At 45.0% G+C, this 115,343-nt stretch carries 112 protein-coding genes, 5 pseudogenes and 3 other annotated features (2 of these 120 only partly in view); of the genes and pseudogenes, 35 read left to right on the forward strand and 82 right to left on the reverse strand.

Features of this window, described 5'->3' with window-relative positions; translation table 11 throughout:
* Both HC660_RS18935 and HC660_RS18940 read right to left on the reverse strand, forming a co-directional pair.
* Window positions 1–3,560, reverse strand: the 5' portion of a protein-coding gene (locus HC660_RS18935) for a nitrate reductase subunit alpha (RefSeq protein WP_168748996.1). It extends 127 nt beyond the left edge of the window; 3,560 of the gene's 3,687 nt are visible here — the first part of the coding sequence; it begins with the start codon at window positions 3,558–3,560; its stop codon lies beyond the left edge, outside the window.
* Between the two features lie 155 nt (window positions 3,561–3,715).
* Window positions 3,716–4,192, reverse strand: a complete 477-nt coding sequence (locus tag HC660_RS18940; protein ID WP_168748997.1) for a cyclic nucleotide-binding domain-containing protein — start codon at window positions 4,190–4,192, stop codon at window positions 3,716–3,718.
* 143 nt (window positions 4,193–4,335) lie between these two features.
* Here HC660_RS18940 and HC660_RS18945 point away from each other — a divergent pair, with 143 nt between their 5' ends.
* Entirely contained in the window at window positions 4,336–5,055 is a 720-nt protein-coding gene (locus tag HC660_RS18945; RefSeq protein WP_168748998.1) for a YwiC-like family protein, read from the forward strand.
* 32 nt (window positions 5,056–5,087) lie between these two features.
* Here HC660_RS18945 and HC660_RS18950 read toward each other — a convergent pair whose 3' ends face one another.
* The 4 genes from HC660_RS18950 to HC660_RS18965 form a co-directional block, all read right to left on the reverse strand.
* On the reverse strand, window positions 5,088–5,804 hold the full coding sequence (locus HC660_RS18950) for a fumarate/nitrate reduction transcriptional regulator Fnr (RefSeq protein ID WP_010332274.1): 717 nt from the start codon (window positions 5,802–5,804) through the stop codon (window positions 5,088–5,090).
* A gap of 109 nt (window positions 5,805–5,913) precedes the next feature.
* The gene (locus HC660_RS18955) at window positions 5,914–7,101 is read right to left on the reverse strand and encodes a nitrate/nitrite transporter (RefSeq protein ID WP_010332275.1); all 1,188 of its coding nucleotides are present in this window, start codon (window positions 7,099–7,101) and stop codon (window positions 5,914–5,916) included.
* Between the two features lie 134 nt (window positions 7,102–7,235).
* Window positions 7,236–8,906, reverse strand: a complete 1,671-nt coding sequence (argS, locus tag HC660_RS18960; protein WP_168748999.1) for an arginine--tRNA ligase — start codon at window positions 8,904–8,906, stop codon at window positions 7,236–7,238.
* On the reverse strand, window positions 8,903–9,331 hold the full coding sequence (locus tag HC660_RS18965) for a YwiB family protein (RefSeq protein WP_010332277.1): 429 nt from the start codon (window positions 9,329–9,331) through the stop codon (window positions 8,903–8,905). Before HC660_RS18965 ends, argS begins: the two co-directional genes overlap by 4 nt.
* 311 nt (window positions 9,332–9,642) lie before the next feature.
* Here HC660_RS18965 and sboA point away from each other — a divergent pair, with 311 nt between their 5' ends.
* The 9 genes and pseudogenes from sboA to HC660_RS19005 all read left to right on the forward strand — a co-directional run bounded on the left by sboA (window position 9,643) and on the right by HC660_RS19005 (window position 16,585).
* The gene (sboA, locus tag HC660_RS18970; protein ID WP_003222002.1) at window positions 9,643–9,774 is read left to right on the forward strand and encodes a subtilosin A; all 132 of its coding nucleotides are present in this window, start codon (window positions 9,643–9,645) and stop codon (window positions 9,772–9,774) included.
* Window positions 9,731–9,871 (forward strand): annotated as a pseudogene (locus HC660_RS21400) (bacteriocin-like protein SboX). The gene sboA and the pseudogene HC660_RS21400 overlap by 44 nt, the downstream one beginning before the upstream one ends.
* Window positions 9,872–9,908: 37 nt before the next feature.
* Window positions 9,909–11,255, forward strand: coding sequence for a subtilosin maturase AlbA (gene albA / locus HC660_RS18975; protein WP_168749000.1), 1,347 nt, complete (start codon window positions 9,909–9,911; stop codon window positions 11,253–11,255).
* A gap of 12 nt (window positions 11,256–11,267) precedes the next feature.
* Complete coding sequence (albB, locus tag HC660_RS18980; protein WP_010332279.1) at window positions 11,268–11,429, forward strand: antilisterial bacteriocin subtilosin biosynthesis protein AlbB; 162 nt, start codon at window positions 11,268–11,270, stop codon at window positions 11,427–11,429.
* Window positions 11,426–12,145 (forward strand): ATP-binding cassette domain-containing protein, encoded by a 720-nt coding sequence (locus HC660_RS18985; protein ID WP_168749001.1) that lies wholly within the window; start codon window positions 11,426–11,428, stop codon window positions 12,143–12,145. Before albB ends, HC660_RS18985 begins: the two co-directional genes overlap by 4 nt.
* Complete coding sequence (locus HC660_RS18990; protein WP_168749002.1) at window positions 12,138–13,451, forward strand: bacteriocin biosynthesis protein AlbD; 1,314 nt, start codon at window positions 12,138–12,140, stop codon at window positions 13,449–13,451. The genes HC660_RS18985 and HC660_RS18990 overlap by 8 nt, the downstream gene beginning before the upstream one ends.
* Window positions 13,441–14,604, forward strand: coding sequence for an insulinase family protein (locus tag HC660_RS18995; RefSeq protein WP_168749521.1), 1,164 nt, complete (start codon window positions 13,441–13,443; stop codon window positions 14,602–14,604). The genes HC660_RS18990 and HC660_RS18995 overlap by 11 nt, the downstream gene beginning before the upstream one ends.
* Window positions 14,605–14,609: 5 nt before the next feature.
* A complete protein-coding gene (locus HC660_RS19000) occupies window positions 14,610–15,887 on the forward strand; it encodes a M16 family metallopeptidase (RefSeq protein WP_168749003.1) in 1,278 nt (425 codons plus the stop codon).
* Window positions 15,884–16,585, forward strand: a complete 702-nt coding sequence (locus tag HC660_RS19005; protein ID WP_168749004.1) for a bacteriocin biosynthesis protein AlbG — start codon at window positions 15,884–15,886, stop codon at window positions 16,583–16,585. The genes HC660_RS19000 and HC660_RS19005 overlap by 4 nt, the downstream gene beginning before the upstream one ends.
* Window positions 16,586–16,591: 6 nt before the next feature.
* On the opposite strand, the gene HC660_RS19010 is transcribed toward HC660_RS19005, so the two are convergent.
* Both HC660_RS19010 and HC660_RS19015 read right to left on the reverse strand, forming a co-directional pair.
* Window positions 16,592–17,947: a YncE family protein gene (locus HC660_RS19010; RefSeq protein ID WP_168749005.1), complete on the reverse strand. Its 1,356-nt coding sequence runs from the start codon at window positions 17,945–17,947 to the stop codon at window positions 16,592–16,594.
* A 40-nt stretch (window positions 17,948–17,987) separates the two neighbouring features.
* Complete coding sequence (locus tag HC660_RS19015; RefSeq protein WP_168749006.1) at window positions 17,988–19,340, reverse strand: YncE family protein; 1,353 nt, start codon at window positions 19,338–19,340, stop codon at window positions 17,988–17,990.
* A 226-nt stretch (window positions 19,341–19,566) separates the two neighbouring features.
* Between HC660_RS19015 and HC660_RS19020 the strand changes: the two genes are divergently transcribed.
* Both HC660_RS19020 and HC660_RS19025 read left to right on the forward strand, forming a co-directional pair.
* Window positions 19,567–20,712 carry a response regulator aspartate phosphatase gene (locus HC660_RS19020; protein WP_168749007.1) on the forward strand — a complete coding sequence of 382 codons (1,146 nt, stop codon included), beginning with the start codon at window positions 19,567–19,569 and terminating at the stop codon, window positions 20,710–20,712.
* The gene (locus HC660_RS19025; protein ID WP_024123223.1) at window positions 20,696–20,815 is read left to right on the forward strand and encodes a PhrC/PhrF family phosphatase-inhibitory pheromone; all 120 of its coding nucleotides are present in this window, start codon (window positions 20,696–20,698) and stop codon (window positions 20,813–20,815) included. Before HC660_RS19020 ends, HC660_RS19025 begins: the two co-directional genes overlap by 17 nt.
* Window positions 20,816–20,945: 130 nt before the next feature.
* Here the strand turns inward: HC660_RS19025 and speB are convergent, their stop codons facing one another.
* Together speB and speE are read right to left on the reverse strand one after the other, a co-directional pair.
* Complete coding sequence (gene speB / locus HC660_RS19030; RefSeq protein ID WP_010332291.1) at window positions 20,946–21,818, reverse strand: agmatinase; 873 nt, start codon at window positions 21,816–21,818, stop codon at window positions 20,946–20,948.
* 61 nt (window positions 21,819–21,879) lie between these two features.
* Complete coding sequence (gene speE, locus HC660_RS19035; RefSeq protein ID WP_168749008.1) at window positions 21,880–22,710, reverse strand: spermidine synthase; 831 nt, start codon at window positions 22,708–22,710, stop codon at window positions 21,880–21,882.
* 201 nt (window positions 22,711–22,911) lie between these two features.
* Here speE and HC660_RS19040 point away from each other — a divergent pair, with 201 nt between their 5' ends.
* Window positions 22,912–24,987, forward strand: a complete 2,076-nt coding sequence (locus HC660_RS19040; RefSeq protein WP_168749009.1) for a transglycosylase domain-containing protein — start codon at window positions 22,912–22,914, stop codon at window positions 24,985–24,987.
* A gap of 32 nt (window positions 24,988–25,019) precedes the next feature.
* Here the strand turns inward: HC660_RS19040 and HC660_RS19045 are convergent, their stop codons facing one another.
* From HC660_RS19045 to HC660_RS19055, 3 genes are all read right to left on the reverse strand, one after another.
* Window positions 25,020–25,442 carry a hypothetical protein gene (locus tag HC660_RS19045; RefSeq protein ID WP_168749010.1) on the reverse strand — a complete coding sequence of 141 codons (423 nt, stop codon included), beginning with the start codon at window positions 25,440–25,442 and terminating at the stop codon, window positions 25,020–25,022.
* A gap of 152 nt (window positions 25,443–25,594) precedes the next feature.
* Window positions 25,595–26,113: a YwhD family protein gene (locus HC660_RS19050; protein WP_010332295.1), complete on the reverse strand. Its 519-nt coding sequence runs from the start codon at window positions 26,111–26,113 to the stop codon at window positions 25,595–25,597.
* A gap of 12 nt (window positions 26,114–26,125) precedes the next feature.
* Window positions 26,126–26,785: a site-2 protease family protein gene (locus HC660_RS19055; RefSeq protein ID WP_010332296.1), complete on the reverse strand. Its 660-nt coding sequence runs from the start codon at window positions 26,783–26,785 to the stop codon at window positions 26,126–26,128.
* Between the two features lie 109 nt (window positions 26,786–26,894).
* Here HC660_RS19055 and HC660_RS19060 point away from each other — a divergent pair, with 109 nt between their 5' ends.
* Window positions 26,895–27,083 carry a 2-hydroxymuconate tautomerase gene (locus HC660_RS19060; RefSeq protein ID WP_003222038.1) on the forward strand — a complete coding sequence of 63 codons (189 nt, stop codon included), beginning with the start codon at window positions 26,895–26,897 and terminating at the stop codon, window positions 27,081–27,083.
* 42 nt (window positions 27,084–27,125) lie between these two features.
* On the opposite strand, the gene HC660_RS19065 is transcribed toward HC660_RS19060, so the two are convergent.
* The 7 genes from HC660_RS19065 to HC660_RS19100 all read right to left on the reverse strand — a co-directional run bounded on the left by HC660_RS19065 (window position 27,126) and on the right by HC660_RS19100 (window position 34,627).
* On the reverse strand, window positions 27,126–27,545 hold the full coding sequence (locus HC660_RS19065) for a MarR family transcriptional regulator (RefSeq protein WP_010332297.1): 420 nt from the start codon (window positions 27,543–27,545) through the stop codon (window positions 27,126–27,128).
* 119 nt (window positions 27,546–27,664) lie between these two features.
* A complete protein-coding gene (thrS, locus tag HC660_RS19070; RefSeq protein ID WP_168749011.1) occupies window positions 27,665–29,581 on the reverse strand; it encodes a threonine--tRNA ligase in 1,917 nt (638 codons plus the stop codon).
* 52 nt (window positions 29,582–29,633) lie between these two features.
* Window positions 29,634–29,858, reverse strand: a binding site (T-box leader).
* 32 nt (window positions 29,859–29,890) lie between these two features.
* Window positions 29,891–30,116, reverse strand: a binding site (T-box leader).
* Window positions 30,117–30,147: 31 nt separating this feature from the next.
* Window positions 30,148–30,372 (reverse strand) — a binding site (T-box leader).
* Window positions 30,373–30,424: 52 nt separating this feature from the next.
* Window positions 30,425–31,822 (reverse strand): MFS transporter, encoded by a 1,398-nt coding sequence (locus HC660_RS19080; protein ID WP_168749012.1) that lies wholly within the window; start codon window positions 31,820–31,822, stop codon window positions 30,425–30,427.
* Window positions 31,819–32,292, reverse strand: coding sequence for an Rrf2 family transcriptional regulator (locus tag HC660_RS19085; protein ID WP_168749013.1), 474 nt, complete (start codon window positions 32,290–32,292; stop codon window positions 31,819–31,821). The genes HC660_RS19080 and HC660_RS19085 overlap by 4 nt, the downstream gene beginning before the upstream one ends.
* A 111-nt stretch (window positions 32,293–32,403) precedes the next feature.
* Entirely contained in the window at window positions 32,404–32,904 is a 501-nt protein-coding gene (locus HC660_RS19090; protein WP_168749014.1) for a YwgA family protein, read from the reverse strand.
* A 36-nt stretch (window positions 32,905–32,940) separates the two neighbouring features.
* Complete coding sequence (locus tag HC660_RS19095) at window positions 32,941–34,242, reverse strand: HD domain-containing protein (protein WP_168749015.1); 1,302 nt, start codon at window positions 34,240–34,242, stop codon at window positions 32,941–32,943.
* A 160-nt stretch (window positions 34,243–34,402) separates the two neighbouring features.
* A complete protein-coding gene (locus HC660_RS19100; RefSeq protein WP_010332302.1) occupies window positions 34,403–34,627 on the reverse strand; it encodes a YuzB family protein in 225 nt (74 codons plus the stop codon).
* A gap of 214 nt (window positions 34,628–34,841) precedes the next feature.
* On the opposite strand from HC660_RS19100, the gene zapB reads away from it, so the two are divergent.
* Entirely contained in the window at window positions 34,842–35,618 is a 777-nt protein-coding gene (zapB, locus tag HC660_RS19105; protein ID WP_168749016.1) for an RsfA family transcriptional regulator, read from the forward strand.
* Between the two features lie 140 nt (window positions 35,619–35,758).
* Here zapB and HC660_RS19110 read toward each other — a convergent pair whose 3' ends face one another.
* The 4 genes from HC660_RS19110 to pta form a co-directional block, all read right to left on the reverse strand.
* A complete protein-coding gene (locus HC660_RS19110) occupies window positions 35,759–36,649 on the reverse strand; it encodes a carboxylate/amino acid/amine transporter (RefSeq protein ID WP_168749017.1) in 891 nt (296 codons plus the stop codon).
* Window positions 36,650–36,799: 150 nt separating this feature from the next.
* Complete coding sequence (gene lipL / locus HC660_RS19115; RefSeq protein WP_010332305.1) at window positions 36,800–37,645, reverse strand: octanoyl-[GcvH]:protein N-octanoyltransferase; 846 nt, start codon at window positions 37,643–37,645, stop codon at window positions 36,800–36,802.
* 47 nt (window positions 37,646–37,692) lie between these two features.
* Window positions 37,693–38,592, reverse strand: a complete 900-nt coding sequence (cysL, locus tag HC660_RS19120; RefSeq protein WP_168749018.1) for a cysJI operon transcriptional regulator CysL — start codon at window positions 38,590–38,592, stop codon at window positions 37,693–37,695.
* A 129-nt stretch (window positions 38,593–38,721) separates the two neighbouring features.
* Window positions 38,722–39,693 carry a phosphate acetyltransferase gene (pta, locus tag HC660_RS19125; RefSeq protein ID WP_024123241.1) on the reverse strand — a complete coding sequence of 324 codons (972 nt, stop codon included), beginning with the start codon at window positions 39,691–39,693 and terminating at the stop codon, window positions 38,722–38,724.
* A gap of 269 nt (window positions 39,694–39,962) precedes the next feature.
* Between pta and hemQ the strand changes: the two genes are divergently transcribed.
* A complete protein-coding gene (hemQ, locus tag HC660_RS19130) occupies window positions 39,963–40,727 on the forward strand; it encodes a hydrogen peroxide-dependent heme synthase (RefSeq protein WP_003235942.1) in 765 nt (254 codons plus the stop codon).
* 132 nt (window positions 40,728–40,859) lie between these two features.
* On the forward strand, window positions 40,860–41,639 hold the full coding sequence (bacG, locus tag HC660_RS19135; protein ID WP_168749019.1) for an NADPH-dependent reductase BacG: 780 nt from the start codon (window positions 40,860–40,862) through the stop codon (window positions 41,637–41,639).
* A 14-nt stretch (window positions 41,640–41,653) separates the two neighbouring features.
* On the opposite strand, the gene HC660_RS19140 is transcribed toward bacG, so the two are convergent.
* The 7 genes from HC660_RS19140 to HC660_RS19170 form a co-directional block, all read right to left on the reverse strand.
* Complete coding sequence (locus HC660_RS19140) at window positions 41,654–42,853, reverse strand: transaminase BacF (protein WP_168749020.1); 1,200 nt, start codon at window positions 42,851–42,853, stop codon at window positions 41,654–41,656.
* Window positions 42,854–42,865: 12 nt separating this feature from the next.
* Window positions 42,866–44,047, reverse strand: a complete 1,182-nt coding sequence (gene bacE, locus HC660_RS19145; protein ID WP_168749021.1) for a bacilysin exporter BacE — start codon at window positions 44,045–44,047, stop codon at window positions 42,866–42,868.
* Complete coding sequence (bacD, locus tag HC660_RS19150; RefSeq protein ID WP_168749022.1) at window positions 44,044–45,462, reverse strand: alanine--anticapsin ligase; 1,419 nt, start codon at window positions 45,460–45,462, stop codon at window positions 44,044–44,046. Before bacD ends, bacE begins: the two co-directional genes overlap by 4 nt.
* Window positions 45,463–45,484: 22 nt before the next feature.
* Window positions 45,485–46,246, reverse strand: coding sequence for a dihydroanticapsin 7-dehydrogenase (bacC, locus tag HC660_RS19155; protein WP_168749023.1), 762 nt, complete (start codon window positions 46,244–46,246; stop codon window positions 45,485–45,487).
* Window positions 46,246–46,956, reverse strand: a complete 711-nt coding sequence (gene bacB, locus HC660_RS19160) for a 3-((4R)-4-hydroxycyclohexa-1,5-dien-1-yl)-2-oxopropanoate isomerase (protein WP_168749024.1) — start codon at window positions 46,954–46,956, stop codon at window positions 46,246–46,248. The genes bacC and bacB overlap by 1 nt, the downstream gene beginning before the upstream one ends.
* Window positions 46,946–47,560, reverse strand: coding sequence for a prephenate decarboxylase (bacA, locus tag HC660_RS19165; protein WP_168749025.1), 615 nt, complete (start codon window positions 47,558–47,560; stop codon window positions 46,946–46,948). Before bacA ends, bacB begins: the two co-directional genes overlap by 11 nt.
* A 160-nt stretch (window positions 47,561–47,720) precedes the next feature.
* Window positions 47,721–48,959 (reverse strand): MFS transporter, encoded by a 1,239-nt coding sequence (locus HC660_RS19170; protein ID WP_168749026.1) that lies wholly within the window; start codon window positions 48,957–48,959, stop codon window positions 47,721–47,723.
* Between the two features lie 219 nt (window positions 48,960–49,178).
* On the opposite strand from HC660_RS19170, the gene HC660_RS19175 reads away from it, so the two are divergent.
* Complete coding sequence (locus HC660_RS19175) at window positions 49,179–50,378, forward strand: multidrug effflux MFS transporter (protein WP_168749027.1); 1,200 nt, start codon at window positions 49,179–49,181, stop codon at window positions 50,376–50,378.
* A 30-nt stretch (window positions 50,379–50,408) separates the two neighbouring features.
* Here the strand turns inward: HC660_RS19175 and HC660_RS19180 are convergent, their stop codons facing one another.
* From HC660_RS19180 to spsA, 14 genes and pseudogenes are all read right to left on the reverse strand, one after another.
* Window positions 50,409–51,821, reverse strand: a complete 1,413-nt coding sequence (locus HC660_RS19180; RefSeq protein WP_168749028.1) for an amino acid permease — start codon at window positions 51,819–51,821, stop codon at window positions 50,409–50,411.
* Window positions 51,821–53,521 carry a M20 family metallopeptidase gene (locus tag HC660_RS19185; protein ID WP_168749029.1) on the reverse strand — a complete coding sequence of 567 codons (1,701 nt, stop codon included), beginning with the start codon at window positions 53,519–53,521 and terminating at the stop codon, window positions 51,821–51,823. Before HC660_RS19185 ends, HC660_RS19180 begins: the two co-directional genes overlap by 1 nt.
* 71 nt (window positions 53,522–53,592) lie before the next feature.
* Complete coding sequence (gene pruA, locus HC660_RS19190) at window positions 53,593–55,140, reverse strand: L-glutamate gamma-semialdehyde dehydrogenase (protein WP_168749030.1); 1,548 nt, start codon at window positions 55,138–55,140, stop codon at window positions 53,593–53,595.
* Window positions 55,141–55,371: 231 nt separating this feature from the next.
* Window positions 55,372–56,646 (reverse strand): glutamate dehydrogenase, encoded by a 1,275-nt coding sequence (gene rocG, locus HC660_RS19195; protein WP_168749031.1) that lies wholly within the window; start codon window positions 56,644–56,646, stop codon window positions 55,372–55,374.
* Window positions 56,647–56,825: 179 nt separating this feature from the next.
* Window positions 56,826–57,290 (reverse strand): biofilm surface layer hydrophobin BslB, encoded by a 465-nt coding sequence (bslB, locus tag HC660_RS19200; RefSeq protein WP_010332321.1) that lies wholly within the window; start codon window positions 57,288–57,290, stop codon window positions 56,826–56,828.
* A gap of 328 nt (window positions 57,291–57,618) precedes the next feature.
* Window positions 57,619–58,074 carry a dTDP-4-dehydrorhamnose 3,5-epimerase family protein gene (locus HC660_RS19205; RefSeq protein WP_010332322.1) on the reverse strand — a complete coding sequence of 152 codons (456 nt, stop codon included), beginning with the start codon at window positions 58,072–58,074 and terminating at the stop codon, window positions 57,619–57,621.
* Window positions 58,067–58,918 (reverse strand): dTDP-4-dehydrorhamnose reductase, encoded by an 852-nt coding sequence (rfbD, locus tag HC660_RS19210; protein WP_168749032.1) that lies wholly within the window; start codon window positions 58,916–58,918, stop codon window positions 58,067–58,069. The genes HC660_RS19205 and rfbD overlap by 8 nt, the downstream gene beginning before the upstream one ends.
* Before the next feature lie 13 nt (window positions 58,919–58,931).
* Entirely contained in the window at window positions 58,932–59,879 is a 948-nt protein-coding gene (rfbB, locus tag HC660_RS19215; RefSeq protein ID WP_095712759.1) for a dTDP-glucose 4,6-dehydratase, read from the reverse strand.
* Window positions 59,880–59,881: 2 nt separating this feature from the next.
* Entirely contained in the window at window positions 59,882–60,619 is a 738-nt protein-coding gene (locus tag HC660_RS19220) for a sugar phosphate nucleotidyltransferase (RefSeq protein WP_168749033.1), read from the reverse strand.
* A gap of 104 nt (window positions 60,620–60,723) precedes the next feature.
* Complete coding sequence (locus HC660_RS19225) at window positions 60,724–60,987, reverse strand: hypothetical protein (RefSeq protein ID WP_168749034.1); 264 nt, start codon at window positions 60,985–60,987, stop codon at window positions 60,724–60,726.
* Complete coding sequence (locus HC660_RS19230) at window positions 60,987–61,856, reverse strand: GNAT family N-acetyltransferase (RefSeq protein ID WP_168749035.1); 870 nt, start codon at window positions 61,854–61,856, stop codon at window positions 60,987–60,989. Before HC660_RS19230 ends, HC660_RS19225 begins: the two co-directional genes overlap by 1 nt.
* Window positions 61,857–62,184, reverse strand: a pseudogene (locus HC660_RS19235) (DegT/DnrJ/EryC1/StrS family aminotransferase); the annotation flags it as partial.
* A gap of 20 nt (window positions 62,185–62,204) precedes the next feature.
* Window positions 62,205–63,629: a CDP-glycerol glycerophosphotransferase family protein gene (locus HC660_RS19240; protein WP_168749036.1), complete on the reverse strand. Its 1,425-nt coding sequence runs from the start codon at window positions 63,627–63,629 to the stop codon at window positions 62,205–62,207.
* A gap of 4 nt (window positions 63,630–63,633) precedes the next feature.
* Window positions 63,634–64,404: a spore coat dTDP-glycosyltransferase SpsA gene (gene spsA / locus HC660_RS19245; RefSeq protein WP_168749037.1), complete on the reverse strand. Its 771-nt coding sequence runs from the start codon at window positions 64,402–64,404 to the stop codon at window positions 63,634–63,636.
* Window positions 64,405–64,724: 320 nt separating this feature from the next.
* Between spsA and gerQ the strand changes: the two genes are divergently transcribed.
* Window positions 64,725–65,282 (forward strand): spore coat protein GerQ, encoded by a 558-nt coding sequence (gene gerQ / locus HC660_RS19250; RefSeq protein WP_010332331.1) that lies wholly within the window; start codon window positions 64,725–64,727, stop codon window positions 65,280–65,282.
* Window positions 65,283–65,328: 46 nt separating this feature from the next.
* Here gerQ and HC660_RS19255 read toward each other — a convergent pair whose 3' ends face one another.
* From HC660_RS19255 to HC660_RS19265, 3 genes are all read right to left on the reverse strand, one after another.
* Window positions 65,329–65,700 carry a DUF423 domain-containing protein gene (locus tag HC660_RS19255; RefSeq protein WP_168749038.1) on the reverse strand — a complete coding sequence of 124 codons (372 nt, stop codon included), beginning with the start codon at window positions 65,698–65,700 and terminating at the stop codon, window positions 65,329–65,331.
* Between the two features lie 62 nt (window positions 65,701–65,762).
* A complete protein-coding gene (locus HC660_RS19260) occupies window positions 65,763–67,085 on the reverse strand; it encodes a purine/pyrimidine permease (RefSeq protein WP_168749039.1) in 1,323 nt (440 codons plus the stop codon).
* Window positions 67,086–67,104: 19 nt separating this feature from the next.
* Window positions 67,105–67,422, reverse strand: a complete 318-nt coding sequence (locus HC660_RS19265) for a YwdI family protein (protein WP_168749040.1) — start codon at window positions 67,420–67,422, stop codon at window positions 67,105–67,107.
* 166 nt (window positions 67,423–67,588) lie between these two features.
* On the opposite strand from HC660_RS19265, the gene HC660_RS19270 reads away from it, so the two are divergent.
* On the forward strand, window positions 67,589–68,959 hold the full coding sequence (locus HC660_RS19270; RefSeq protein ID WP_168749041.1) for an aldehyde dehydrogenase: 1,371 nt from the start codon (window positions 67,589–67,591) through the stop codon (window positions 68,957–68,959).
* Window positions 68,960–68,983: 24 nt separating this feature from the next.
* Here HC660_RS19270 and HC660_RS19275 read toward each other — a convergent pair whose 3' ends face one another.
* The 5 genes from HC660_RS19275 to HC660_RS19295 all read right to left on the reverse strand — a co-directional run bounded on the left by HC660_RS19275 (window position 68,984) and on the right by HC660_RS19295 (window position 72,119).
* Complete coding sequence (locus tag HC660_RS19275; protein ID WP_168749042.1) at window positions 68,984–69,661, reverse strand: uracil-DNA glycosylase; 678 nt, start codon at window positions 69,659–69,661, stop codon at window positions 68,984–68,986.
* Between the two features lie 13 nt (window positions 69,662–69,674).
* Window positions 69,675–70,481: a glycosyltransferase family 2 protein gene (locus HC660_RS19280; protein WP_168749043.1), complete on the reverse strand. Its 807-nt coding sequence runs from the start codon at window positions 70,479–70,481 to the stop codon at window positions 69,675–69,677.
* A gap of 95 nt (window positions 70,482–70,576) precedes the next feature.
* Entirely contained in the window at window positions 70,577–71,104 is a 528-nt protein-coding gene (locus HC660_RS19285) for a hypothetical protein (protein ID WP_168749044.1), read from the reverse strand.
* 48 nt (window positions 71,105–71,152) lie between these two features.
* Window positions 71,153–71,788 carry a permease prefix domain 1-containing protein gene (locus tag HC660_RS19290; protein WP_168749045.1) on the reverse strand — a complete coding sequence of 212 codons (636 nt, stop codon included), beginning with the start codon at window positions 71,786–71,788 and terminating at the stop codon, window positions 71,153–71,155.
* Entirely contained in the window at window positions 71,781–72,119 is a 339-nt protein-coding gene (locus tag HC660_RS19295) for a PadR family transcriptional regulator (RefSeq protein WP_010332341.1), read from the reverse strand. Before HC660_RS19295 ends, HC660_RS19290 begins: the two co-directional genes overlap by 8 nt.
* A 144-nt stretch (window positions 72,120–72,263) precedes the next feature.
* On the opposite strand from HC660_RS19295, the gene HC660_RS19300 reads away from it, so the two are divergent.
* Window positions 72,264–73,079, forward strand: a complete 816-nt coding sequence (locus tag HC660_RS19300; RefSeq protein ID WP_010332342.1) for a bifunctional hydroxymethylpyrimidine kinase/phosphomethylpyrimidine kinase — start codon at window positions 72,264–72,266, stop codon at window positions 73,077–73,079.
* Between the two features lie 89 nt (window positions 73,080–73,168).
* On the opposite strand, the gene HC660_RS19305 is transcribed toward HC660_RS19300, so the two are convergent.
* From HC660_RS19305 to scrA, 3 genes are all read right to left on the reverse strand, one after another.
* Complete coding sequence (locus tag HC660_RS19305; protein WP_168749046.1) at window positions 73,169–73,417, reverse strand: hypothetical protein; 249 nt, start codon at window positions 73,415–73,417, stop codon at window positions 73,169–73,171.
* Window positions 73,418–73,509: 92 nt separating this feature from the next.
* On the reverse strand, window positions 73,510–74,949 hold the full coding sequence (sacA, locus tag HC660_RS19310; protein WP_168749047.1) for a sucrose-6-phosphate hydrolase: 1,440 nt from the start codon (window positions 74,947–74,949) through the stop codon (window positions 73,510–73,512).
* Window positions 74,946–76,331, reverse strand: coding sequence for a PTS system sucrose transporter subunit IIBC (gene scrA / locus HC660_RS19315; RefSeq protein WP_029441288.1), 1,386 nt, complete (start codon window positions 76,329–76,331; stop codon window positions 74,946–74,948). Before scrA ends, sacA begins: the two co-directional genes overlap by 4 nt.
* A 298-nt stretch (window positions 76,332–76,629) precedes the next feature.
* Here scrA and HC660_RS19320 point away from each other — a divergent pair, with 298 nt between their 5' ends.
* On the forward strand, window positions 76,630–77,397 hold the full coding sequence (locus tag HC660_RS19320) for a formate/nitrite transporter family protein (protein WP_168749048.1): 768 nt from the start codon (window positions 76,630–76,632) through the stop codon (window positions 77,395–77,397).
* Between the two features lie 38 nt (window positions 77,398–77,435).
* On the opposite strand, the gene sacT is transcribed toward HC660_RS19320, so the two are convergent.
* Together sacT and HC660_RS19330 are read right to left on the reverse strand one after the other, a co-directional pair.
* The gene (gene sacT, locus HC660_RS19325; protein WP_010332347.1) at window positions 77,436–78,266 is read right to left on the reverse strand and encodes a sac operon transcriptional antiterminator SacT; all 831 of its coding nucleotides are present in this window, start codon (window positions 78,264–78,266) and stop codon (window positions 77,436–77,438) included.
* Window positions 78,267–78,307: 41 nt separating this feature from the next.
* Complete coding sequence (locus HC660_RS19330) at window positions 78,308–78,610, reverse strand: hypothetical protein (protein WP_010332348.1); 303 nt, start codon at window positions 78,608–78,610, stop codon at window positions 78,308–78,310.
* Window positions 78,611–79,138: 528 nt separating this feature from the next.
* Here HC660_RS19330 and HC660_RS19335 point away from each other — a divergent pair.
* Complete coding sequence (locus tag HC660_RS19335; RefSeq protein WP_168749049.1) at window positions 79,139–81,559, forward strand: S8 family peptidase; 2,421 nt, start codon at window positions 79,139–79,141, stop codon at window positions 81,557–81,559.
* 57 nt (window positions 81,560–81,616) lie between these two features.
* Here HC660_RS19335 and HC660_RS19340 read toward each other — a convergent pair whose 3' ends face one another.
* The 3 genes from HC660_RS19340 to HC660_RS19350 form a co-directional block, all read right to left on the reverse strand.
* On the reverse strand, window positions 81,617–82,621 hold the full coding sequence (locus tag HC660_RS19340) for an LLM class flavin-dependent oxidoreductase (protein ID WP_168749050.1): 1,005 nt from the start codon (window positions 82,619–82,621) through the stop codon (window positions 81,617–81,619).
* A 178-nt stretch (window positions 82,622–82,799) separates the two neighbouring features.
* Window positions 82,800–83,549, reverse strand: a complete 750-nt coding sequence (gene nfsA, locus HC660_RS19345; RefSeq protein ID WP_168749051.1) for an oxygen-insensitive NADPH nitroreductase — start codon at window positions 83,547–83,549, stop codon at window positions 82,800–82,802.
* A gap of 103 nt (window positions 83,550–83,652) precedes the next feature.
* The gene (locus HC660_RS19350) at window positions 83,653–84,837 is read right to left on the reverse strand and encodes a cell shape-determining peptidoglycan glycosyltransferase RodA (protein WP_010332351.1); all 1,185 of its coding nucleotides are present in this window, start codon (window positions 84,835–84,837) and stop codon (window positions 83,653–83,655) included.
* A gap of 519 nt (window positions 84,838–85,356) precedes the next feature.
* Between HC660_RS19350 and ywcE the strand changes: the two genes are divergently transcribed.
* Window positions 85,357–85,623, forward strand: a complete 267-nt coding sequence (gene ywcE / locus HC660_RS19355) for a spore morphogenesis/germination protein YwcE (protein ID WP_081638379.1) — start codon at window positions 85,357–85,359, stop codon at window positions 85,621–85,623.
* Between the two features lie 41 nt (window positions 85,624–85,664).
* On the opposite strand, the gene qoxD is transcribed toward ywcE, so the two are convergent.
* Genes qoxD through qoxA form a run of 4 tightly spaced genes read right to left on the reverse strand, consistent with a single transcriptional unit; the run spans window position 85,665 to window position 89,611 of the window.
* Complete coding sequence (gene qoxD / locus HC660_RS19360) at window positions 85,665–86,039, reverse strand: cytochrome aa3 quinol oxidase subunit IV (RefSeq protein WP_003222169.1); 375 nt, start codon at window positions 86,037–86,039, stop codon at window positions 85,665–85,667.
* A 1-nt stretch (window position 86,040) separates the two neighbouring features.
* Entirely contained in the window at window positions 86,041–86,655 is a 615-nt protein-coding gene (gene qoxC, locus HC660_RS19365) for a cytochrome aa3 quinol oxidase subunit III (protein WP_010332353.1), read from the reverse strand.
* A gap of 13 nt (window positions 86,656–86,668) precedes the next feature.
* Window positions 86,669–88,618: a cytochrome aa3 quinol oxidase subunit I gene (gene qoxB / locus HC660_RS19370; protein WP_010332354.1), complete on the reverse strand. Its 1,950-nt coding sequence runs from the start codon at window positions 88,616–88,618 to the stop codon at window positions 86,669–86,671.
* A 27-nt stretch (window positions 88,619–88,645) separates the two neighbouring features.
* Window positions 88,646–89,611 (reverse strand): cytochrome aa3 quinol oxidase subunit II, encoded by a 966-nt coding sequence (qoxA, locus tag HC660_RS19375; protein WP_081720819.1) that lies wholly within the window; start codon window positions 89,609–89,611, stop codon window positions 88,646–88,648.
* A 514-nt stretch (window positions 89,612–90,125) separates the two neighbouring features.
* On the opposite strand from qoxA, the gene HC660_RS19380 reads away from it, so the two are divergent.
* Entirely contained in the window at window positions 90,126–90,371 is a 246-nt protein-coding gene (locus tag HC660_RS19380) for a GlsB/YeaQ/YmgE family stress response membrane protein (RefSeq protein WP_010332356.1), read from the forward strand.
* Between the two features lie 62 nt (window positions 90,372–90,433).
* On the opposite strand, the gene galT is transcribed toward HC660_RS19380, so the two are convergent.
* The 4 genes from galT to HC660_RS19400 form a co-directional block, all read right to left on the reverse strand.
* Window positions 90,434–91,975 carry a UDP-glucose--hexose-1-phosphate uridylyltransferase gene (gene galT, locus HC660_RS19385; RefSeq protein ID WP_168749052.1) on the reverse strand — a complete coding sequence of 514 codons (1,542 nt, stop codon included), beginning with the start codon at window positions 91,973–91,975 and terminating at the stop codon, window positions 90,434–90,436.
* Between the two features lie 3 nt (window positions 91,976–91,978).
* On the reverse strand, window positions 91,979–93,151 hold the full coding sequence (locus HC660_RS19390; RefSeq protein ID WP_168749053.1) for a galactokinase: 1,173 nt from the start codon (window positions 93,149–93,151) through the stop codon (window positions 91,979–91,981).
* 82 nt (window positions 93,152–93,233) lie between these two features.
* Window positions 93,234–93,617 carry a GtrA family protein gene (locus HC660_RS19395; RefSeq protein ID WP_010332359.1) on the reverse strand — a complete coding sequence of 128 codons (384 nt, stop codon included), beginning with the start codon at window positions 93,615–93,617 and terminating at the stop codon, window positions 93,234–93,236.
* Between the two features lie 17 nt (window positions 93,618–93,634).
* Window positions 93,635–94,306 (reverse strand): TetR/AcrR family transcriptional regulator, encoded by a 672-nt coding sequence (locus tag HC660_RS19400; protein ID WP_010332360.1) that lies wholly within the window; start codon window positions 94,304–94,306, stop codon window positions 93,635–93,637.
* Window positions 94,307–94,658: 352 nt separating this feature from the next.
* On the opposite strand from HC660_RS19400, the gene slrA reads away from it, so the two are divergent.
* The 3 genes from slrA to HC660_RS19415 all read left to right on the forward strand — a co-directional run bounded on the left by slrA (window position 94,659) and on the right by HC660_RS19415 (window position 97,091).
* Window positions 94,659–94,817 (forward strand): transcriptional regulator SlrA, encoded by a 159-nt coding sequence (gene slrA, locus HC660_RS19405; protein WP_010332361.1) that lies wholly within the window; start codon window positions 94,659–94,661, stop codon window positions 94,815–94,817.
* Between the two features lie 421 nt (window positions 94,818–95,238).
* Window positions 95,239–95,553, forward strand: coding sequence for a DUF485 domain-containing protein (locus HC660_RS19410; protein ID WP_168749054.1), 315 nt, complete (start codon window positions 95,239–95,241; stop codon window positions 95,551–95,553).
* Window positions 95,550–97,091: a solute symporter family protein gene (locus HC660_RS19415; protein WP_168749055.1), complete on the forward strand. Its 1,542-nt coding sequence runs from the start codon at window positions 95,550–95,552 to the stop codon at window positions 97,089–97,091. Before HC660_RS19410 ends, HC660_RS19415 begins: the two co-directional genes overlap by 4 nt.
* 44 nt (window positions 97,092–97,135) lie before the next feature.
* Here the strand turns inward: HC660_RS19415 and HC660_RS19420 are convergent, their stop codons facing one another.
* The 7 genes from HC660_RS19420 to cidR all read right to left on the reverse strand — a co-directional run bounded on the left by HC660_RS19420 (window position 97,136) and on the right by cidR (window position 104,250).
* Complete coding sequence (locus HC660_RS19420) at window positions 97,136–97,738, reverse strand: DsbA family oxidoreductase (protein WP_168749056.1); 603 nt, start codon at window positions 97,736–97,738, stop codon at window positions 97,136–97,138.
* 88 nt (window positions 97,739–97,826) lie between these two features.
* Window positions 97,827–99,077, reverse strand: a complete 1,251-nt coding sequence (gene efeB / locus HC660_RS19425; protein WP_168749057.1) for an iron uptake transporter deferrochelatase/peroxidase subunit — start codon at window positions 99,075–99,077, stop codon at window positions 97,827–97,829.
* A gap of 18 nt (window positions 99,078–99,095) precedes the next feature.
* Window positions 99,096–100,253 carry an iron uptake system protein EfeO gene (gene efeO, locus HC660_RS19430; protein ID WP_168749058.1) on the reverse strand — a complete coding sequence of 386 codons (1,158 nt, stop codon included), beginning with the start codon at window positions 100,251–100,253 and terminating at the stop codon, window positions 99,096–99,098.
* The gene (locus tag HC660_RS19435) at window positions 100,250–101,695 is read right to left on the reverse strand and encodes a ferrous ion permease EfeU (protein ID WP_168749059.1); all 1,446 of its coding nucleotides are present in this window, start codon (window positions 101,693–101,695) and stop codon (window positions 100,250–100,252) included. The genes efeO and HC660_RS19435 overlap by 4 nt, the downstream gene beginning before the upstream one ends.
* Window positions 101,696–101,850: 155 nt before the next feature.
* Window positions 101,851–102,519: a thiamine phosphate synthase gene (gene thiE / locus HC660_RS19440; RefSeq protein WP_168749060.1), complete on the reverse strand. Its 669-nt coding sequence runs from the start codon at window positions 102,517–102,519 to the stop codon at window positions 101,851–101,853.
* Window positions 102,516–103,334, reverse strand: a complete 819-nt coding sequence (thiM, locus tag HC660_RS19445) for a hydroxyethylthiazole kinase (protein WP_168749061.1) — start codon at window positions 103,332–103,334, stop codon at window positions 102,516–102,518. Before thiM ends, thiE begins: the two co-directional genes overlap by 4 nt.
* Window positions 103,335–103,341: 7 nt before the next feature.
* The gene (gene cidR, locus HC660_RS19450) at window positions 103,342–104,250 is read right to left on the reverse strand and encodes a cidABC operon transcriptional activator CidR (RefSeq protein ID WP_010332370.1); all 909 of its coding nucleotides are present in this window, start codon (window positions 104,248–104,250) and stop codon (window positions 103,342–103,344) included.
* Window positions 104,251–104,355: 105 nt separating this feature from the next.
* Here cidR and HC660_RS19455 point away from each other — a divergent pair, with 105 nt between their 5' ends.
* Window positions 104,356–104,742, forward strand: coding sequence for a CidA/LrgA family holin-like protein (locus HC660_RS19455; RefSeq protein WP_003227375.1), 387 nt, complete (start codon window positions 104,356–104,358; stop codon window positions 104,740–104,742).
* Entirely contained in the window at window positions 104,724–105,401 is a 678-nt protein-coding gene (locus HC660_RS19460) for a CidB/LrgB family autolysis modulator (protein ID WP_168749062.1), read from the forward strand. The genes HC660_RS19455 and HC660_RS19460 overlap by 19 nt, the downstream gene beginning before the upstream one ends.
* 54 nt (window positions 105,402–105,455) lie before the next feature.
* Here the strand turns inward: HC660_RS19460 and HC660_RS19465 are convergent, their stop codons facing one another.
* From HC660_RS19465 to HC660_RS19475, 3 genes are all read right to left on the reverse strand, one after another.
* Window positions 105,456–106,106, reverse strand: a complete 651-nt coding sequence (locus tag HC660_RS19465; RefSeq protein ID WP_168749063.1) for an ABC transporter ATP-binding protein — start codon at window positions 106,104–106,106, stop codon at window positions 105,456–105,458.
* 1,410 nt (window positions 106,107–107,516) lie between these two features.
* The gene (locus HC660_RS19470) at window positions 107,517–108,314 is read right to left on the reverse strand and encodes an ABC transporter permease (RefSeq protein WP_168749065.1); all 798 of its coding nucleotides are present in this window, start codon (window positions 108,312–108,314) and stop codon (window positions 107,517–107,519) included.
* A gap of 66 nt (window positions 108,315–108,380) precedes the next feature.
* The gene (locus tag HC660_RS19475) at window positions 108,381–108,803 is read right to left on the reverse strand and encodes a DUF2712 domain-containing protein (protein WP_244956510.1); all 423 of its coding nucleotides are present in this window, start codon (window positions 108,801–108,803) and stop codon (window positions 108,381–108,383) included.
* A 152-nt stretch (window positions 108,804–108,955) separates the two neighbouring features.
* Here HC660_RS19475 and HC660_RS19480 point away from each other — a divergent pair.
* From HC660_RS19480 to HC660_RS19490, 3 genes and pseudogenes are all read left to right on the forward strand, one after another.
* Window positions 108,956–109,114, forward strand: a pseudogene (locus HC660_RS19480) (LrgB family protein); the annotation flags it as partial.
* Window positions 109,115–109,258: 144 nt separating this feature from the next.
* Window positions 109,259–109,438, forward strand: a pseudogene (locus HC660_RS19485) (MFS transporter); the annotation flags it as partial.
* 34 nt (window positions 109,439–109,472) lie between these two features.
* The gene (locus tag HC660_RS19490; protein WP_010332373.1) at window positions 109,473–109,670 is read left to right on the forward strand and encodes a YwbE family protein; all 198 of its coding nucleotides are present in this window, start codon (window positions 109,473–109,475) and stop codon (window positions 109,668–109,670) included.
* A 34-nt stretch (window positions 109,671–109,704) separates the two neighbouring features.
* Here HC660_RS19490 and HC660_RS19495 read toward each other — a convergent pair whose 3' ends face one another.
* Window positions 109,705–110,892, reverse strand: coding sequence for a class I SAM-dependent rRNA methyltransferase (locus tag HC660_RS19495; RefSeq protein ID WP_168749069.1), 1,188 nt, complete (start codon window positions 110,890–110,892; stop codon window positions 109,705–109,707).
* 121 nt (window positions 110,893–111,013) lie between these two features.
* Between HC660_RS19495 and glxA the strand changes: the two genes are divergently transcribed.
* Complete coding sequence (glxA, locus tag HC660_RS19500) at window positions 111,014–111,394, forward strand: glyoxalase GlxA (RefSeq protein ID WP_010332375.1); 381 nt, start codon at window positions 111,014–111,016, stop codon at window positions 111,392–111,394.
* A 38-nt stretch (window positions 111,395–111,432) separates the two neighbouring features.
* Here the strand turns inward: glxA and HC660_RS19505 are convergent, their stop codons facing one another.
* Together HC660_RS19505 and celB are read right to left on the reverse strand one after the other, a co-directional pair.
* Window positions 111,433–112,110 (reverse strand): DUF2711 family protein, encoded by a 678-nt coding sequence (locus tag HC660_RS19505; protein WP_168749071.1) that lies wholly within the window; start codon window positions 112,108–112,110, stop codon window positions 111,433–111,435.
* Window positions 112,111–112,189: 79 nt separating this feature from the next.
* Window positions 112,190–113,524, reverse strand: a complete 1,335-nt coding sequence (gene celB / locus HC660_RS19510; protein ID WP_168749073.1) for a PTS cellobiose transporter subunit IIC — start codon at window positions 113,522–113,524, stop codon at window positions 112,190–112,192.
* Window positions 113,525–113,751: 227 nt separating this feature from the next.
* On the opposite strand from celB, the pseudogene HC660_RS19515 reads away from it, so the two are divergent.
* Window positions 113,752–115,343: pseudogene (locus HC660_RS19515) on the forward strand (S8 family peptidase) (it continues 346 nt past the right edge of the window).

A 115,343-nucleotide genomic window follows, 5' to 3' on the forward strand; every position in this document is an offset into this window, starting at 1 on the left:
GGCTTGACGTGAATTCTTGTCGGACTGTTATGGGTGCCTCCGCGGTTATTGGTCAGTTTTGTGCCGGGCACGTTGATATGGCGGTCTTGGGCATGATGCATAAACGCCATTCCTTTTGGTATCCGGTGAGACAGCACCGCTCTCGCTACGACAACCCCATTTCGGTTAAAGCATTCAATCCAATCGTTGTCTTTGATATCCGCATCCCCCGCATCATCTTTATTCATCCATACTGTAGGCCCGCCACGAAATAGCGTAAGCATCGGCAAGGAATCAAAATACATGCTATGGACAGACCATTTATTATGCGGCGTCAAATAATTGAGGACAATTTCTTTGCCCTCTTGATCAGGCCGCTTGCTTAGAAACGGACGATGCTGGAGGATCGGTTTAAAGGTCGCCATCGTTTCCCCGAATTCCATCATCAGTTCATGATCGACATAGTAGGATTGTCTGCCTGTCAGCGTACGCCAAGGAATCAATTTTTCCACATTTGTCGTAAACGGCGAATACCTGCGCCCTCCTTTTTCAGAACCTGTAAATGCCGGAGATGTGATCACCGTTTTCGGCTGGGCTGTAATTTGTTCAAACGTAAAGCATTCTTCCTCCCGTTCTTCCGCCAGGTCTTTCAGCTCCAGGTTTGTGATGTTTTCAAGCGATTCCCATGCTTTTACGGCAACTTTCCCATTAGAAGTGGACGATAGGGTTAAAATCGCTTCTGCCGCCTGCTTTGCTTCACTTATATTCGGACACCCCTTTGCAACGCTGTCCGAGGTGATTTCTCCCAATCTCTTTTTGAGTGATTCATATTCATCGGCAATCGACCAGCTCATGCCTTTTGTTCCGCTCGGTTTTAAGGCGGCGTTTGGGCCGAGCGCAGTCATTTTATGAAAAATTTGCTTGTAGTCCCTTTCAACGACTTGAATGTTCGGCATCGTTTTCCCCGGGACGGCTTCACATTCGCCTTTGCTCCAGTCATTGATTTTGCCGAACGGCTGGGCCAATTCCTGCATGGTGTCGTGAAGGAGCGGCGTCGCGACTACTTCTTTCACCGGGTCCATATCGACTTCTTCTGCCAGATCAGAAACGGCTTTAGACAGCGCCTTGAAAATATCCCAGTCTGACTTTGATTCCCACGGAGCTGAGATCGCCGGAGCAAAAGGATGAATGAACGGGTGCATATCGGTGCTGCTGAGATCGTGTTTTTCATACCATGTCGCCGCTGGTAGCACGATATCGGAATACAAGGCGGTACCGGCCATTCGGAAATCAAGATTGATTAACAAATCGAGCTTTCCTTCCGGAGCCTGCTCGTGCCATTTGATTTCTTCAGGACGGATGCTGTCGCTGTCGTCATTCATCAAGCCGTTCGTCGTTCCCAAGAGATGCTTGAGAAAATATTCATGCCCTTTTCCCGAACTGGAAATCAGATTCGCTCTCCACACGAACAGGTTTCTCGGAAAATTCGCTTCATTGTCAGGATCTTCAATGGCGAATTTCAGCTTTTTCTCTTGAAGCTGTGAGGCCACGTACGCACCAACGTCTTCAGGTGTTGTTGCCCCCGCTTTTTCAGCTTCTTTGTACAGGTCAATTCCGTTTTTATCAAATGTCGGATAAGACGGAAGCCATCCGAGTCTTGCTGCCAGCACATTGTAATCGGCGTGATGCTTGTAGCGGGATGACCCAGCGATCGGTGATGCCAAGTCACTGACCGGCTGATCCTCGTAGCGCCATTGGTCAGTCGCAAAGTAGAAAAATGAGGTGCCGTTTTGCAGCTTGGGCACGCCCTCCCAGTCCTTTGCATTTGCAATTGTCTGCCAGCCTTCAGCAGGGCGGAGTTTTTCCTGACCCACATAATGAGCCCAGCCTCCGCCGTTAACACCTTGGGCGCCTACTAATAACACAAGATTTAACACAGCGCGGTAGATCGTATCGGAATTGAACCAGTGATTAATACCAGCTCCTACAATAATCATGGAACGGCCCTCTGTATCGATCGCATTTTGGGCAAATTCTCTGGCTATCTTAATGACGGCTTCTTTTTTGATTCCTGTCACATGCTCCTGCCAGGCTGGCGTAAACGGTTCAGGATCGTCATACGAGCAGGCTGATTTCTCCCCGATCCCCCGATTCACACCGTAGTTAGCCAAAATCAAGTCAAACACGGTTGTGACATACACATCTTCATTGTCCATGGCCAGTTTTTTAATCGGCAGGTCTCGCTCAAGCACTCTGTTTCCCTCATTTGAGAAATAAGGGATTCGAACCGTGCCGATTTCGTCCTCTATGCCGAGCACTGAGAGCCGGGGTTCAATCGATTCGCCTGTTTCTTCATCTATCATGTGCAGGTTCCATTTCTTTTGGCCGTCCCAGCGGGAGCCCATTGTTCCTTGCGGGATCGCGAATGCGCTTGTACGTTCATTCCACACCGCAGGCTTCCACTGATCATGCCCCGTCTGCCGCCCGATATCCTTTGCATGAAGAAAACGCCCGGCCGTATAAACGCCATCTTCTTTAGTTAGAGTGACAAAGAACGGGAAATCCGTGTATTGCTTTGCGTACTCTATGAAACGCTCTGTCTTCTGATTAACGTAAAACTCCTGCAGGATCACATGCCCCATCGCCATCGCAAGCGCGCCGTCTGTTCCCTGGCGAATGCTCAGCCAGTCATCCGCAAATGTTGAGGATTCCGCGAAATCCGGGCTGATTGAGATGACTTTTGCCCCTTTATAGCGGGCTTCTGCCAAAAAGTGCGCATCAGGCGTCCTTGTGAGAGGGACATTGGAGCCCCATGTGATGATATAGCCTGAGTTGTACCAATCACTGCTTTCCGGGACGTCTGTCTGGTCGCCCCAGATTTGCGGGGATGCCGGCGGAAGATCCGCATACCAATCATAGAAACTGAGCATAGGGCCGCCAATCAAAGACATAAACCGCGAGCCTGACGCGTGGCTGATCATGGACATGGCCGGAATCGGGGAAAAGCCCACATTCCGGTCAGGCCCGTATTTCATGACTGTATAGAGCAGAGAGGCCGAAATCAGCTTCAGCACCTCCGGCCATTCAGCGCGCACAAAACCGCCTTTTCCCCGCGCCTGTTTAAAGGACTTCGCTTTATCCGGATTTTCAACAATCGATTTCCATGCTTCCAAAGGGTTTTGATGAGCCTGCAATGCTTCACGCCACAAATTGATCAGCACACCGCGCACGTATGGATATTTCACACGGAGCGGGCTGTAGATATACCATGAAAAACTGGCCCCTCGCGGACAGCCTCTCGGTTCGAAATCAGGCATATCCGGGCCGGTTGACGGATAATTCAGGTTTTGCCCTTCCCATGTGACGATGCCGTTTTTCACGTATATATTCCAGCTGCAGGACCCTGTGCAGTTGACGCCGTGGGTGGAGCGGACGACCTTATCGTACTGCCATCTGTTTCTGTATACATTCTCCCAATCACGATCTTCATAGGTTGTTTGACTATGTTTATTTGATTGATGCTCAATAGGAGAGAAATAGTTTAATCTCCTAAACAACGGACTCATTTTCTTTTTTTTCATGAGTATTTCACTCCTTCCGAGTCAGGTATTCTAAATTCACTATATACAGAGGCAGGATATTTCCTTGTGAACTATGTCACACACTCCCCTTTTTTCACAGAAAGTTCACATGAAGAAGAAGGAATGGATAGACTGATCAAAAAACCCGACTCCTTTTAGGAATCGGGTTCAGCATTTTCATCCTGAGATCTATGCAGATAACGCAAAAACAGCTCATAAGAGAAAAAGACATTTTGCTGGAGCATCACCAGAAAATTCATCTGCAGCTTCGGGTAATAGGACATGATTTTTTTTAATATGTAAAAAGGGATATTGAGCATAAGAATGTCTTCGGATGTGCGGACTGAAATGAATGGAGATAAGAACAGCCCGCCTTTTTGATCGACGGGAAACACATCGCCTTTTTCCCACAGCGCAACGGTTTGCGACCCTTCAGGCAGCCTGCTGTCAATAAAACGAATACTGCCTTTTAATACAATATAAATGGATTGAGAATGGAGAAAAGATGGATCCTGATCACATGACCCGCGGATAAACGTCCCGTTATTCAGCAATGTTTCAACGATGGATAGGGGCACTTCATTAAACATAGGAAGTTGTCTCAAAAAAAATAAATAGTCACACTGATTCATAGGGAAGCCTCCTGTGCTAAGGATAGCTTTAGTGTAGCCCGGCCGATCCATAACAGCAGTGATGTATTTCACAGATGATATGATGAATGTCACTTATTGTCGGTATTGTCGCTTTTATAATGAAGCAAGAAAGGAGTGTTTCGATGAAGGCGCTTATTCCGAAGCAGCACGGCGCTTGGGCCATGCTGCTCATTCCATTTTGCCTCGGTATAGTGAAGGGAGGAGCGGTTCTTTGGCATATTCCCCTATTTTTAGGCTGGCTGTTTCTTTATTTGGCTGTTTATCCTGTTACGCTGGCATTAAAAAAGAAACAAATCAACGCCTATCAAAAGTGGATATTTTATTACAGTGTTCCAGCCTGCAGCTTTTTGCTTGCCGCTGTCATCCATAAGCCGTCTTTTATCTGGCTTGCCTTTTCTTTGCTGCCGCTGTTTCTCATTCATGTGTATTATGCCCGGCGAAAAAATGAACGAGCGCTGCTGAATGATTTTGCGGGCGTCTTTTTCTTTTGTGCAGGAGGATTCGCCAGCTGCTGGCTGGGGACGGAAACTCTTGACGGCTGGGCATGGTTTATTTTCGCACAATCTTCTTTGTTTTTTATCGGAAGTTCATTTTATGTAAAGTCGGTGATCCGGGAGAAGAATAATCGAGGATTTGCCTACTGGTCGTGGGGCTATCACCTGCTCCTCCCCTTGCTCTCCGCAGCTTTCGGCGCGGGCTGGGCCGTTCTCGCCTTTATCCCCAGCAGTTTGCGTGCTTGGTTTTTTCACGGAAAGAAGTGGCCAGTTCAAACGATCGGCATTCTTGAAATCGTCAATGCGTGCGTCTTTTTCGCCATCATGTGCATTTGGCTAACAAGATAAAAACAAGGACATATTGCTGTCCTTGTTTCCACTTAATCAATATTGCAAATCTCTAACGGGCAATGTTCGCATTCAATCTCACACCGTAAATAGTCCCGCTGATGCAGTACAATCTTTCCGGATTCCTCTATTGAAATAACCCCTTGTTTGCGGAGATCACCCAGCATGCGGTTGACGCTCTCTCTTGCCGCCGCGCAAAATTTCGCCAAATCCTGGTTTGTCAGGGCAATGTTAATGAGAATGCCGTCACTCCGGTTCACTCCATAGCTGTTTGACAAGCGGATAAGGGTAGAATAGAGTGCCCCTTTTTTGCCATGAAGAAGAAGGTCTCTGATTTTGGATTGAATTTTGCGCAAATGGGTGCTCATCCATTTCATAAATTCAAATGTCAAAGCACCATTGTGGATTAGTTCCTTTTCAAGTCTGCCTTTATTGATGACAAGCACTTCGCCATCCTCCAGCACTTTTGCACTGAGCATATATCTCGGTTCTTCTGTGAAAAGTGTTAATTCACCGACAATATCATTTTTTTGGCAGATTCTAAGTGTCAGGTCTTTGCCGTCAGACGTTAGCTTCCCGATTTCAATGAGTCCTGATTGAATCAGATAAAGCTCTTCTGCATCCATTCCTTCTCGAAACAGGTATGTGTGTTTTTCGATTTTTCTTTTTGTGCTGATGGATTCCAGCAATTGATGAAGATCACTGGAAATAAGATCCTTATCAGATGTTCGAACAGAGAGAAAGTTCATGAGCTCACCTCGAAGAAAAGTCACGTTGTGTATTTATTGTAACGTGAAATCATTTGTGCTTTTCAGAAAAAACTTACAATCTCGTGAATTCCCAGTCGCTGGCGGCCCTTCAGTTTACGCTGTGCCCGCTTCTCTCTGTATGTGTTTTCATTCTTTCCTGCCAATACATCCATATGACAATGACAAAGCTTGCTAACGCGACTTCCGAAAGCGCCATAAATCCGATGGCGTATTGTCCCGTCGCCTGAAATACACTCGCTAGGATCAGCGGAGGGAAAAAACCGCCTAATCCGCCCATGGCAGACACAACTCCGTTGGCAATTCCCGCCTGTTTAGAAAAATAGAAAGGAACCAGTTTAAAAACCGTCCCGTTTCCAATCCCTGAGCACACCGCAACCGTTAACGCCCCAAAGGCATAAATGCCGATCGTCGGCGAAAACGACAGGATCACGCCTGATAATGTCAGGCCGGCAAAGACAAACATCAGGATGCGGAGCGGACTCACTTTATCAGCCAGCCACCCGCCCGCCGGCCTGAGCAGCGTAGATACAGCAATAAAACCTGCCGTCCGCAGCCCGGCATCCGCAGGACTCAGATCAAACTGTTCAACAAGAAAGTTTGGCAGATAGATTGTAAACGCAACAAAAGCGCCAAACGTAATAAAATAAAAGAGACTCAGAAACCACAGCACATGATTTCGGTAAACAGCTTTGATTTGAGTCTTTACGGACACCTTCACTTTCTTCTCATGCCGGTCACCGAAGAAAAAGTGCAGCAAAGCAAATAAAGCCAACAGGACCATATACATTTGCACCGTACTTTTCCACCCCGCCGCTTGTGCAATCACGGGAGCTGCAAATGTAGTGATCGCGGTTCCGATATTCCCGGCGCCGTATATACCGTTTACAACGCCATGTTTTTCTTTAGGATAGTACTTCGGAAGAGATGTAACCCCAATGGAAAAAACGGCTCCCCCAATCCCTAAGAAAAAACCGCCCGCGATTAAATCAAACAGAGAATCTGCAATACTGATCCAAAATACAGGGAATAAAAGCAATATAAAGCTGATCATAAAAATGATCCGCGCGCCAAACCTGTTGGTCAAATATCCCAACGGAATGCGGAGAAGCGATCCTAATATAACGGGTATGGCCGTTACCAAGGAAATTTCGCCTTTGCTCAAATGAATATCTAATGTGATCTGGGAGATAAGTGACGAAATCAGCACCCAAACCATAAACCCTGCCACCAAGCTCAATGACTGCAGCGATAATTGAAAGTGTTGACGGTTAATCATTCGGCTTGCCCCTTTCACTGATTCAATAATCAGCCTTATTATACAAAAACTCGGCGAATAAGTTTGTGAACTATATCACACGATTCTGTAACAAAAAAAGGACAAAGCCCTCTGGCTTTGTCCTTTCAGCATGATTACATTTTTTCAGGAGCCGATACGCCGATTAATTGAAGCGCGTTGTTCAGCGTGATTTGCGTTGCTTTCATTAAAGCTAAGCGCGCACGGCTTTTCTCTTCGTTTTCAGGGTCGATGACTTTCTCCGCATTATAGAAGCTGTGCAGAGCTGAAGCCAAGTCATAAATATAATTCGTCACACGGTGCGGAATTCGTTTTTCCGCCGCTTCCGCCACTGCCTCTGGGAAGCCGCCGATTGTTTTCAGCAGATCATATTCTTTTTCTGATTGAATAGGGCTGAAATCTAGATCAGCCGCCGGTGTGAGTCCTTGTTCTTCCCCTTGGCGAAGCATGCTGCAAATGCGGGCATGTGCGTATTGCGCATAATACACAGGGTTTTCGTTAGATGTTGATACAGCAAGATCCAAGTCAAAATCCATATGCGTGTCAGCGCTGCGCATCGCGAAGAAATAACGCACGGCATCCAAGCCGACTTCGTCAATCAGGTCGCGCATCGTTACCGCTTTCCCCGTCCGTTTGCTCATTTTCATTTTCTCGCCGTTTTTGTAAAGGTGCACGAGCTGAATGATTTCTACTTCCAACGTTCCTTTTTCATAGCCAAGCGCTTCGATTGCCGCTTTCATACGCGGGATGTAGCCGTGGTGATCGGCGCCCCATACGTTGACCAGCTTATCAAAGCCGCGGTCAAGCTTGTCCTTATGGTACGCGATATCAGGAAGCAGGTATGTGTATGTGCCGTCCTTTTTGATCAGTACGCGGTCTTTGTCATCACCGAAGGTTGTGGAACGGAACCAAGTCGCACCGTCTTCCTCATAGACATGGCCTTTCTCACGCAGCGCGTCCAGCGCTTTATCGATTTTTCCGTTTTGGTACAGTGATGTTTCAGAATACCACACGTCAAACGGCACGCGGAAGTTTTCCAAGTCTACGCGAAGCTTTTCCAGCTCGTATTTCAAACCATATTCTCGGAAAAATGCGAGGCGTTCGCTTTCTTCTTCGTTGACGAAACGGTCGCCGTATTCCTCAGCGAGACGCTTTCCGATTGAAATGATATCCTCGCCGCGATAGCCGTCCTCCGGCATCGGTTTTTCCAATCCGAGCGCTTCAAAGTAACGGACTTCCACAGAAAGCGCCAGGTTGTTAATCTGGTTTCCGGCATCGTTAATGTAATATTCGCGGCTCACATCATAACCCGCTTTTGCAAGCACATTGCACAAGGAATCGCCGACAGCCGCACCGCGCGCGTGGCCTAAGTGAAGGTCGCCCGTCGGATTTGCAGATACGAATTCCACTTGAACGCGTTCACCGTTTCCGATGTTTGTTTCTCCATACGCGTCTCCCGCTTCCAGTACAGATGGGATCAGCTTCGTTAAATATTGATTGTCCATATAGAAATTGATAAAACCAGGACCAGCGATATCAAGCTTTTCAATAGAAGCCTTTCCTTTATCAAAAGAAGTGACAATCTCCTCAGCGATTTGGCGCGGCGCTTTTTTTGCGATTCTCGCCAGCTGCATCGCCATATTTGTTGAATAATCGCCGTGTGTTTTATCCTTCGGTGTTTCTAAAACGACGTTAGGAATCTGGCTTTCTTCAGCCAGTCCCGCTTTCAGAACGGCTGCTTTAATTTCCTCTTTCAGCACGTCCTTCATTTGTTCCGCAATGTTCATGCGTGAGTTCCTCCCTCATACGTAATCGTCATATTATGTAAATGCTGCTGCTCGTCTCCGACATGCATATCATATGCGATACTGATACGGCCTTTTTCTTCGCCGAGATCAGATTGAATTGATTTTGTGCTCGTTTTCAGCTCAAGCTCACCAAATGACATTTTATATTTGGCGATTGTGGAAGCTCCAGTTACAAAACGCTGGTTCATTTTGACAGCGCCTGATCTCATGACAAGCACTTCGCCTTCGCTTACTTTCACAATCGTTTTCACTTTGCCTAAGTCGTGTTCTTCATAATAAGATAGATACACTTTATTCTGTTTCACATAGTAAAATCCGGTGGTGCGGAATTCGATCACTTCTTCGTTTCCGTCATCCTCGACTACAGATTTCACATGGATTGTTATCGGTGTCTCTTGCTTCATTCTGACACGTCCTTTTCATCTTTCCACTTTGACTTGAATAGTATAATCATTCGGTTTGTAAACTTCAACTGCTTCTATCTTACCATCATTGCTCATCAGATTTGAAGATAAACCTCAGAAAAAGCAATTCCTTTATAGAAGAGAAAATCATACCACTAATTACCTTGAGGAAATATTACATTTTTCCGAATTCTACCGTTTACAATTCACATTTTCTTCAAAATATATGTATTGAATTGGTAATTTGATAGTTTTAATATAAAAGTACATCAAAGATCTGCTAGAAAAACAAAAAAAGGGAGGATTCAATTATGAAAAAAGCTGTCATTGTAGAAAACAAAGGTTGTGCAACATGCTCAATCGGAGCCGCTTGTTTAGTGGACGGCCCTATCCCTGATTTTGAAATTGCCGGTGCAACAGGTCTATTCGGTCTCTGGGGATAAGGTTCTCCGGAAAAGGGCATAGTAATTTACTATGCCCTTTTTAACTAAAATACAAAATTTAACTAAAATCTACATCTTGGTTATACATACACAATGATTTTTACATTTGAATCATATGTATAGGGGATGGTATTTTGTTTATAGAGCAGATGTTTCCATTTATTAATGAAAGTGTAAGAGTCCACCAGTTGCCTGAGGGCGGTGTGCTGGAAATTGACTACTTGCGTGATAACGTCTCGATCTCTGATTTTGAATACTTAGATCTCAACAAAACGGCTTACGAGCTTTGTATGCTGATGGACGGTAAAAAAACGGCTGAACAGATTTTAGAAGAGCAATGCGCAAAGTATGATGAGTCGCCGGAAGACCATAAGGACTGGTACTATGACATGCTCAGCATGCTTTTGAACAAGCAGGTCATTCAGCTTGAAAACCGGGCACGCTTTCACAAAATCGCCACCAGCGGAAGCAATGAATTTCCAATGCCGCTGCATGCCACCTTTGAGCTGACACACCGCTGCAATTTAAAGTGCGCTCACTGCTATTTAGAAAGCTCGCCGGAAGCGCTCGGCACCGTATCCATTGATCAATTTAAGAAAACAGCTGATATGCTGTATGACAACGGCGTTTTAACGTGTGAAATCACAGGCGGCGAAATTTTCGTTCATCCGAACGCCAATGAGATTCTTGAATATGTGTTAAAGAAATTCAAAAAGGTCGCCGTCTTAACCAACGGAACGCTGATGCGAAAAGAAAGCCTGGAGATGTTAAAAGCCTATAAGCAAAAAATCATCGTCGGCATATCACTGGATAGCGTACAGTCCGACGTGCATGATTCATTTAGAGGGAGAAAAGGCTCTTTTGCCCAAACCTGTAAAACGATAAAATTGTTGAGTGATCATGGTATTTTTGTCAGAGTCGCCATGTCGGTTTTCGAAAAAAACATGTGGGAAATCCACGACATGGCCCAAAAGGTGCGCGATCTCGGTGCGAAAGCGTTCTCTTACAATTGGGTTGATGATTTCGGAAGAGGCAGAGATATTGTCCATCCGACGAAAGATGCCGAACAGCACCGCAAATTTATGGAGTATGAGCAAAATGTCATTGATGAATTTAAAGATTTGATCCCGATCATTCCGTATGAAAGAAAACGCGCGGCGAACTGCGGCGCCGGCTGGAAATCGATTGTGATCAGCCCGTTCGGAGAAGTACGCCCGTGCGCGCTCTTCCCGAAGGAATTTTCATTGGGAAATATATTTCATGATTCATATGAAAGCATCTTTGACTCCCCTCTTGTCCATAAACTGTGGAAAGCGCAGGCGCCGCGGTTCAGCGAGCATTGCATGAAAGACAAATGCCCGTTCAGCGGCTATTGCGGAGGCTGTTACTTAAAAGGGCTGAACTCCAACAAATACCACAGAAAAAACATCTGCTCCTGGGCCAAAAATGAACAATTAGAAGATGTGGTCCAGCTTATTTAGGAGGGAAACAATTTGTCACCAGCACAAAGAAAAATTCTACTGTATATCCTTTCAATTATTTTTGTCATCGGCGCGGTCGTCTACTTCGTAAAAAGCGATTATGTGTTTACGCTGATTTCTATCGCCATCGCCATTATTTTCGGTATGCGCGCGCGGAAGGCTGACTCGCGATGAGCATTTTGGATATACACGATGTATCCGTATGGTACGAGCAAGACAACGTTATCTTAGAAAACGTAGATTTACATTTAGAAAAAGGCGCCGTTTACGGACTGCTCGGGGTAAACGGCGCCGGAAAAACAACGCTGATCAATACGCTGACTGGGGTTAACCGCAATTTCAGCGGACACTTTACGCTGTGCGGCATTGAAGCGAATGCCGGCATGCCGCAGAAAACATCAGATGAGCTGAAGATCCGCCGCTACTTCGCTGCAGATTATCCACTTCTTTTTACAGAAATTACGGCGAAGGACTATGTTTCTTTCGTTCATTCCCTGTATCAGAAAGATTTCTCAGAGCAGCAGTTTAACAGTTTGGCAGAGGAATTTCACTTTTCCCAATACACAAACCGGAGAATTTCCGAGCTGTCCCTCGGCAACAGGCAAAAGGTTGTGTTGATGACTGGGCTATTGCTCGGGGCTCCCCTGTTTATTTTGGATGAGCCGCTTGTCGGCTTGGATGTGGAGTCAATAGAGGTCTTCTATCAGAAAATGAAAGAGTATTGCAAGGCAGGCGGAACGATTTTGTTTTCTTCCCATCTGCTCGATGTGGTGCAGAGATTTTGTGATTATGCGGCCATCCTTCATCACAAACAGATCCGGAAGGTCATTCCGATTGGAGAGGAGACTGATCTTCGGCGTGAATTTTTTGGGGTGATCGGCCATGAATAACCTGTTTTCAATTCTGTCATTGCTGTTCAAGCAGCTTTACGGCCGCCAAGGAAAAAAAGACGCCATTCGTATCACCGCAGGGCTTGCCGTTCTGGCCTTGTTTGAAATCGGGCTGATTCGCCAGGCAGGCATTGATGAATCAACTTTAGGAAAAACATACATCACACTCGCGCTTCTGTTTATGAATGCGTACATGGTATTTCTCTCTGTTACATCCCAATGGAAGGAATCCTACATGAAGCTGAGCTGTCTGTTGCCGATCTCTTCCCGGAGCTTCTGGCTCGCTCAGAGTGTGGTTTTGTTTGTTGATACTTGCTTGAGAAGGACGCTCTTCTTTTTCATCTTACCGCTGTTCTTATTCGGAAACGGAACGCTGTCAAGAGCACAAACCCTGTATTGGCTCGGCAGATTTTCGTTTTTTACTGTCTATTCAATTATTTTCGGCGTTCTGTTAAGCAATCTTTTTGTGAAAAAAAGGAGAACGACACTCCTGCTGCATGCGGCGGTATTCACCTGCGTGTGCTTCAGTGCGGCTTTGATGCCTGCCGTGACGATCCCGCTATGTACGATTCACATGCTCTGGGCTATTGCGATTGACTTCCCTTCATTTTTGCAGGCGCCTCAGCAGCAGAGCAAGATGCATTCTTTTATGCGGACATCAGAATTTTCGTTTTATAAAAGAGAATGGAACCGGTTTATTTCCTCTAAAGCGATGCTGTTAAATTATATTGTGATGGGGGCATTCAGCGGCTTCTTTTCGTTTCAGATGATGAACACCGGCATTGCCGATCAGCATGTCGTCTATATCGTGATTAGCGCTCTCCTGCTGATCTGCTCACCGATTGCTTTATTGTATTCTCTTGAAAAAAATGACCGGATGCTGCTGATCACGCTTCCGATTAAACGCAGAACGATGCTTTGGGCGAAATATCGCTTTTATTCCGGTTTATTGGCCGGCGGGTTTATTTTGATTGCCATGATAATGGGCTTGATCAGCGGCCGGCCGATTTCACTTTTGACTTTTTTGCAGTGTATGGAATTGCTGCTGGCGGGGGCTTATATTCGGTTAATTTCAGATGAAAAAAAGCCGTCCTTCAGCTGGCAAACGGAGCAGCAGCTCTGGAGCGGTTTCTCTAAATACCGTTCCTATGTATTTTGTATTCCTCTTTTTTTAGCAACTTTAACAGGCACTGTTATTTCCTTGGCAGTCATTCCGATTGCCGGGCTGATCATTGTCTATTTACTGCAAAAACAGGATGGTGGTTTCTTTGATACAAGCGGAAAAAGAGAACGGCTTGGAAGTTAACCTGCTGACGACTGATCAATTTTCAACCATCTCGATCGCCGCGAGCTTTCTGAAGCCGATCGAAAGCGCGGCGGAACCTGAGGAGGAAGCAATCTATTTTTACGGCGCGGCTGCACACCAGAAGCAAAATATCATCGACACCTTCGGCTATGCCGCCGGCCGCCGCTTCATGTATTCAGCAAATCTCTTTTTTGACCAGCAGCTGAAAACGTACGGGACACGCATGATTCACCCGTTATATGGTGAGGGGTTTCAAACAGATACCGTTCTGAACACTTTTGTTGACATGTCCTCTTTTCCGGTTTCTCTTTCTGCCAGCGCAGCGGAAAAGGCAAAAGCCGAACTGCTGCTGAAAATGGAAAAGAAATTCGCTGACCCGTTCTCCTATTCAGCAGCCCGTCTGGCGGAAGAAGCCTTTGGAAACCCGATGTATGGCACTGCTATGTTTGGCCGAAAAGAAAAGCTAATAGCTGTGCATCCTAAACGTTTTCTGGATGCGTCGGAATTTATCGCTGATTTATTTTCTCAGCAGAAACAGCTGAACATATTAGGAAATATACAGTCATGTGATGTTCAGGGACATGCCTCAAAGGCGTCCGCCGTGTCTGCTGTAAGAAAACCTGTGAATCAGCATATTTTTGAAACAGAGACACGCAGTACAGCGGGACCGTCCGTTATGACACTTGGCTTTGACTGCGGAGACATGAAAGATGTCCGCGATTATTTAGCCATCCAGCTGATAGACGGATTGCTCGGCAAGTACGGCCATTCCGCTTTATTTCGGCATTTTCGCGAAAAAGATTTGGCTGTTTACCATGTAATCACCCGCTATGACATCATGAGCAATATGCTGCTTGTTTCCGTATGCACCGACCAGATTTATGAAAACGAGATTCCTCCAAGAATATTGGAAGCTGTATCAGGTTTTCACGCGGATGGACCTGAATTAAACAAGGCAAAACAATTTTTAATCAATGAAATCCTGCTGCAATTTGATTCTCCTGAAGGGCTCTTAGCCTATATGGGAATCCTGCGCCGTTTCTCTTGCAAAAAAGAAGACTTGCTGGACAGCATCTCAGCGGTCACTTGCCTTGATTTGCTGCAATTCATTAAGAAACTTACATATATCGGAGCTCATGTAGTAAGGGGATGAGAGATATGGAAAAGGAAGCCTTTTTTCAACAGCTGGATGAACGAACCGATATCAGATACGCAGAAAACGGAATGAAAATATTTAGGTTACAATTTCCCCGCGCTCATTTAAGACTGTGCAATGTCAAAACTGGCTTTGGAAGCCGGGATGTCCGCTTACAATCAGAAACCGGCGACAGGCTGCTGCCATATGGCACAGCGCACTTTTTAGAACACCTCCTCTTTTGGCATAACGGCCGGAATCTGTATAGTGATTTTTTTGAACACGGAGCACTGTTGAATGCATTCACTACTTACACTGATACAAATTTCATGTTTACCTCATTGCCGGATCGGCTTAGACAAACCATTCCAATCCTGCTTGACGCTTTATGGAACCACTCGTTTGATGAGCAGATCATTGCTCAGGAAAAAGCCGTGATTACAAGTGAAATAGAAACGGCGCTTCTTAACCACCAGCTTCATTACCATTATCAGCTAATCCAGATGCTGTCTCCTGCCTCACCAGCCGCAGTCTTCCCCGCGGGCAGAAAAAAAGACATTGAGGCTCTAACGGTCTGTGATCTGCAGGAAGCCTATGCGGCCGCCTACCAGCCCCATCAGATGACGCTATTTCTGATCGGCGGCACAGAAGATGCGGAAACTCTTTTGCCTTCTCAGCTCAGGCTGGAAAATCGCTCTGGCAGCCGCTCTGACAGAAAAATCATTCCTGCATGCCCTCCCCTCTCACAAAAAGTCGTAAAGGGTGATGAGGAGCAGCCGGAAGACACTTGGACCGGAATACAAATCGGGGCGCTCCCAGGGGAAAACGGACTTTTAACATTGAAGCTGTACTGGGACATTGCCTCTCGCATCCTGTTCCACATGGATTCGCCGTTTTTTCAAGAGATCCGGCAATCGTACCGCTTGAATATCCAAAGCCTATCAGCGGATGTTCACTTATCAGAGGATGGCGGCTTTTTGATCCTTCACAGTAAAGGGGCACATTCTTCCGCATACATTGATGTAGCATCTTACTATATCACGCAGCAGAAAAACCGTACCGAAGCCTGGCTTGAATACGGCAAGGATTCTTTAGTCAACGCGATCATCTATGACAGTGATTACGTGCGTAAATGCTTTGAATGGGCGGCAGAGTGTGAACAGTATGATTGCTCGTTTCTCGGCCTTTACCGCACCATTCAGCAGATGAATTCTCATGATTTCTTGGCTCTCATTGAAGCAATGGTTTCTTCTAACAAAGCAGTCATTCATGTGCCTCAGAAAGAAGTGATGACACAATGAAAAAAAGCACTGTCTTTACTTTATTATTGCTGCTTGCGGCCATGGCGGCTTATTCCTTCGGCTGGTTTCACTCAGGCGCCGAAGCCGCAGGCCGATATGTACAGCTGATTAAAAATGACGCTGCCCGCCTTGGACTGTTGGCTTGTGCCGCTTCCGTACTAATGCTGCCCGCCTTTCTCTATCTTCACTACGTGACGCAATCTGTCAAAAACATGACAGCAGCTTTTCAGAAACTCACACAGTCTCATCAAAGCTGCTGTGACTTTCAGCATCGCAAGCTGTGCAGCCGTTATGCCGGCGATGTAAAATTGCTGCGCGACAGCTATAGGGGCATCCGACAATCATATGTGATGGCTGCTGTATTATATCAGGTCATCGTTTTCGGCTGCATGTTCGAAATCGTTAAAGTCGTTCCCTTCAGCTTTCACACGCCCGCTGCCGTTACAATGGGGCTAGCGGTGTTACTAATTTTGTACTTATTGTTTTATATGCGAACGTACTTGCTGCAGCTTTTTCAGCATGGCAGCCTGTTCAGAAAAGTGCTTGTGGGTGTGCTGACAGGAGCCGGGATATGGTGGATGTTCAGTTTTACTATAAGTGAACTGCTGTTTCTGATCATCTTAGCTGCCATCCAGCAGATCGGGTCTTTTATTTATAAACGATTCTCTTATCGCAGTTTCGCTTCTCTCGACCTGTGAAGTAAGCTACATCGCAATCGCAGACGGACCGGCGCCAACCGGAATGACCGTTACGGCTGTATAATCACTTGTGCGATACACGGTCACTGTGTTGTCGCCGGGCTGTGCCGCGTAAATGTATTGATTGTGGGGTGTGACTGTTAAATCAAAGGCATTAGGAAATGATACGTTTGCAATGATACTTTGTGTAGCGGTATCAACGACATGTAAATTGTCAATGAGAAACGGTTCACTATAAGTCTCTAAAAAGTAAGCTCTAGTGCTATCCGCAGAAAATACAATCGTCCTCAGGGTGTCAAATAGGCGGTCAAAGTCGCCTCCCCTGCTTAATGGTGACAAACTGATTTCTGTTACATTTTTCGGCCACAGTTCATTATTCATCACGTAAGCAAAATTACCAGCGTAAGGGGTTTGAATTAAGCTTGGATATTCAAATGTATTAATGATACTTGCTACCAACTGGCCTGTATTCACATCATATTGATCAACCGACCATCCACTCGTATTGGCGATATAGACAAACTGTCCATTTGGATCTAGGGCAAAATCTGAGGCACCAGGTACTGGGAAGACATTAATCACCGTTTGGAAAGCCATGTTAATTATATAAATAGAGCCAGCGGCCATCACATACGCGAACTCGTCTGTTGGATCAAATTCTATCTTTCTAGGCCCTCCTCCAACAGTAATGGTATTTATAATCGTTAGTGTGTTGTTATCAATTACTGAGACAAGGTTGGTATTTCCATGAAGGACGTACGTGTATGCTTTATCAAAAGTAACGCCTAAATTAGTCGGGACAGCAGAAAATGGAATCGTTTTTACAACAGTGTTTAATTCTGCATCAATAACTGAAACCGTGCTGTCTCCAGTATTGGCAGTAAACACGTAAGAACGTTTCTCCTGCTCCGGCACTAGAATGATTGTTCCCGTTACGGTCAGTGGATTTCCGTAAAAAGGTGGAACAATCACTATATTTTCTACTGTGACTTGGCTCAGATCCGGACAGTCCTCTGCCTGTCCGGAATAATAAACAATTTGATCAATTTCCGCTGTATGAACCTCTGAGATTGCTGCCTCTCCCTGTCCATATTCATTTCGTACGGGTTCAACACTAACCAATAATTCAATCGTACCTTGAAGGCGAATGCCATAAACAACCCCTGCCTCGGTTATACAAGGTTCACTGATACATGCAAGATTATCAGTATTCCACGTCACGTTCCCAACTGCCTCAGCCGGATCAACAGTAAAACCTAGCGGCACTTCAATAGGAACTTGAAATGGTGCTTCACGGCTATCTTCTTCATCACAAAAACAGAAACAATTTTCCTGTAAAGCAGAAAGGTCATTCTTTTTCATGATTTCACATCCCTTTTAGAAAGGCACAATATACAATTGGTTAAATCGCAATGTCACTCGGTGAAACGCCAAGCGATATGACAGTTTCCACAGAATAGTCATCCGTGTTGTAAACAATGATGCTTTGCTCTATAAAACGAGTTGCATACAGAAATTCGCCATTCGGGGTAAACGCAAAATCTCTTGCCGATTGCGGAAGATTTCCTATTACGCCTGCACCACTTGGACTGACGGAATATAGATTGTGAGTGAAACCATCAAACAAATACAATCCTGAACCGCTCTTAAACATTTGATACTCACCCTCATACTCCAGCTCTTGGGTGCTACTGATCGTAAACGTATCTAAATCAATAATCGTCAAATAATTTAAGAAGTGATCTTGTTCTAATACATAGGCATACCGCTCCGGCGGCTTTGTTTCTATAGAATTGACAATAAGCTCTCGTTCAATCGTTCCTGTAACGTCACCGGTAGATAAATCCACTTTTTGCACTAAACCAAAATCAAGAACATAGGCGAACAACCCATTAGGATCAATTGCAATATCATACCCTTCAACAGGAATAGACCTTTCTACAGTTGAAGTTTCTATTCTGATCACATAAATGGCATTACCGGCGAGAACATAAGCGAAATCGTGCTCAGGCCCAAATTTAATTGTTTCAGGCGGCTGATTTAGCAGTATGGATGCAGTAACAGTCAATGTGTCATAATCGATGACAGAAATCATATTATTGTTAAAATGCAAGACAAACACAGAGCTTTTATCCGGGGTCATCTCAATACCTGTCGGCTCGTACGGAAGAGCAATCGTTGTCACCACGGTATGAGTATTGGTATCAATCACAGAAACCGACTGATCATCTGGGTTCGCTGTGAACGCATAAACAGGCTCCGGTCCCGGTACAAGCACAATCGTTCCTGTCACCGATAAAGGACTGCCGTAAAATGGCGGGACGACAACAAGGTTCTCGATCGTAATGTCACTGACATCCGGACAATCATCCGGTTCATCAGAATAATAGACAACTTGATCGATCTCTACATTGTGAATGACAGAAATAGCCCCCTCCCCTTGTCCATATTGATTTCGCACAGGTGAGACACTGACAAGAAGCGTGACGGTTCCCTGCAGGCGGACTGCAAATTGAACACCGACCTCATCAGGCTCAGGCCCCGTTTGAATTAAACAGCGTTCACTGACACAAGAAAGGCTGTCTGCATTCCACGTGACATTCGCTACCGCTTCAGCCGGATCAACAACAAACCCCTCGGGCACTTCTATCGGCGCTTGAAACATGGCTTCACGGCTGACTTCTTCCTCACAAAAACACAAACAATCTTGTGTAGCTTCTGCTTTTTCTTTAAAGGAAAGCTGGTTCTTCCTCATTTCATCACTTCCTTTTCAGCATACACTGCTCACGCAGATACAACAGAATATGGAAAGTGAATGTGTTTGCTTGTACAAACAGCCGAGGGTAAAAGCTGTTTTTGAAGAAATTCCGGCCACCATGCGGTGTAACGAAAAAAAAATTGCGGTTTTTTTGCGCTTTTGATCTGAATGAAAATGATAAAATATGACATATATAGAATGGTGAAGGGAGGGATTTTCAAAGGTGACAAGTGTCATATCTTCTTCTTCCGTGGGAGAAAAGATTAATGAATGGTACATGTACATACGCCGATTCAGCATACCGGATGCGGAATACTTACGAAGAGAAATCAAACAAGAGCTGGCTCAAATAGAAGAAGACCAGGATCTTCATTTGTATTATTCACTGATGGAATTCCGGCACAATCTGATGCTTGAGTATCTTGAACCGTTAGAAAAAATGCGGATAGAGGAACAGCCGCGACTGTCCGATTTGCTGCTTGAAATTGATAAAAAACAGGCTCGTTTAACCGGACTGCTTGAATACTACTTTAATTTCTTCAGAGGTATGTACGAACTGGACCGACGGGAATATATATTAGCCATTCAATTTTTTAAAAAAGCAGAGAGCAAACTGAATTTTGTTAAAGATAAAATTGATAAAGCTGAATTCTTTTTCAAAATGTCAGAAGTGTATTACTATATGAAGCAAACTTATGTGTCCATGGACTATGCACGTCAAGCCTTTGAAATATACAATGAACAAACTACATATGATATCAGAATGATTCAATGCCAGTCCCTGTTTGGAGCTAACTTTTTGGACCTGAAACAGTATGATAAAGCAATTGCTCATTTCCAAAAAGCTTATACACTTGCTGAAGCAGAACAGCAGCCGCAGCTAATGGGAAGAACGCTTTATAATATTGCACTTTGCAAGCAAAACCAACACAGCCTTGAATCAGCGATAGAGTATGTAAAAAAATCTATTCATGTTTTTGAAGAATCGAAAATGCTACCTTCACTGCCACAAGCCTTTTTCCTAATTACACAAATTTATTTTAAATTAGGTAAGATTGATAACGCTTGTGAATATCATAAAAAAGGAAGAGAATATTCAATAGCTGCAGAAGACACTGTGTACTTAATGGAGTTTGAATTTTTGGAATCTTTATACTTGTCTGGACCTGATGAAGAAGCAATAGAAAAATGTTTTGTTTTCCTTGAAAGTAAAATGATGTATGCTGATATTGAAGACTTTGCACTCGATGTTGCTAAGTATTATCATCAGAAGGAAAATTACAAAAAAGCATCTACTTATTTTTTAAAGGTTGAAGAAGCAAGACAGCACATTCAAGGGGGGGTGAATTTATATGAAATGGAAGTATAAATTATTACTCGCTTGTTTAGCTGTGAGTGCTGTATTTGTCACAGTAGAAGTATCAAATTCATCTACAGAACATTTTGATGTTGCACAACGTGCTATGATCTAAGACCGCCTTTATCGGCGGTTTTTTTGTCCCCTCTTTCCAGTCTCCCCATGCATGCTGTCTTGACCCTTGAATAAGATGTTTGCAAAGCACGGGAACAAAAAACATCCAGACAAGAGTCTGGATGTTTCTCTTATTTCACAAACCCAAGCAGCATTTCACGGATGATTTTGCTGGCTGTGTTTGCCGTTTGTTCTGAGTGGTCGTACACCGGTGCGACTTCCACTAAGTCAGCGCCCTTCACATGTACCTCTGAGCGCGCGATTTCATGCACGGATGCAAGCAGTTCTTTAGACGTGATGCCGCCGGCGTCAACAGTTCCTGTTCCCGGTGCGTGCGCAGGGTCTAATACATCAATGTCGATTGTGACATATACCGGACGGCCTGCCAGCTTCGGAAGTACCTCTTTCAGCGGTTCAAGCACTTCAAACTTAGAGATGTGCATGCCGTTTTCCTTTGCCCATTCGAACTCTTCTTTCATGCCGGAACGAATTCCGAATGAATACACATTTTGCGGTCCGATCAATTCTGCCGCTTTGCGGATCGGCGTGGAGTGAGAAAGCGGTTCTCCCTCATAATCAACGCGAAGATCTGTATGTGCGTCAAAATGGATAATCGCCAGGTCTGGGTATTTCTTGTACATCGCTTTAATGACAGGCCATGACACGAGGTGCTCCCCGCCCATGCCCATTGGGAATTTCCCTTTTTCTAAAATGCTGTCCACATATTCTTCAATCATATCAAGACTTTTTTGCGGGTTGCCGAATGGCAGCGGAATGTCGCCGGCGTCAAAGAAGTTCAGGTCCGCCAGATCACGGTCCAGATACGGGCTGTATTCTTCAAGGCCGATTGACACTTCGCGGATTCTTCCCGGGCCGAAGCGTGATCCCGGACGATAGCTCACTGTCCAATCCATCGGCATGCCATAAAGGATGGCGTCCGCCTCTTCCCACTCTGGACGGCTCGCGATAAATACTTTTCCTGAATAAGCTTCATCAAATCTCATCTATAAAAACCCTCGCTTTCCTGTAAAAAAGCGCAAGATTCGCTCCTGCGCCATACATTCATTATTTAATCAGGTCACTCACAAATTTTGGCAGAACAAACGCCGCTTTATGAAGATCTTTTGTGTAATATTTCGTGTCAATGTCAAAGAAACGGCTGTCTTCCACTGCAAGCGGATCATATTTTTTCGAACCGATTGTAAATGTCCACAAACCGCTTGGGTATGTCGGAATGTTCGCCGTATACAGCTTCGTAATCGGGAAGATTTCCTTCACGTCACGCTGTACATTTGTGATTAATTCCGGTGTGAACCATGGGTTGTCCGTCTGAGCGACGAAAATGCCGTCTTCTTTCAGCGCCTTCGCGATTCCGGCATAGAACCCTTTTGTAAACAGGTTAACAGCAGGTCCGACTGGTTCAGTTGAATCTACCATAATGACGTCATATTGATTTTCAGATTTCGCAATGTGCATAAATCCGTCATCCACTTGCACGTCAACACGCGGATCGTCAAGTTTTCCTGCAATAGAAGGAAGAAACTTTTTAGAGTATTCGATGACCTTGCCGTCAATATCAACAAGTGTCGCTTTTTTCACGCTCGGATGCTTCAGAATCTCTCTGATGACGCCGCCGTCACCGCCGCCGACAACCAGCACATGCTCAGGATTCGGGTGCGTAAACAATGGCACATGCGCCACCATTTCGTGATAAACGAATTCGTCTTTTTCTGACGTCATGACCATACCGTCCAAAAACAGCATGTTGCCGAACTCTTCTGTTTCCACCATTTCTAAATGCTGAAACTCAGTTTGTTCTGTATGTAATGTTTGATTAACCTTCAATGTAATGCCAAAGTTTTTCGTCTGCTTCTCTGTGTACCAAAGTTCGCTCAATTGTCATCTCCCTTTCAAGGCTGTATTTCATTTATTGTAAGCGTCTTTTCAGCTTTTATTCCCGGTTGAAATCGCATTTTCACCTAAGGAAAAAGTATAGAGGATGGCGGGGAAAAAGTAAAGATGCGTCCTGTATGCGATGTTTAAAAACAATCTTTTTTTCTCATAATAGTAGAAACATAAAAAAAAGGGGGAACCATTGTGGATGCAATGACAAATAAACGGCTGAGACTGACGCTCAAAACCGTTCGCGCCTTTATCTTTCTTGGGGCTTTCGCGTGCTTAGCGGCAGCTGCTGTGTTTATGACTGTCATTTTGATAGCTAAATACCAGGGCGCTCCCTCGGTTCAAGTGCCGCAATCCACGATTTTATTTGCAAGTGACGGCTCTAAACTCGGGGAGACGAACTATGGCGAAAAACGCTATTGGGTCCCCTTAAAGGACATGAATCCGACGATTGTAAAAGCGACGGTGGCAATTGAAGACCAGAACTTCTATGATCACCATGGCTTTGATTATAAACGCATGGCCGGTGCGGCGCTGGCCGACTTAAAAGCGCTGGCCAAGGTTCAGGGCGCCAGCACCATCACTCAGCAATACGCGAGAAACCTGTATCTTGAACACGACAAAACGTGGAAACGCAAATGGAATGAAGCGTTCTATACAATCCGTCTGGAACAAAACTATTCTAAGGACGAGATATTAGAAGGCTATTTAAATACGATTTACTACGGACACGGCGCCTATGGCATTGAAGCCGCATCCCGCCTCTATTTCGGCAAGCATGCCAAAAACCTGACAGATGCGGAGGCGGCGCTTTTGGCCGGTATTCCGAAAGGACCTTCCGGCTATTCGCCTTATGTCAATGAAACAAAGGCTAAGGATCGCCAAAAAACAATTGTGCGGATGATGGAAAAGCAGCGGATGATCAGCCGCAAAAAAGCGGACGAGCTGATCAAAGAGCCTCTTTCCTATCAGCCGTTGAATAAACACGCCATCAGCAGAAAAGCGCCTTATTTCTATGATAATGCGATGAGAGATTTGGAAAAAAAACTCGGCATGACGCGGGAGCAAATTGAAACGAGCGGGTTAAATGTGTATACAACCGTAAATAAACGGCTTCAGCGCATTGCCGAGGAAACCATTACCGAAACGGTTAACGCCGGGTCTGACATTCAAGTCGGATTTTCAGCCATTGATCCACGCACAGGACATGTTCTCGCTCAAGTCGGCGGCAGAGATTATCAAAAAAGCCCATTTGACAGGACGACACAGGCGAAACGCCAGCCCGCTTCGACAATCAAACCGTTACTGTATTATAAAGCGATCCAGAGCGGGTTTACGCCAGTGACACTGATGAAAAGCGAAGAAACCGAGTTTCAAATAGACGCAAAGGGAGAAACCTATTCTCCAAGCAACTATAACGGTTATTACGCAAATAAACCGATTACGCTTCTTCAGGCGCTGGCGCTGTCTGACAACATTTACGCTGTGAAGACCCATCTCTTTCTCGGGATGAACAAGCTCGTTCAGGCGGCAAAGGAATTTGGCATCACCGCGCAGCTCCAAGCGCTGCCATCCTTGGCCCTCGGCACGGAACCGGTGCGCCCGATTGAGATGGTCAATGCTTACGCTATGCTTGCAAATGGCGGGAAGCAAATTGAACCAACCTTTATCACGAGGGTAACTGATGCGGCCGGCCATGTACTGTACGAAAGCCCGAATCAGCATAAACAAGTGCTTGATGAAAAAGCTGCCTTTGTGACCGCTAACATGATGACAGGCATGTTTGATACCGATTTAAACGGCTATACATCCGTGACAGGACGGACAATCACGGACCGCCTGACTAGAACCTATGCGGGAAAATCAGGCACAACAAGCGCGGACAGCTGGATGATCGGCTTCAATCCGAAGCTGGCTGCGGGTGTGTGGACGGGCTATGACAAAAACAGCACCATCGACTCAGTCGAAGAAAAAAACTATGCCAAAACCATTTGGGCGGAGTTTATGGAGGATGCGCTCAAAGGAGAACCCGAAACAGCCTTTAAACCGCCAAAAGGCGTGACCGGCGTCTACATCGATCCGGCAACAGGCTACTCCTCCGGCCCCGGCTGCGCAGCCAAGCATTACACGTATTTTGTGAAAGGCACAGAGCCAGCGAATGTGTGCTACGGTTCAGAGCCTGTCAAACAAACAAAAGACCAGCATCCAGTCAAGGAAAAGCCCGCCTCCCCGAAAAAGTGGTGGGACAAATGGCTGGGACGGAATCAATAAAAAATAACCCGGCTGCTTAAATGCCGGGTTATTTAATATGGTTCTTCGATTATCCATGGGAGCAGCGTCACGCAGTCAAGCTGGAGAACCGGTTTCGGGAATCCTTCGGGGATAAAGTGGTCATCTCTCGGCACTTCAAATGATATATACCAGTTACGGTCCGGATCCCATTCTTTTTTCCCTTCTATAATACGTCCGACAACAAAATAGCTGGCCACATAAAGATGACGGTCACCCTCCTGTCCAAATTCATTAATATCGGTACAAACAGACGGCTGAAGACCAAAATCCTCAAACATTTGCGCCTTCTCACGCGGCAGTGTTTTCATTACTTCCCGGTCATTTTCACAAAGAAGACATTCGCACATATCCTCAATATCTTTTGCATACTGCCTTCTCGTTTCCTCCACGTCCGCTTCAATGTCCCAATCACCAATCCTCATGGTTTGAAACATGATATCTCTCTCCTATCTGCCAAAAAAAAATGAAAAACCCCGAGTCTTGGTTCGGCTCGGGATTTTCCATGTCCTATTTCTGTATCACCAGTTTACTCAATGTTCACAGAAAATAATTCAAATTTTCTAAAAGTTCACAGAAAGTTCACAAATTAATTTTCTTCTGGAAGCAGTCCTTTTTTCAATTCATCAGAAGAGCGTTCCCACAGGCCTTGGTCATGGTTTTTCAGAAATTCGCCAAGCACTCGCTTCGAGCTGTCATCCATTTGATCAATGATAATGTTCCGTTTCATCGATTTATCCATCAGATTCACATGCTCCGGCAGCGATTTGTAGCCTCTTCTGATGCTTCTGTCGACCGTCATTTCACAGGCTGTTACCCCTGCGTAATAAGGGCCCTCTTCTCTTCTGTCAATCGTCACCCATACCAGCCAGTATGGTTTGCCGTTTGGAACTTCTTCTTTATTAGGCAGAAATTTAATTCCTTTTTCAACGACGCTGCGGGCGTGCATCGCGCCGATGTCAACGAACGCTTCTTTTTCCTCTACATCGACGAATACAGGGGAAATGTTATCAAGGCTGAGTGCCCCTACGCCAAATCCGCCGTGTCCGTCTGTCGGATCACTTTTGATAATATTAAACCCGATTGATTTTTTCTTTTTTTCTTCCATGAGTTCTACCTCCTACAAAAGCGGTTGAAATATCGCTGAAAACAGCTGTAAAATCCGATCTCTTCCGGCATTTAGCAGCGGCCAAAGCACGTAGGATCCGAGCGGTGTCACAAACAGTACCAAAAAGACGATAAAGCCGTAGCTTTCCGCTTGCGTCATCTTGGCACGCGCCCCCGGCGGGACGAGATCTTCAATAATACGATAGCCATCGAGCGGCGGCAGCGGCAGCAGATTAAATAAAAACAGAACGAGGTTCAGCTGTATCCAGATTGAAAAGAACTGATCCAGTCCTGTACTGAATGCCGCAAGCAATTCCATTCCGTAAGCATGCATCAACACTAACAAAGAGAAACCGATAAACGCAAGAATCAGGTTACTGATCGGCCCGGCAATGGATACGAGTACGCCGGCCAAACGAGGTTTCTTAAAGAAACGGCGATTGACGGGAACAGGGCGAGCCCATCCAAAGCCGGCCACCAGGATCAAAATGGTTCCGAACGGATCAAGGTGTTTGATAGGATTCAGCGTCAGTCTTCCTTCTCTTTTCGCCGTATTGTCACCAAATTTATATGCGACATAGGCGTGAGCGAGCTCATGCATTGTAAACGAAACAATTAAAGTAATGACCAAATATGGCATTAGAGACAACGGATAATATAAAAAACGGTCCAAGTGAAATGATCCCTCTTTCTGAAAATGCAAGAATTTACTTTATTCAGTATACTATAAGAAGCCTCTTTTCCTAAAGAGAGGAAAACGATATAAAGGAGGATTCACACCTATGCCATACGTAACCGTCAAAATGCTTGAAGGCCGTACAGACGAGCAGAAACGCAATCTAGTTGAGAAAGTAACAGAAGCCGTGAAAGAAACGACCGGTGCCTCTGAAGAAAAAATTGTTGTCTTTATAGAAGAAATGAGAAAAGACCATTACGCGGTCGCAGGCAAACGCCTCAGCGATATGGAATAATCTTTTATAAAGCCGGCGCTTCGCAAGCCGGCTTTTTCATCTCTATTTCGTCATTTTTTCAATAATGGCTAAAAACGATGCCTTCTCTTCGGCAGTTAAACGTTCAAACATGCCGTCAATCAGCTGCTGGCGGTTTTGGATCATTTGAAGAGCCGCTGCCTGCCCCGATTCAGAAAGCGTAATCCATACGGTGCGGCGGTCATTGTTATTTCTGGATCTCTCAATAAACCCTTCCTGCTCTAAGTGGTTCAGAGCGGTTGTGGTGGCAGAGGGAGACAGTGTGACCTCCTTCAGAATATCCTTTATGGTGCAGCTCCCATGTCTGTATATGATCCGCAGAATAAATCCTCTTACATTATTCACGTGTTTTGGAACGGTGGCTTCATCTAATTGCTTCGTGCTTTTCAAATATTTTGTAAGTGCGTGATCCAGCAAATTTGCTTCCAGTTTGTCATGGTCCATGTAGATTTCCCCATTTCGAGATGCATTCATAACATACGAACGATATGATTTACTTATTATTTTACTGATACCAGACAGGGAAAGTCAAAAAAGCAAACAGCGAATTCGCAACTTTTCTCCTACATGCTTCGATTTTTCACCTGTTTGACAATATTCTCTTTAAATACCTGAAAAGGAACTTGTTCACTCTTCTGATGTCCGAACTGACGGACGTTTACCGCCTTTTCATTCACTTCCTGATCCCCAAGCACCAGCATGTACGGGATTTTCTGCATCTGTGATTCTCTGATTTTGTAGCCAAGCTTTTCATTGCGTTCATCAATATTGGCCCTTATCCCGAGCCGCTTTAGCTCACTCTGCACTTTTTTGCAGTAGTCCATATGAACGTGAGAAACCGGTATAATTTGGACCTGCGTCGGCGCAAGCCAGACTGGGAAAGCTCCGCCAAAATGCTCGATCAAAATGCCGAAGAAACGGTCAATTGAGCCGAATACCGCCCTGTGAATGACGACGGGACGAACCTTTTCATTGTGCTCATTTATATATGTTAAATCGAATTTTTCAGGCATTTGAAAATCAAGCTGGATTGTGGCGCATTGGTGGCTCCGTTTCAGAGCGTCTTTAATATGAAAATCGATTTTCGCTCCGTAAAACGCTCCATCCCCTGCGTTTACTTCATAAGGAAGACCCAGGTCCTCCAGGACGTGTTTCAAGGCGTTTTCAGACATTTCCCACACGCTGTCTTCACCTGATGAATCCTCAGGGCGAGTGGAAAGTTCAACCGTATACTCGAAACCGAATGTGCGGTATACCTCGTCAATCAGCCGAATGGCTTCTTTGATTTCACTCTCGATTTGATCTTCCCGAACAAAGATATGTGCGTCATCCTGGCAGAACGTCCGGACGCGGAGCATTCCGTTTAGAGCACCGCTGTATTCATGGCGGTGCACCTGGCCGAACTCCGCCATACGAATCGGCAGATCCCGATAAGAGTACAGGCTGTTTTTAAAGATGAGCATATGGCCAGGGCAATTCATTGGCTTCATTGCAAATGCAGTATCATCTACTTCTGAAAAATACATATTGTCGCGATAGTGGTCCCAGTGCCCCGACTGCTCCCATAACCGCTGATTCATCATAAACGGCGTACGCACCTCGGCGTAGCCGGCATTTGTTTGCAGCTCACGCGAAAAGCGTTCCAGCTCATTGCGGACAATCTGCCCTTTTGGCAAATAAAACGGCATTCCCGGCGCTTCTTCCGAGAACATAAACAGCTCTAATTGTTTTCCCAGCTTGCGGTGATCCCGTTTCGCTGCTTCTTCCAGCATATGCAGATGCGCCTCAAGATCTTTTTTCTTTTGAAACGCAACACCGTACACCCGCTGAAGGACTTCATTTTGGCTGTCTCCTCGCCAATAAGCACCTGACACCCGTGTTAATTTGAACGCCTTGATCATTCCTGTTGAAGGAAGATGCGGCCCGCGGCACAGGTCAACAAATTCTCCCTGCTGATACAGCGTAATGTTCTCGCCGCGCGGAATGTCTTTCAAAATTTCCAGCTTAAACGGCTCGCCTTTTTCTGCAAAAAGCGCTTCAGCCTCCTCGTAAGAAACCTCTACTCGCTTGATATTCATATTTTCGTTTATAATATGCTTCATCTCTTTTTCGATGGCCTCTACATCTCCGGAAGTCAGACTCCGATCAAGCTTCATATCATAATAAAATCCGTCTTCAATGACAGGCCCTATTCCCAAGGACACTTCGCCGTACAGCCGTTTCACTGCCTGAGCCAGCACATGCGCTGATGTATGGCGAAGCACCTGTAAGCCTTCTGGAGAATCCAGTGTGATAATTGAAAGCTCAGCATCTTCCTCCAGCTTAAAGCTGACATCAACGAGCCGGTCATTAACCTGTCCCGCTGCTGCTTTCTTTTCCAGACTGGAGCTGATGGACGCAGCCGCCTCTTTGACTGTAGTGCCTTTCGGATATTCCTTTACCTGTCCGTCCGGAAGCTGAATACTCACATGTTTACTCATTTCAAACACTCCTTATTAATTATTGTATATAAAAAAACACACCCGTCCCTCTGTAAGGGACGAGTGTGTAATTAACCCGTGGTTCCACCCAAGTTCCCAACGAACATTTATGTTCATCGGCTCGGTGCTATAACGCAGCATCAACGGCATTGGATACTGATTGTTCCCCAATGCTGCTCCAAGGCGGTAAATGATATCCCTAAGCTGGGAAGCTCGCACCTTTCCTTCCCTCTCTGAAAACCGTAAATATCATTCATGTCCTTTTCATCGCATTTCTATATTTATATAAAAAAACACACCCGTCCCTCTGTAAGGGACGAGTGTGTGATTAAACCCGTGGTTCCACCCAAGTTCCCAACGAACGTTCATGTTCATCGGCTCGGTGCTGTAACGCAGCATAAACGGCATTGGATACTGACTGTTCCCCAACGCTGCTCCAAGGCGGTAAATGATATTCCTAAGCTGGGAAGCTCGCACCTTTTCTTCCCTCTCTGAAAACCGTAAATATCATTCATGTCCTTTTCATCGCATTTATTGACTCATATAAAAAAACACATCCATCCCTCGCAAGGGACGAATGTGTTAATATTCGTGGTTCCACCCAAATTCCCAACAAACATACATGTTCGTCGGCTCGGTGCTGTAACGCAGCATGACGGTATCAGATACTTGATTTCCCCGATACGGCTCAAAGGCGGTAAGCTGCTTTCTCTGCGTTAGGAAGATTTCAGCTGGTCCTTCCCTCTCTAGAAACCGTAAAAAGCATCTCATGTCCTTATCAGTGCCTGTTTCAATAATTTCATATATCTTACTATAAATTCCTTGAAAAGACAATGGATGATTTTAAGATGATGCAGAAGCTGACGTTTCTTTATGAAAAGTCAGAAACCGCCACACAAGGAATGCGGCAAGACTGTATGCGGCGCCCATCATCAAAAACGTAAATCCAGCTCCGGCGTACCAAGTGGCGGACAGATGAATGACCATTCCGGAAACCGCCACGCCAACCAATGCCCCGATTTGCCGGTTGGCATTTAAAGCTGCTCCTGCGATATTTGCATGCTCCTGTCCCGCAGTCTTCATAATCACAGCCGTCATGGCAGGAACCGTAATGCCAACACCAAGATTCATGGCAGATGTCAGAACCGCAAGCTGCCAGTAAGGCAAATCCGGAGAAACCATGACAAATAACAGCAAAGCCATGATGCAGCTGACAGCCATTGAAACAAACATAAGAAGCCCCGCTTCAAAACGGTTCGCCAGCCGGGCAAACAGCAGATTTCCGACCACAAAGACAGCCATCATCGGCAATAGTTCGACTCCCGCTAAAAAGGAACTTGCGCCTCTCGCTTCCTGCAAAAATAGACTGAGCATAAACATGCCGCCGAAAAGAGCAAAATTCAGCAAAAACCCAACGAACTGCGTTGCCGAGAATCGTCCGTTTTTATATAATGACGCAGGCAGAATAGATGTTGCCGAAAAAATCTCTCTCAGAATAAAAAGCACAAACGCCAAAACGGCCGCTGCGAAAGCACCGAGAATGGAAGGCGAACTCCAGCCTATTGAAGCGCCCTGTATCAGCGCAAATGAAAGAAATCCGAGAGCCGCCATTCCAAGCAGATGCCCTGTGATATTCACCCGGCTGCCTTTTCCCGGGAAACTGCTGAGCGTTCGATAGGCACAAATAAGCGCCGCAACCCCTAACGGCACATTGATCAGAAAAATACTCTGCCACCCTGCCGCATTCACCAGAACACCGCCGATAAAAGGCCCCAGTCCGGAGGCGGCGGAGACGAGAGCGGCCCACAAGCCAAACATTTTGGCCCGCACCCGTTCATCAGGGTAAGAGGCAGCCAAAAGGCTGAGTGAACTCGGCATAAACAAAGCCGCGCCAAGTCCCTGCAATAGACGGCCTGCGATCAGCATTTGGCCATTTGCTGCTACAGCGCATAGACAAGAGGCAAGAACAAAAACGGCCAAACCCAGTATATAAATCGTCTTTGAGCCGTAACGATCAGCCATCGCGCCGCCGGCAAGCAGAAGCGAAGCAAATGTAAGCATGTACCCGTCTACAACCCACGTCACACCTGAAAGTGAAAGGGAAAGAGCGTTTTTCATATCAGCAATAGCAACATTCACCACAGTCACATCAAGCGTAGCCATGAGAAAACCGAGAGCGAGCACGATTAACACTGAGATGCCTGTTGATCCTGATTGATGTAAAGGCCCGCTGTTTTTCATTGCCATTGCCCTTTCAGCTGATGATGTACCCAATCATCGATTTTTTTGAGGTCATAAAGCTCCCCGATTCTGTTCATGACACCCTGCAAGGTTTCTTCCTTCATGAGCGAAGCCCATTTATGCTCAATCTCCCCCATTACCGTTTCCAGCACACAGGGATCTCCGCTCTCAAATACCGATGGCAAAAGACCTTTCCCTTGATACATGGAACCTCTTCCTTCAACAGCTTGATAGACATCATAGAGGGTAATCTCCGTCAAAGGCTTCGTTATCGTAAAGCCACCCTTCGTTCCTGGTATAGATTCTGCCAAACCAGCCTGCACCAAAGTTCTCATCAGCTTTTTCAGATAAGACGGAGACATGTGCAAGCGCTGGCTGATCGCCTCTGATGTTAAAGAGGCCTGCACGGGCAGCCGTGACAGTAACAGCAGTACAGAAACTCCCTGCTCCATTCCCGATTTCATTTTCATTATGCTCACTCCTGGTTCATTATGGATAACTATTATCCACAATAGATCCATTAGCAGGATTTGTCAATAAAAAAAGCAAAAGAAACGTTTCGTTTCTTTTGCTTGGTATGGTTAACACATCTGCTTCAGCTCTTCTATGTATTGAAGCGCTTCGTCATATTCTTCATTGGTATACTTTTGCTTGCTTTTGATTGTAAATACTTTTTCTTTCTTTTCCTCAGCCTCAAGCCCGTCAAAGTATAGAATCGTGGAGACCAGCTCTAAAAACCGTGATGAACGGCTGTTTACACTGTCAATATAGCGCTTGATATCAGGCATATCAAGATCGGCGTGGTCTAAAAACGCGGAGCCCGTCTCTGTCAGCGAATAACGGTATTGAAAGTAGCCGCCCTTTTTTTCCTTTACCTCATGCAGGAATCCAAGGTTGCACAGCTCTTCAATTTGGAGCGTCAGTTCCTCCGAATACGGCCCGTAAAAATGAAAATCATATTTCTCATAGAAAGGAAACTGCATTTTCTTCGCAATATAAATCATTTTTTGCAGCTTCTTTCGCCCGATGATTTCTCCAGAATCCGAGAACACCTTCATCAGTTTTGCATGTTCTTTCAACAAATTCCCGACATCTCCTTTTTCCTTCTTTACCAATTTCTATGTCAGTCCCAGCAGCTGCCGGATTTTCATTTTCGCTTCCGGGTGTTCAGAGCCGTCATAAATCAAGTCCTTCGGATAGTACAGCTTATGATCCGTCCGCCGCTTTCCGGAGATAGATTCCACAATAGCCGACTGTCTGGACAGCTCTTTAATTTGACCGTTTTGCGTCAAGAGATGGATCGGCAAACGCTCCTCTTCCTCTCCTGGACGGTAAAAGTCGTATGGCAGATCTGAAGAAGAATCCACGACCAAATAATAGCTCGGATCGATTCCAGCCTCTTTGAATAATGAGGTCAGCTCAAAATAGGCCGACATCTCTTCATTCGGATTAAATTCAACGTATTGGAACAGCTGGCGGTTAATGAATCTGCGGCACAAATCGGATAAAATCGGGTCTTCTTCATCCTCCCAGGCCTGGAAGTAATACAAAATAATAGATTCATCCAGCTTCAAATAATCCTCCAGCGTCAGTTTCCCTTCAAAAATAGAATAAAAATGAACCGGAGCATGAGTGAACACATAACCTTCATCATGGAGCTGCTTCGCTCTGTGGAGAATCTTCGTTAAAATAACCTCCGCGCTTCTCGTCACTGGGTGGAAATAGACCTGCCAGTACATTTGGTAGCGGCTCATGATATAGTCTTCTACAGCGTGCATTCCGCTTTGTTTAATGACGATCTGATCCTCACGCGGGCGCATTACCCGGAGAATCCGCTCCATGTCAAAATGGCCGTAGCTGACGCCTGTATAGTAAGCGTCGCGCTGCAGATAATCCATGCGGTCCGCGTCAATCTGACTCGAAATCAGGCTGACCACTTGTTTGTTTTTATATGTTTTGGCAATGACTTCAGCAACATCCTGCGGGAAACGCGGGCTCACCTTTCTGAGCACCTGGTTAACCTCTGTGTCTCCCAAAATGATATCTCTTGTAAAATCTTCGTGGTCAAGATGAAAGACTTTCTCAAATGAATGCGAGAACGGCCCGTGCCCGAGATCATGAAGCAGCGCCGCGGACAAACAGAGTTCGCGCTCACTGTCATCCCATTCAGGACGGCCTTTAAAGACATCATCAACCATTCTCCTGACAATTTCGTAGACACCGAGAGAATGGTTGAACCGGCTGTGCTCAGCGCCATGGAAGGTCAAATACGTCGTGCCGAGCTGCTTAATTCTGCGGAGACGCTGAAATTCGCGGGTTCCGATCAGATCCCATATCAGCTTGTCCCGTACATGAACATAGCGGTGCACCGGATCTTTAAACACTTTTTCTTCTGATAATTTTCCATTTGGATACGCCATCGTCATTCCCTCTTTTTTTTAGCCGTGTTTCTATTATATCGACTCTATTCTTTGAAAACATCCTTGAATTTGTCCGGCGATTTGTTCCATCTTTCCGAAAAACACATCATGTGAAGCAAAAAAGCCTGACCAGAGGGCCGAGGCTATGAAAAAATATGTTTTACTTTTTTAATTTCTTTTTTACTTTGTCAATCAGCTCATCCTCTGTCGGAGCTGACAGCGGGCGATTGTTCACAAAAGCAAACGATTTTTTCCGTCCGGGCCCGCAATAAGATTGACACCCTATCTCAACCTTTGCATCCGGGTCTACTTCTTTTAACCGCGGCAGCAATGTTTTGATATTAGTGGCTTGGCAATCATCACACACTCGAAATTCATTAGCCATGACGTACGCTTCCCTTCATTTCTATGTTCATCTATGTTTTAAACCTAAAATCGCTTTATCAAAAAAATCACATCGCTCTTCATTGTACAAGGATTCGACTGTTCCTGCAAGCCGCTCCAGCCTCCGTATCTCCTATTCTTTCAGCCAACTTGTATAAATATTTTCCATTCTGGACATTCTAATATCATGAAAAGAAAAATGGGAGTTGAGATAAATGACAAAACAGCGACAGGACGCTTGGTCAGAAGAAAATGATTTGCTTTTAGCCGAAACTGTGCTTCGGCATGTAAGAGAAGGCAGCACTCAGCTGAATGCCTTTGAAGAGGTCGGCGATAAATTAAATCGGACATCCGCAGCCTGCGGATTCAGATGGAACGCGGTAGTGCGCCATCAATATGAAAAAGCGCTTCAGCTTGCAAAAAAGCAGCGAAAACAGCGCATGAGAGCTCTCGGAAACGGGCAGCCTGCGAAGAAAAGACTGTTATATCAGCCTCCTGCTGTTGATCCTGAAACAATTCAAGAAACTGCAGTGCAGGAGGAGCAGGTAAAGCCTGAAACCCCGACTGCCGAAAATGAGAAGCAGGTTTTGATGTCAGGCGAGCACATGCCTTTTGTGGATGAAAGCTTTAAGGAAGAGTTAGCTAGTCTATCACACTTATTGTCTCCTCAAACGTCTGCGCCTGATATGACGATGGGTGATGTCATCAGATTCCTGCAGAATTACGAAGGCAATCATGAGCAATCCTCAGCTTTAAAAATGGAAAATGAGCGTTTAAAGAAAGAAAATCAAGAATTACAAAGCAAAATAGAACAGCTGGAAGCAGACGTTCAAAAACTTGAAAAAGATCAAAAAACGATCCAGGAAGATTATGAAACCTTGGTAAAAATCATGAATAGAGCAAGAAAACTAGTTTTATTTGAAGAAGACGAACATGCCTCTCCGTCCTTCAAAATGGACCGGAACGGAAATTTAGAAAAAATGGCGGAATAGCTTAAAAAAATCCCAAGACGATGTCATGTTTTGGGATTTTGCCATAAAAAAATCCCCTTTTCCTTTTGGAAAAGAGGATTTTCTGTTTTTGCGGCGGCTCCGTTAGTCTTGTAAAATGAGCACAAGCTTATGCTAATCTATTAAGACACATGAGCCGCATCAGCTGTCTTTTGCTTGCGAGGCGCTCCTGAAATGACCAGAAGCCCTAACATCATCAGCACGATGCCGAGCCATGAGGAAAGAGAAAGCATTTCACCTATGAAAAACACGCCCAGCAATGAGGCGGTCAGCGGCTCAGCCAAGGACAGTGTAACTGCTGCCGAAGCCGGAACCCCGGTGAGCCCTTTTGCAAACAAAAAGTAGGCCGCGCATGTCGCAATTAACCCGATGTAAAGGCTCGTTCCCCATCCTTTTGGGGTCAGCATCCAAGAGAGATCCGACTGCCACAGTAGCGGCGTCAGCAATATGGCGCTGAGCATGAAGACAACAGCTGAGGTCGCTCTCGGCGGCTGTGTTTTCATCATTGATTTACTGATCAAGGTATAACCCGCAAAAGAAGCACCCGCTCCAATCGCCATGAGAACCCCTGACACATCAACCCGAACATTGGAGCCGTCTGAAAACAGGAGCCAGCATCCCGCCAAAGCAAATACAGTTGCAATCCACCAGGAATTTCGCGGCCGTTTTTTTAAAACGGCCCACTCTAAGCTCCCGGCAATAATAGGCGCACTGCCGATGGCAATCACTGTCCCGACCGCAATCCCTGTTTCTTTTACAGCGGTGAAAAAAAGCGGCTGATAACAGGCCATACAAATCGCTGCTAAAAACACGGGCGGCCATGACCAATTTTTTACGTGAAGCTCACGGCTGATCCAGACCACAAGAAGCATGGCGCTGCCTCCTATCAATAATCTGACCGCTCCAAATGCCAGCGGAGTGGCGCTTTCTGGAGCCAGCGCCTGAACGGTGCCGGTTGTTCCCCAGAAAAAAGCCGCGACCAGCACAAACAAGCTGTAAACATTACCTTTCATTTGCCTCTCCCCTTTGTATGCAGATGCTGCTGTTATTTTATCTCTTTTTTTGCTGTAATTGTTTTCTGTTTATAAGAAAGATTTATCTAAAGACAAGATGATAACGAAAAAAAAGCATGCCAGCCGTATCGGCTGACATGCAAGTGACGTTTATCCAAACACCTTTTCATTCCGTTCTGTCATCCGGACAAGGTTTTTCTCAAATTCCAATTCCTCGTCAATGGACAGTCCGGCTGAGTAGAGGTGAGTGCTTAACGCTTTTAATTCCGTAAGCAAAGCGAGCATTAAATCCTGTACGGAGATATCGGTATGCAGAAGTTCACTTAACGATGCCATGGTTTCCGGATGTATATCCGGGTAGATGCCTTTTTTGTCGTTCTGTTTATCCTTCAGGGCGGCTTGATAGAATCGTCTGATCAGATCCGCCCTCTCGCTGCCGCTTTTATCTGCACAGAGATAAATTTGAACGGCTGCCCCGCCGCGAAGACGTCGTTGAGAAATGCCGGCGAACTTTTTGCCGTCAATGCTGAGATCATAGCTGCCTGGACAATAGGAGCCCTCAATTTCATAGGCTTCAATCTCTGCACCATACGGCTTGAGCATCCGTTTCATCAGTTCAACCATTGCTTCGTATCCTCTGTCTATATCGATGCCCTTCTTTTGGTCCTCGAATATGAGAGAAATATTTAAAACGCCTTCATCCAAAACAACAGCCAGACCGCCTGAATTGCGTACGATGACGCGGTATCCCTCATTTTCCAGCAGGGCAATGCCGTCCTGCAAAAACGGGAGGCGCGTATCCTGAATACCGAGGACAATCGTGTCGTGGTGCACCCAAGAGCGTGCTGTCGCCGGCGACACGCCCTTTCCTACAGACGCGCACAGCGTATCATCCATAGCGAAGGATTGCTTCGCATCAAATAAAGGGCCGAGACTGGATTGGTCAATGACTCTCCATGTCGGCTGCATCAGTAAATCAATCGGTTGGTTTGCCATCTATGTAAAACCCTTTCATGTTAGGCTTATGAACGAAAACTATTATATCATTTCAGCCGTGATGATTGAAAATTGCTTTTCAGCATCGTAATGAAAATTTCTTTATTTTTTGTATTCTCCATGAGAGGAGAATGAATATAAGACAGCTTGCGCTTTAATGAGAAATCTTTAATGTGGAGAATTGAAATGTCGCGGTGAATCAAATCCTTATGCAGCACGCTTCTTGATAAGACCGATAAACCCATGCCGCTGATTACCGCTTCTTTTACACCTTGATTGCTGCTGATGGTGAACATCGACTTTGGCCGCAGTCCGTTCGAGCTCAGCACATGATCGAGATATTCCCTTGTGCCGGAGCCTTTCTCCCTTGTCACCCACGCTTCATTTTGCAAATCGCTGATTGAAATATCTCTTTTTCCGGCAAGCGGATGCTGGTTCGGTGCTGCGATGCACATTTCATCCTCCATGAACGGTTCAATGTCCAGTTCGTTCTCGTCGGTATGCCCTTCAATCAGCCCGATATCAGCCTGAAGCATTCGGACACGTTCGCTTACTTCTTTTGTATTGCCAATCATGACGTCCAGATTCAGCTCAGGATACAGCTTTTGCAGCTGGGCAAGGAGCGGCGGAAGAATATACTCTCCGATTGTAAAGCTGGCGGCTATTTTCAATTCACCTTTTACATAATGATGATGCGCGTAAATTTCAGCCTTGGCCTGCTCGTAGAGAAATACCATTTGCTTTGCCCTTTGATACAGAATGTCCCCTGTCGGTGTTGTCGTAAAATGCTTCGGCGACCGATTCAGCAGTGCTGTTTGAAATTCTTTTTCAAGATTTTTGATATGCAGACTGACGCTGGGCTGGGAAATCATCAGCTTTTCTGCTGCTTTTGTGAAGTTTTTTTCTTCCACCACCGCGATAAAGGTTTTCAGCACGTCGTAATACAAAGGCCCCACCCCTGTCATGAATAAGATTTATGATGATGATCAGTTTTCTTTATTTTACTCATATCATCTGCCCTGGTAAAGAAGGCGCAAAAAAAGCAGCCCTCTGCGAGAGAGCTGCTATCGCTTTTCTTACAGTGCTTGTGCCGCTGTAATTAATGCGAGATTGTAAACATCTTCAGCGTTACAACCTCTTGAAAGATCGTTAACAGGCATATTTAAGCCTTGCAGGATTGGTCCTACAGCTTCAAAGTTGCCTAAACGCTGAGCAATTTTGTAGCCGATGTTTCCTGCTTCCAAGCTTGGGAATACGAATACGTTCGCGTCTCCTTTGATCTCGGAGTCCGGCGCTTTTTTCTCAGCTACAGATGGAACGAATGCAGCATCAAATTGGAATTCGCCGTCAAGCGTTAATTCAGGCGCTTTTTCTTTCGCGATTTTCACAGCATCCGCTACTTTTTCTGTTTCATCAGATTTTGCTGAGCCTTTTGTAGAGAAGCTGAGCATTGCTACGCGAGGATCGATGTCGAACATTTTTGCCGTATTGGCGCTTTCGATCGCGATTTCCGCAAGATCTTGGCTGTCAGGCGCAATGTTGATCGCGCAATCCGCGAATACGTACTGCTCATCGCCGCGTGCCATGATGAAGACGCCGGAAGTCTTTTTCACGCCTTCTTTTGTTTTGATGATTTGAAGAGCCGGACGGACAGTGTCGGCAGTTGAATGAGCCGCTCCGCTCACAAGACCGGCAGCCAGGCCTTTGTACACAAGCATTGTGCCGAAGTAGTTCTCGTCTAAGAGCGCTTTTCGAGCCTGTTCTTCTGTTGCTTTGCCTTTACGGCGTTCCACGAATGCCTGTACAAGATCTTCCATGCCTTCATATGTATGAGGATCATAAATATCAACGCCGTCAAGCGTCACATTCAGTTCTTTTGCTTTTGCTTGGATCTCATTTTCATTGCCGATCACAATCGGATTCAGCACTTTATTGTCTGCAAGCTTGCTGACCGCAACTAAAATACGTTCGTCCAAGCCTTCAGGAAATACAATTTTAACGCCTTTTCCAGCTACTTTTTCTTGCACTGTTGAAAATAAATCTGCCACAATAAAACCTCCTCAAAAAGTTACAAAAACGCTTTCTTTTACTAGCATACTCTTCTTCCAGTGAAATTCAAACAGCCAACTTTTATTATAGCGCTTTCATCAAAAAATCTTATTTTTCTAACTAATTTAAGCAACTGATTCTTTCCTTATATGTTCTCTTATTTTTGAGGAGATATACGAATCGGATGTTCAAGGTTTCTCCACAGTAGAATCGGATAAACTATGATATAGTGAAGGCAATAACGAAAAGATAATAGGAGTGAAGATAAATGAGTGAACAGCAAATGACAAATGAAGCGGCAAAAACGCTGGACGGCTGGTATGCGCTTCATGATTTCCGCACAATGGACTGGACTTCCTGGAAGCTCCTGTCCAGTGATGAGCGCCAGTCTATCATTCATGAATTTACAGGATTGCTTGAAAAATGGGGAGTCGCCCAAAAAGAAGGGAAAGGCTCGCAAACCCTTTACAGCATCGTCGGCCAAAAAGCTGATTTTATGCTGATGATTCTTCGCCCTACAATGGAAGAATTAAATGAAATAGAGCTCGAATTCAACAAATCAAGACTTGCTGAGTTCACCATTCCGGCTTACTCCTACGTGTCAGTTGTTGAACTGAGCAACTATTTGGCGAGCGGCGACGGCGACCCGTATGAAAATCCGCATGTACGTGCGCGCCTTTACCCTGAACTGCCGGAATCAAAATATGTATGCTTCTATCCAATGGATAAAAGAAGATCCGGCAATGACAACTGGTACATGCTTTCTATGGAAGAACGAAGAAACTTAATGAGAAGCCACGGCTTAATCGGACGCAGCTATGCTGGCAAGGTGAAACAGATCATCACAGGTTCAGTCGGCTTTGATGATTACGAATGGGGCGTTACGCTGTTCAGTGATGATGTGCTACAATTCAAAAAGCTTGTATACGAAATGCGTTTTGACGAAGTCAGCGCGCGCTACGGCGAATTTGGCTCGTTCTTTGTAGGCAACCGCCTTTCGCTTGATACACTTCCTCAATTCCTATATGTATAATATCTCCTCCCGCCGTAGACGGCGGGAGTTTTTCGATTCCTCTTTATCAGAATTTAAATAAAATTTGCTATTCTCTCTGTTTTTTCTTACGATGGAGATAATAATCCAATTTTTTCAAAGGGGTGCAGTTATTTGTCAAAACGAACCGCATTTATTATGGGAGCCAGTCAAGGGATCGGAAAAGCAATCGCTCTGAAGCTAGCAGACCAGCATTTTTCCATCGTCATTAATTCGCGAAACTTGGACAATATTGAACCTGTCAAAGAAGATATTTTGGCCAAGCATCCTGAAGCGAGCATCATTGTCCTTGCGGGTGATATGTCTGACCAACAAACGAGAGCCGACGTTTTTCAAAAAATCGAATCTCAATGCGGACGGCTGGATGTTTTGATTAATAATATTCCGGGCGGCGCGCCTGACACATTTGATAGCTGCAATATAGAGGATATGACGGCCACGTTCACACAAAAGACCGTTGCCTACATTGACGCTATCAAGCGTGCTGCCTCACTGATGAAACAAAACGAGTTTGGCAGAATCATCAACATTGTCGGAAATCTGTGGAAAGAACCCGGCGCCAATATGTTTACAAACAGTATGATGAATGCCGCTTTAATTAACGCCAGTAAAAATATTTCCATTCAGCTTGCTCCTCACAACATTACAGTCAACTGCCTGAATCCTGGTTTTATCGCGACAGACCGTTATCATCAATTTGTGGAGAATGTGATGAAAAAGAACAGCATATCCAAACAAGAAGCAGAAGAACAGATTGCTTCCGGGATTCCGATGAAACGGGTCGGATCAGCCGAAGAAACCGCAGCGCTCGCCGCGTTTCTCGCCTCTGAGGAGGCCTCCTATATCACAGGACAGCAAATTTCCGCTGACGGCGGCAGCATGAAAAGCATATAAAAAAATCCCGCTTTTTAGCGGGATACTTCTTGTAATGAGGAAAACGGCAGGTTCAGCTTTTGAATCCGCATGACAAATTCACGCAGATCCTCCTGCTTCGATACCATTGATATTCTGACATGCCGTTTTCCGTTGCTGCCGAAAATCTCTCCCGGTGTTACGACAACATGGGCCTGCTCCAGCAAGTAGTCAGCGAATTGGTGAGAAGACTCAAACATTTTTGGAATTTCAGCCCATACATAAAATGTTCCTCTTGGTTTTTCAATCTTCCAGCCCAGTTCTTTTTCACATAGCTCCGTAAAAAAGTCAATCCGTTCCGCATAGATGCGTTTCAAGCGATCTGTCTGGTCCTGATCTCCTGATAGCGCCGCACTGGCCGCCTGCTGCAGACCGCCAAACATGCCGACAAAGACGTGATCCTGAAATTCATTGACCGCTTGTATAATCTTTTCATTCCCCACGGCAAACGCCATTCTCCAGCCGGCCATGTTAAATGTTTTTGAAAATGAATAAAGCTCTGCGCCCACCGTTCTTGCATCCTCCGCCTGCAGGAAGCTGGCCGGTTTTTTATCAAACTCAAATGCGCCGTACGCAAAGTCATGAATCAGATGAATCTGGTGCTCTTTTGCAAATGCGGCCGCTTTTGCATAAAAAGCTGCATCCGCCACAGCTCCCGTCGGGTTATTCGGATAGTTCAAAAACATCAGTTTCGCTTTTTGTAACACAGCGGGATCTATTTTCTCAAACTCAGGCAGATAGCCGTTTTCTGCGTGCAGCGGCATTTCGTGCAGCTCTGCTCTTGCCATTGTAATACCCGAAAGATATTCAGGATAGCCTGGGTTCGGGACCAGAGCGATATCTCCCGGATTGAGCAGGCACTGTGTTAAAACATACAAGCCTGCTTTTCCTCCGCCGAAGAGCGCCACTTCTGTTTCAGGATTGATTGTCACTCCGTATTCTCTTTTATAGAAAGCGGCAATCGCTTCCTTTAGGAAGGGATAACCTCTGAATGGCCCGTACCCGTGAAAAGAAGGGTTCACAGCCGCCTCCTGCAATGCCTGCACGATATGCGGCGGAGTAGGAAGGTCAGGGTTCCCCTGTCCGAGATTAATGACTTGCGCCCCCGTTTTTTCCATTTCTTTTACCTTTTGAAAAACGAGAGAAAATTCTTGCCTTGGAAGTGTCTTGATGACGTCGGACGGTGTTATTTCCATCTGAAAGACTCCTTATAAGTGAATTTGCTCAGTTTTTTTATCCCGTTCCAAAAAAGATTTGTTCACCAGTTTCGTATGCAAAAACAAACCGCTTACCATGATGACAATCAGCCCCATGATGACAGGAGCCTCTAACACGTTGATAAGCATGGAACCAACCGAAATGCACAAGCCAATGGACGCTTCAGCCACCGAAAAAATACGCCCTTGAATCTGGTTCGCCGCGTTTTCCTGAACTTTAACCTTTGCAAGCACTTCCCCATATTCCATGGCGATGAAAAAGAGGATGGCGCTAATGACAGATACAGCGAAAATGGGCGTGAATAAAAACAGTGCCAGTGAGACGATTGATAAAATGGTAAAGTACATCAAGCCTTTATTGTTGTTAAAGCCCCATTTGCTGACAAGCGCCGCTCCGATGAAACCGCCGAAGCCGATGCAGAAGGTAAGGATAAAGTTGCCGATCTCCCCGTCACCCAAAAAGCGGCTGACAATCGGAAAATAGCTGTACACGATTCCCCAGAGCATCGCCATCGTAATCATCGTAAACATGGCGTTTAACACGAATGAATTGGTTTTGATTTCCTTCAGCCCTTCTTTAAAAGACTGAAAGGCCTCTTTTACATTTTCAGACTGAATCGGGACAAATTGCAGCTTAATTCGCCTGATAAAAAATGCCGAAACCAGGTATGTCACACCGTTAAAGGCAACAGCCATCTCTACAGACCCGGCTAACAGGAATAACCCTCCGGCGGCCGCGCCGACAATGATCGAAATGGTCGTGGCTTTAGCGAATAAGGTATTGATCGTTTTAATGTCTGATTCCAATGAAGACATGACCGCGAGACGCGCCGGATTAAAAAACACGCCGCTCCCGTAAGAGACAAACAGCAGAGCAAGAAAAATCAGCGGATACTCGCCTTTTGGGAGAAAGGTGAGCCCCAAAAAGATGATGCCCCTGATGACATCTGTCCACAGCATAATTTTAATTCTGTCCAATCGGTCAACGAGCACCCCCAAAAATGGCTGAAACACCATCGGAATGCTTCTGACCGCGATGACTCCCGACGTCACCCAATAATCGTGATAATATGTAGACAAAATGAGCAGGGCCGGGAGAACACAATAGTCTCCCATAAACGAAAGCGCCTGCCCGTAAAGCAAGTATTTAGAATTTGGCTTTAACTGTTTCATACTGGCAGCACATACTTTGCAGTCAGCTTCGCATGCTGCTGGATTTGTTTAATGGAATCGGCTACATCCTGTGAATTGCTGCCTTTCAGTTCAAATGAGGCAATGGAATTGAAGGCTTCAAACAGGCTCAAATCAACAGACGTACCTGGTGCCGCAGCCGAGAAAGAAACAAGTTCCGTATCTCCCTTCAGCAGCCCGTCCGGAATGCTGATGGATTCAATGATCATATCCTCCGCCGCTTCAGGAAGCTGCCCGTTTTGTTTGAAATGCTCCGGGTACAAATGACAGTCGGCAATATAGCAAGGCTCTTGTTCCAGCAATCCATCCGGAAGATCGGCGTCTTTTCCGAAACAGAGAACATCTAACAATAATTGCGCCATGTCGACGCCGAAGACCTTTTTAATATTCGGAATCATATTCCATCCGGCGAACCTGGCCGCAGACTCTATTAAACCGGCTTCTCTATTTTTCATTAACTTGATTTCTGTATGTGTCGCACAGTTTTCCAGGCCAAGCCCTTCATTTGCCTTTCTGGCCGCTTCAATAATGATCTTTTTCGCTTCATCATCCAAGATGGACGGCGTAATATGCGACGTTTCTGTAAATCCGATTTGCGGTGTTTTGTCATGAATCGCGACTGGAACATATTCTCCGTCTGCCATGATCCCTTCTATGCTGATATAGTCGGAGTATCCCTCGGTTTGATACCAGTCCGAGTATTCTCCCTGTAAAAACTCCTCCGCAATAAATGGGGCTTCAAACGTAACCGCCTTTGGCACATTAATGGATTTCAGATAGTCATTGACTCGGTTAAACTCAGCTTCTGCTGTTTTGGTGTCCGTAATCAGCGTCACGCCGATTGAACTCGCCAAATAAGTCGGTTTTAAGATGAGCGGTGTACCGATCTCTTTCAGCGCGGCGCGGAAATCTTCAAGGGTTGTGACCCGTTTGTTTTTGATTGTTTTGACCCCGGCTTTATTAAACGCTGCCCTCATTTTATTTTTATCTCTGGCATTTTCGGCAGCTTGTACACCGGCTCCTCTTAAGCCGAGTCGTTCACAGGCTTTCGCCATCGGAGCGATGAATAATTCGTTGTTTGTTGTGATGGCTTCCGCTCCAAACATTTCAGCAATCTTGACGATCTGCTCGACTACCTCTTCTTCGGGTTTGTCATGGTCCTCATGCGCCCAGTAAATGGAATCGGGATGCTCAAAATCTGCGATGCTCTGAAAATAATCTTTATCCTTTATGACCGCGACCGAGTATTTTTCAATAAGCGCCGCATGGGAAGCTGTGATGGCAAATGGTCTTGGAATAAAGCTGACCAGGTTATATTTTTCAGCAGCGCTTTGATAAAACATGTGCGGCGGGCAGCCTCCTAGATCAGCGATAACCAAAACTGTTTTTCTCTCCATATGTAAAACACTCCTTCTCTCTCTATTGTGCTGTATATCCTCCGTCTGCGGTGATGGCGCTTCCGGTCATGTAGCTTGATAAATCAGAGGCTAAAAACAGCATCACGTTTGCTATTTCTTCAGGTTTTCCGAGTTTTAGCATCGGATTCACCTTCGCCTTTTCTTTCTTGATTTCTTCAAGTGTGCCTTCATTATTTTCAATAAAGGATTTCTCATTTAACGGCGTATCGATAATTCCCGGACATACACAGTTAACGCGGATTTGATATTTGGCGTAATCAACAGCCATTGACCTTGTCAGCTGCAACACGCCGCCTTTGCTAGCGTTATATGCCGGGATATCAGGCCATGCCACGACTCCGCCGACAGAGCAAGTATTAATGATATTGCCCTTGCCGGCAGCCAGCATATGCTTGAGTGCGTGCTTGCTCATTAAAAACATGCCCGTCAGATTGACTTGGAGCACCTTATTCCAATCGCTCAGCTCCATCTCATGAATAGGCGCGACAATTTCGATCCCCGCATTATTAATTAAAATGTCTAATCCTCCGAATGTATCGATTGCCGATTGAACAGCATGCTGGCAGGCCGCTTCGTCCGTGATGTCTGTTTGCACAAAGTGCAGCCGGTCATGATTTTCTTGCCGGACCATCGCTTCTCCCTGTGCTGCATCAATATCCGCCACAACCACATTTGCCTGCTGGTTCAAAAAAGCTTGAACCGCGGCATAGCCTATGCCTGATGCACCTCCTGTTATGAGGACGGTTTTATTGATGAGGTTCATTATGATTCATCCGCCTTTACCTTTTTCGTCTTTGATCTGTTATAGCGCGGCGGAAAGAAGATGTTAATGGATTGAGATTCTTTTTCAGAACGGTTGATGGCCCCATGGTCTTCACGAGGTTCGCAGAAATAGGCGGTGCCGAATGTCATATCCACTGTGCAGCCTTCAACGGTCATATCATATCCGCCGCCGATGCAGATGCCGATTTGTTCATTGCGATGTTTATGGAAAGGCATTTCGCCGCCGTTTCCAGGAATCTTGGCCAGCATAATTTCTACCCAATCCTCAACAAAGAACGTGACTTCCATTCCGGGCATTAAATCCCTTGTTTTAAAAATATTCAAAAAATAATCTTCAGGACTTGTATATGTTTCATCAGCTTTATACCGTTTAATATCAATGGCAATGACTTCTTGGTCTGTGTCATTTCTTGCTCCATGAGGCACATGCGGCGGCGCGATATATGCCGATTCCAAGGCTGTCATTTTTTTTGTGACATCTCCGACAGTCATGGATAGCTCGCCTGAAACGACCATGCCGATCTGGACTTCCTGATGCTGATGCGGTTCAACATTAGTATGCGGCGGAACGTAAGACATTAGCACTTCAGTATCGCCGCGGACGGTGGAATACTGTCTCACTCCGTTCTCCCACTCTATTAATTTTGGTGTCGGGAAATAAATCTCCTTCAAATCTTGTTCAGTTTTCATACTCAACGTCTCCTTTTCCGAATAATGACCAGCTCATAGGAATGCTTTTAAAGGTCTTAACAAATTTGAGCCCGTATTTTTGCCTTGCCAGTTCATTGGTTAAAGCAATGTCTGAAAGACCTTCTTTTACTTTTTTTGCTGCGGCGCTGGTTGAATTGACCAGCTCAAACCTAACGTCTTTGCGGGTAAAATATTTTATTAAATTGATAGGTGATGGATGTGAAACAATAACAGATGTGTCAAGCATGTCGTCGCTGAATGTGAAATCAGGACGGACTGCCAGGCCGTACATCGGTGTATCGCACCTGAAGATTTGCAAAAGCTGCAAATCCGGCCTCATGTAGAAATGCTTAATGCCGTCGTAAGCATGTGGAACGATGGTGTATTCCAGCGGGCTTTGAAGAGTCCTTTCGATGCATGATTCAAATGTATCATGCAAAGATAATTTACTGTTTAGCCCCTGGAGAAGAGTAAAATTGGAGATGAAATGTTTTGCTGCGTACTCACTGCTTGTCCCTTCTGGGCCGAGCGTGTTGACTGTAATCAGTTTTGATATTGAATAAGCTTTGTTTTTAGTCTGAATGCTATTATCCAATATAATCATGAGCACCAACCAATCTTTTAAATTTTAAGTAAATTTTATCCAGCGGAGATAAGACTGTCAACATTATTTGGAAATATTGATAAATATCCCTATACAAACGAAAAAACCCTAAAAATAGGGTTTTATACATCGCTTATTTATAGGAATTTAGAAGCTTTGTTTATTGATATAATGAATGATCCGCTTTCTGATCATGAATGCCGTACTTTCTGTAGGCAAAAATACTGAGTCCCAATCCCAGTACTGTAATGCCTGCACATATGAACCCGACAGCTGTATAACCATATTCCACGTATACCGGTCCCATCAAAGCAGAACCCAACGTCACGGCAAGATTCGAGGCGAGGCTGTAAAACGCCATAATTTTCCCGCGATGACGCTCTGAGCAATCACTCAAAATGGTGCTGAGCAGCGTCACCGTCAAGCTCTGCATTAATCCCCAGATGAATAGACTGATGATGAGCAGAGGCATTGATGCAGGCGCATACGCGATACAAGCCAGCAGAACGCTGATGACCGCCAGCGCAATGACCAGAGAGCGCATTTTTCCAATACGGTCGGCAATCTTACCAGTAATGACGCTCATGGAAAATCCGATGCCATAAATCATGATAAATAAGCCGGCAGCCGTATTGCCTCCAGCAAAAACGTCCTGAAGGTAAGAGCCTAAAAACGAATACATACCGTAAAAGCCAATCATATTGCAAAAGGTGATTATGATATAAACGGGAACACGCGGCACTTTAAGCGCGTCTCGAAATGTCCCCGCCGGCTCCTCTTTTTCCTCCAGGCTATTGTTTTTATTATCGTTATGGCGGCGCATTTCAAATAGGATGAGCAAAACAACAAGCGCACCCATCAAGGCGAAAATCCAGAACGTCCATCTCCAATGTAAGACGCCGCCTATAAATGATCCGATCGGCACACCGAAAATCAGTGCAAGCGACCAGCTTGATACGATCAGTCCCATCACTTTGCCTCGATATGTATACGGGACACGATCCCCGACAACTGCGTAAGCGGTTGGGACAAATGCACCTGCTGCCAATCCTGAAAGCGCCCGGCCTAAAAAGAAGAAAAAGATATTTTGCGCCAAAGCGCATATCACGGTTCCTATAATAAAGATCACAAGTCCCAACATTAAACTCAGTTCTCTCGAGTATTTATCCCCTAAAGGAACCAGCAACGGGGCACCGATAAAAATCATAATCCCATATATACTGATAGATAGCGCAAGCACACTGACATTTGAGTTGAAGGCATCTGCTAAATCAGGCAGCAGCGGTGAAATGACAAGCTCTTCAGATCCAGCCGCAAATACGCCCATTGTTAAAGCCAACGCAAGAAATAGCGGAAAATGATGTTTTGATTTGCTGTGATTGTTTTGTTTACTCTTCATTCTCCCTTAACACCTCTTCCGGAATCTTTTAAATATAAAGTTGAATTATAGTTTAGCATCCTTTATTTACAATTTACAATTCGAACGAAAATGAATTTCTTTTTATTATTTACATTCGAATATGAATAAGGGATTTATTATTTCAATTTTAAAATAAAATAAAAACATATCCTGGGATATGCTATAGTAATAGGATCATTTGTTAAGGTGGGTCATGTGATGAATCAAGGTTATTCAACAGCCGCGCGTTTCAGGCTCGGCATGGTATTCATTCTCGGCACGCTGGCGTCATTCGGGCCGCTGTCGCTTGATATGTATCTGCCTGCTCTTCCCCAAGTCGCTGCCGACCTGCATACGACCGCGTCACTCGCACAGCTGAGCTTAACGTTCTGCCTGCTCGGGCTTGCGCTCGGACAGATTATCGTCGGACCGCTCAGTGATATGAAAGGGCGCCGGAAACCGCTGATCATATCAATGGTGCTTTATACACTCTCATCCTTATTATGCGCGTTCAGCCCTTCTGTCGCGTTTTTAATTATCATGAGGTTTATCCAGGGCTTTACCGGAGCGGCGGGGATTGTCATCGCCCGCGCCACTGCCCGCGATATGTACTCAGGCAAAGACCTGACCGCTTTTTTCTCATTGCTCATGCTCGTAAACGGAGCGGCACCAATTTTAGCCCCAATTACGGGAGGATTCATCCTTCAATTTACTGACTGGTCAACCGTGTTTATCGTGCTGGCCGGGATCGGGTGTCTTATTTTTGTCGCGGTTCTTACCGCATTGCCTGAATCACTGCCTCCTGAAAAACGGACAAAGGGCGGACTCCGGGAGACGCTGACCACATTTCGGCACTTGCTTGCCGACCGGGCGTTTATGGGTTTTGCTTTCAGCCAGGCCTTTATCATGACCGGCATGTTTGCTTATATTTCCGGTTCGCCATTTGTCCTGCAAAACATATACGGTGTGTCGGCCCAGATGTTCAGCATGCTGTTTGCCATCAACGGGGCGGGCATTATTGCGGCTACACAGATGACGGGGCGGCTGGCCAAAAATGTTGATGAGCGCAAGCTGTTCATCTCTGGTCTATTAACCTCCATCATCGGAAGCGCCGCACTTCTTTTGTCGCTCACTTTTGACCTCGGGCTGTTCGCTGTCTGCGCATCTTTATTTATTATCGTCTCCAGTGTCGGTATCGTCACAACGACAGGTTTTACGCTGGCGATGCAAAAGCAGGAAAAAGGGGCGGGCAGCGCCGCGGCGCTCCTTGGGCTTCTGCCCTTTATCGGAGGGGCCATTGCCGCTCCGCTCGTCGGTGTTGCCGGGGAAGAAAGCGCGTGGCCGATGGCGCTGAGTATATCTGGCTTTGATGTGCTCGCGATATTGTCCTATGTGTTTCTTGTCAGACGTAACGCATAAAAAGCTCTCCGGCCTCCCGGAGAGCTTTTTCTATTGCGCTTCTGTTTGCTCTTTTTTCAGCGGTTTTTTTTGTAAGCGTTTCTTGATGCTCAGATGATAGTACGCATAGCAGAAAATAATGAGTGGTACACCGCAGTACAAGCCGATTCTTTGATCTGGGATGAAAATAAGGCTTATCAATATGCATCCGTATAATACAAATCCAAGAATCGGCACCAACGGATAAAGAGGTGTTCTGAATTCCAGGTCGTTCACGTTCCCGCCTTCAGCGAGGAACCGCCTGCGAAAGAAAAATTGTGAGGCGCAAATGGACATCCACGCGACAACTGTCACCATGCCTGAGATTGATATACACCATAAATACACGGTTTCTGCAGCCATGACACTAGTCAGCAGCGAACAGCCGGAAATCCCAATCGTAATCAGCAGGGCATTGATCGGCACCCCTTTTTTGGTCAGTCTGGTTAAAAGGGCCGGACCCATTTTGTTTGTTGAAAGCGACCACATCATGCGCGAGGCTGCATATAAACCAGAATTGGCAACAGATAAAATCGCCGTTAATATGACAAAGTTCATCATATCAGCCGCAAACGGGATGCCGATTTGATCAAGCACCGCTACAAACGGACTTTCAATCACCCCCGCTGTTTCGTACGGAAGAATGGCGACCAAGACGAACATGGCCAGCACAAAGAAAAACAGCGTTCGCCAGATGACATTTCGAATGGACTTCGGCAGTGTCTTTTCCGGACTTTCACTCTCCCCTGCCGCAATTCCGACCAGCTCCGTCCCCTGAAATGAGAAATTGACCATAACCAGCGTAAACATAACAGCCAGCACACCATTTGGAAACAGTCCTTTATCGGTCATGAAATGAGATAAAAAAGGCGTTTCCTGGCCGCCTTTAAAATCAATCAAGCCAAACACAGCGCACCCGCCGATCACGATAAATAATATGATCGCTGTCACTTTGATGCTCGAAAACCAAAATTCCATTTCCGCAAAGCTTCTGACTGACAGCACATTAATTAAAAAGATGATGATACCGAAAACGAGGCACCATATCCAGATTGGCACGGAGGGCAGCCATCTTTGCATCAAAATGCCCGCTGACGTTAGCTCCAAGCCGACTGTATTCGCCCAGCTGAACCAATACAGCCAGCCGATCATAAAACCTGTCGACGGCCCCAAAAACTTTGCAGCATAAGCTTGAAACGACCCGGCGACCGGCATGGCAACAGCCAGCTCCCCTAAACAAAGCATGACTAGATACATTAAAAACCCGCCAATCATATAGGCAACAATCGCTCCGAGCGGCCCCGCCTGGCTGATCGTAAAGCCGGAACCTAAAAACAGCCCGGTGCCGATGACGCCGCCCAAGGCAATCATAAACAAATGCCGGCTTTTCATACTGCGCTGCAATTCATTTTTATGATCCTCCATCATCCTTCTCCCTTCGGCTCTTTTGTGCTGATATTCATCCGATAGCTTTGCAAAAGGTGAACAGTGGTCTGCTGTATCAGATCAGGCAATATATGAAATGTGTACGGCTTGTATACTCTTTCAGTCCATTTATGTCCGGCTTTGCCGTATACCCCCATGTTAATGGAAGGAATGTTCAGTTTCCGTATGTCTTTGAACGGAATGGTTCCAATCATCTCCCACCCCGGGAAGTTTCTGATAAAGGAATCAATTTCGTCATCGGTTTCGTGCAGCGACAAAAAGCTGCCGTCTGCCAAGTAAGGGAAAAACTTTTTGAAAACAAAGGTTTCACCTGTCGTTTTGGCGGTTTTGTCCACCGCTTCTTTGATTACATGCTGCAATAGCTGGTCTCTTGTGCTTTCTTCTTTTAAATAGTTATGCGGTAAATAAGGTGGAGCATAAAACAGAATGACTTTTGCGCCCTGATCGGGATCAAGTTTTTGGAGTTCTTCAATTGCATGAAAACATCTCATGCGCAGTTCAAGATGCTCATTGGCTTTGAATGCTTGCTCTATACACTGCTCAGGATCGATACCGCGGCTTCTTAGCTTTTCCATGTACTGATCCAGACTGAAGACTTGAATATCCCAAGACAAATGTCTCTTTGGAAGATTTGTTCGCTTTAGATATTCTTCATAATAATCAGATAATTTTCGTTTTGTGATCCGGCACGCCTCCTCAGCGACTTGGGTAAGCTGGTCCATGACTTCCTTTGCTGTTTTTTCATATATAAAATAATTGAAATACAAATAGCTGCTGACGGCGGTTTGGACGTTATAGGATTCCTTGTTACCACGCTGGTACAAGCAGGATGGGGGCAAAACCAATTCGCCTTCAATCTTTTCTGCTAAATGAATATTGTTGTGGATGCGGCTTGTGATTTCAGAAGAAATGAGATTTGGATCGATGCCAGCAAGCGTATCTCCGACATGCACTTCCCGGCCTGATATATAAAAGCAAGGCAGCAGCTTTCCCGCGGCTCCGGTGTAAATATATCTTGTTGAATCACCATCGTATAGCGGCGTAATGAAATCGGTATTAATAGCAGCCAGATACTGAATCTGTTTCTCCTTTTTTAATCGGTTCAGCTCAGAAATACTGGCGAGAATACCGGCATGCTGACTTTCTTCATCCGGATTTGCCATAAATAATAAATTTCCCGGCAATGCTTCGCGGTTCTCTGAAAAGTGCAGGAGATTGGACAAATGCACCGCGATGCCGCTTTGCATGTCGACAGAGCCTCTGCCGAACATCCACTCACCCGACTTGGCGTCCCGCTGAACGTCATCATCAAAAGCATAGCTGGAGAAATACTCAGCCAATTTTTCAGAATCAAAAGCGATATCCTTTAGCGGTCCAAAATCTTCAATTCCCACTGTATCCAAGTGGGCGTGATAAATGACGGTATTCCGGCTTTCCCCACTGCCTTTCACAAACGCAAACATATTTTTCCGGTTGTACGGGTCGTTAGGTATAGCCTGCTCCCATACATGGCAAGGATGTTCCTGAAAATAAGGATAGCTCATGATGACATCTTTGATAAAATCAGCTTTCGTCCCTTCCCCGATGGTGCCATTCACACTGCTGAGGCTGACCAGAGACTTTGTCAGTGCCTCGATCCGTTCAGCCGGCATCATGTGACTGATTTTTGTATAGAGCATACATCATCCCCCTCATCCCAAAATGTAAATAGTGCGATCTAAACACAATCGCACTATTTCCGTTTTCTCAATTAATACGCTTCGGATGTTGTTTTCGCCTGCATATGAAGAATTAAATAATCCGGACCTCCTGCTTTTGAGTCTGTTCCAGACATATTAAATCCGCCGAATGGCTGATAGCCGACAATAGCTCCGGTACAGCCTCTGTTAAAGTATAAGTTTCCGACATGAAAATCCTCGCGAGCCCGCTCAATGTGCGTACGGTTTTTTGTCAGCAGAGCGCCTGTCAGTCCGTAGTCTGTGTTATTTGCAATCTCAAGCATATGGTCGAAATCACGCGCTTTGCAGATGGCAGCAACCGGCCCGAAGATTTCTTCCTGCATGAGGCGTGCATGTTCATCAACATCTGCAAAGATCGTCGGCTGAATAAAGTAGCCTTTAGAATCATCACCTTCTCCGCCGGTCAAAAGCTTGCCTTCAGACTTGCCGATTTCAATATAGCGCATGACCTTATTATAGGATGCTTCATGAATGACAGGTCCCATATACGTATCAGGATCTTCCGGACTTCCGACTGTCAGCGTTTTGGTCAGCGCAACTGCTTTTTCTACGACTTCATCATAGACATCCTGATGAATCACTGCACGGGAGCCCGCTGAACATTTTTGCCCTGAGTACCCGAATGCGGAGTAAACGATAGAAGAGGCAGCAAGATCCAAATCAGCATCTTTGTCGACAAGCACTGTATCTTTCCCGCCCATTTCAGCAATCACGCGTTTCAGCCATTTTTGGCCCGGCTGCACTTTTGCGGCACGCTCATAAATTCGGCAGCCGACTGCACGGGAGCCTGTAAATGATACAAATCTTGTTTTAGGGTGTTCAACTAAGAAATCGCCAATTTCGGCTCCGTCTCCCGGAATGTAATTGAGAACGCCGTTTGGCAAACCCGCTTCCTCCATCACCTCGACAAATTTAGCAGCCACTACTGGCGCAGCATCTGCCGGCTTCAATAGGATCGTATTCCCCGTGACAATCGCAGCTGCAGCAGTCCCTGCCATAATGGCGAGCGGGAAATTAAATGGCGAAATGACAATGCCGACGCCAAGCGCTTCATAATGATATTGATTGTACTCGCCTGCCCGGCTCTTTACCGGAGCCCCGTCCTTCAGCTTTACGATTTGGCGCGCGTAGTATTCTAAAAAGTCTATTGCTTCCGCTGTGTCAGCATCTGCTTCCTTCCACGGTTTTCCCGCTTCCTTTACAAGATAGCTTGAAAATTCATGCTTTCTTCTGCGTAAAATAGCCGCAGCTTTAAAAAGGATATTCGCGCGATGCTCCGGTCTTTGTTTTTTCCACGATTCAAATGCCTGTAACGCCGATTGCATCGCTTTTTCAGCAAGCTCTTGATTAGCCGTTGAGGCGTAGCCGATCACTTCTTCCTTATTGGCCGGATTAATCGAAACAATTTTGCGATCCGTTTCGATCTTTTCTCCATTAATGACAAGCGGATAATGCTTGCCGAGCTGAGTATTTACAAAGGCCAATGATTCTTGAAAGGCTGTTTTATGCTTCGCTTCCTTAAAATCAGTGAATGGTTCGTGCGCATATGAAACGGTCATATGTAGTCCCCCTCGTTATGTAATATGTCTTCTCATAAAGATAAAAGCAAGATTCGTACCAGTGCTTCGCCTTTTCACAAAAAAACTTGCAGAATCGCAGAGAAATTTGTCAGAAATCTAAACATATTGCCTTCTGTGAATAGAAAGTGCAAAATCACTTTGCGATTTTCATCCATACGCAAACAAAAAAAGCAAAATGTTTTTGCGGAAGAAGGGAGGTATTATCCCCACCTAAACCCACCCGCGGAATTGAGACGCCTCTGCAGACTTTCTGATGCCCGTCATGTAAGCCGCCAAGCGCATATCGACTTTGTGTTTAGCCGCAGTCTGATAAATCGTTTCAAATGAATTGACCATCACGTTTCTCAGCTTTTCCGCAACCTCTTCTTCTGCCCAATAATACCCTTGGTTGTTTTGAACCCATTCAAAATAAGAAACCGTTACACCGCCTGCACTCGCCAGTATATCGGGCACCAGGAGTACCCCTTTTTCATTCAAAATCTTTGTCGCGTCGATTGTCGTCGGCCCGTTAGCCGCTTCGACCACAATTGAGGCCTTAATGTTATGGGCATTTTTGGCTGTGATTTGATTTGAAATAGCCGCAGGCACTAAAATATCGCATTCTTGTTCGAGCAGCTCTTCATTTGTAATGACATCTGTAAATAAATTGGTGACCATTCCGAAACTGTCCCGCTTATCGAGCAAATAAGGAATATCGAGGCCATCCGGGTTGTACAGACCGCCGTGGGCATCCGAAATACCGATAACCTTTGCGCCGGCATCATGCATAAATTTAGCCAGAAAACTGCCGGCGTTCCCAAAACCCTGTATGACGATGCGCGCGTTTTGCAGCTTGATTCCTTTTTTCTTAACGGCTTCTTCTATACAAATGGTTACGCCTTGTGCTGTTGCTGTTTCCCGGCCCTGTGATCCGCCTAAAACGAGCGGTTTTCCTGTGATAAAACCCGGAGAATCGAATTCCCGAAGCCGGCTGTATTCATCCATCATCCACGCCATAATTTGCGAATTGGTGTACACATCGGGAGCGGGAATATCCTTTGTGGGGCCGACTAACTGGCTGATGGCGCGGACATACCCCCGGCTCAGCCGTTCCAATTCTCCAAATGACATCGTCCGCGGATCACAAATAATGCCGCCCTTTCCGCCGCCGTATGGCAAATTCGTGATGCCGCATTTGAGCGTCATCCAAATCGATAATGCCTTTACTTCCTCTTCATTCACTTCGGGATGAAAACGCACGCCCCCTTTTGTCGGGCCGACCGCGTCATTGTGCTGTGAACGATAGCCCGTAAACACTTTCACGCTGCCGTTATCCATTTTCACCGGAATTCGTACAGTGAGCATTCTCATCGGCTCTTTCATTAATTCATACATTCCGCTCGGATAGCCCAGTTTCCGCAGGGCTTCCTTTATGATCGCTTGCGTAGACAGAAATAAATTGAGAGCTTCTTTTTCTTCATCCTTTGTAATTTGTTTTTCTGACATGTTTTTCACCTCATCATTATTTTATCTTCAGGAAAATGTAAGCGCTTTTAAAAACTGAAATAGATCAATTCCTTTCTTCACTGGGTTCACCCTTATCTACATGCAAGAATCGTACCAGTTTTTAAAACATACAAAAAAGAGGCTGATACCACATCAGCCCCTGATCATTTCTATTCCTATTAACGAGGGTCAATCACCAGCTGCGTTTCAGCATTTAAACTGCCGATTCCCAAACCGTTTACTACATCGCCTTTAATCGTGTAAGTGCCTGCGCGCGGAAGCGTTTTGCGCACCATCACGAGGTCAAATTCGGTTGCGCCTAACAAATCAAGCGTAAGCGGGAGTCTGACCGTTTTTCCATCGTTTAAAATCTGTGTTTCTTTCAGTGTTCTTCCATTTACAGAATCTCTTGTTGTCGCGTGGAATCCGTCAGGAAATTGAAACTCAACTGCTCCCAGAGAAAGCACTGCGTTTGGTTTATAAGTCACTTCAATATCTGAAGTTGTCCATTCTTTTGTACTGTTTATCGTTTTTGCCTCAATTGTTGCAGACTGCGCATGAGCTTGGCCTGAAGGAAGCAAGATTGATAGCAAGACAGCTGAACTGATGAAAAATGAAGATACGAATGAAGTTCTTTTTAACATGACAATTTCCCCCTCAAATCACTGTTGAATTTGGCCAGAGCGTCCTCTGCAGAAAAAGCATTTAACCCGTAATTCGCGAATTACCAATTCTTTTTCTTAAAAATTAATCTATCACCAATTTCCATGGAAGTAAATGCTTTTTTAGGAATATTAACACTTAAATGAAAATAATAAATTCATCCCATTTTCACAAGATTCTAATAGACTGTTTTCGACCTGTATCTAGTAAAATATGCGCCTATTATTTCTATCTTTTGTCCCGATAACAAAACAGGACAAAAAAAGTCGAAGATGCCTAATGATCTTCGATGGATAGCTGCTCTATGATCTATTTAAATTCGGTATTCCAGTTAAAACCGATTGTCTCATCATTCCATGGGATTCTTTTTTCATCGGGCTGATCAGGGTTATACGAGGTTGTTGTAAAATAGATAATTGTCAGCGGCGTTTCGCCCAGCACTCTGTATCCGTGAGCGACGCCTTTTGGAATCAACAACAGCATCGGGTTGTCTTCTCCCATATAATAGACATCGGTTTCTCCTTTTGTTTCTGAATCCTCCCGCAGGTCGTAAAGGACAACCTGAGCGTGGCCGGTCGGGAAGAACCAGAGATCGTCCTGCTTCTCGTGATAATGAAACGCTTTAATCACACCCGGATAGCTTTTGGACCAAGACGCCTGCCCAAAATGCTCAAGGAGGTTCTCATCATCGCGAACCAGTTCAGCAAAAAAACCTCTGTCATCACAATGCTTTGTCAGTTTCTTCACCTTGACTCCTTCAATCACAAGCACTGCTCCTTTCCTGCAAATATTCCCGTAAAGCATCCCGCCAATGACGCGGTCGTATGCCGGCTTCTTCAATAGCCCTGTGGCTCAGCACAGAGTAAGCCGGCCGGGGTGTCGAATTCCCATATTCTTCTGTCGTTACAGGTGTAATCGTTGTGTTCAGCCCGCTTTCTTCCATAATAGCCTTTGCAAACTCATACCAGCTGCATATGCCTGAATTGCTGACATGGTAGATGCCCGGCGGATGGCTGAACAGCTTGATGACCGCTTCCGCCAAATCCTTCGTATAGGTCGGCGAGCCGATTTGATCGTTCACAACCCGCAGCTCTTGTTTTGTTTCAGCGAGCTTCAGCATCGTATGAACAAAATTGCTGCCGCTTTGTCCGTACACCCACGATGTTCTGATGATCGTGCTGTCTGTTCTTGCTAACTGGATCAGCTCTTCTCCGAGTTTTTTACTTTTGCCGTAGATGGTGTTCGGGTCGAGGTGGTCGTCTTCCCTGTATGGCTGGGTCCCCTTTCCGTCAAACACATAATCCGTGCTGATATGAACATATTGCGCTCCGATGCGGGATGACTCCAGCGCTGTGTAGTAAGCGCCAATACCGTTGATCAAGTATGCTTTATCCAGCTCCGTCTCGCATTTGTCAACGGACGTAAACGCGGCGGTATTGACCACGATATCCGGCTGATAATGCCCGAACGAATGCCGTACAGAACGCTGATCGGCGATGTTCATCATCTGCTTTGTTAACGCAATGACCTCATATCCGGCTTGCTTCAGCTGCCGGCACAGCTCCAAGCCAAGCTGTCCGCTCGCACCGGTCACCAATACCTTTGTCAATCGGATCACCTTCTCATCGGTCATTGTCTGTATACCAGCGAATCGTACGCGCAATACCTTCTTCAAACGGCACTTCCTGCCGCCAGCCAAGCTCATTTTTCAGCTTTGACGCATTGATCGCGTAGCGCCGGTCATGCCCTTTTCGGTCTTCCACGTGAGCAAACAATTCCTCACAGCCCAAATGTTTCATGATGATACTCGCCAGCTCTTTATTCGTGCGTTCATTTCCGCCGCCGATATTATACACCTCACCGTCGGTTCCTTTTTCTAAAATCAGCTTGATGGCGCGGCAATGGTCCTCTGCAAAAAGCCAGTCTCTGATCTGAAGCCCGTCACCGTAGAGCGGAACCGGCAAGCCTTGTTTTGCATGGCGGATAATCGTTGGGATCATTTTTTCACTATGCTGATATGGGCCGTAATTATTGCTGCAGCGTGTAATAATAGCCGGCAGTTTGTGTGTTTTCACATACGATAGAACAAGAAGGTCAGAGCTCGCTTTGCTCGCGGAATAAGGGTTGTTAGGAGAAAGCGGCGTTGCTTCCGTAAATGCGGGATCATTCGCTTCTAAATCCCCGTACACCTCGTCTGTTGAAATATGAATCAGCTTTTTGGCTTTTCCTTGTAAGACTGCCTCAGCCAGACGGTATGTGCCCATGACATTCGTTGTGATAAACGGCTCCGCTTGGGAGATGCTTCTGTCTACATGCGATTCCGCGGCGAAATGAATCACGGCGTCATAGGTCTCGTCAAACGCCCGGTCAATATCCTCTTGAATGCTGATATCCCCTTTTACAAATCGAAACCGGCTGTTTCCCTTTAGTTTTTCGATTTCCTGCGGGTGGCTGGCATACGTTAATTTATCTAGAACGGTAATGCGCGCATCCGTTTCCTTCAGCATGAGCTTTGTAAACGTGAGCCCTATGAATCCGGCCCCGCCTGTAATGAAATATGATTTTGCCATAGCTATTCGTCCTGTCCTTTCTGTAAAGCCTGATGTACCAGCCGGGAGGCGAGATAAAGCGATTCGTGTGTTCCTGCATCGACCCACCAGCCCGATAACACATCATACGTCAGCTTGCTGTTTTCAATGTATAAATTATTTACATCAGTGATTTCCAGCTCGCCGCGCTTTGATGGTGATATTTGTTCAATATAAGAAAACACTTCTGCATCATACATGTAAATGCCGGTTACACAAAGGTTGGTCGGGGGATTTGCAGGCTTTTCAATAATGGATCGAATTTGTTTGTTTTTTTCATCAATTTCAGCAATTCCAAAACGTTCTGGATCATCCACTTCTTTCAGAAGCACCTTCGCCCCTTTTCCCTGCTGTTGAAATCGCTCCGTATAAGGCTTTAATGAATCTTCAAATATATTATCACCTAATAATAAAATGAAAGGGTTCTTTCCAGTAAAGCGTTTTGCATACGATAACCCATCTGAAATTCCAGAGGCGGCGGGCTGCACTTGATAAGTGACGGAGACGCCAAGCTCCTCTCCGCTTCCCAGCAGCTTATAAAACTGAGGCATGTGCTCTTTTTGGCTGATAAGTAAAATCTCTTTAATTCCGGCTTCCTCGAGCTTCATTATCGACCAGTAAATCATCGGATAAGGGCCTACAGGAAGCAAATGCTTGTTGACGGCTTTGGTTAAGGGCATAAGGCGTGAGCCGTTTCCTCCGGCTAAAATGACACCTTTCACATTAACACTTCCTTACATGCATTTTTATATCTTATCATCAAGCAAATCATAATGGATGGGTGATACCCGGTTCAGTCCTTTTCCATTTACGACGGCAGGCCGATTCACTCTGCAGCCGAGACAACAGGGCGCTCGCCTGCTTTTTGATAGAGGACTGAGACCAAGTGATAGTCTTCCGGCCGCCGTTTTGTTGACTTAAAACATTTGTAATTTAACGAATTTAATGACACCCAACCCGCTTCGGACACGGCATTAATCCGTGCAAAGGCCTGATCCCATTTTCCGTCATGATTAATTCCTGTCTCGAAACTATTAAAAACGGGAGCGTGCTTGCCGACAGTTTTGTTCGCGATCTGAAAACCCGCCATTATTTCGCCTTCTTGCCCGGCCAAATGTGGTAATTATAATACGATTGAACAGCGGTAAATCCCATTCTTTCATATAGGCGGATCGCTCTTACATTATGAAGCTGCGTCCCCGCTGTTACCGTTTTATGCTTCAATGTCTCCGGTTGTTCTATGAGATGCGCCAATAAATGAAACGCGACACGCTTGCCTTCATACCCCGGCTTCACAGCCATCAAATCAAGCACATACTCATCACCTTTTGATAAACCTTGCAGGTAGCCGATCATCTCTCCATTATATTTAGCAGCAATATTGATATCTGCTCTCCCCGACAGATTGTTTCGTGTCCACTCTTGAAAGATTTTGTTCGCCGCCTCACGGCTAAGAAAAGGATCGTGAAAATATCTGCTTTTCGCAAATGCGTCGCTGGCTAACTGGCAAATCTCTTCGGTGTCTCCAGGTTCAGGCTGAACCAGTTCAAAAAATGGCGGCGTTTTTTCATATGGAGACGGAGTGTTCACCAGTTTAAGCAAACTGCCGACAAAATAAGAGGACGGCTGCTGCTGAATGACATGTACTGCTCCAATATCCTCTGCCGGTACACGCACAAACACAAAATCTGTTTCATCCATTTGCCGAACAGAATACAGGGCCTGAAACAGCTGTTTTAGCTGCCCTGTGCTGTTGGCCGCGAGAAGCTTTACGTTCATGACTTTTTTCTGAAGCATTTTGCTTTCCCAAAGGGCGTCTTCATACAGCATCACGCCTTGAAGCTGACTGTTTTCAAACAGGCCGAGCGAAAATTGATACGATCCGTCAAGCGTCATCTGTTTGCTTTGGAGAAATTCCATGATTGCCTCTTGGGAAACATTCTCTTTTATCGTATACACCTAACCAGCCCCTTTTGCGGTGTCCCGCACGGCCTCAATCACGCCGTTGACATCTTCGTCAGACATTGATGGATACAGCTGGAGTGACAGGGTACGTTTGTAATTATTCATGGCGCGCGGGTAGTCTGTTTCCTTAAACCCAAATTGCTTTTGATCATACGGAGGAATATGCACTGGGATAACATGAACACTGTGTGCCGATATTGTATTCATCCTTTAAAGCCGTAAACACTTCATTCCGAGTGACACCGGCCTGCTTTCCATTGGCTTGCAGGACATATACATGCCAGGCATGCCGGCCTTCATTATGAACAGACGGCGTGATCAGCTCTGACAAACGCGGCAATGTTATTCAGAATGATTCCGCCTGTAATCAACCCCTGTTTTCGTTTCCAGTGCCGAAAACAAGGCGAGTGTCGACTCAGTAACAGGGTAATTGGAAGCCGTAAATGACTGACGCGCCGCTTCTGCCCTTTGATACATGGCAGGATTTCGAAGAACCTCAATCAGGGTATGCGCTAATTCCTCCGGCTTTTCAAATATAAAATCGCCAAGAGACTCGTAATACGGGTACGTGCGGTTTCCGGTCGATTTTCCGATTAGTGCGGGTTTTTGAAACAGCATGGCCTCAAGACCCACCGTTGAGGTTTGCGTTACAGCGGCGTCAGCATACGCCAGGATATCGTACAGATCCATCTCTTTTTTGATGATTCTGCATGCTTTATGTTTTTTTGCCGCCGCATGATATATATCCAGCTTGTTTTTTCCGATTTCCCAAGGGTGAGGTTTAATGATAATTTGCAGCTGTTTTTGCGTGGAAAGCTCATCTAACACACTTGAATAAAATTCTTCCGAGAAGGGCTGTGTCGCGATCAAAACGATTTTTTTAGACGGGTGAAAGGCCAGCTTTCGATAAAATACTGACATGTCCATAGGTGTCCTGTTAAAAATGTCGTCAAAGCGGGGATGTCCCGTTATGAGAATCTGTTCTGGTTTGCAGCCTCTTTGTTGATACCAGCCAGCTTCATACGCGCCAAAAACAGCCTGATAGGTTGTAAAAACGGGCAAGAAGGCTTCATCTCCCATCAGCGCTCCATGCTGAAGGCAGAAACTCACGGCCCCTCTCCTTTCACATGTCAGAGCGAGCACCCTGCTGTAAATGTCTTCTGTCGTTCCAACAACAACGGCAGAAATGTTCTCTTTTGTGAATAAAGCATCTACTGTGTCAATGGCCTCCATGAACAAAGGAATATCCTTGAAAAGCCGTTCTCGAAATGCTTGATCACCGAATGCCGGGTGGTCATCATAAGCCGAAAGAATTGAAAAAGCCTTTTCAAGATACGGCTTCGGATCGCCTTTTTCACAAGAAGCGGCCACTTCAGGCTTGCTGATCACAGGCAAATCGCAATAATTTGGCTTACTCCATCTTGCCAAAACAGCAGTTTTCTCAGGATCAAATTGGTAGTAATTATCGTTTACAAAACGAAGGTGATCAAAATGCAAGATCACTTTTCCCTTCACGGGCGCGTCATTTGTTTTGGCAATGCTCTGTTTTTTCTCTTCAAAGAACGTCTGAATCTGACCTACATCGATATGCTGCTCCGCAGGCCCGAATAATTCCGGTTCTTCTTCCATCATCACTCTCAGCTCAGGGCTGATGTATTGGTAAAAATTACTGATAAGCCCGAGCGGAATCCCCTTGTAGCGAAGCCTGTCAAAAAGCTCCGCATACTTCCGGTACAGCACCCAATAATTGCTTAAATAGGCCGACAAACTCTCACCCCATTCCAAGCTTTCTTAATGATTCACGCAGTTCGCGGCAGTTGCGTTGCGGAGGAAGATTCCGTACGAACTCGTTTTTTTCTGACTCAAACAGCTGAAAATGAATGGATTGGTCTGTAATATAGTTCAGATCAAGCTCCTCGGCCAGCGGGTAAAACGGATAAAAATGATTGACTCTCCAAAAGAACCGGGCATCACCGATCCGATAAAACGCCGGGCTTTCATCCCAATAAGAGCCAAACGCCTCCTTCACCTTCTCAAGCACCGTATACCTGTGCATCACCGAGCAATGGTCAATTGCGCACGGGGCGTTCCACGTTACTTGACTGGCGGGCCTGACGGTTTCTTTTACAATGTCTTGATTCTCGTTTAAATGATAGGTTTTCGAACTTGAGTAGATCACAGCCTTTTCCGGGTGATCATCGAGTTCACGCACCATCTTTAACAGCCGATCCGGCATATAGATGTTGTCATCCGTCGCATAGGTGATATACTCACCCTCCGCCATCTCAATCGCTTGATTGATCAGCGCCGCGTATCTCGTTTTTTCCGTTCTTTCCTTCACTCCAGATATATCGCTTTGATAGAAATGCACACGGTTATCATTCAAAAAGGGACGTATTTCATTCAGCGTCTCTACATTTGAGTTGTCATCCATAATAAACAATTCAAAATCAGAAAAAGTTTGTGAGAGTATGCTTGAAATGGACTTTGCCACATAATCGCTTTTGTTATAGCTCGTCATTATCACTGAGACTTTCGGCAAATCCTACACCTCCTCCTTGAATTTTCACATCTGAAACTAACGTTATCTTATGTTGCTTAAGCGCAAGTTGCGCTAGGAAGACAGACTAATATGCGAAAAGATTGTGTACATCGATTGAAAAAACAGTGATCGGCCAGAGAAATCGGCACGCTCACTGTTCTTTTTTTCAGCATATTCCAAGCTTTGGCCTCATAAGGTGAAAGAGATAAAAATCGCACTAGCGACTAAGATCGTTTGTCATCGGGGGTGAGTCATCTCGGAGCGTTTATTTATACATCTGGAACATGTTCTGAATGGTTTTCATAAAAAGGAGGAACGATATGAAACCGAAAAAAAACCAATATCAGCAAATGCAGGGATATGATATGCAGGGGTATTCTCCTCAATTTGGCGCAAATCCGTATCCGCAGCCTCAAGGGCAAGGCCCGCAAATGCAAGGCCCAATGCAAGGTCCCCAAATGCAGACGATGGGACAAATGCAGCAAATGCCCATGCAGCAGGGGCAGCAAGGCTTCGGATTCCCTACTCAGCAGCAAGGCCAGGGCGGCGGGTTTCAAATTCCATCGGGGCAGACACCATCGGGCGGCCAAAACATTCCCGGCATGCTGCCTGTCGAGGAATCATACATCGAGAATATACTGCGCCTGAACAGGGGAAAAACGGCTACCATCTATATGACATTTGAAAACAGCAAGGAGTGGGGATCAAAGATTTTCCGCGGCGTCATCGAGGCGGCGGGCCGGGATCACATTATTATCAGCGATCCGAAAACAGGAACCCGCTACCTTCTGCTGACGATCTATCTTGATTACGTCACCTTTGATGAAGAAATTGCATACACGTACCCATACTCGATGTCATCCTATTCACCAAGATAAAGAAAAAAAAGCCAATCCTCATGATATGAGAGATTGGCTTTTTTCTTTATAGATATTTGACAGCTGCGACAACGATCATGATCCAAGAAATAATGAACGCCACACCGCCGAGCGGCGTGATTGCCCCAAGAATGGAAATTTGCGTCACACTGAGGATGTATAAGCTTCCGGAAAACAGCACAATCCCCGCAAACATCAGCCAGCCGGCTGTTGTGACACTGCCAATGCCGGATATTTTATCAGCGAGAAACGCGACAACAAAAAGCCCCAGCGCGTGATACATGTGATACTGCACGCCTGTGTGCCAAACCTGAAGATATTTATCAGGAATTTTCCCTTCTAATCCGTGTGCGCCAAATGCCCCGAGTCCCACGGCAAGCATGGCATTAATAGCGCCTAATATGATAAATACTTTCATCTATTCTCTCCCGCCTTTTCGTTAAACTCCTATCAATTATCATATCGCACCTGTATGAAAATTCAATGTTTGTTCTCCGATGACACGAGATTGTCGGATTTTCTCCTGCGCCATAGCTGAAACTGATCCATCGCTATTGCAGCAAGTGTCCCTAAGACAAGCCCATTGCTTAACAGAGAAATAAACACCGGATGCATATCCTTTAATGCACTTCCTGGCACAAACATAATGCCGACACCTGTAAGCAGTGAAATGCCGATCACAGCCCGCACTCTTTTCAGCTCTGATGTCTCATAGGAATCAAATTCAGCAAACGCCAAACCCACCATTGCCGAGAACACAACAAAGTTTACCGCGAATCCAACGGGTGACGGCAGGCTCGCAAACGCATTCATAAAAAACGGAATCACGCTGATGAAAACGACCAGCATACTGCCGAGAACAAACGGCTTTTTAGAAGACATCTTGGTTGTTTCAATAAAACCCGCCGCTCCCGAAATCGGAACCGGTGCAATGGCTCCAGACAAACCGCTCAGCAAATGACTGAATGAAGCCGCAAATCCGGCATGGCGCTCATGACGCTTCCCATCCGTCTGTTTCCCGAATTTTTTCACCGCAATGTCCACAACCTTCATACTTGCCAGCATGTTAACGATCAGCAGAATCGTAATAAAAACCGATGTGATGGCTAGGCCGCTGTTAAATAATGGGGCACCGAACGGCAACAGAGATGGCAGCTGAAACAGCCGATCCGGCCATTCGATCGGTTTTGCAACGCCCGCAGCCGCAAACAGTACCCATCCGCCGAAAAGAGCCAATAAAATAGAATATTGCTTTAAAAAAACGATATTAGAATTTGACATGATAAAAGCCGCGGCGACGACAACCAGCGCCAGGCCAAATACAAGACCATCCACGCTGTCTTTTAAATAGCCGATGCCAAGAAGCCCTTTTATAATCGGCTGGCTCAACTGCATGACGAGCAGCAGCAAATAGACCCCTGTCACAACCGGAGTAAACAAGGCAGCAAGCCGATCAATGACCTTGAAGACACTTAACAAAAAGAAACATACAGCGCTTACAAGAAGCGCCCCCTGCAAGCCGCGCAGTGTTTCGCCATATGTCGCAAACACCGTTCCGGTCAGGCCGCCGTAGATTGTGTACACTCCCCACCACAAGCCGGCAGGGCTTTCATTTATAGGCAGCCGGTGTCCTTTCAAACACTGAATAACTGCGGCAATTCCCAATACAAAAAAAGTGCTTTGAATCAGCCGTGCAGAATCTGAATGATCCAGATGAAACGATTGGGCAACCGCCACCGGAACAACAATCGCCGCGGCAATCATAAACGCTGCCCATTGCAGAGCGCCAAGAACCAATTTCACGTAAGCTCAACCTTTCTGATTAAAAATCAAATAAAGACTCTCCGTTTCCATCCTCTTCCTGCTCATCTTTTTCCTGCTTCCGATACTTGTTTAATCCGGCGCTGCCCATCATTTTTTCCATCAGCAGCTGGTCTGTCGAAGGCGGCGCCGACGGACTTGCCGTAACACTCGGCTGAATGCGCGGCGTGCTCCCCGTCTCCGGCTGATCCAGCACGACGTCGCACAAAGAACGGACGACCGCCACGTTGCGCTTCAGCTCCTCATCATGTTCGGCCGTCTTTGCTTTCTTCAATTCCTCTTCCATCTTCTGAATCAAAGCGGATATATGAATGTTCATAAAAAATCCTCCAAAAATAAAATGTAGTCTCCCTGCATTTTATCAAATTCCTGCCGCAAACGCAGATATGAGTTTGTTATTTTTTCTGACAGGAATCTCGCATTTGACAAGCAGAAGCCAATTTTCACATAATGAATCACCATGACCTGCAGGAAGGAGAGAGATTATGAACAGCATCCCCTCGATTGTCAGAAGCCATCAAGCATTTTTCGCGGCAGGGCATACAAAATCAATTGACTCAAGATTGGACGTCTTAAAGAAACTGAAACACACCATCAAAGCGTATGAAGCGGACATCACAGCCGCTCTCTATCAGGATCTTCACAAATCTGAACAAGAAGCGTACACAACGGAAATCGGCATTGTTCTTGAGGAAATCAGCTTTGTGATGAAACGGCTGAAAAAATGGGCCAAGCCGAAAAGAGTCAAAACGCCATTGACCCATATCGGTTCCAAAAGTGTTATTTTCCCCGAGCCGTATGGCACCGTCTTGGTGATTGCGCCATGGAATTATCCCCTGCAGCTGGCGCTTTCTCCGCTGATCGGAGCCATTGCAGCCGGAAACACGGTCGTTCTCAAACCCTCAGAATATACGCCAGCTGTTTCGGCTGTTCTTTCCGCTCTCATCCGTGACGTTTTTCCGGGTGATTATGTCGCTTTGGCGGAAGGCGGGCCGGACATCAGCACAGCTCTATTACAGCAGCCGTTTGACTACATATTTTTTACTGGAAGCGTGGCCGTAGGAAAAGTTGTCATGGAAGCGGCGGCCAAACAATTAATTCCCGTCACCTTAGAGCTCGGAGGAAAAAGTCCCTGCATCGTCCATAAGGATGCTGACATCAAGCTTGCCGCCAAGCGCATCGTTTTCGGGAAATTTACGAATGCGGGCCAAACCTGCATCGCACCGGATTACTTGCTCGTTCACGAAGACATCAAAACAGAGCTTACGGAAGAAATGAAGCGTGTCATTGGTGAGTTTTACGGACTGCAGCCCGAACTGAATCCGTCTTATGGCAAAATCGTCAGTGAACGCCACTACCAGCGGCTGCTGAGCTTTCTGAAAGACGGCGTCGCGCTAATTGGCGGCCAAGCAGACCACAGGCACCACAAAATAGCGCCGACCATTCTCGATCAGGTCACAGATGATTCCCCAGTGATGCAAGAGGAAATTTTCGGACCCATTCTTCCGCTGTTTGCATATCGCGGCATCGATGAAGTCATTGAGAAAGTCAAGTCGCGTCCCAAGCCGCTTGCCCTGTATGTGTTTACAACAAACCAAACAATTGAACGAGAGATAATAGAAAACCTGTCGTTTGGCGGCGGCTGTGTCAACGATACGTTGATGCATGTCGCGACACCGTATTTGCCATTCGGCGGCGTGGGAGAAAGCGGAATCGGCAGCTATCACGGATTTGACAGCTTTAACACATTTACGCACAAAAAAAGCGTCGTCAAGCAAACGAACCGCTTCGACTTCGCTTTCCGTTATCCATCATCCAAAAACGGCCTGCGTTTGATACGGAAAATACTCAAATAAAAAAGCGCAGGTCATCTGCGCTTTTTATAAATCCTTTATACACCAATCAATCGGAGCCTCCCCCATTTTCTCCAAGTAGGCATTTGCCCGCGAAAATGGCTTGCTGCCAAAAAATCCGTTTCTTGCTGAAAACGGGCTGGGATGCGTCGATTCAATAATAAAATGCTTGGACGTGTCGATTCGTTCTTTTTTCATTTGGGCATGCCGGCCCCACAGTATAAAAATAATCGGCCGTTCTCTTTCATTCAGCACATCAATTATCCGGTCAGTCAGCTGCTCCCAGCCTTTTCCCTTATGGGAATTCGCCTGTCCGCGCCGCACTGTGAGCACGGTATTCAGCAAAAGAACCCCCTGCTCCGCCCAGCTGACGAGCGACCCGTGATTCGGTATGCTGCAGCCGATATCATCCTGAAGCTCAAGAAAAATATTTTTCAATGAAGGCGGCTGCTTCACACCCGGCTTTACGGAGAAGCTTAAGCCTTGAGCCTGTCCAGGTCCATGATACGGATCTTGACCGAGAATAACCACCTTGACATCATCGTACGGCGTGTAGTGCAGCGCATTAAAGATATCGCGGCTGTCCGGATAGATCGTCTCCTCCATGTATTCCCGCTTCAGCATTTCTCTCAGCTCTAGATAATACGGTTTTTCAAACTCTTCCTTCAGCTGTTCCCACCAGCTGTCCTGCAAAAGCTGTTTCAAGATGCAAACCTCCTTACGAACGATGAAGTCTGGAATAGACAGGTTTGCCATCCCAAACAATCTCACTTTGTGCTTCCCGCCTCTTCATGTCAGGCTCTTCAAGCAGGACGGCAAAGTTTTTCGTCGGCAGTTCCCCTAGTCCGTGCTTCTCACTTAAACGATCCAAATATTGCTTCCGCTTGGCGCCAAGGTCTGCGGACTGATTGTCTCCCGCGTCACTGAATGCATATATCACACTGGCACAAGGCACACGCTTGATCCGGTAATCCTTCGCTGCACGCAAGTAAAAATCCCAGTCCCAATAATTATGCACATCAGCATCGAAATACCCGATCTCATCGTGCAGGAAACGTCTGTACATGCTGCCCGACGGCACGTAGGTCGAGAACACTCTCATATCCTCATAATCAGCGGTATACGCAAATAACTTCCGCGAAATCGGATATCTTGTCCCTTCCCTCTCTTCAAACGACACAATTTCGGCATCAGAATGAACGAAATCTGCCGTTTCCATTTCCTTCGCCATTCTTTCCAGATGGCCCGGCGTGAAGAAATCATCATCATCACAAAGCATGATACAGTCGCCTGATACCTCTTTGACACCCACATTTCTCGCTTCCACATGGCCTGAGTTCTTTTCTAAATCAATCACAGCAATCGGCAGCTCCGGATACAGTGCTTTGGCCTGCTCAACCGACTCCCCGGCATCATTGACAATAATGACTTCATACGGCTTCATAGTCTGCTGTGAAATCGACTCCAACAACTCGCACAAAGCCGGAATCCGATTATAGGTCACAATTACGATAGAAATCTTCATGATGCTCTCCTTCTCATTTTCATAGTCATGTACTATTAAAACATATATTGGACGGGAGATCAGTGGGAATATCCTACCGAACTGTGAAATGGAAACTACAGAAACAGCAAAGTGACGCCTACCAGAAGCACCATAATCAGCATCAGCTCTCCACATACACGAACGACATCTTTCAGGCGGACGCCATTCGGCAGGAAGAGATGCCATAGCTTAGATTGATAGACCGGCAGCAGCACCAATGCGTAAGAAAGGCACAAAAAAGTGAATGCCGGCGGAACAAAAGCACAGCCTGCATCGTCCCAATCTCTCACAATTTCAGAAACACTCGTTCCATCTGACAAGAACAAACCAATCAACAAGGCCAGCAAAACAAAGGATCCCAATTGAACATCAAACAGCCGCATGCGTTGGTGGCAAGCAATCCAGAGTGCCCAAAACCAGCCAATAGAATAGAATAATAATAGAAAAACGATTGCACCAGCAGTAAAAACAACATCTGGCATCCTATCGAGCAAAAAAACAAGCGGTACGGACATGGCCATAACCAAAAGCATGGATGCACCCACAAACAAAAATACAGCCACATGAATAACAAAACCATATAAACAAGAGCCGAGTCTCATGACAATCCCCCTTCATTACATAGAATTTCTATGTACATACCTAAAAAATCAGGCAAGCTGGCGCCTGCCAAAATAACAGCCTATTCGCCCGCACGCCGGAAATAACAGCGTAGCACAAGCACACGCCCCTATAAACCAAGGTGTCAGCAAGGATTGAAACAGCGCAGCAGGAACTAGATCAAACAGAAAAACAAACATAAAAATAACGTTCGGCACCATAGAAATAAGAATCGTATGTAAAACAAGCCGTTCACCGCGTTGACCGAACTCCCTAACGCCTTGGTACCCAATCAGCACCCAATAGAGAATATAAGCAGCTAAAATCAGCCACACAGAAACAGAAATGCCTTTCCACACTGCATGAACAAAGGGAGATTCTAACCATGCATGCAATACTGTAATGGTAATACCTGCTGCAAATAAAGCACTATTGCAGAATAGATGGAATAATAAAAACGTACGGGCGAATACAGGCTGTTCTTTCTGAAAGGATGATACAATCTCATCCGGTGTGCCAAATTCCCGAAGCAAACATTCCATGGCTTCTGCCTCACTCTTCCCCTCTTGAATGGAGTGAAACAAGTGGTGTTCAATATGGTTTTCGATCTCTTCGATCATCGCTTCACTATCAGAAACCCCTTTAAGCCCGTTTTTCACTTTATATATATAAGTCTCTTTATCCATTCTGTCCGCCCCGCTTCAGCATTCGGTCCATCATAGCTGAAAACACGCTCCATTCCTTTGTGCGCTCTGCCAGGATCTCTCTGCCGTCTTCTGTAATCCGATAATACTTACGATCCGGGCCTTTCTCCTGCTTCTCCCAATATGAAGAAATATATCCTTGCCGTTCAAGTTTATGAAGGGAAGGATACAATGTTCCCTCTTTCATCTGCAGTTCATTATCGCTGCGGCTTCCCATCTCTTTTACAAGCTCATAGCCATACATCGGCCTCTCATTCAGGAGCGTTAATACCAATATCACAGTGCTGCCTTTAATCAGCTCACGATTTAACATGACAAAACCCCTACCTAGTTTTCTTATGTAGCATTGTACGAAATCACCCTGAAACTGTCAATTGATTCCTATAAACCTTTCGTATTGTGATAAGCAGAAAATCTAACTATAATGAGATATAAAACATTGATGGAGGTTCAACACATGTCTATGCATAAAGCACTCACGATTGCCGGCTCCGATTCCAGCGGCGGCGCGGGAATTCAAGCTGATTTAAAAACATTTCAAGAAAAAAACGTATATGGGATGACAGCCTTAACGGTGATCGTTGCAATGGACCCGAACAACAGCTGGGATCATCAAGTCTTTCCGATCGATCCAGACACGATTCGCGCACAGCTCGCAACGATTGTAGACGGCATTGGTGTGGACGCCATGAAAACGGGAATGCTGCCAACCGTTGAGATTATCGAGCTTGCGGCGAAAACGATCAAAGAAAAACAACTGCAAAACGTCGTGATTGATCCGGTTATGGTATGCAAAGGGGCAAATGAGGTTCTTTATCCGGAGCACGCGCAAGCCCTGCGTGAACAATTGGCACCGCTCGCTACCGTGATTACGCCAAACCTGTTCGAAGCCAGCCAGCTCAGCGGCATGGGTGAATTAAAAACGATTGAAGACATGAAAGAAGCGGCGAAAAAAATCCACGCCCTCGGCGCTCAATATGTTGTGATTACAGGCGGAGGCAAGCTGAAGCACGAAAAAGCTGTAGACGTTCTATATGACGGAGAAACAGCGGAAGTCCTTGAAAGTGAAATGATTGATACGCCTTATACACATGGCGCCGGCTGTACGTTCTCCGCAGCGGTGACAGCAGAACTCGCGAAAGGCGCGGAAGTCAAAGAAGCAATTTACGCGGCGAAAGAATTTATTACTGCTGCGATTCAAGAGTCCTTCCCGTTGAATCAGTATGTCGGACCTACGAAGCATTCTGCTTTGCGCCTGAATAAACAATCATAAACAAAATCGGCTGCCTTCCAAAGAGGCAGCCTTTTTTTATTCTCGGAGACTTTTCACAGAAAAAACTGCCGATCACATCGGCAGCCTGTTTATTTGGTCTTTAAATTGTTCGCAGATGACCTCAAAAATATCTCTATGGATTGAACAAAAAGTGCATATTCCTTCATTTGTTCATATGCCCGTGAAAGGGTTTCTGCCGCTTCACTATGCGGTGTTGTTCCCCGTAGCATTTTTTTCAGCTGAAGCAGCACATCCTTATATTCTTCCCGCTTATCCTCAACTTGATCCGCAGCCTTTTCTAAACATTCCGGTGTTATCTTCTGTTCATGTATATTCAAGAAAACAACTCCTTTTACAGAAAAAAATGTAGGTTATCGTTGAAGAATAGCACAGATGGCACAGATTTCACATAAGAAAAAAGAAGGATTTTCTACATAAGTGTCCAAATTCCGACTTTCATTTCAGATCTTCCGTTTGATCTCGCAGTCACTTGATCATTTCCCGGGAAAGGAAAATATCTTGCGCTGAATACCTCTTCCCCATGATTGATAAAGACTTCCACTGATGACGCGTCGATAAACATGTGCACTGTGTGCAGATTGCTGATGCGGCAATGTCTCGCTTCTGTTTTTGTACCGTCAAAGCTTGTGCGCTCTAGTGTGATAAGCCCCTCTTCCTTCCGGAAAGAGAATGTGGCAGTGGCGCGGATATCGATTTCAAAACCAGACTCCGTATCAATGTCTTCAATCAAAATTTCAGCTCTTTCAGGATTTTCAACTGGCAGCGTACCAGACGATCCATACATGTTGATTTGAACTTCCTGCCCATTTTTCCGCATCGCTTTCAGCTCAGGAAGCGGCTGCTGTATCAGCTTCTCCCCTGATAGCGTCAGCTGTCTCGGCAGCGTCATACAGTGAATCCAGTGATAATCTTTCGTCGGATGATACTTCTCATCCTGATCAGGTACAGCCATCCACGCAAACAGTATCCGGCGCCCCTGATCGTCTTCAAGTGTCTGCGGCGCGTAAAAATCAAAGCCTTGATCAAGCTCCGTAAACGCAGCATGCATCAGCCCCGTTTTTTCATAATCGAGCTGCCCTACAAAATATCCAGATTGATACACATTTTGATAACGATAGCCGTCAGCTTCAAGTCCTTGGGGCGAGACAATCAGCACGTCGGAGCCTTGAAGAGAAAACAGGTCAGGGCACTCCCACATATATCCGAAATCATTCAGTCCGTTGAGGCCGGCACCTGTTATCGGGCCGAGAAACGTCCACTCAGTCAAGTTATTGGAAGTAAACAAAACAGCTTGGCCCTTCATGTTCTCCGTTTGCGCACCGATCACCATATACCATTTTCCTTCATGCTCCCACACCTTCGGATCACGAAAATGAGCTGTATAGCCTTCAGGTAGACGGGCCACGACACCTTTTTTCTCAAAGGTCAGCCCATCGTCCGATACAGCAACGCACTGATACGTTTCTCGATTCCCATCCTGGTCCCTGACATTTCCTGTGTAAAACAGATAGAGCCGGTCATCCTTGACAACAGCGCTGCCCGAGTAGCAGCCGTTTTTATCAAACCAATCACTCGGAGCCAGCGCAATCTCTTCCCGCTTCCAGCTCACAAAATCACATGTCGTATAATGCCCCCAAAACTTTGCCCCGTGCCCCGTCTGAAACGGCTGCCACTGAAAAAACAAATGATAGACTCCCTTCCAATACACCACGCCATTTGGATCATTCAGCAAACCAACCGGGGGCATGATGTGAAAGTGCTGGCGGTGCGGATCGCTGTCAGCAATATGTTCTTTCTTCTCAACTTCTTCATAAGCCCGGCGACGCAGCTCCTGATCATGTGCTGTCATTTTTTTCTCTCCTCATCTTCGTTTATTTTCATGACAAACGCCGCAATGAACGCTGATACTGCCGCAATAACCATTCCAATCATATAGTTCACTAGATTTCCAAATCCAAACGGTGCTGCAATGGCGATCATCGGAATGCCTGTTAACCCGTAAGCGTTTGCAGCAACATGTGTAAAGACGACATACGCGCCGCCCAGCGCGCCTCCAATCATCGCGGCGATAAACGGCTTCCGGTAGCGAAGGTTTACCCCGAAAATGACGGGCTCAGTAATGCCAAGAAAAGCAGAAAATGCCGCCGGAAGAGCGATTTCCTTCGTTTTTGCCTTTTTCGCTAAAAAGAAGACGGCAAGGCCGGCCCCGCCTTGGGCGACATTTGCCATAGACCAAATCGGCAATAAATAGTTCCTGCCAAGATCTGAAATAAGCCCCGCCTCAATCGCATGGAAGCTGTGATGAACACCTGTGAGGACGATCAGTGAATAGGTGCCTCCAAAAAGAAGGCCTGCGACAAAACCGGCATGATCATACACATATGTTAAAGCAACAGTAATACCGGAGCCAAGCGCTCTTCCTAAAGGGCCGATGGCAATAAATGCGACAAACCCGGTGACAATGACAGTAACAAAAGGCGTAACCAGCAAATCGACCGCATGCGGAACCACTTTTCTTGTCCATTTCTCTACCTTGCTCATGACGTAAACTGCCAGCAGGACAGGGATGACGGTTCCCTGATAACCGAGGAGCGCGATATCAAACCCGAAAAGATGCATATAATCAGGTGACGCTTCCGCCAAACCCCATGGATTCAAAAGCGTCGGGTGTATCATGATTCCCCCGATGACCGCTCCTAAATACGGATTGCTTCCAAACTCTTTTGAAGCGCTGACCCCGATCAAAATCGGCAGGAAGATGAATGCCGCGCTTGAAAACATATCAAGGAGCTGCAGCAGCGCAGAGTCCTTACTCATCCAATGAAAGGCATTGATCATTCCCAATAACCCCATTAACAGGCCGCTGGCTACGATGGCTGGAATGATCGGAACAAAAATATTCGAAAGCGTTTTCGCAAATCTCGCCGCAGGATTCAGTTTCTCTTTAGCAGCATCCTGGTGATTCACATGTTCTTCACGCTCTACATCGGCTTCCTTAGAAAAAGCATCATACACTTTATTGACAAGGCCTGTTCCAAAAATAATCTGGTATTGGCCTGAACTGCTGAAAGCGCCTTTGACGCCTTCAAGCTCTTCTACTTGTGCTTGATCTATCTTTGATTCATCCTTAATCACTAAACGCAGTCTTGTCGCACAATGAGCCGCGCTGATAATGTTTTCTTTTCCCCCGAGAAGCTCAATGAGGCGTTTTGCAGTCTCTTTGTAATCCATCTTCTTCTCCCCCTTTTATAAACAAAAAAGACCTAAAATTCGCCAACGAATAAAGGACACAGCGATCCTTTTTCATTTACGCAAATTTTAGGTCTTGCCTGCTTTACCAGTCACAATCCCGCTTATTCAGATTAAGAATACGCTTTCATCATAAAACATGACAGCGTTTTCGTCAACTGTTTTTTAGTTAAAAAGTTTGATAGAACATGTAGACATAAATTCGTAAAAAATATTTGTGAAACACTTCACAATATCATGCTATACTATGCTCATCTATCAAAGAAAGCAGGAAAAGACAATGGAAACGCAAGCATTGCAAAAGGTTGAAGAGTATGCTTTAAGAAAACAAGACATATTCGTTTCAAGCAAAATCCGTTATTTGCTCAGATCCATTTTGGCCAGCATGTTTATTGGTTTTGGCATTACAGCCGCAAGCAAAACAGGCAGCTATTTCTCTATTGCCGACTCACCGTTTGCCTTTCCGGCTGCCGCTGTGACATTTGGAGCTGCTATTGTATTAATTGCCTACGGAGGCGGGGATTTATTCACCGGCAACACCTTTTATTTCACTTATACCGCACTCCGGAAAAGAATCCGCTGGCGCGATACCCTGTATTTGTGGGCTTTCAGCTATACCGGCAATTTGATCGGAGCCGTTTTATTTGCGATTCTTATCAGCGCAACCGGGCTTTTCGAGGGGGCATCCCATTCCTTTTTGATTCAATTGGCAGAGCATAAGATGGAGCCGCCGGCGTCAGAGCTGTTTTTCCGAGGAATGCTGTGCAATTGGCTTGTATGTCTCGCTTTTTTCATTCCGATGTCTCTCAAAGGAGAAGGAGCAAAGCTGTTTGCCATGATGCTTTTCGTTTTCTGCTTTTTTATTTCCGGTTTCGAACACAGCATTGCCAATATGTGCACATTTGCGATCTCACTTTTGATTGATCACCCTGATACAGTCACACTGGCGGGAGTAGTCAGAAACTTAATTCCTGTTACGCTCGGCAATCTGGCCGCAGGAATTGTGATGATGGGCTGGATGTATCACACGCTGAATGCCGATAAATAAAAAAACTTCCAGAGATCACTCCCTGCAAGTCAAAGCGGTTATTCCGAGAGATCTTGAAGACGCTGGACATGCAGCGTGATATAGCCGGCCTCGGACTCCGGCAAATGTAATTGATATTCATTTTTCAGAAACTCCGCCAGCTCCAGCGCACATTGATAGGCAAATGAATACTTTTTTTGGATGAAATAAAGCATCTCTTCGTCCATGACATGAAACGCTTCATTTGATTCCAACCGGCTGACCGCGTATCGCAAATGCGTGACAAGGCGTTGATAGGAAATGCTGTTCTCATCCACCTTTCGATTAAAATAGTTTTCTATTTTCTCTATCATTTCTTTTATCATCGTCGTATGCTTCAGCGCTGAATACATACTCTCCGCATCCATCTTTGCCGTATGGATGTGAAGGGCAATATAACCCGCTTCATCTTCAGGCAGAGACACGCCCAATGTCTCTTTTACATGACCGATCGCCCACAGGCCGATCTCGTATTCTTTTTTATAGAGCGCCTTTATCTCATGCAATAATTTATTTTGCACAAGCAGCCCATTTTGAATCCTTTCGATCGCAAAGGACAAATGGTCAGAAAGCGCGATATGAATATGGTCGCTCAGCGGCGCCGCGAGCTCCCCTTCCGCATAGCTGATGATATCCTCAGCTATATCAATATGCTCCTCCGGCAGCGTTTGCAAGATTTGTTTAAACTTTTCATTCTCGTCGTGCACGACAAATATCTTTTCTACTTTATTCATAGGGATAAGATCATTTTTCTTTTTTTGAAAAGCGATTCCCGGTCCCATCACAATTTTTTCCTGATCATCCTCTTTAATTAAAGCCGCATTGTTGTTTAATACTTTATAGATTTTCAAGAGGCTCTCTCTCCCGCCAATTAGCTTTTATGACTGGGATTTTACCTCCTTTTGACCGCCATGTAAAGATGCGGGCCGGCCCTCTCCTGCTTTGGCGATTCCTTGAAGGCTTGCAGACATCTTCTTTTATAGAGAGCGGCGGCTTTCGCTTTCTGTTTTTCTTCGTCATTCACAGCCATCCGCCATTCATAAAACGAAACCAGTCCTGCGGCTTGCACCGCCGCTTTTCTTTGATATGTACGCTGAGCCGAATAAATAGCGGCAGCCGCATGTTTTCGGTCCGGCGCCACCCAGTTCATCAAAAAGACCATCCACACCCGTAAAGATACAAGCAAACGTTTCATAGAAAACATCCCTCCGCTTCTTTTTGGCAGGCAGCCTTTTTAGCAGCCCGTTTTTTCAGCCGCAGCCCGCAAGAAAAGACGGCCGATTTCTTTTCTCGCAAACTAGCAGCTCTAGCAAAACTCATGACTCTATGATAGACCGTGGAAAGAGAATTCTTTGTCACAATATGAGTGAAAAAACAAACTAGTTTTAAGAAGTTTTGTTGAAAGCTGAAAGAAATGAAATGAAAATTGGAGAACCGCTTTAAAAAGTTTATACACAAGTTATCCCAAAGATAAGAACAACTTAATCACAAGAGATATCCACATGTCCACAAACACCATCTATATTTTGTATAAGAACATATATTCCCAACTATATATATACACAGCTTTATTCACTTATACACAGGGTTCTGTGTATAACTCCTTCCTTATACACAACCAAAATCCAATAAATGGTCCAAATGACACAAGGATTTTTTTGAATTTTCAAGAAATATATACTAGATCTTCAACATTTTTTCTTAACTCAAAGGGGGAAACACATTGAAAAACGGGATTATTCGCTTTCTGCTTCTAGGTCTTGTTTTATTCTTTACGTTATCCACAGGCATGACAGGGGTACAGGCAGCACCGGTTTCTTCAAAAGGATCGGCAGACCTGGAAAAAGCCGAGTTATTCGGTGATATTGACATGACAACAAGCAAACAAACAACGGTGATTGTGGAATTAAAAGAAAAATCCTTGGCAGAGGCGAAGGAAGCGGGAGTAAACCAAACGAAAAGCAAGCTCAAAAACGCCCGCTCAAAAGCAAAAAACAAAGCCGTGAAAGCGGTGAAAAACGGAAAAGTAAAACGAGAATATGAACAGGTTTTCTCCGGATTTTCTATGAAGCTCCCAGCTAATGAAATTCCAAAACTCCTAGCAGTAGATGACGTTAAAGCTGTGTACCCGAACGTCACTTACAAAACAGACAATATAAAGGAGAAAGATGTCACCATCTCCGAGGACGCTGTATCTCCGCAAATGGATGACAGCGCGCCATATATCGGAGCAAACGACGCTTGGGATTTAGGCTACACTGGGAAAGGCGTCAAAGTCGCTGTTATTGATACAGGGGTTGAGTACAATCACCCTGATCTGAAGAAAAACTTCGGACAATATAAAGGATACGATTTTGTAGACAATGATTACGATCCGAAAGAAACACCAACGGGCGATCCGAGAGGCGAAGCCACTGACCACGGAACACACGTGGCCGGAACTGTCGCTGCGAACGGTACGATTAAAGGCGTAGCACCTGATGCAACACTTCTCGCTTACCGCGTTCTCGGACCGGGAGGAAGCGGCACAACAGAAAACGTCATTGCAGGCGTGGAACGTGCAGTTCAGGACGGCGCAGATGTGATGAACCTGTCTCTCGGAAACTCATTAAACAACCCGGACTGGGCGACAAGCACAGCGCTTGATTGGGCCATGTCAGAGGGCGTTGTCGCTGTTACATCAAATGGAAACAGCGGACCGAACGGCTGGACCGTCGGATCGCCTGGCACATCCAGAGAAGCGATTTCTGTCGGTGCAACGCAGCTTCCGCTCAATGAATACGCTGTCTCATTCGGCTCTTACTCTTCAGCAAAAGTCATGGGCTATGACAAAGAAGATGACGTTAAGGGACTTCACAATAAAGAGGTCGAGCTTGTCGACGCTGGTCTCGGCGAAGAAAAGGATTTTGAAGGAAAAGATCTGAAAGGCAAAGTGGCACTCGTCAAACGGGGCAGCATTGCTTTTGTGGATAAAGCGGACAACGCCAAAAAAGCAGGCGCCATCGGCATGGTTGTGTATAACAATTTATCTGGGGAAATTGAAGCCAATGTGCCTGGCATGTCTGTGCCAACGATTAAGCTTTCATTAGAAGACGGTGAAAAGCTCATCAGCGCCATGAAAGCTGGCGAGACAAAAGCAACATTCAAGTTGACGGTCTCAAAAACGCTCGGTGAACAGGTTGCCGATTTCTCATCCCGCGGCCCTGTGATGGATACGTGGATGATTAAGCCGGATATTTCCGCCCCAGGCGTCAATATTGTCAGCACCATTCCAACACATGATCCTGACAGCCCATATGGCTACGGGTCAAAACAAGGAACGAGCATGGCATCACCTCATATCGCCGGAGCGGTTGCCGTCATCAAACAAGCTAAACCGAAATGGAGCGTTGAACAGATCAAAGCTGCCATCATGAATACCGCTGTCACATTAAAGAATGGCGACGGAGAAGTATATCCGCATAATGCCCAGGGTGCAGGCAGCGCAAGAATCATGAACGCGATCAAAGCCGACTCGTTCGTCTCACCGGGAAGCTACTCGTACGGCACATTTTTGAAGGAAAAAGGAAACGAAACGAAGAAAAAGACCTTTACAATTGAAAATCAATCTTCCATTAGGAAGTCATACACGCTGGAATACTCATTCAACGGAAGCGGTATTTCCACATCCGGCACAAGCCGTGTTGTGATTCCGGCTCATAAAACCGGAAAAGCCACTGCAACAGTAAAGGTCAATACAAAGAAAACAAAAGCAGGCACCTATGAAGGAACAGTCATCGTAAGAGAAGGCGGAAAAACCGTCGCCAAGGTACCTACATTGCTGATCGTTAAAGAGCCGGATTATCCGAGGGTAACGTCTGTATCAGTTAATGAGGGCTCTGAGCAAGGCACCTATGAAATTGAAACCTACCTTCCTGCGGGAGCGGAAGAGCTGGCATTCCTTGTCTATGACAGCAACCTTGACTTTGCAGGCCAAGCAGGTATTTATAAACATCAAGATAAAGGCTACCAGTACTTTGACTGGGACGGCACGATCAATGGGGGTACAACACTTCCAGCCGGTGAATATTATATGCTCGCCTATGCAGCCAACAAAGGAAAATCAAGTCAAGTTCTGACCGAAGAGCCTTTTACTGTTGAATAAAAAGCAGCCCTGCCGAGAAACATCGGCGGGGCTTTTTCCATACAGGCTTTAACGGCTTCATGCCTCGGCAAACGCCTCCTGTAAAAGGCAATAAGAATGAAGTTTATCCTCAAATCGATTCGTAATGGTTACCGCCATGATTTCCTCTGTATCATAAGCCTTACTCAAGGACATCAGCTGGTCCTTGACCTGTTTTTTCGTACCGACAATCATTCGGTTTCTGTTATCAGCAATTCGTCTTTGTTCATAAGGAGAGTACGTATTGTTCCGGACAGCTTCATAATCAGGAACGCCTTCTAAAGGAATGCCCTGCTCCCCCGCCAAGAGAGTAAAATCAAGCACTGCCGCAAGCTGTTCCGCTTTCTCCTCTGTATCCGCACATAGGACAAAAACAGCAACTGCCGCCCGAGGCGTTTCTCCTAACACAGATGGCTTAAATCGTCTCTTATATTGTCTGACCGTATCCTCTCCGCCCTCGCCATTAATAAAGTGAGCAAACATATAGCCGGCACCCGATTCAGCGGCAAGCAAGGCACTTTCTCCGGATGAACCGAGCAGCCACACATCCGGTGCGCTGGATATATGAGGCGCAGCCGTCAGATTCGGAAAACGGTGTTTGTCATCCGCCAAATCATGCAAATACATCGTCAGTTCCTTGATTTGCTGCGGATACTGATCAGCATTGCGCTTTCCGCCGTCATTGAGCGCCCAAGATGCAATCGGCATTCCTCCCGGCGCTCTGCCTAGGCCGAGATCAATTCTTCCCGGCGTCAAACCTTCCAGCACACGAAAATTCTCCGCTACTTTATAGGCACTGTAGTGCGGCAGCATAACACCGCCTGACCCCACCCTGATCCGGTTCGTTTTCGCCGCAATATGGCTGATCAGCACCTCTGGACTGGACCCTGCCAGGCGCTTTGAAAAGTGATGCTCTGAAACCCAAAATCTCTTATATCCAAGACCCTCAGCCGCCTGGGCAAGCTCAACGGTTTCCCTTAATGCCGTTTCTGCCGAGCTTCCCTCGGACACCGGAGATTGATCTAATATACTTAATGATAACATCCCTACCACCTCGTCCTCATCGTATCACTGATCCATTATTTTTTCTTCTAAGCCGCTCACACTGTTCATCAGTGTCTCCCGATCAATCGTCATTTATTTGTGTCAACTTGTCTCTATTTGTCGGAATATGTTACACGTGAAACATAAAAACCTCTCCGCCAGCGGAGAGGTTTCACATTTAGTTCTTATTAAAGCCTTTTTCTTTCACATATTCATTTAAGTACGTACGCGGTTTCTGCTTCATAAAGTTCAGAATTTGATCAGACCACGTTTCCACCCGCTGACCATTTGTTCTTTCTCTATAATAATCAGAAATGGTTTTGTCATATGCACTCATATGTTTACGAAAATCCTCGTCATTCACGTTATAGGTATTTTCATGATATACAGCCTGCTTCGGCAATCTCGGTTTTTTGCCGGATGGGTTGGCAGGATGTCCTACAGCCAGGCCAAAAAGCGGGAGCACATGGTCAGGCGTTTGCAGCACCTCTGTCACCTTGTCCAGTTCATTCCGAATGCCTCCGATATAACATATGCCAAGCCCCATTGATTCTGCGGCGATGCTCATATTTTGAGCCGCAAGCGCAGCATCAATTAAACTGACCATAAACATTTCCGTATTTTCCAGCAGCTCAGAGATATGTTCGCCTTTTTCTTCAGCCAGTTTTTGATGACGGTACAAGTCCGCGCAAAACACAAAAAAGTGACCGTTATGTTCAACATAAGGCTGATTCCCCGCAAGCACAGACAGCTCACGTTTTTTCTCCGGATCGGAAACACCGATAATCGTATAAGCCTGCACATAGCTGGACGTAGGCGCAGCCTGCGCGCTTTTCACTAATGTATCAATTTCCTCAGCTGTCAAAAGCTGATCAGTAAATGATCGGATCGACCGATGGTTTAAAATGGTTTCAATTGTGTTGTTCATCACAAGAACCTCCTTATCTGTTTTTATCATATCCGAAAAAAAGCGAACTCAAAAGTGAAATGCTCTACAAAAAAAGAGACAGCCCTTAAAGGCTGTCTGCATTTTATGAATTAAACAAATAACTTCTGTATCTCGTCAGCTGAACACTCGCATTATACACAATACCGAAACCAATTAACGTGGCAAGCGTCGAGCTTCCCCCATAGCTGACAAACAGCAGCGGAATCCCTGTAACAGGCATAATACCGATATTCATCCCGATATTCTGGAATGTGTGGATCACAATTAACGCCGTATAACCTACGCAAAAGAAAGAAGCAAAACGGTTGAATGGATGGATCTTGTCAATCAAAACGACAAGTCTATAGATTAAGAAGAAGAACATGATAACCACAATGGCACAGCCTAAAAATCCGAAGCTTTCACCTAAAATAGCAAAAATAAAGTCAGTCTGTCCCTCTGGTACATAAACCTTCAAGTTATGAACACCATTTCCGATAATCCCGCCTGAGCCGATAGCCATGACGGCCTGATCAACCTGCCAGCCGCTATTTGCATCTTCCTGAGTTGTTCCATTTGAATCAGAAACCCAAGATGTAACCCTGTTAATTTGATACTCTTGAATACCCACTGACTTAGCAACATCAGGAAAATTAATCATGACTAACAAGGCAAGAGTAATAAGTAAGATACCTGAACCGCCAATGATCGCGATCAGCTTCCAGTTTACTCCTGACATAAAGACCATGACAATCACAATAAACATACATATTCCTGCTGTACCAGCATCCTGCAGAAGGATAAGTCCGATTGGCACTACTGCAACGCCTGCTATCTTCAACAAAAGATAGACATCATCTCTAAGTGAACGAACTTTTTTAGGATTCGCCTTAGATATAACCGAGGCCACCATCATCATGAGCCCTATCTTCATAAATTCAGAAGGCTGCAACGTAACAGGTCCAAATTGGAACCAGCTTTTTGCACCATTTTTTACAGGGGCGATAGACTCAGGGCTAATCCTTAATATCAATAACAATAAGATTCCAAATATAAACACATATAAACTAAGTTTCTCTAGTTGCTCTAAATCGAAATAAAGTAGTGCCGTTATTGCAACAATGCCCAATACATAATAAACGATTTGTTTCTTCCAAGCACCGTCTCCATACTGCCCAAACTGACCGGCAGCATAAATTGATACTACACTTATGATAAAAAACACACAAAATATAAAAATCAAATCCCCCTGATAAAAGGGGCTTTGCTGTTTCTTATATCGACTCATTCTATCCCGCCTTACATTTTCATCGGAAAATCACTAATGTTTATTATACATGAACCACGTTCAAGATGACACGTGAAGCTCGTTTCCTTTTTTGTTTTTTGCGCGCAGTTGTGGCGCTTTTTCAGCTACACGAAATATGACGTATCATAAACCGAAATGTTTCGATTGACACAAAACTTTTCAAATGAAAAAACCCCTATTTCTAAAGGGTCATGCATGCAGTCTCTTATTAAATATGTATTTATTGAAGGTTCCTTTCGTACAGCAAGTTGCTAGAAAACCAAGGCAGAAGTAAACAAACTGCTCCATTCTCTCGGTTTCCATACATTCTCCTAGCGGATAGGCGATAAAAAATAAGGCAATAGTGCCAGATCATTTCCACAATTACCTGTATCAATTTCTGGAAAACATGGTATAATAATTGTAACAAAACGTTCACAAAACAACCACAAAACAGACACAATTCATTTCCTCTACTTCATTTTTGTAAACGCTGTCACAAAATGAAAGGAGACGGGTATGATGGACATGTTTTTTGCTTATTTACTGGTTGCCAGCGCTACTCCCCTCTTTATTTGGCTCGATAACAAAAAAGTCGCACTCTCTGCTATTCCGCCAATTATTTTAATGTGGGTATTCTTCTTCTTTTACGCAACAGAAAGCCTTTCTCCACTCGGACACACTCTCATGATTATCCTGTTTGCCGTCAACGTCATTGTCGCTCATATTGCGGCCTTTATCATTTATGGCCTTCCTTATCTTCGCAGAAAGCGAAGCAGCAGCTGAAACAGTAAAAAACCCTCTTCTGGACGAAGAGGGTTTTTTGCTTATTCGTTGTGGCCTGAGTGCTCTGAGTGTTCAGCGCCTCCAGGAGGATTTCCATCCATGTGGTCACCGTGATGATAGTGAGCCGCGAAAATCCAGATGGATCCAAGCACGATAACGATCGCGCCGAAGAATCCGAACAGCGTGTTTCCAACTTGGATACCGCCGTTTTCGCTCTCTGTCATGTGCATGAACATGAGGAGCTGGAGCGCCGCCTGAATGAAGGCGAAGCCGAAAATGATCCAAAGTTTTGCTGATGAGCTCAGGTCAGTATACACTGCAACCCATAGAGCCAGCAGGGTCAAAACAATAGAAAGTGCAAAACCTACAATGTGCTTCCATGGAAAGTGACTGTGTTCAGCAGATTTGTTTGCCATTTTACAGACCCCCCAATCCCATGAGATAGACACCTGTAAAGATGAAAATCCATACAACATCTAAGAAGTGCCAGTACAAGCTTGAGATAAAGATTTTAGATGAAGTTTGCGGAGTTAAGCCGCGTTTCTTCAACTGAATCAGAATGCCTGCAATCCAGAAAATACCGATTGTTACGTGAGTTCCGTGAGTTCCAAGTAAAACAAAGAATCCAGACCAGAACGCACTTGTACCGAGAGATGCTCCTTCATGTACATAATGGACAAACTCGTTGATCTCACAACCGACGAAGCCGGCGCCGAGAAGAAGAGTGATAATTGTCCAAATGACGACGCCTTTTAAACTTCCGCGGCGCATTTCATGAACAGCGATCCCGCAGGTAAAGCTGCTGATAAGCAGCAAGAACGTCATAATCATTACCAGATTCACTTCAAACAGCTCGTCCGGTAAGACACCTCCTGCTGTTCTGTTTTGAAGAACGAAGAAGGTTGCAAATAGTGTTGAGAACAACACAATTTCTGCCCCTAAAAAGATCCAAAACCCGAGAATATTAAGTCTGCCGGTTTCAGATTGATATTCCATAGGCGCGTTAGAATTGCCGTGTTCTGCATGTTCCATAACTCACGCCTCCTTATTCGGAAATCTTTCTTTCCGTCTCTTTTATTTCATCAACACTAACGTAGTAGCCATTGTCGTATTCGAATGAACGTAGCACCATGCAGAGCAGGACTCCGATTAATCCGACTACGCCCATCCAGTACCATTCAAAGACAAGTCCAAAGCCTGCGATACCGAAGGCAACAGACATAAAGAACGGTCTGCCTGAGTTGCTTGGCATATGGATTTTCTTGAATTTGCTTTCAGGGTATAATTCAGTTTTTTCTTCTTTCATGTGCAGGAATGCATCTTGGGATTTGACTTCAGGAAGCACCGCAAAGTTGTAGTGCGGCGGAATCGCAGATGAAGTCGCCCAATCAAGCGTACGTCCCACACCCCATGAATCTCCACTGATTTCACGAGTAGAGTAACGGAAGCTGTAGTAGATGTTATAGCAAAGGATTAAGAATCCTACACCCATCATGAAAGCTCCGACTGTTGAAATAAAGTTCAATGTTGTCCAGCCGTCATTCGGTCCGTATGTGTAAATACGGCGAGGCATACCTTGAAGCCCCAAGAAATATTGCGGGAAGAAACAAATATTGAACCCGATCATAAAGATCCAGAAGAACCATTTTCCGATTTTTTCGTTCAGTTTGTGGCCGAACATTTTTGGATACCAGAAAATAAATCCTGCGAAACAAGCAAATACAGTACCCGCGATCAGCACGTAGTGGAAGTGAGATACCAGGAAGTACGTATTATGGTATTGATAATCCGCTGCTGCCATCGCAAGCATAACCCCTGTAACCCCGCCGATAACGAAGTTAGGAATGAATGCAAGCGCCCACAGCATAGGCGTTGTAAAGCTGATTCGGCCTTTATACATGGTAAAGAGCCAGTTAAAGATTTTAACCCCGGTCGGAATCGAGATTGCCATTGTCGTAATTGAGAAGAATGAGTTAACGGACGCACTGTTCCCCATTGTGAAGAAGTGGTGAGTCCAAACTAAGAAACTCAATACGGAGATGGCGATAATAGAACCAACCATCGCTTTGTAACCAAACAATTGTTTTCTTGCAAAGCTTGAGATAATTTCTGAGAAAATACCGAACGCCGGAAGAATAACGATATATACTTCAGGATGTCCCCAAATCCAGAACAGGTTGGCCCAAAGCATCGGCATACCGCCTGCTTCCAGTGTGAAAAAGTGAGCGCCGAACAAACGATCAAATGATAAGAGTGCTAAAGCTACTGTAAGCACAGGGAAAGCAAACACGATAATAACCATTGTGATCAGTGTTGTCCATGTGAACATTGGCATACGCATCAGTGTCATGCCTTTTGTTCTCATTTTTAAGATTGTGACCATAAAGTTGATCCCTGTCATCAGGGTACCGATCCCGGCAATCTGAAGTCCGAGGAGGTAGTAGTTCTCACCCGGTCCAGGGCTCATGTCGTTACTTGCAAGCGGCATGTAACTTGTCCAGCCTGCGTTCGGAGAACCTCCGATAACGAAAGAAATATTGAAAAGCATAGCCCCTACGAAGAACGTCCAGAAACTCAGGTTGTTCAAGTAAGGAAATGCAACGTCGCGAGCACCGATTTGAAGAGGTACAACAACGTTAATAAGACCGATTAAAAACGGCATCGCCATGAAGATGATCATGATCGTACCGTGAGTCGTAAAAATTTCATTATAGTGGTTTGAGTCTAAAAAACTGTTATTCGGAAGCGCTAGCTGGGCACGCATCATCAAACCGTCGACACCGCCGCGGAATAACATAATTACAGCAGATATAATATACATGATTCCGAGTTTTTTGTGGTCAACAGTTGTTATCCATTCAGACCAGAGCCATTTCCATTTCTTGAAGTAGGTAAGTACAACAATGATGGCGATGGTAGATAGTGCAATGGAAACTTGTGCGCCCAGAATTAATGGGTCACCTGTTACAAAAAATTCATCCCATTTAAATTTCATGCGGGCTTCCTCCTTTCCTGATCAATATCATTCTTCTGTATCATCAGACTTCTTAAATTCATTTTCCTTTACGTTTTCAAACGGATCTGTTTTAGAGTGCGGTGAAACGGCTTGGTAGCCAAGGCGTTTGCGGGCCTCCATCGCGTATTCTGCGTCTTGTCCGTGATCAACGTATTTTAAGTGAGTAGAAGAGAACGTTAATTCGTCCACATTTTCAGGAAGCATCAATTGATCATACTTCTCTTTTGTCAGCTTAGGAGCCTCATTTTGAGTCTTTTTCACCCAGCTGTTAAAGTCTTTTTCTGTTACAGCATTCACATCAAACTCTTGGTCGGCAAAATGTTCACCTGTGAAGTTCGCGTTGCGGCCTTCATAAGTTCCCACTTCATCAGCCTGTAAGTATTGATCCATCAGCATTCCAGCCATCGCGTATTTTTGTCCTCCAAGCTGAGGAATCCATAGCGAAGCCATTGAATCTGCAGATGAGATTTTAAACAAGATCGGGCGGTCGACAGGAATGTTTAAGTAGTTGACCGTTTCAATATCCTGTTCAGGGTAGCTGAATACCCATTTCCAGTCTACCGAAGTAGCGTAAACAACAAGAGGCTCTTTATCCTTTGTTGCTTCAGGAGCTTTTTCTAACGAATATATCGTCTGTACGGTTGGCACAGAAAGTGCGATGACGATTAAAATTGGGATCACTGTCCAGACTACTTCTAAGAACGTGTTACCATGAATTTCTGGGTTATAAGATCCATTATCTTTGCCTTTACGGTCGCGGTATTTTACTAAAATAATGGTAAAAAGAACAAAGACGACCCCGACGATAAACAGCATAAATCCGATAGATAACAGGATTAAATCACTTTGCTGATCAGCCACAGGCCCTTTCGGATCTAGTACTGAAGCATTGCTGCATCCCCCAAGGACAAAAACCACAGTTAACAGCGCTAATACAAGTAACGGTTTTAATGCTCTGAACAAGAAGATCACCATCCTTCCTATTGATGTAATAAATCTGAAGTGCATACTTCCTCAAAATCTTTTCTCTACTTTGTTATGCTATCAAAAACTTCACTTATTAGCTTTATTTTTTTATAAACTTCATCCCATTTTCGCTTAAATGTCATAAAATCGACAAAATTTGCTCCAACTTTATTCACATCTATCGCTTAATATGAAAAGTTTCTAGTTATTTCCGCATATAAGTAAAGAAAGAAGATGAAGAACTATTTCTGACAAATAAAGGTTTACCACAATAAAAAACCTAGGTCAATCAAAAATTTCATTTTGTTAAACTTTCTACAAGGGAATTAATTTTTCCTTGGCTAGCATCTTTTCACACGATTACCATTTTAACGCAATGCATATTGAAAGAAAAGGCTCAATAGAGCGGCGATATGCTCTGAACTGTTCCCTCTTTTTGATTAGCACATTCAATTGTTTATCCTATACAAAAAGGAGGAATGATATAAGCAAATAAATCTAAAATAGGATGTGTTGCATGATGAGTTTCATAATTTCACTTATCGTAGCTATTATTATCGGATGGGTTGGTAGCCTGTTTGTAAAGGGAGATATGCCCGGAGGAATTATCGGGTCGATGATCGCAGGGCTTATTGGTGCCTGGATCGGGCACGGGCTGCTTGGAACATGGGGACCGCATCTTGCCGGATTTGCCATTATCCCGGCGATTATCGGTTCAGCAATTGTTGTCTTTCTCGTAAGCCTCTTAGCAAGAAAAAGAGGATAGAAACAACAGAGCCCAAAGCGTGAGCGTTTTGGGCTCTTTTTTAATAGGAAAAAGCCTCTTCCTTAACGGTTGAGGCTTTTTCCTTGTTTGACGCCTAAAGAATGGATAAACCTGTTGAAGGCCTGTTTTCCTTCGGGTGTCTGTTTAAATACGCCGGCATGTTCAAGAATGCGTGCGAATACATGACCAAGCTCTTCTTTTATGACCTGTTCCGCATTCCCTTTTGTTATGGTTCTTCTTTCCATCAGACGAAGAGCCCAATCTTTATGTTTAGCGGTCAGCTCATTATCTTCTAATGCTGTTTTCGGATCAGCAGAGCACATTGCCGCTTCCGTTGCTTTCATTTCTTCCTGTAAACGGCCCGGCAATATCGCTAAGCCCATGACCTCAATCAGGCCGATATTTTCTTTTTTGATATGATGAACCTCTTGATGAGGATGAAAGATTCCTAATGGATGCTCCTTATCCGTCCGATTGTTTCTCAGCACGATGTCGAGTTCATACGAGCCTCCCCTGCGTCTTGCAATCGGCGTGACCGTATTGTGCGGCGTATCCCCTGTGAAGGCGGCTATGCCGGCTTTTTCATCAGAATATTGCTGCCATGTGCGGAATATATGGTCCGCTGCGTCAGCGACTCTATGTGGATCGTCCCCCTGGAGCCTGAGCACAGACATTGGCCATTTCACTAAGCCCAGCGACACACCGGGATGACCCATCAATTCATATCTCTCCTCCATTTCGGCACGCGCCATCGGAAAATCGTGCGCCCCGCCTTGAAAATGGTCGTGGCTTAGGATGCTGCCCCCGACAATCGGCAGGTCTGCGTTTGATCCGATAAAATAATGCGGATATTGCCCAAGGAATGAGAGCAGTCTTTCAAACGTTTTTTTGCTGATCTCCATCGGTTCATGCTCACCCTTTAAAACGATGCAATGCTCCGGATAATACACGTATGGCGAGAATTGCAAATACCATTGCTCGTCTCTGAGAATAACAGGAATGATTCTGTGATTCTGCCGGGCCGGATGGTTCACACTTCCCTCAAAGCCGACATTTTCCTTACAAAGCACACAAGGCGGATAATTCGTCTGCGTCTGTTCTTTGGCAGCCGCAATCGCTTTCGGATCCTTTTCAGGCTTTGACAGATTGATTGTTATTTCCAGCTCGCCATATTCGGTCGGCACCGTCCAATGAACGTTTTTGGCGATTCTGTCAGACCTGATATAATAGACATCCTCTGCATATTGATAAAACTCCTTTGTCGCCTGTTTCGGTCCGTATAACGCCTTTGTCTCTTCAAACTTGCGGATGACCTCAGACGGAGGCGGGACAAAACAGCCCATCAGCTTCGCACTGAGCAAATCTCGATAGGTGTCTGTATTTGCTTCTATGCGGCCGGTTTCTGCTGCCCACTCGTAAATAGGAGAAAGCAAGTCAGGAAGACGCTGACTCTGCTTAATAGGTGTGCTTGAGACCGGCTGGGGATGTTTGATGTCCAGCACTTCATAAAGTCGGTTTCTCGTATATTCCTGATCCCAGATCGATATCAGTTTTCGTTCCAGCCCATACTCGATCAGCTGTTCCAGATGTTCAAAAATGCTCATGTGTCACTCCCCCTTTAGTTCTCTCGCTCCTTCACCAATATCAGCGACATAAAAATCAGCTTTGAGGCCTGTTTTTTCTTGATACCTGTCTCCAACCTTTTGGATAAAGTCATCAACAAACTCATCCTTTACAATACTGATCGTGCAGCCTCCGAATCCCGCTCCCGTCATTCTTGAGCCGATCACTCCTTCTTGCTCCCACGCCGCAAATACGAGCTCATCAAGTTCCGGACATGTCACCTCATAATCATCCTTTAATGAAAGGTGGGATTCCTTCATTAACCGCCCGATTTCGCGAATGTTGTTTTCTTTAAACATGTCGGCTGTCTTGATGGCACGGTGGTTTTCATATACGGCGTGCTTTGCGCGGCGTCTGTTCGTTTCATTTCGGATCAGGTCAGAGCATGCATCGAAATCAGAAGGCTTGATGTCGCCAAGTGATGTAATGTCGAGCTCCTTTTGCAGATCCAGCAATGCGTCGCTGCACTCTTGGCGTCTCGCATTATAGCTTGAGTCCGCCAATGTCCTTTTTTTGTTCGTGTTCGCAATAACCAGCGCAAGCCCGGAGACATCGAGTTTGCTATATTCATAGTCCAGCGTATCGCAGTTCAGAAGCATCGCATGATGTTCTTTCCCCATTCCGATTGTGAATTGATCCATAATTCCGCAATTGACCCCGATAAATGTGTTTTCCGCATGCTGTGCCATTTTGACAAGCTCCAGCGCATCGAGTTGAGGATGAAAATAGCTTTGGAGCACGACCGCCATCAGCAGCTCAATGGAAGCGGAAGACGAGAGCCCTGCCCCGTTTGGAATATTCCCTGAAAACACGATGTCAAAGCCATTCGGAATCGAATAGCCCCTTTGTTGAAATTCATATAAGACGCCTTTCGGATAATTGGCCCAGTCGTCTTCTTTTTGATAACGGATGCCGTCAAGACTACATTCCTTTATGCCGGCTTCCTGAAAGTTGTCCGAATACATCCTGACCAGCCCGTCATTTCTTTCTGCAACAGCAGCATATGTACCCATTGTCAGCGCGCACGGAAACACGTGCCCGCCGTTATAATCCGTATGTTCTCCAATCAGATTCACTCTTCCCGGTGCGAAAAAAAAACGCAATCCCTCTTTTTCTCCGAATACACTTGCAAATATCCCCTTCAATTCTTCCCGCATGTGCATCACCTTTCATGGTTTTTATTTTTTGTTTCCCGGTCTTTCTGTAACGAAAACGGAAGATCATATGCTGCCGCCCCTGTCATACCCCTTCTTCTTTTGTCTTTTTAAAGACGAGCCATTTGCTTGCGACATAGTTGACGACAACAATCACCGCATTATCGAGTATTTTGGCCAGCGTTTCATTGGTATGGAACTGTCCCACAAGGAGGATCATCATGCCAAGGTCTATTCCGAGGGACAGCACCCGGACGCTGAAAAAGGCAGTGAGCTCTTTCAGCAGGCTTTGCAGGTCATCTGTTTTCTGCTGAAACACATATATTTTATTTGTTATGTAAGCAAACAGCACAGACAAAATCCAAGCAGCTACTGTTGCAGCTTTATAATCCACATTCATGATCTCTACCAATATATAAAAGCTGGCGATATTCACGATTGTCGTGAAAACCCCCATAATGATATACATAATCAATTCTCTATACTTCACTGATGTTCCTCGCTTTCTGAAAAACTTTTCAAATTTCTTAGCTTTGCGTATTCGCGGTTAAAAGAAACAAAAACGGAAAGCGCGTCAAAAAAGCTGCGGAATGTGGCTGGATGGCCCAATACACGCGATTGTTTGATGATTCCGTCAAGCACCGCACATATTATTTTAGCCGTATATTCCGGATCAATACTGTCGTCAACCAGCTTTCTCTCCTTCAGCCAATTAATATATGACGTATTTTCTTCCACCCACAATTCGTACAGCCCCACATAAGCCTTGCATTTTTGGACAACTTTAAAGGTCGGCATATTCATTGCAAACGAGGTGATGTCCCACGATGGTTTATTTTTGTAGTAAGAATACAGCAGCTCTGCGGCATGTTTTGCAGCGTCATGAAGAGTCAGCGGTTTCGCAGATGTCCGCTCGATTTCATTCAGGTAGCCGATGATAATCTGTTTTTTCATTTGATGATTTTCGAAGATATGCTGCAGGAAGTCTTCCATGTTGTCAAAATGAACATAAAATGCGCCTTTACTGTACCCGGCAGCTCTGCTGATTTCTTCCACAGACACAGGGTCATATGCTCGGTCAATCAATAAATTCAGGCCAGCCTCTATAAACCTTTCAAATGTTTGCTCTCTTTTAATTTGAAATTTGTTTTTTTTCATATTTTTCTCCAGCCGTATGATTACCCTTATCTTACACCGGATCAATCTTTTGCGGTATTTATTTCTTTCCAAAGGTATGCTATTCGGTTGTGGAGGGGTCATATTTAATAGGCAATACGATTTATTTTCATTTACATACTATCCAGTCAGTATTTAATTGTTTATTATTATAAATAAGGCCCATTGGTTATATTAGTCATTTTTTTAGGGAATAGGTAGGTGATTCTTCCTTCAGTTTGTGAACACCGAGCAACTATGTGTGAAATTTGTTGTACTCGCCTCATCATCACACCGGCTTGCCTTTTATTGCCTGGATGTTGCAGGAAAACATTTTATACAATTGGAGGTTACTATGAAAACTCAAGTTAAAAAAGATTTGGACAAAGATTGGCATATGTTGATTCAAGAAGCTAGATCCATTGGATTGGGCATTCATGATGTGAGGCAGTTTTTAGAATCTGAAACAGCGATGAGAAAAACCAATCACAAAAAGGCCGTCCGCCAAGACTAATCCGGACAGGCGGATCTTTTACCTCTGGCTTTTCTATCATCTGATCTGAGTTTTCACCATTTCCTCTATTCGATAGCTTATATACTGTGGGATTTTGAGGACAAACGGTGTTTCAGCCTAAAATATGACAGACAGCTGGTAATGCGGTCACCTCTTGGCACATGCATTGTCATAAAGAGGTGATGCGAGCATAAAACCGGACTTTAGAAAAAAGGGCAGCTTTGCATAAGCTGCATTTGGTGAGGTTTTGAAAGCAAACAGCTGGAAAACCTTCGCCCGTTTTATACCCCCGCGTCTAAACTTCACGTTTCCTGCTTTTTTCATCCCCTTTATGATCCTGAAGAATAAATCAGACTTTCTGTACATACCTATTGGTGTACCTTTATGCTTATTTTTCAGCAGGATAATAAGGAGGAAAGCCATGTACAGATCGCAAGCTGATTACCAAAAGATTGCTGGATCTCCGTCTTTTCAAGCCTTTTTGAAGCAGAAACAGGCCTTTATTGTTCCAACTGCGATTTTCTTTTTTGTCTTTTATTTTTCACTCCCTGTTTTAACGTCTTATTTCACCTTTTTGAATACTCCGGCAGTCGGTGCTGTTTCATGGGCTTGGCTGTTTGCCATCGCACAATTCGCTATGACCTGGACACTCAGTACGGTGTATTCCCGAAAGGCAGTTCGTTACGACCAATTTGTAAACGCTTTAAAAGAAGAGCTAAAGGGTGAACAGACATGAACCTGACAGCGTTTCTGTTATTTGTAGCGATTGTCGGACTAACGCTTGTGATTACGTATTTTGCCGCGAAACAGACAAAAACGACGAGTGAGTTCTATACGGCCGGCGGCGGGCTCACCGGTGTTCAGAATGGACTGGCAATTGCCGGCGACTACATGTCTGCCGCATCGTTCCTCGGCATTGCCGGAATGATTGCATTATATGGCTTCGATGGATTTTTTTACAGCATCGGTTTTCTTGTCGCTTATCTCGTTGTCCTCTATATCGTGGCGGAGCCGCTTCGGAATCTCGGAAAGTATACGATGGCGGACATGATTGCGGCGCGTTTTAAAGAAAAGAAGATCCGCGGTGTCGCCGCTCTCAATACCATCGCCATCTCTACCTTTTATATGATCGCTCAGCTCGTGGGAGCAGGGGCGCTGATTAAACTGCTGCTTGGGCTCGATTATACCGTGGCCGTTCTGATTGTCGGAGTGCTCATGACCATTTATGTCGTGTTCGGCGGAATGATCGCGACGAGCTGGGTTCAGATTATTAAAGCCGTTTTGCTGATGGCCGGCACCCTCGTCATCTCAATCATTGTTTTTTCTAAATTCGGTTTTAACCTCAATACAATGTTTGAGCACATGAAAACGGCTACTCCGCTTGGCGCTGATTTTTTAAATCCAGGCAACAAATACAAGGTCCCGCTTGAAACCCTGTCGTTGAATTTGGCACTTGTGCTGGGGACCGCCGGCCTTCCGCACATCTTAATTCGCTTTTATACAGTTAAGGATGCCCAAACTGCCCGGGCATCAGTCGTTTCAGCAACGTGGATCATCGGTGTGTTTTACATTATGACGGTATTTCTCGGATTTGGCGCGGCCGCGTTTGTCGGTTTTGACGCGATTACAGCGGCCGATCCAGCGGGAAACATGGCGGCGCCGCTTCTGGCAAAAGCACTCGGAGGGGATTTCCTGTTCGCGTTTGTATCAGCCATCGCCTTTGCCACGATTTTGGCAGTGGTGACAGGCTTGGTGCTTTCTGCCGCTTCAGCGTTTGCCCATGATATCTATAGCCAGATTATCAGAAAAGGAGAAGCAACTGAGAAAGAACAGATGAAAGCGGCTAGATGGGCATCTATTGCCGTGTCAGTGCTGTCTATCATTCTTGCGATTTTTGCACAATCCTTAAATGTCGCATTTCTTGTCGCATTGGCATTTGCCGTTGCCGCCAGCGCAAACCTTCCGCTGATTGTGTTTACTGTGTTTTGGAAAAGATTTAATGCCTCAGGCGCATTATGGGGCAGCCTGACTGGGCTGATCAGTGCTCTTGTCCTCGTGTCGATGAGCCCGAGTGTGTGGGACCCGGCCGGAGGTGCTATTTTTGTAGGCGAGCCGCTCATCCCGCTTTCTAATCCGGGCATCATTTCGATTCCGCTAGGTTTCCTCGGTGCGTGGCTTGGAACGCTTCTGTCTTCTGATAAAACTGCTCATGAAGATACATTTGCGGAAATACAGGTGAAGGCACATACCGGGATTCATATGGATCAGGATTAAAAAAGGCTCTCTAAACAGATTTTTGTTTAGAGAGCTTTCTTAGGTTACGTTTTCTGTTGTTCCTGAGAAATCGCGTTTTCAAATACTTCCTTGCCGGCTGCTCCTGGAATCACGGTGTCGCCGATGACAAAGGTTGGTACGGCTGTAATGTCAGCTTCTTCATAGGCGTGCTTCAGAGCTTGCCGCTGCACATCCTGATATGTTCTTGCTTCCAGTGCAGCTTTGAACAATGCTCCGTCTAAGCCGACTTCCTCGGCCAGCTTCGTCAAGATTTCAATCTCTCCGATGTTTTGGCCCTCTTGGAAAAATGCTGCAAATACACGGGTATTGTATGCATGTCCTTTGTTGTATTCTTTGGCAAAGTGAAAGCCTTCAAAAGCCAAGTCTGTATAAGGGTGAGGCGAGACGTTTGGAAATTTGATGTCGACTCCCAATTTCTCCGCCATCGGTCTGATCGAGGTTTGCCACATATATTTCTTGGAAGGATCGTTTACAGGATCAAGCTGCGGTGAAGGACTTGGACGCAATTCAAACGGCATCCACTCGACTTCAACATCCTTTCCTTTTATCGCCTCTTCAAAAGCGGCTTTTCCAATGAAACAAAATGGGCACACGTAATCTGAATAAACTTTTATCTGTACGGTCATGATTGTCTCCTTTCGTATAGGTTGATTTTAAACTGTAACAATAAAAGTTACAACTGTTTTTTAAAAAAGAAGCCTGCATGGCTTCTCTTTACGATTCAAGCAACCGCTGAGCAATATATTCTCCTTTTTTGCACCCGCCGGGGATTGCATATAAAGCAGAACCAATCGTTTGCGTATATTCATTTAACGCATCCTTTGCCGAAAGTGCCTTCAGCATGGGGATGAACTGATTGTCGGGATTTTTTTGAAAGCTGATAAACAGGAGACCTGCATCCATATAGCCGGTTTTCGAGTCAATGCCTTCTGTGTAAGAAAAGGCTCTTCGCAAAATCTGTTTCCCCGTAGATTTCGCAAGGCTGACGTGCGAATTTGACGGGATTTGATTCAGCTTGACAGGGTCTGTTTCTTTTTTTTGGCCAAAGGGTGCCCCCGAGCTTTTTCTGCGGCCGAAAGTATCCTCTTGATCCTTCAGGGAAGAGCGGTCCCAAATTTCAAGGAACATTTTGATTTTCCGAAAAGCCATATAAGTTCCCCCGGTCATCCAGTCAGGCTCGCCGGACTGAATCCACACGATCGAGTTCATCAAGGTGTCATCCTTGGTACTTTGGTTTCCTGTTCCATCTTTAAACCCAAATAGATTGCGCGGCGTTTCTCCATTTTTGCCTCCGCTTAAAAAGCCTTTGTTTATCAGGCGGACTTCACAGGTGCCCACCGCTTGATTCAATAGGTTTCGCAGCGCGTGAAACGCCACCTGTTCATCATCTGCGCATACTTGGATGCAGATGTCTCCGCCTCCCTGCTTCGCATCGAGATTGTCATTCGGCATAGCCGGAAGGGCAGCAAGGTGTTTCGGTTTCTTGCTTTTCAGTCCGAAGCGATCCTTCCCATCTTTTTCGAAAAAGTCAGGCCCGAAGCCAAATGTAACCGTTAAGTTGGAAGGCGGTAAATCAGCCGATTCACCTGTATCCTGCGGTGGCAGGTATTGATTTTTCTGTTCGCTCGACATTTTTTTGCCTGACGTCAGCATGTGTGTCAGGCTGGTCCAGTTTCTGAATAACGTGATGATATCGCTTTTCTCCTTCGCCGTCACATCAAGCGCGGCAAAATACACGTACGACTGATGGGCAGTGGTGATTCCGGCCTGATGCTTTCCATAAAACGGAATAATCTGGTCATCCTCTTTTTCGTCCTTCTTCGATGACTTAGCCGCGGTCTGAACAAGCGGAGCAAGACCGCCGAGACCGCTGGCGCCAATCGCCACGGCCGCACCAGCCATCGCTCCCCATTTTAAAATGTCCCGTCTGTGAATTTGTTCTGGCTTTTTTTGTTCATCGCTCATGCTGTTACAAAACTCCTTTTATAGCACATTCGCAATCTTCGACATGGTTTCAGAAAGAGTCGTCAGCTTTGTGCTCAGCTCTCTGATTTGATCTTCACTTAATTTATCATAAGACGTATAGGCCTGATCATTTGTTTTGTATTTTGCCATTAAAACTTCAAATTCACTGAATTCGGTATCCAGCTTTTCCGTCAGGTCAGAGTGGTCTTTTACGAGCGCGCTTTTCACAGTTTGATACACGGCCTCAGAGCCTTCAACATTTGCCATAAGATCGACTAAATCGATTCGTGAGTAGCGCTCCTCTTCACCCGTAATTTTAGAAATACCTGCTTCGTTCAGAAGCTCCATCGCACCCGCCACAATTTGTTCTGGCGTTAATGTCAATGATTCAATCAAACCGTCAAGCTCTTTTACATCCTTGACAAGCTGGTCAGCCGTCGCCTTTTCCCCGGAAATATGTTTATCCTTCCAAATGGCTTTCTCAAGCTTGTGGAACCCTGTCCACTTGTCCCCTTCTTCTACATCGTTTTCACGGGCATCAATTTTCGGGTCAAGATCTCCGAGGCTTTCCGCAATCGGTTCAATTCTCTCGTAATAGACGCGCGCTTTCGCATATAACGTCTTTGATTTTTCAATATCGCCGGCCTTCACGGCAGCTGTAAATGCTTCAGTCGCCTTCACAAGCTGATCACTCTGTTCTTTGACGTATTCTTTATATTCATCTGCCGCTTTTGCCAGCTGATCGCTTGCCTTTTTGCTGCTCTTCTTCGCTTCTGTCAGGTCTTCTAAGGACGCTTTCAGTGACTCGGATTCTGTCTTAATTTTGTCTGTATCCGGTTTGGCTTTTTGCGCCTCTGTATAGATAGGCTGAAGGTGCTTTTCGATTTCTGTGTATTCGAACGGATAGTCGCTGCGAATATCATTTTCAAAAGAAAGCCAGTAGCTGTTTAATTCTTTCCCCTTCTTTTGAATCTCTTTTTGATCGGCTTTTTCTGCTGATTCATTCAGCTCGGAAATCATGTTCTCCATTTTATTGACGGAAGCCGTGATCTCTTTGCTTACTCCGCTTTTTTCAGAAGAAGCTTTTTCTTTAGTTGACGAAGTGTCATTGGCTCCGCATCCTGCACACAGTGCAAGGATGCATCCGGCTGTTACAGCAATCTTTGTGATATTCATTTTGTCAGTTCCTTTCCGTTTGTAAAATGTTTTGCCGCTTCTGAGACAAGCGCAATCAGTAAAAATAGTAAAATTAGCAATTGCGGAATCGTACTGTACACGGACGGGTAGATTCCGAGAACGGATACAGACGGAAGCCAGCTTTCTGCGTCAGACGGAAGAATCCCCGCGAGCTGCAGGCTGTGAACGCCTGTTCCAAGAAATTTCACGCACATATACAGGACAACCGCCATTGACAGCAGAAAAAACGGTTTCAATGGAATACGCATTCCGAGCTTTATCATAAGAATACCGACAATGACGAGAACGACAAGGCCCGCAGCTGTCCCGCCGATCAGCTCAGGGAGAGAGAGCTTTCCAACAAGGCCGATGAAAAAGATGACTGTTTCGAGCCCCTCCCTCACGACTGCCAGAAATGCAATGAGCGCAAAGGAAAGCAGGCTTCGTTTTTTCAGCGCCTGTGATTTCTGGATATTGATTTTTTCTCTCCACTTGTCCATCGAGGCGTTCCTATGCAGCCACACCCCGACATACAAAAGCATGACAGCGGACAGCACGCCGGTGATTCCGCCTAGCAAGAAATTGTTTTCTCCGAATACCTTCGAGGAGAACAGGAGGGTGACGCCGATTCCGGCTGCTAAGGAAACAAACATGCCGGCTGACGCGCCGCCCCAGATCCAAGCAGAAGAACGGGTGACACGGGCTTTTTTTGTCATGGTCAAAAGCGCCCCGATGACAAGCAGCGCCTCCATTCCTTCTCGAATTGGGATCAATGCCGCGTCCCACCAGCTGTAGCTGCTCGAAGCAATCGGCTCAAGCAATTGAATCATTTCGTCAATTTGCTTTAATACCTGATCGGGATGGCTGTCGATTTCAGCCTTTATGAGTGCCAGATTTTCCTCCGATGTGGTATAGGCTTCTTTGGATTGGGATACGACGTCTCCTTCTACGGCCAGCCAAGATGTGATTAAGTTGTCGATAGCGGCTGACGCCTCATCCAGCTGATCTTTTTCTATCAATTGTTTTGTTTCTTTTAAGCTTTGAATATAGGCTGTTAAGGACGTCCTTGATTGACCCGAGGATGCCTTTTTCAGCACAACAGCCTGCTGGTAGGTTTCTAAGTGAGAAGAAAGCTCTTCAAGCTGTGTTTCGAGTTTGTTCGCGTCTTGATTAATGAAAGAAAGAGAAATCATAGCGATATTCGAGTCCATTTTGCTGTGGGAAGAAATATTTTCCTTCTTAATAGATGGTTCTTCCTTTTTCCACGCCGATTTGAAGGTCTCAAATGTTTGCTGTGCGGAATCTATATCTCCATCTTGTACTGATTTAATCATTTGCTTGTTTAATTCAAGCAGGGAAGCAATTGGATCATTTTCCGCATGCGCCGCTGAACCGAAAAATATCAACAAGCTGAGTAATATAAGTGCCAGCCCCCGAGCCATCATGTTCCTCCTATAATTGAAAATGATTATCATTATATATCATAATCATAGCCAGTTCCCGCCCTTTGTCAATGAAAATTTGAAGGTCTGAAAACCTTGGCAGAACAGCAAAAAGGCTGCCCTTTACAGGACAGCCTCTTGAAAGCAAAATCGGGTTATCGGCCGGTCTTATATGTGTGAATAACATCGTAAAATTTGCGTGCGGCTTCTTCCGGATCTTCCGTCAGACTGATAGCGCTGATCATACTGACACCGTCAGCGCCCGCTTCAATTACAGGACCGGCATTTTCTATTGTGATACCGCCGATGCCGACAATCGGGATGCTGATGCCTTGACGTCTCACCGCTTCAATGAGAGACACACCCTGCACAGCTCTTGTATCCTTTTTCGTTTCCGTCGGGTAGATCGGCCCGAGACCGACATAATCTGCCCCATCTTCCTCGGCTTGCTTTACCTCAGACATCGTATGGGCGGACACGCCAAGGATCATATCGCCAATGGCGTCGCGTACCTCTTTTGCTTTCGCATCCTCTTGGCCGATGTGCACACCGTCTGCCTTCAGCTTCAGTGCCAGCTCCACATCATCATTGACAATGAAAGGGACTCCGGCTTCACGGCATGCCGCCTGAACCTTTGCGGCGAAGTCAATCCGTTCCTCCCCTGTCAGTGCGCCTTCGCCCTTTTCGCGAAACTGGTACAGAGTGGCACCGCCTTTTAATGCGTTTTGTACAACTGCCAGAGGATCGGCTTTCGTATTGTTTGAACCCATAATAAAGTAAACAGATAATAGCTCTTTCATCATTTCCCGAGAAATACGTGTCATGAGACTGTCACCCTTTCTATTGTCGCTAACTCTGATACATCTTGTTCAGAGACAGAAGACAGCTTGTTCAGCAATTCAATCTGAAAGCTCCCCGGACCTTTGTCAGCTGTCTGCTGCGCGGCAAGCTGAGCCGCAACACCATATGAGGAAATCGCAGCGATGGCAGCGAATAACGGATTTTTTTCCACTGCACAAAACGCACCGACTACTGAAGTCAGAAGACATCCGGCGCCTGTCACCTTCGTCAGCAGCTTGTGGCCGTTATGAAGAGTGTATACGTTAGATGCGTCGGCAATTACGTCGACTTCCCCAGTAATCGCAATGACCGTGTTCAGTTTTTGCGCCGCCTGTTGAGCCAGACGGACAGTGTCGCCTCCGCCTTCACCGGCATCGACTCCTTTGATCATCCAATCCGCAACACCCACGGTATGTGCAATTTCAGCGGCATTTCCTCTGATTGCAGAGAGGCGCACCTCACGTATAATCTCACGTGCCGATTCAGTGCGGAACGGTGTGGCACCAGCCCCCACGGGATCAAGAATGACGGGTACGCCATGTTCATTCGCTGATTTACCCGCAATGATCATAGCTTCGACGGTTTCCTTGCTTAGCGTTCCAATATTTAAAACGAGCGCGCCCGCGATTTTCGCCATATCGGCGACCTCTTCTTTCGCATAAGCCATTACGGGTGATGCACCGAGGGCGAGCAGACCGTTCGCTGTAAAATTCGTCACCACATTGTTTGTTATGCTGTGCACCAGAGGGCTATGCTTCCGGACGGCTGTTAATCGTTTTGCTGCTGATTGTGCATCCATGTTAGCATCATCCTTTACTCTCTCTTTTTTTCGGATCCCATAAATACGATTTCGTATGTTCAAGCCAGGCTCTTGCCGCAAAGGACAAATAGCGGTCCTTTCTCCATATAATCGCAAGATGCCAAGGGATGACCGGATCGACAAGCGGAATGACTTTGACCTTTTCCGGATCAAGGCCGCGACATATGCGTTCCGGCAAAAGTCCGATCCCCAGGTTGGCTGACACCATCTCACTGATAAAATCCCATTGTGAGGTTTCGTAAATGATATGAGGTCTGAATCCGGCCTTGATACATTCCATCATAATTCTATTGTGGAGAACAAAATCCTCCCTGAAGAAAATAAAAGGCTCTTCCTTCAAATCCTGCAATCGGCTCTCTTTCTCACCCGCCAGCCGGTGGGAAGGGTGTACGACAAGCATTAATGTTTCTTTTACGATCGTAAATGAATGAAAAATGTCTTCGTTTGCAGGAAGAACAACAACGCCAATGTCAAGAGAACCGTCTCCAACGCCTTCTTGGACTTTGATAGAGCCGTCCTCAACGAGCTGAAAGGTCACATTCGGATAATTTTCCCGAAAATCGCCGAGCACTCGCGGGAAAAATCCTGATCCGATCATCGGCGGCAGCCCGATTCGCACATGCCCTTTCTTGACCTCCATAATATCATTTAACTCGGATGTCAGGTTTTGAAATGATTTAATAATTTCCTGCGCCTGCACATACATGCTATGGCCGGCGTCCGTCAGCTCCACCTGTCTGCCGTTTCGGTAAAAAAGCTCGATCCCAAGCTCAGCTTCTAAATTTTTGATCATTTTCGATATCGTCGGCTGAGAAACATAAAGTGATTGAGACGCCTTCGTAAAACTTTTCAGACGGGCGACCTCCAGAAAATATGTTAAATGGCGAATGTCCATTTGTTTCACCCTTTCTATAGACAAAAGGAATACTTATTATGCTTAATATATATTTTACCTATAGCGTAACCTCATGTACAATATGAATATAAGGGAGGCATCAAAATGAAAAAACTGTTGCTTACCGTTATTCAAATCGCTCTGTTATTTATATTCGCTCGGCTGATCAATTGGGTGACAGCCCTTCTTCATATAAATATTCCCGGCAGTATAATTGGGATTGTGATTCTTTTCACATTATTACACTTTAACATCATCAAGCTTGAATGGATAGAGCTTGGCGCGGCGTGGCTTCTTGGGGAGCTGCTTTTATTTTTTATCCCGTCTGCCGTCGGAGTGATTGAATACGGAGACATTATGTCAAAATTCGGTGTCAGCATTTTGCTTGTTGTCATCATCAGCACGTTTGTCGTGATGGTGTCCACAGGAACGCTTACACAACTTATTGCAAAAAGAAAGGAGAAAAAACATACGTGTTCATCGGAATTGTAAGTTTGTTATTAACGGTTTTGGTGTATTTAGGAGCAAAAAAAGTATATTCGCGTTTTCCGCGAGTCTATACGTCGCCGCTATTGGTGACGCCTGCTGTGTTAGTCGGTCTGCTGCTGCTGGTGAATGTCCCGTATGAGACATATAATCTCGGTGGTGAAGTGCTGACCGATATGCTTCAGCCGGCTACCGTGGCATTTGCGATCCCGCTTTATAAATATTTCCCTGTTTTAAAGAAATACGCAGTGGAAATTATTTTGAACGTCGCCTTCGGCTCATGCATCGCGATTATTTCTACAGCTCTTATTGCGAAATGGCTTCACCTCGGAACTGGCTTGATTGACAGCCTCGTTCCAAGATCAGTGACAACGCCGATCGCCATGAACGTATCTGAAATGATCGGCGGAATGCCTGCGGTCACAGCCATATTTGTCATTTTGACCGCTTTGTTCGGCACTGTCATCGGCCCGATAGTCATCCGCTATTTCCGCATTGATAACGAAATTGCGCGGGGCGTGCTTCTCGGCACAAGCGCACATGGAGCGGGCACATCTAAAGCATTTGAGCTCAGCTCTGTGTCCGGCACGATTTCCAGCGTATCAATGATCCTCGCAGCGATTATGACGCTTTGCGCGGCTCCGTTTTTAATTTCATTTATGTAAGAAAAAACACCATTTCTTATTAAATCAGAAATGGTGTTTTATTATTAATTATAATTAATCAATATTACCAGAAATAGTTACTCTCCCCTCTTTTACTTCATATATTTCATCACTAATTAATTCTAGAAAATATCTATCGTGACTTGAAATTAGGATTAACTTATTTCTTTTTTTATATTCATTCAAAAATGTTTTAATTCGCTCAATCGTTGCTTCATCGAGTGCATTCGTTGGTTCATCAAGTATCAGCAGATCCGGATTTTCCATTATAGCTTGGCCTATAGCTAATCGTTGTTTCATTCCCAATGAGAATTTCTTATATTTTCTTGAGTCATTCTTGTCCAAACCAACAACCTCTAAGGCATGGTTTATATCCGCGTCTGCAGCCTTCTTTTTGATAGATGCAAGTACTTTCAAGTTCTGTTTACCAGTTAAATGAGGAATGAAATCTGGATTTTCAATAACAATTCCCATGCTCTCCGGAAACGAAATATCCTTATGTAAAATATCTCCGTTTACATTTATAACCCCTTTATCGGGCACTAGGAGCCCTGAAATGACTCTGAAAAGCATTGATTTTCCAGAACCGTTAGAACCTCTAAATCCATATATTTTTCCTGATCCTAATTGAAGCGAAACATTGTTTACTACCTTGTTGGAATTCAACGTTTTCGTTACATTCTCTAATGTTATTGAAAAAGACATATTGTTCTCCTTTAGAAAAAGTTTTGACGTCCAATTCTCCTTATCGCTAAAAATACCCAAACTATGATGATAAGAGAAAAGAAAAGCAAATAATTATTATGAACATAATGCATATGCATCTGGTACGCATAAGTGACAAAGGAGTATCTCCCTGGAAAAGGGATATTTACCCATACAGGCAGTATCAACAATCCGTATATTATAATAAAAGAGAAGATGGGTTTGACTCTTAAGATCAATACAGACTGACATATACCACAAATTACAAATGTTAAGAATACTGTAAAAAAAGTGTAGATTGTAGCATTATTATAGTGAAAACTTCCATGTTTTAAAAAAACTGCTATATGCACTAATAAAATCAGTAACAGACAATAACTACAACATAATAGTATAGTGTAAAGCAGTTTACCGAGTAACCAACGTTCTCTTGATAAAAATCTAGTAAGGGTAAGAGAAATCATGTTGCTTCGTTGATAATATAAATAATTGCCGTTTAATAACAAATAAAAGCCGCAAATAAAGAAATAAGGGAAAGGTAAAGAAAAAACTTTATTTCCCATTATTGACTCCCAAACTGAATTAATATTAATCATTTGAAGGCTACTGACAATCAAAAACAGCAAAAAAATATTAATAACAATCCAAATGATCCATGGCCATTTATTTTGTCTCCAAACATTTATCATGTCAAATAAATACATTTTTTGTTATCTCCTCAACATTTGAAAAGATTTTGTTAATTTCAAGCAAATTAAAGTCAAAAAAACAATTACAATCAAAAGATACAGCCTATTATAAAACAACGTATAAAGTGAATAATCAAAAGTTGAAGATATTGCTTGAATGAATAAAATAGAAAAAGAGTCGTATATATCATTAAATAAAATCAAAAGTACAACAGCTGAACCAATTAAAGTTCCATAAATAGGGGAGATCAATTGAAACATTAAAATAATTAGTTGGACAATAAATAAAATCAGTAACCACCCTACTAACAAAAATATTATTTGCATGATTTCATTCTTATTAACAATCTGAAGACTATTCATAAACATATCAGGTTTTAAAATCAATGCAGTAAGGATCGTGGTTAATATTGATAATACTAAAAACGCAGTAGTTCTTAACAAAATAAGCAATAAGAGAAACCGAAAAAAAATCTTTCTGTTATTGAAACGTGAAACAACGTAATTTGAAAAATGCCAGCTATTCATATTTAATAAAAAAATACACACTGTAATAAAACTTGTAGGTGAGCCTAATATATTTGAAAGCATTCTAATTAAGCTAATATTTGTTACTTCGTTAATTGTATTATTATAAAACACACTCATATTCAACAACATTAAACATATAAGACTTAATAAAATATTTTTACGATTTATTTTTAGAAGGTAATAAAAAAAATTATTTCTCGACATATTTTTTCATTCCAATAAAACAACCTATTAAAGATAATATTAAAACGAAAGATGGTACTGCAAAAACATAAAATACAGAAATCCCTGTAATCGATTGAATAGGATTCATTAATAATATAGGTGATAACTGGGGATAAAAAATTTCACATACAGGTTCTAGAACTAAAACAATTAAAAATGGAGACAAATATGCTAAATACCTATTCTTTAAAAAAGTAGATAGACATACGCCTAGAATTGCAAAAGATCCTGCATAATAAAACAAAATGAATATATATATTAACATGTATATATTCGGATGATACTTTGCAATTTGATGAAACAGATGATAATTTTCAACAAATTGTCCGCTTGTTAAATTATCCCCAAACATTATGGTCATTAGTACAAATGATAATAAAAATGGAAAAACAAACAAGAAACCACCACTAATAAATGATGTTATCAATTTTGCTCCAAAATACTTAATTGCAGAACTACGAGTTATAATAAATTGAAAATAACCGCTTTTCTTTTCTTCTAATACACTTGTGCTATACGGTAAACAAGAAATTAAAGCAAATAATAATATTAGCATCCCGCTAATAACCGAATCATTTGTACCAAGCCAGAAATAGAGGGAAAAGCTCAAATGAACCTTATCAAAATAAGGAATATTGAATTTTTGATAGACAGACACAAAAATATCTATCCCAAAAAGGACAATCATGATTAATAAGGAGAATTTGTACTTATTCGAACCAAAAACATCTTTGATATTATTTTTTAACAGTTGATAAAACAAAAAAAAACCTCCAATTCAAATAACTAGAAAGAATAAAACTCTTTCTAGTTATTTGTGAAATTATACCTATCGGCGACTATCAGGACTCCATACTCCTTTTGCCGAAATAACAACAGCGTTTGGAGTGCCTCTGACTTCTCCAGCAATTCTAACAGGTGTCTTACCTTTATTCTCGTATGCAACATTTGGAATATTCTTTTTTTGACCGCTTGTAATATCTATGTAGTGACCGCCTGATAAATCTGTTTTATCTTTACCAACAACCCATAAACGCAATGTCCGATCCTTACCTATCCAAGAGTTTTTTTGATATACTGAGGAGTCATTATATTTTGTTCTTGCTGGCGTATATGCATTAACATGGTACCCTTTTGGCATTTGGAGATAATAACTAGAATCTTTTGTATCTCCTTTTGCTAGTACATTAGTTGTAATCAAACCAGACAATAGAACCATTGTACCCAAAGAACATGTAAGTATATTTTTCATTTTCACTATTTAACTACTCCTTTTTATTAGATATATAAGGATTATATACATATAGTTTCCATTAGTCAAATGGATATTTGTATTTTTTTTGCTTTTTAAATGAGAATTTCCTAAATGAGAGATTGCCAGATGGTCATCCGCTATTTCCGATTATTGCGCGGGGCGTGCTGCTCGGCACAAGCGCACATGGAGCGGGCACATCGAAAGCATTTGAGCTCAGCTCTGTGTCCGGCACGATTTCTAGTGTGTCAATGATCTTAGCTGCGATTATGACGCTTTGCGCGGCTCCGTTTTTAATTTCATTTATGTAAGAAGAAAAAGCTGTTCTGGCAAGGGCCGTTTTTTTATGTCTCCTTCCATTGAAAAGCTGTGAAATTACAATATAATGTAATTTACAGATACCAAAGGAGGCACCCCCCCATACATAACTTGCAAGTGAAACGGCACTGCGCAGCTTCGGCAACTGGTTCTGTACGTTTGTTGGCGGATACATTTTTGACTACGTTTCCATTTTCGCAGTCTATCTGCTCTTCGCCATTCTTAGCATAGCAGGCGCAGGGCTGACATTATATTTAATAAAAGCAGAAAAAAATAAGCATTCGCTTCATCAGACGGCTGTTACTTTTAAACCATAACGACTATAATGAATAAAAAGGAAGGAAGTGTGCTATGAACGGGCAAGAACGGAGCAGCATTTCTAAAGGATTACAGGTAGATATTGTATTGAAAGCGGATCAAAAAACAGGAAAACTGACGCGAGGCACAGTGAAGGATATTTTAACGAAATCTAGCTATCATCCGCACGGCATTAAAGTCCGTCTTGAAGATGGCCGTATCGGACGCGTCCAGCAGATCATTTCTACATAAAAAGCTGCCCCTGAACCGGGCAGCTTTTCTCTTTTTATTTTTTCTGCAGAAAGACAACTTTTAAGTAATTGCCTTCTGGATATGCCGATATCGTTTTGAAATCCTCCGGCAATGTAAATTCCTCTATAATCGTATAGCTTTCATTTGTTTCTTTGAACGCGGCATCGATAAAGCCTTTGAATTTCTTCATTCCGAAGGCGCTGCTGTTTGTAGAGGCGACAATGATGCCCTTGTCGGCTGTAATGGCGATCGTTTCCTTCAGCAGATTTTTATAATCCTTGGCCGCGCTGAAGGTGCGTTTTTTTGTGCGGGCAAAGGATGGCGGGTCGAGAACAATCAGATCAAAGCGCAGATCCTTTTTCGCCGCATATGAGAAGTATTTAAAAACATCCATCACTTTAATATCGTGCGCCTCGTAATCCAGCTTGTTCACGCTGAATTGCTCGATCGTTTTGGCCAGGCTTCGATTTGCCACGTCCACGCTTGTTGTTTTCTCCGCTCCGCCAAGCGCTGCCGCCACTGAGAACGCACCTGTATAAGAAAACGTGTTTAAGACGTTTTTTCCACTGGCATAGCGGTCTCTGATCGCTTTGCGCACATGTCTTTGATCTAAAAAGATGCCTGTCATAGCGCCTTCGTTTAAATCAACCGCGTATTGTATCCCGTTTTCTTGAATGATGATCGGGAACTCGCCTCTTTCTCCCTTTACGAAGTCATCATCCTCGACATATTGTCCAGCCGTATCGAAGCGTTTCTTTTCGTAAATCGCTTTATATTCAATATCCAGTTCATCCAGAGCGGCAATCAGCGTTTCTTTAAAGGTGTAAATGCCTTTGCTGTACCATTGGAGAAGCAGGTACCCGTCATAATAATCAACAGTGACGCCGCCGATGCCGTCGCCCTCCCCGTTGAAGATTCGGAAAGCCGTTGTATCATGCGCCGCGAAAAGACTTGCACGCGCTTGTACCGCTTTTGTTAATTTGCTGAGGAAGAATGTTTGGTCGATATGTTCATTTTTATTGCGTGTGAGCGTCCAGCCGACCCCTTTGTTTTGCAGGCCGTAATAGCCCCTCGCGAGAAACTCGCCGCTTTCAGACACGACATCAACGAGGTCGCCTTCTTTGACGTGCCCCGCACTGCCGGTGAGGGCTTCCTTTTCGATCAGCGGATAGCCTTTTTTGATTTTTGCAGCGTGTGCTTTCTTTAGGGTGAGTAGCTTCATATATGTTCGTCCTCTTTCTGTTTGCTTTTTCTTATCGTACCACAAAACGCCAAGATGTCTGCATTGACAGAAAGGAAAGGTTTTTCTACGATAGACAAAAAGAGTTTCTAGGAGGAACAGCATGGCAAAACGAATTGACCATACAGGCATTATGGTAAGAGATATTAACGCGTCTATTTCATTTTATGAAGAGGTTCTCGGCATGAAATTGAAAGACCGCATCACTCATACGAACGGTATTATCGAGCTTGCTTTTCTTGGCTTTGAAGATGGTCCGGAAACAGAAATCGAATTGATTCAAGGCTACAGCAGCGAGCTTCCCGCCGAAGGTAAAGTGCATCACATTGCCCTGCTGACTGATGACATCGCGGCCGAATATACAAAAGCGGAAAGAATGAATGCGAAATTTATCGACGAAGAGATTACAACACTTCCAAACGGGTATCGTTATTTTTATATCGAAGGCCCTGACGGCGAGTGGATTGAGTTCTTTCAGCGGTGAAAATCAAAGAACGTACATTTTTCATGTACGTTCTTTGTTTATCTATACCAACTGATATACGTTGACTCATCGCAAAACATGGCTTCCCAGCCCATACCCTGAACCATGTCATGAATGTTTTCATCTTTCGCAAGAAAAACATTTATGAATGAGTCGTATACACTCATAAACACAAAATCCATTTTCTCATCAGTCAACATGAGCTCTGCGGCGGCTTCATCAAGAACCATCCGCAAGTTAGCCTCAGTTGTGTCCAAAAAGCCGCTGTTTTCCACAATTGGTTCTGAGTAATAAAACCGATTGGACCCGTTGTAACGAAGCACTTTTACCAAAGCGGGAATATGAAAATTTGAAATATGGTCCTCACTAGGATAAAAGAGATCTCCTTTTAAGTTCGCATGTAAACGTTCAGCTAAATCCTCTCTCGCGTACTCATCCCTTAAAGCAAATATCGATGTCTTCAAAGCCAGCCCCAGCTCTGCATGTGTTTGGAATCCGCATGAAGACATGATTTCTTTCCATGTAACTGCTTTTCCTTTTTCTCTTACTTCTTGATCATTCGGATAAATATGCTCATACTCATTTTTTCTCTCAGCTTTTTCCCACCCTTCCGGCATTTGAATAAAAGGAGAAAATAAAATAGCAGCTGATGTATATTCAACTGGTAGATGTTTTAAGATTGGTGATTCGTCATCTAACCATATGTATTCTAGCATGCGCACCTCCTTTACATATTCTAACATTCATGAAAGAAGATCATCAGCCTTTTAACAGCTGATGATCTATAACATTACATCAAGACATATTTTTATCCCCGGATTCAACCGCACTCTCTTCCTTCCATTTTTGATGATCCCAAATTCTGAAAAACGGATAGTAGATAGCACATGTAATGAGCAGGTTCACCAGCTGCATGACGGCGCCCGATACTTTTCCGCCTGTCGCCAGGTACCCTGAAATGATCGGCGGCATGGTCCATGGCACGGCAATCCCGGCGGGCCTTGCCACCAGTCCGGTGCTCATGCCAATATAAGTGGCGGTAATGGTGAGGAGCGGGGCTATAATGAACGGAACGATAAGGAGCGGGTTCATCACAATCGGCATGCCGAAAATGATCGGCTCGTTGATGTTAAAGAGCGCGGGCCCGATGCCTAAGCGGCCGAGCTGCTTCATCTGTTTGCTCCGGGACCGCACAAGCATAGTGAGTACAAGTGCCAGCGTTGCCCCGCTTCCGCCGACATTAATCCAAATTTGAAAAAACTGAGTCGTAAAAATGCTCGGCAGCGCCTCGCCCGCTTGAAACGCGAGACGGTTTGCATCCATGGCGCCATACCAAATCGGCGCCATAATACCGCCGATGATCGAAGCGCCGTGAATGCCGCACGACCAAAGCAGCATTTGCACGAATTCAGCGATCAGACTCCCGCCGAGGCTGCCGCCAAGGATGGAAAGCGGTGTGCCGAGCAGGTCTCCGACGACATTGTGCAGGCTTTCAAAAGGCGTCATTTCAACCAAAAGACGCGCCAGCCATATAAGAAATACGATGATAAAGCCGGGAATCAGCGCGACAAATGATTTGCTTACTGCCGGCGGCACGCCGTCAGGCATGTTAAACACAATATTTTTTTGAATGATGTACCGATAGACTTCAGTTGAAAACAAGGCGATGATCATGGCGACAAACAGTCCCTTGCTGCCGAGCAATGTGATGGGAATTCCGCCTCCGACCATGATTGATTCTGTTGAGCCATCCGGCGTAAAAGGCACCTCAAACGGCGTTGCCAATAAGAAGGCTGCAATTGAAATCGCTCCGGCCGACAGCGCATCAACACCGTAGCTTTCAGCCAGCCGATAGGCGATCCCGAAAGCCGCAATCATTGCCATAATATCGAATGAAGCATTGACAGGATAGCCGAGCTTATCCGCCCACTGTTCCCCAAACACACTCGCCATAAAATCAGCATAACCGGGAATCGGCAGGCTGGTTAAAATCAAAAAGACTGAACCGATAATAATCAGCGGCATGGTCAAAACAATTCCGTCACGCAATGCGCTGAGATGCCGCTGTCCGGCAATTTTCCCAGCGACAGGCATGATTTTTTCTTCCATCACCCGAGTGAACGCGCTCATCTGAAAAGCCCCCTTTTCTCATTGCTTTGTGAACAACCTTTGCAATGTTTTCTTTATCTTATTTTGAAAACGCTTACAAATTCATGTGGAAAATTTCCTCTTCCTGCGGAAAAAATCTGAATTCTCCTGAGCCATCCTATCAATGAAAAAATTTTTTCCTTCTTACTATCAAAATCACATTATCCTCCGATATATATATCAAACATCATAGAAAAAGGAGAAGAACTATGAAAAACACGTTTTGCAAATTTGTTGTATCAGCCACTCTGTTTTTCAGTTTTCTCGCCCTAGGGCCACTTGCACATGCAGAAAACAGCAACCAGAATGAAATCATTGTGGTCTATAAAAACAAAGACGGCAAAGAAACTGTACTAGACAGTGATGCTGAGGTTGAGCAGCAGTATAAGCATCTTCCGGCGGTAGCGGTCAAAGCAGATCAAAAGACAGTAAAAGAATTCAAACAGGACCCTGATATTTTGTATGTCGAAAACAATGTCACGTTCACCGCAGCGGACAATACAGACCTCAAAATACTGTCAGAGGACGCCGACACCTCTGACAACTTCGAACAATGGAACCTTGAACCGATTCAGGTCAAACAAGCTTGGAAGGAAGGGTTGACAGGGAAAAACGTCAAAATCGCTGTCATCGACAGCGGGATCTCCCCCCACGACGACCTGTCGATTTCCGGCGGGTACTCAGCTGTCAGTTACACCTCTTCTTACAAAGACGATAACGGCCACGGAACGCATGTCGCCGGGATTATCGGCGCTAAGCATAACGGATACGGAATTGACGGCGTTGCACCGGAAGCACAAATATATGCGGTTAAAGCGCTTGATCAGAACGGCTCGGGAGATCTTCAAGGCCTTCTCAAAGGGATCGACTGGTCGATAGCGAATGGGATGGATATCGTCAATATGAGCCTTGGCACGTCTTCAGACAGCCAGATTCTTCATGACGCCATGGACAAAGCATATGAAAAAGGCGTACTGCTCGTTGCCGCAAGCGGAAATGACGGAAACGGAAAGCCAGTAAATTACCCTGCGGCATACAGCAGTGTCGTTGCAGTGTCAGCGACAGATCAACGCAATCAGCTCGCAGCCTTTTCGACAACAGGAAATGAAGTTGAATTTTCAGCACCGGGAACAGACATCACGAGCACGTATTTACATCAATATTACGCGACGGGAAGCGGCACATCCCAAGCGACACCGCACGCCGCTGCCATGTTTGCTTTATTAAAACAGCGTGATCCTGGTAACACGAACGTGCAGCTTCGCGCCCTCATGCAGAAAAACATCGTTGATCTCGGAATGACGGGGCGCGATCAGCAATTCGGCTATGGCCTGATCCAGTATAAAGCCCAGCAGGCAGATAAAGCGTACGCGGCGGCTGAGCAAGCGGTCAAAAAAGCTGAACAGACAAAGGCACAAGCCGATATTGACAAAGCGAGAAAGCTCGTCAGCCAGCTGCCAGATTCCAACGCAAAAAAAGCTTTGCAAAAAAGACTGGATAACGTTCAGGCATACAGAAATGTAAAAGACGCGAAGGACAAAGTGGCAAAGGCAGAAAAGTATAAAACCAAGCAAACCGTTGATACAGCACAAGCCGCAATCAACAAACTGCCGAACGGTACGGATAAAAAGAACCTCTAAAAACGCTTAGATCAAGTCAAGCGCTATATCGCATCAAAGCAAGCGAAGGACAAAGTCGCCAAAGCGGAAAAAAGCAAAAAGAAAACAGATATCGAAAGCGCTCAATCGGCAGTCAGCAAGCTTCCGGCAAGCTCAGAAAAAACGTCCCTGCAGAAGCGTCT

The organism is Bacillus mojavensis (genome assembly GCF_012648005.1).
Taxonomy (GTDB): Bacteria; Bacillota; Bacilli; order Bacillales; family Bacillaceae; genus Bacillus; species Bacillus mojavensis.

What these genes read in the sequence shown, in the direction of transcription:
- HC660_RS19415 (WP_168749055.1), top strand. Translation starts at nt 95,550, where the DNA reads ATGAACCTGACAGCGTTTCTGTTATTTGTAGCGATTGTCGGACTAACG.
- thrS (WP_168749011.1), bottom strand. Translation starts at nt 29,581, where the DNA reads ATGAGTAAACATGTGAGTATTCAGCTTCCGGACGGACAGGTAAAGGAA.
- HC660_RS19280 (WP_168749043.1), bottom strand. Translation starts at nt 70,481, where the DNA reads ATGAAGATTTCTATCGTAATTGTGACCTATAATCGGATTCCGGCTTTG.
- HC660_RS19170 (WP_168749026.1), bottom strand. Translation starts at nt 48,959, where the DNA reads ATGAAGAGTAAACAAAACAATCACAGCAAATCAAAACATCATTTTCCG.
- HC660_RS19080 (WP_168749012.1), bottom strand. Translation starts at nt 31,822, where the DNA reads ATGAAAAACAGCGGGCCTTTACATCAATCAGGATCAACAGGCATCTCA.
- HC660_RS19435 (WP_168749059.1), bottom strand. Translation starts at nt 101,695, where the DNA reads ATGGCTCGGGGGCTGGCACTTATATTACTCAGCTTGTTGATATTTTTC.
- HC660_RS19295 (WP_010332341.1), bottom strand. Translation starts at nt 72,119, where the DNA reads ATGTTAAATCGTGAGCTGATTAAAGGCAGCACTGTGATATTGGTATTA.
- HC660_RS19505 (WP_168749071.1), bottom strand. Translation starts at nt 112,110, where the DNA reads ATGCTAGAATACATATGGTTAGATGACGAATCACCAATCTTAAAACAT.
- HC660_RS19410 (WP_168749054.1), top strand. Translation starts at nt 95,239, where the DNA reads ATGTACAGATCGCAAGCTGATTACCAAAAGATTGCTGGATCTCCGTCT.
- HC660_RS19265 (WP_168749040.1), bottom strand. Translation starts at nt 67,422, where the DNA reads ATGAACATTCATATATCCGCTTTGATTCAGAAGATGGAAGAGGAATTG.
- efeO (WP_168749058.1), bottom strand. Translation starts at nt 100,253, where the DNA reads ATGAATATCACAAAGATTGCTGTAACAGCCGGATGCATCCTTGCACTG.
- HC660_RS19390 (WP_168749053.1), bottom strand. Translation starts at nt 93,151, where the DNA reads ATGCGGGAAGAATTGAAGGGGATATTTGCAAGTGTATTCGGAGAAAAA.
- HC660_RS19340 (WP_168749050.1), bottom strand. Translation starts at nt 82,621, where the DNA reads ATGTTATCATTAAGTATATTAGATCAATCTCCGGTGTCCGAGGGAAGC.
- lipL (WP_010332305.1), bottom strand. Translation starts at nt 37,645, where the DNA reads ATGGCAAACCAACCGATTGATTTACTGATGCAGCCGACATGGAGAGTC.
- argS (WP_168748999.1), bottom strand. Translation starts at nt 8,906, where the DNA reads ATGAACATTGCGGAACAAATGAAGGACGTGCTGAAAGAGGAAATTAAA.
- qoxD (WP_003222169.1), bottom strand. Translation starts at nt 86,039, where the DNA reads ATGGCAAACAAATCTGCTGAACACAGTCACTTTCCATGGAAGCACATT.
- HC660_RS19270 (WP_168749041.1), top strand. Translation starts at nt 67,589, where the DNA reads ATGAACAGCATCCCCTCGATTGTCAGAAGCCATCAAGCATTTTTCGCG.
- bslB (WP_010332321.1), bottom strand. Translation starts at nt 57,290, where the DNA reads ATGTTAAAAAGAACTTCATTCGTATCTTCATTTTTCATCAGTTCAGCT.
- HC660_RS19395 (WP_010332359.1), bottom strand. Translation starts at nt 93,617, where the DNA reads ATGTATATCATTATGGGGGTTTTCACGACAATCGTGAATATCGCCAGC.
- HC660_RS19045 (WP_168749010.1), bottom strand. Translation starts at nt 25,442, where the DNA reads ATGTTTCAAACCATGAGGATTGGTGATTGGGACATTGAAGCGGACGTG.
- HC660_RS19095 (WP_168749015.1), bottom strand. Translation starts at nt 34,242, where the DNA reads ATGGCGTATCCAAATGGAAAATTATCAGAAGAAAAAGTGTTTAAAGAT.
- HC660_RS19350 (WP_010332351.1), bottom strand. Translation starts at nt 84,837, where the DNA reads ATGAGTCGATATAAGAAACAGCAAAGCCCCTTTTATCAGGGGGATTTG.
- HC660_RS19330 (WP_010332348.1), bottom strand. Translation starts at nt 78,610, where the DNA reads ATGAAACGTTTGCTTGTATCTTTACGGGTGTGGATGGTCTTTTTGATG.
- HC660_RS19015 (WP_168749006.1), bottom strand. Translation starts at nt 19,340, where the DNA reads ATGAGGAAGAACCAGCTTTCCTTTAAAGAAAAAGCAGAAGCTACACAA.
- HC660_RS19140 (WP_168749020.1), bottom strand. Translation starts at nt 42,853, where the DNA reads ATGGAAATAACACCGTCCGACGTCATCAAGACACTTCCAAGGCAAGAA.
- HC660_RS18955 (WP_010332275.1), bottom strand. Translation starts at nt 7,101, where the DNA reads ATGATTAACCGTCAACACTTTCAATTATCGCTGCAGTCATTGAGCTTG.
- HC660_RS19285 (WP_168749044.1), bottom strand. Translation starts at nt 71,104, where the DNA reads ATGAGACTCGGCTCTTGTTTATATGGTTTTGTTATTCATGTGGCTGTA.
- HC660_RS19175 (WP_168749027.1), top strand. Translation starts at nt 49,179, where the DNA reads ATGAATCAAGGTTATTCAACAGCCGCGCGTTTCAGGCTCGGCATGGTA.
- HC660_RS19025 (WP_024123223.1), top strand. Translation starts at nt 20,696, where the DNA reads ATGAAATGGAAGTATAAATTATTACTCGCTTGTTTAGCTGTGAGTGCT.
- bacA (WP_168749025.1), bottom strand. Translation starts at nt 47,560, where the DNA reads ATGATTATATTGGATAATAGCATTCAGACTAAAAACAAAGCTTATTCA.
- thiM (WP_168749061.1), bottom strand. Translation starts at nt 103,334, where the DNA reads ATGGATGCACAATCAGCAGCAAAACGATTAACAGCCGTCCGGAAGCAT.
- HC660_RS19400 (WP_010332360.1), bottom strand. Translation starts at nt 94,306, where the DNA reads ATGAAAAAAAACAAATTTCAAATTAAAAGAGAGCAAACATTTGAAAGG.
- HC660_RS19300 (WP_010332342.1), top strand. Translation starts at nt 72,264, where the DNA reads ATGTCTATGCATAAAGCACTCACGATTGCCGGCTCCGATTCCAGCGGC.
- HC660_RS19475 (WP_244956510.1), bottom strand. Translation starts at nt 108,803, where the DNA reads ATGAAAAATATACTTACATGTTCTTTGGGTACAATGGTTCTATTGTCT.
- HC660_RS19380 (WP_010332356.1), top strand. Translation starts at nt 90,126, where the DNA reads ATGAGTTTCATAATTTCACTTATCGTAGCTATTATTATCGGATGGGTT.
- hemQ (WP_003235942.1), top strand. Translation starts at nt 39,963, where the DNA reads ATGAGTGAACAGCAAATGACAAATGAAGCGGCAAAAACGCTGGACGGC.
- HC660_RS19110 (WP_168749017.1), bottom strand. Translation starts at nt 36,649, where the DNA reads ATGAAAGGTAATGTTTACAGCTTGTTTGTGCTGGTCGCGGCTTTTTTC.
- zapB (WP_168749016.1), top strand. Translation starts at nt 34,842, where the DNA reads ATGACAAAACAGCGACAGGACGCTTGGTCAGAAGAAAATGATTTGCTT.
- scrA (WP_029441288.1), bottom strand. Translation starts at nt 76,331, where the DNA reads ATGGATTACAAAGAGACTGCAAAACGCCTCATTGAGCTTCTCGGGGGA.
- HC660_RS19290 (WP_168749045.1), bottom strand. Translation starts at nt 71,788, where the DNA reads ATGGATAAAGAGACTTATATATATAAAGTGAAAAACGGGCTTAAAGGG.
- thiE (WP_168749060.1), bottom strand. Translation starts at nt 102,519, where the DNA reads ATGACACGTATTTCTCGGGAAATGATGAAAGAGCTATTATCTGTTTAC.
- HC660_RS19085 (WP_168749013.1), bottom strand. Translation starts at nt 32,292, where the DNA reads ATGAAAATGAAATCGGGAATGGAGCAGGGAGTTTCTGTACTGCTGTTA.
- HC660_RS18965 (WP_010332277.1), bottom strand. Translation starts at nt 9,331, where the DNA reads ATGAAGCAAGAGACACCGATAACAATCCATGTGAAATCTGTAGTCGAG.
- cidR (WP_010332370.1), bottom strand. Translation starts at nt 104,250, where the DNA reads ATGGACATTCGCCATTTAACATATTTTCTGGAGGTCGCCCGTCTGAAA.
- nfsA (WP_168749051.1), bottom strand. Translation starts at nt 83,549, where the DNA reads ATGAACAACACAATTGAAACCATTTTAAACCATCGGTCGATCCGATCA.
- HC660_RS19100 (WP_010332302.1), bottom strand. Translation starts at nt 34,627, where the DNA reads ATGGCTAATGAATTTCGAGTGTGTGATGATTGCCAAGCCACTAATATC.
- celB (WP_168749073.1), bottom strand. Translation starts at nt 113,524, where the DNA reads ATGAGCGCGTTCACTCGGGTGATGGAAGAAAAAATCATGCCTGTCGCT.
- bacE (WP_168749021.1), bottom strand. Translation starts at nt 44,047, where the DNA reads ATGAAACAGTTAAAGCCAAATTCTAAATACTTGCTTTACGGGCAGGCG.
- HC660_RS19465 (WP_168749063.1), bottom strand. Translation starts at nt 106,106, where the DNA reads ATGTCTTTTTCAATAACATTAGAGAATGTAACGAAAACGTTGAATTCC.
- HC660_RS19050 (WP_010332295.1), bottom strand. Translation starts at nt 26,113, where the DNA reads ATGGAAGAAAAAAAGAAAAAATCAATCGGGTTTAATATTATCAAAAGT.
- rocG (WP_168749031.1), bottom strand. Translation starts at nt 56,646, where the DNA reads ATGTCAGAAAAACAAATTACAAAGGATGAAGAAAAAGAAGCTCTCAAT.
- HC660_RS18985 (WP_168749001.1), top strand. Translation starts at nt 11,426, where the DNA reads ATGAGCATTTTGGATATACACGATGTATCCGTATGGTACGAGCAAGAC.
- pruA (WP_168749030.1), bottom strand. Translation starts at nt 55,140, where the DNA reads ATGACCGTTTCATATGCGCACGAACCATTCACTGATTTTAAGGAAGCG.
- qoxC (WP_010332353.1), bottom strand. Translation starts at nt 86,655, where the DNA reads ATGGAACATGCAGAACACGGCAATTCTAACGCGCCTATGGAATATCAA.
- gerQ (WP_010332331.1), top strand. Translation starts at nt 64,725, where the DNA reads ATGAAACCGAAAAAAAACCAATATCAGCAAATGCAGGGATATGATATG.
- HC660_RS18940 (WP_168748997.1), bottom strand. Translation starts at nt 4,192, where the DNA reads ATGAATCAGTGTGACTATTTATTTTTTTTGAGACAACTTCCTATGTTT.
- HC660_RS19185 (WP_168749029.1), bottom strand. Translation starts at nt 53,521, where the DNA reads ATGCTCTATACAAAAATCAGTCACATGATGCCGGCTGAACGGATCGAG.
- bacB (WP_168749024.1), bottom strand. Translation starts at nt 46,956, where the DNA reads ATGAAAACTGAACAAGATTTGAAGGAGATTTATTTCCCGACACCAAAA.
- HC660_RS19490 (WP_010332373.1), top strand. Translation starts at nt 109,473, where the DNA reads ATGAACGGGCAAGAACGGAGCAGCATTTCTAAAGGATTACAGGTAGAT.
- rfbB (WP_095712759.1), bottom strand. Translation starts at nt 59,879, where the DNA reads ATGGCAAAATCATATTTCATTACAGGCGGGGCCGGATTCATAGGGCTC.
- qoxB (WP_010332354.1), bottom strand. Translation starts at nt 88,618, where the DNA reads ATGAAATTTAAATGGGATGAATTTTTTGTAACAGGTGACCCATTAATT.
- HC660_RS19005 (WP_168749004.1), top strand. Translation starts at nt 15,884, where the DNA reads ATGAAAAAAAGCACTGTCTTTACTTTATTATTGCTGCTTGCGGCCATG.
- HC660_RS19455 (WP_003227375.1), top strand. Translation starts at nt 104,356, where the DNA reads ATGAAAAAACTGTTGCTTACCGTTATTCAAATCGCTCTGTTATTTATA.
- bacC (WP_168749023.1), bottom strand. Translation starts at nt 46,246, where the DNA reads ATGAACCTCATCAATAAAACCGTCCTCATAACAGGAGGTGCATCAGGC.
- HC660_RS19000 (WP_168749003.1), top strand. Translation starts at nt 14,610, where the DNA reads ATGGAAAAGGAAGCCTTTTTTCAACAGCTGGATGAACGAACCGATATC.
- ywcE (WP_081638379.1), top strand. Translation starts at nt 85,357, where the DNA reads ATGATGGACATGTTTTTTGCTTATTTACTGGTTGCCAGCGCTACTCCC.
- HC660_RS19320 (WP_168749048.1), top strand. Translation starts at nt 76,630, where the DNA reads ATGGAAACGCAAGCATTGCAAAAGGTTGAAGAGTATGCTTTAAGAAAA.
- efeB (WP_168749057.1), bottom strand. Translation starts at nt 99,077, where the DNA reads ATGAGCGATGAACAAAAAAAGCCAGAACAAATTCACAGACGGGACATT.
- sboA (WP_003222002.1), top strand. Translation starts at nt 9,643, where the DNA reads ATGAAAAAAGCTGTCATTGTAGAAAACAAAGGTTGTGCAACATGCTCA.
- HC660_RS19225 (WP_168749034.1), bottom strand. Translation starts at nt 60,987, where the DNA reads ATGGCGGGTTTTCAGATCGCGAACAAAACTGTCGGCAAGCACGCTCCC.
- HC660_RS18945 (WP_168748998.1), top strand. Translation starts at nt 4,336, where the DNA reads ATGAAGGCGCTTATTCCGAAGCAGCACGGCGCTTGGGCCATGCTGCTC.
- HC660_RS18950 (WP_010332274.1), bottom strand. Translation starts at nt 5,804, where the DNA reads ATGAACTTTCTCTCTGTTCGAACATCTGATAAGGATCTTATTTCCAGT.
- HC660_RS19060 (WP_003222038.1), top strand. Translation starts at nt 26,895, where the DNA reads ATGCCATACGTAACCGTCAAAATGCTTGAAGGCCGTACAGACGAGCAG.
- HC660_RS19065 (WP_010332297.1), bottom strand. Translation starts at nt 27,545, where the DNA reads ATGGACCATGACAAACTGGAAGCAAATTTGCTGGATCACGCACTTACA.
- bacD (WP_168749022.1), bottom strand. Translation starts at nt 45,462, where the DNA reads ATGGAGAGAAAAACAGTTTTGGTTATCGCTGATCTAGGAGGCTGCCCG.
- glxA (WP_010332375.1), top strand. Translation starts at nt 111,014, where the DNA reads ATGGCAAAACGAATTGACCATACAGGCATTATGGTAAGAGATATTAAC.
- HC660_RS19420 (WP_168749056.1), bottom strand. Translation starts at nt 97,738, where the DNA reads ATGACCGTACAGATAAAAGTTTATTCAGATTACGTGTGCCCATTTTGT.
- HC660_RS19180 (WP_168749028.1), bottom strand. Translation starts at nt 51,821, where the DNA reads ATGGAGGATCATAAAAATGAATTGCAGCGCAGTATGAAAAGCCGGCAT.
- sacA (WP_168749047.1), bottom strand. Translation starts at nt 74,949, where the DNA reads ATGACAGCACATGATCAGGAGCTGCGTCGCCGGGCTTATGAAGAAGTT.
- HC660_RS19010 (WP_168749005.1), bottom strand. Translation starts at nt 17,947, where the DNA reads ATGAAAAAGAATGACCTTTCTGCTTTACAGGAAAATTGTTTCTGTTTT.
- speB (WP_010332291.1), bottom strand. Translation starts at nt 21,818, where the DNA reads ATGAGATTTGATGAAGCTTATTCAGGAAAAGTATTTATCGCGAGCCGT.
- HC660_RS19255 (WP_168749038.1), bottom strand. Translation starts at nt 65,700, where the DNA reads ATGAAAGTATTTATCATATTAGGCGCTATTAATGCCATGCTTGCCGTG.
- galT (WP_168749052.1), bottom strand. Translation starts at nt 91,975, where the DNA reads ATGAGCATTTTTGAACATCTGGAACAGCTGATCGAGTATGGGCTGGAA.
- HC660_RS18990 (WP_168749002.1), top strand. Translation starts at nt 12,138, where the DNA reads ATGAATAACCTGTTTTCAATTCTGTCATTGCTGTTCAAGCAGCTTTAC.
- HC660_RS19495 (WP_168749069.1), bottom strand. Translation starts at nt 110,892, where the DNA reads ATGAAGCTACTCACCCTAAAGAAAGCACACGCTGCAAAAATCAAAAAA.
- slrA (WP_010332361.1), top strand. Translation starts at nt 94,659, where the DNA reads ATGAAAACTCAAGTTAAAAAAGATTTGGACAAAGATTGGCATATGTTG.